This window comes from Streptomyces sp. NPDC087901 (assembly GCF_044742205.1).
Classification (GTDB): domain Bacteria; phylum Actinomycetota; class Actinomycetes; order Streptomycetales; family Streptomycetaceae; genus Streptomyces.
In genome coordinates this window covers 794,433-885,393 of sequence record NZ_JBIUUC010000003.1, presented here as the reverse complement: position 1 = coordinate 885,393, position 90,961 = coordinate 794,433, and the positions used below count along the sequence as shown (strand labels likewise).

Genomic DNA, 90,961 nt, shown 5'->3' with positions numbered 1-90,961 from the left:
CACCCCCCGGATCATCAACAACAAGGGGGGGAAGTCATGCCGGACCCGAAGGCCGGAGGCCCCATTGCGGAGCCACGAAAACGGTAACGGGGGGGTATCCCCGTAGGCGATCAGATGGGCGGCGCCACCGGCGGTCAGCGGCGCCGCAGCGCCGGGTCGAGCAGCGCGGGCGGAGTGTCGTGCTTCTCCTGCGGGGCCAGGTCGGTGCCGGGAGCGACGATCGCGTCGATCGCGTCCAGCACATCGGCGGAGAGCGCGGTGTCGGCGGCGGCGAGCTGTGAGTGGAGGTGGTCCAGTGTGCGGGGGCCGATGAGCGCGCTGGTCACGGCGGGATGCGCGGTCACGAATCCGAGCGCGAGCTGGATCAGAGTCAGGCCGGCCTCGTCGGCGACCTCGGCCAACTGCTCGACGGCATCGAGCCTGGCTTGGTTGGCGGGGACGGCGGTGTCGAAGCGTTGCGGCATGAACGCCGAGCGGTTGGTGGTGACGGCCTGTCCCTCACGGATCGCGCCCGACAGCCAGCCCGAAGCCAGCGGGCTCCACACCAGCACACCGAGCCGGTACTGCTCGGCCACGGGCAGCACGTGGCTCTCGATTCCGCGCTGCAGGATCGAGTAACTCGGCTGTTCGGTGACGTACCGGCCCAGGCGGTACTCGCGAGCGGCCGACTGGGCCTGGGCGATGCGGTACGCGGGGAACGTCGAGGAGCCGAAGTAGCGGATCTTTCCCGCCCGTTGCAGGTCGGTCAGTGCCGACAGCGTCTCCTCGTCACTGGTGCGCGGGTCCCACCGGTGGATCTGGTACAGGTCGACGTGGTCGACACCGAGGCGGCGCAGGCTGTTCTCCAGCTCGGTGATCAGCCAGCGTCGCGAACTGCCCTGGTGGTTGGGCTCATCGCCCATCGGCAGGCCCGCCTTCGTGGCCAGCACGATGTCGTCGCGGCGGCCGGCGATGGCCTTGCCGACCAGCTCCTCCGACTCGCCGCCGCTGTACACGTCGGCGGTGTCGATGAGGTTGATGCCGTTTTCGAGAGCGGCGTCGACGAGGGCGGTGACCTCGTCCTGGGGGGTGCGCCCCGTCCTGCCGAAGTTCATCGCGCCGAGCGCGAGGGAGCTGACCTGTACACCGGTGCTGCCCAGGGTGCGGTAGTGCATGACCGTGTTCCTCCATAGCGGGTGAGGTGTGGCCGAACCCAGCCGTGGCTTGGCTGCCGGCCCCTTGCTCTGACATCATGAGCAAACGGAACCTTGTCCCGTTTGACGATACGGAACGCTGTCCCGTTTAACAAGGCGGGCAATGGAGGGAATGGCGCGGTGGCTGAAGGAGACCGGGGTGCAGGGCGCGCGACCCCGCCCAAACGGGCGGACGCCCGGCGCAACAAGAAGGCGCTGCTCGACGCGGCCGCCGCCGTCTTCGTCACGTCGGGTGTGGAGGCGCCGGTACGCGACATCGCGGCCGAGGCCGGCGTCGGGACGGCCACGATCTACCGCCACTTCCCGACGCGGGCGGATCTCGTCATCGCCGTCTACCGGCACCAGGTCGAGGCATGTGCCGAGGCCGGTCCGGCCCTGCTGGCGTCCGCCCCCACTCCGCACGCCGCACTGGAACGGTGGCTCGACCTCTTCGTCGACTTCCTGGTCACCAAGCACGGCCTCGCCGCCGCGCTGCAGAACGGCAACGCCGACTTCGGGGCACTCCACGCCTACTTCGTCGATCGCCTCCTGCCGGTGTGCGACCGGCTCCTCGACGCTGCCACCGCCTCCGGCGAGATCGGCTCCGACCTCGACGCCTACCAGCTCATGCGCGGCATCGGAAACCTCTGCATCGGGGCCGACAGCGACCCCCGTTACGACGCGCGCCGACTGGTCGCCCTCCTGGTCGCGGGACTGCGTCAGCCGCGTTGACCGTGGTGGGCGGTGCAGCCGCTTCCGACGCTCCGGCGGGCGGATGCCTGCGCTAGAAGCCGGTCAGCCAGCGCTTCCGTTCCGCTTCGTACACCGCATCCACCTGTGTGTGGTGCCGGTCCACGAGATCGGCGAACCGGGCGACCGCTGCACGTTCGGCCGGCAGGAGGTCGTCGGCCGTCTTCTCGATGGCTGCGCGGACGCTGTCGCGCATGCCATGCGAAGCATGCGACGCGACCTCGGCGGCACTGGCCGGTTGGAGGTGGCCGAACTTGACGAGACGCCGGACGGAGTCGCGGGTCTCGGCCTCCGGCATGCCGAGTTCGGTGATCAGCCAGTCGAGATCGCCGTACCGGCCGCAGATGAGCGAAAGCCACTGACAGCGCATGTAGACACCGACGTCGGCGGCGGACAGGCGGGGGTCGGTGACGGAAGAGGAGGGGACGACCAGTACGTCCAACCCGCCGTCCCCACGGATCGTCACCGGTTCGGGAATGGTCATGCCTTGTCCTCCATGGGGGGCTTCGATGACAGGGACCGCCGCTGAGGGCGCTCCTCCCGGGGCATCAGCCCCGCACGCACCGCGCTCATCCGTGCCCGTACGCCCTGCACGGGCACGGCGCCCGCCGGGCCCCTGGGTGTGTCGTCGGGCTTGCCGCGGCATGCTCCGCAGATGCCGCCCCGCATCGCCTCGGGGCTGCCGGGGGCGCGGCACTCGCGGCATTCCAGGGTCCGCAGGACGACCGTGCGGACGGGGGTGATGCGTGCGGGCGGCATCTTGTCGAGCAGCCTCGTGCGGACGAAGTGGAAGGGACTGTAGATCGGTGCCGGAAGTCCCTGGGTCAGTGCGCACATGATCTCGGCCTCGGTGGAGCCACGCTCGAACCATTCGTTGACCTGAGGTTCCAGCCCCACGCAGTCCGCGTCGGACAGCGGCAGCGTGGGCGCGGCTTCCCCGAGTGCGGCAAGCAGGATGTACGACCTGGAACGGGTGGGCCGTTGGGTTTCCTGCGGTACGTCGCCCCGCGTGTACGCCGCCCACCACTCGTCCTCGCGCGCGGTACGGGAGAAAAACGTACGCGTCACCCAGAGCAGCGCATCCTCGGTCGCGATGCATTCGCTGCCCCGGCGCAGATGCCCTGCCTCCTGGAGCCGGTTCAGGCTGGTCCGCAGCGCGCACTGCCCGTACGGCAGCACCTTCGCGAGCATCTTCACGGAGATGTCGGCGCCGTCGCGCAGCCCGTCGATGTAGGCGGCGATGGCGGCGTCGCGGGGGAGGAGATGAGTGAAGTCGCGGCCGGTGCGGGGGCGTTGGTCCGGGGCCGAACGCTTGCCGTATCCGGGGTTCGCCATCGGGTGGTCGTGCGTGGGTACGGGGCCGGGCGCGGGGAAAGGGGCGGCACTAAGCTGGCTGGCAGCCATGAGATCGGGCCTTCTTCGATCGTCGTGGTCAGGCCCCTGCTCGGTGTTTGCGCACCGGCGGGGGCCGTCGTGTCCCGGCTGACGCTAGAGCGTCGCTACCCTCCGTCGCAAGTCGCTCGCAAAAAGTCAACCCGCCAGGTAGGGAGGGTGGGTGGGAATCAATCCCTCCACCCATTCCGCTGAAAGAGCGCTCGGATCTCGACGCTTGAGCCCCGGGGTGTGATCCGTGCCGGTCCGGGCCTGCTCGGCGGAGACGATCGCGGGTACGCCGCTTACGGACCTCGCCCCAAGTCCTCCGCGTCCTCCGCGTCCTCCGCTCAAACCGGAGTTGAGAGCGAAATGGGCGCGCATCCGTGCCCGCGAGGCCGCCCCGGGAGCATCCGTCGCGCCTACTTCGCCCCCATGTCCCTGACAGACCAGCCGACGAGGCGGTGGGGAGACGACGCGAAGCGCCCCTCCCCCGAGCGCTTACGGGCTCACTGGCTTACTGGAGCTTCATGCCCGCGGGTGAGGTGAGGCCCTTGTCGGGATGGGCGCGGAATGTTGCCGTCCACGCGGTCGGCGGGCAGGACGTGCCGTTGGGGTGCTGTTCCTTCAGCGTGGCCCGGGTGCTGTCCTCGACCACCGCGTCACCGCTCTTCGCGGAGGTCACGGTGAGCCGCACCGGCACGGTGGACGCACCGACGTCGTCGGGGAGCCGGACCGACAGCGAGGCGAACGGATCGTCGGGACTGCCCGATGTCCGCTCCTCGCAGGTGTCGTCCACGCACAGCCGGATTCGTGCCTCGTCCCGGCCGCCGAAGTCGGCGGGCTGCCACACGGCGGAGACCTGCGAGTCCGCGCCGATTTTGGTGCACGGTGTGTCGTCGCCGAGGGACGAACATCCGGTCAGGGATGCCGCCAGCATCAGCGTGAGAAGGGCACGGCGCATGTCACCACCTCGCTACGGTGCCGGGGAAGGCACTGTTGGCCAATCCGATGTCGGTGAAGTGCAGTCGGCACGGGTCGAACAACCCGTCGCTGTCGCCGCCACCACCGGAGTCACCGTTGATCGTGCAGGATCCGGACGTCTTCCTGTCGACGACCATCCTGGCCTTCGTACCGCCGGAGTAGGTGCAGTTCACCTGAGTGTTGGGGACGACTCAAGAGCGTCCGATCACCCGCGCTTGAGGCTTGCCGTGAAGGCCGACCAGGCCGCCGCGCGGAACACCAGCGCCGGGCCGTCGGTCACCTTGGAGTCGCGGACGGGGACGATCTCGGGGACGCCGTCGAGGACTTCGAGGCAGTCGCCGCCGCTCCCGCCGCTGTAGGTGGACTTGCGCCAGATCGCCGTGGTCAGGTCGTAGTCAGAACCGCTCAGCTTCATGCGCGTATTCCTCCGCCACCGACTCGATCAAGGCCAGAGACGCTGCGGGTGACACCGCGCTGGCCATCACCAGATCGTAAGTCAGCTCGTACTGGCGGACGGTGGCCGGATCGTCCTCCAACCTGCCGATGCCCAGCCCGTCCACGTATGCGAGCGGTGGTGCATCCGAGAACGACATGAGTTTGAGAGGGGTGCCCGCGGGGTCGAGACGGCGAACCACCTGGCTGCGCAGATGACGCCGGAGCAGGGCGAGCGCTACGGCAGCCTGGTCCGGGCGAACAACAAGTTGATGACCTCGGGCACTGCTTCAGGCCTGACCGCCGACGCCGCCGCCCGGGTCATCGCGAGCGCCGTGACGGCGCGCAGACCGCGCACCCGCTACACCGCCGGCCGGGATGCCGCCCTGATCATGCGCCTGGGCCCCATGCTGTCCGACCGCACGCTCGACCGTGTCCTCGCCGCCAACCTGCGCCGCCACTACCCGAAGGGAGCCGTTGGCCGACGAGGACTCCACGAACGGCTCCGTCCCCTGTGGTGCGGCCGCGGGTGAGCTCACAGTCGACGGACAACGTGCCCTCCGGCCCGGGGCGAGGACTCTCACGCCGAACTCCTGCAACGTTGTAGTCCAGTCGCGCAAAAACCTGATGAGGGAACGCAGTTATGCGGCAAGGGTGAGAAATCTCCTTGCAGGAGTCTTGTGGGGCGGGACGTGCGAGTCCTACTGTCGCCTCACCTTCCCGGCGGCCGCCCCACCGGACGTCCCGGTCGTTCACCCCTCCTCAGAGAAACGGGCCTGCGATGTCACGGAAGATCACCGATGTCGGAGCGAGGGCGCGAAGACCGCGCCGAACAGGGCTGTACGCGGCCACGGTTGCCTCCATGACCGCGGCCGCCGTCGGCCTCGGAGTGCTGGCGGGTGCGCCCGCAGGCGCCCGCCCCGCCGCCGCCCCGGCCCCCGTCGTCACCCGTGCCGCCCTCGACCCGGCGCTCGTCGCGGGCCGGGGCGCGAAGGTGGCGTTCGCCGAGCAGGAGGCCGAGAACGCGGCCACCGACGGCACGGTCATCGGCCCGGACCGCACCGCGTACACGCTCCCCGCCGAGGCGTCCGGCCGTAAGGCGGTCCGGCTGGAACCGGGCGAGCACGTCGAGTTCACGCTCCCGGCCGCGGCCAACGCGATCACCGTGCGCTACAGCATTCCGGACGCGCCGGGCGGCGGCGGGATCACGGCGCCGCTGGACGTCGCGGTGAACGGCAAGAAGCGCTCCACGATGACGCTGACCTCGCAGTACTCCTGGTTGTACAACCAGTACCCGTTCTCCAACGACCCCGACGCCGGGCTGCTCCACCCCGACTGGTGGATCACCGAGTGCTCCTGCGTGCCCGCCGCCACGACCCCCGCCCCGGCCATTGCGAAGCCCTTCCGGCCCAGCCACTTCTACGACGAGCAGCGTCTCCTGCTTGGCCGGACATACCGCGCGGGCGACACCGTACGGCTCACCGTCCCGGCCGGGAGCCGGGCCGCGTGGACAGTCGTCGACCTGCTGGACTCGGAGCTCGTCGGCCGGCCGCACGTCGAGCTGCTCGCCGCCAACGTCCTTGCCTTCGGCGCCGATCCGACTGGCCGACGCGACGCGGCGGGCGCGATCGAGAAGGCCATGGCCTTCGCCCGGCGCACCCACCTCACGGTGTACATCCCGCCGGGTACCTACCGGGTCGACCGGCACATCGTCGTCGACGACGTCACGATCACCGGCGCGGGCAGTTGGTACACGAAGATCAAGGGCCGGGAGACCGTGCTCGGCAGCCCGGCTCCGGACGGCTCGACCCACACCGGCGTCGGCTTCTACGGCAAGGACGCGGCCGACGGCGGCAGCCGCAACGTCCACCTGTCCGGCTTCGCCATCGAGGGCGACGTACGCGAACGCATCGACACCGACCAGGTCAACGGCATCGGCGGCGCGATGAGCGATTCGAAGATCGAGGGCCTGCACATCAGCCACACCAAGGTCGGCATGTGGTTCGACGGCCCGATGAAGAACCTGCGGATCAGCGACAACACCATCGTCGACCAGATCGCCGACGCCCTCAACTTTCATACAGGCGTGACCGATTCACGGGTGACGAACACCTTCGTACGCAACTCGGGCGACGACGGTCTGGCCATGTGGTCGGAGAAGACCGCGAACGCCCGCAACACCTTCGACCACAACACCGTCCAGACCCCGGTCCTCGCCAACGGCATCGCGATCTACGGCGGCACCGACACCACCGTCTCGGACAATCTGGTCGCCGACCCGGTCCGCGAGGGCAGCGCCCTGCACATCGGCTCCCGCTTCGGCGCCGAGCCGTTCACCGGGAAGCTGAACCTCGACGACAACACGACGGTGCGCGCCGGTACGTACGAGCTGAACTGGAACATCGGTCTCGGCGCGCTCTGGATCTTCGCCCTGGACAAGAGCATCGACGGCGCCGACATCCGGGTCACCGGTGACCACTACCTCGACAGCACCTACAACGCGATCATGCTCGTCTCCGACTGGGCGGTGAAGGACCAGTACGAGATCAAGGGCGTCCACTTCAAGGACATCAGGGTCGACGGTACGGGCACCTCGGTGCTGAGCGCCCGCGCTGCGGGTGGCGCGACCTTCGAGAACGTGGACGCGCGCAACGTCGGTGCCGTCGGCGTCAACAACTGCGGGTCGTTCAATTTCCCCGCGACCGGATCGGAGTTCTCCCTCGCGGACCTGGGGGGCAACGACGGCGACTGGCTCGCCCCCTGGCTGCTGCCGAACACGATCACCTGCGACGACCGGCCCGCGGTCGTCCCGCCGCCCGCGCCGGGTGCGTGGTGACGCGCGCACGGTGACGTACGACCGGCCGCCCGCGGTACCCGCTCCAGGGTGCCGCGGGCGGCCAGTAATTCCTCAGTAACGGGCTCCTCATAGGTTCTCGCACCAACCTGGCCGTGCTTGCGGTGACCACCCCCGGTCTCCGGAGGTCCGGCCGGGTTGCAGCGCACCTCTCCCGGTAGGAGCTCCTCTTCATGTACCCACCCAGAAGTCCCCGGCGCCGCGGCGTCGCATGGGCGGCGACCGCGTTCACGGCCCTGGCCGTGCTCGGTACGGCGCCGTCCGCGATCGCCGCCACCGGCGCCGGATCCACCGCGACCCCCGCCCCGGCCGCCAAGGTCGACTCCGCTCTCCGTGCCGCCGTCGGCAAGGGCAAGGAGTCGACCTTCTTCGTCGTCATGAAGCAGCGGGCCGACCTGACCGCCGCCAAGGGCAAGCGCGCGCACAAGGACAAGGCGAAGTCGGCCTTCTCCGCGCTGCGGGCCGAGGCCGGCACCTCGCAGAAGTCCCTGGCGTCCTTCCTCGACAGGAAGAAGATCGGGCACGAGTCGTTCTGGATCGCCAACGCCGTCAAGGTGACGGGCGACCGGCAGCTCGTGGACGAGCTGGCCCAGCGGTCCGATGTGGCGAGCATCGTCAAGGAGCAGCGCTACGCGCTCGACGAGCTGGAGTCGTCCTCGACGCCGGGCACGACGACCGACGCCGACTCCGGTGCCACCGACGTCACCCCGGAGTGGGGCGTCAAGGACATCAAGGCGGACCAGGTCTGGGACCAGTACGACGACCGCGGTGACGGGATCGTCATCGCCAACGTCGACTCGGGTGTGCAGTACGACCACCCGGCGCTGGTGGGGAACTACCGGGGCAACCTGGGCAACGGCACCTTCAGCCACGACTACAACTGGTACGACCCGACCGGCCAGTGCACCACCGAGGCCCCCTGCGACAACAACGGCCACGGCACCCACACCATGGGCACCATGGTCGGCCAGGGCGGTGTGGGCGTCGCCCCCGGAGCCAAGTGGATAGCCGCCAAGGGCTGCGAGTCCAAGGAGTGCTCGGACTCCTCGCTCCTCGCCGCCGGTCAGTGGATCCTCGCGCCGACCGACCACAACGGGCAGAACCCGAAGCCCGAGCTGGCACCCGACATCGTCAACAACTCCTGGGGCGGCGGTGACACGAACTTCTACCAGGACATCGTGAAGGCGTGGAACGCGGCCGGGATCTTCGAGGCCTTCGCCTCCGGTAACGACGGCGACGGCGCGACCTGCTCGACCGGCCACGCACCGGGCTCGCAGGCCGACTCCTACGGCGTGGGCGCCTATGACGTCGACGGGAAGATCGCTTCCTTCTCCGGCTTCGGTCCCTCCGTCTTCGACGGCTCGATGAAGCCGAACATCTCCGCTCCGGGCGTCAACGTCCGCTCCACCTGGCCGGGCAACGGGTACTCGTCCATCTCCGGTACGTCGATGGCGACCCCGCACGTCGCGGGCGCCGTCGCCCTGCTGTGGGCCGCGGCCCCCTCGCTCATCGGCAAGATCGACGAGACCCGCGCCCTGCTCGACCAGGGTTCGACGGACGTCGACGACACCCACTGCGGCGGCACCGCGGCGATGAACAACGTCTGGGGCAGCGGAAAGCTGGACATCCTGGCCTCCGTCGACGCCGCCCCGCACACCGCGGGCACCGTCACGGGCACCCTGACCGACCGGGCCACCGGCAAGGCCGCGACCGGCACCGTGACCGCGCAGAACGCCGAGACGAAGCGCTCGGTCACCACCGGCGCGGACGGTGCCTTCCAGCTGCACCTGCCGGCCGGTACGTACACGCTCACCACCACCGTCTACGGCTTCGCGTCCCGCACCAACTCGGTGACGATCGCCGTCGGCGAGACCGAGTCCCTCCCCCTCGCGCTCGACGCGGTCGCCCACCACGCCGTCTCCGGCACGGTCCTGGACGTCACAGGCAAGCCGCTCAAGGGCGCCACGGTGAAGTTCGCCGACGCCCCGCTGGACGCGGTCACCACCGGCGCCGACGGCACGTACACCTTCCCGTCCGTCGCCGAGGGCTCCTTCCGCCTCGCCGTGACCCCCGCCGCCCCGGTGCTGTGCAACGGCAACTGGACCGGCGCGGTCACCGTCGACGGGAACGAGACCGTCAAGGCCTCGCTGCCGCCGCGCACCGACGCCGCCGGTACGTACTCCTGTGCGCCCGCCGCGTACAGCTGGGTCACCGGGAAGACGAAGGTCGCCCTGAGCGGTGACGAGAACGCCAAGGCCGTTGCCCTGCCCTTCCCCGTGACGTACTACGGAGTCGCGTACACCAGCGCCAACATCACCACCAACGGTCTGGTGAACTTCCTGTCGCCGCGCCTCGGTGACTACGCGAACACCGCACTGCCGGCCGCCGCGCAGCCCAACGGCATCGTGGCCGCGTTCTGGGACGACCTGACGCTCGACAAGAAGTCCAGCGTCCAGACGACCACGACGGGCACCGTCGGCAAGCGCACGTTCGCGATCGTCTGGAACAACGCCGCACTGGTCTCCGACACTTCGGTGCGGATCACCTTCGAGGCCGTCTTCGACGAGGCGACCGGCGCGATCACCCTCCAGTACAAGGGGATCGGCAGCAACGCGTCGCAGAAGGGCTCCTCGGCCACCATCGGTGTCGAGAACCAGGCCGGTACGGACGCCCTCCAGTACTCCTTCAACGAGTCCGTCCTCTCGGACGCCTCCGCGATCCGCTTCTCCCCGAAGGCCGCGTGATGAGGAACATCAACCGAAGAGGCGTGCGCCTCGCCTCCATGCTGGTGGCCGCCGGACTGGTGCTGAGCGCCGCACCGGGCGCGCTCGCCGCCGACGCCGACGACAGCAGCGGTCTCCTGACCCTCACGGACAGCCAGACCGCCGATCTCTCCGCACATGCGCAGCTCAACCCGTACCGCGATGCGGAGGTCCAGGCGTACGACCCGCAGAAGGCGGGCGCACGCGAGGATGCGGCGACGGTGCCGTCCACGGGCGCGACGGGCGGCAGCGGTTCGTCGCTCGACGGTGCGGCCACCGACGTGGGTGCCTCCTGGAAGGTGACAGCGAGGTCGTCCGTGGAGGGCGGGACAGGCATGGTCGCGACCGCCCCGGTGGCGGGTGCGAACGGCGACTACTTCGCACTGGACGCGCTCGGCCCCGTCCAGCGGCGCACCGCCGACGGCAAGGAGGTGTGGCGGCGCGACAACGCTTCGCTGTACACGGACTGGCAGGTCACGAACGCCCGTCCGTGGCAGACCGAGCCGTACCCGGCGCGCATCGTCATGGGCTACAACGCGGTCGGCCCCTTCACCGTGTCGTCCGACAACGGCTACACCACCGGTGACCTGACCGGCGACGGCGTGGACGACGTGGTCTTCACCGCGAGCGTCGGCTCCTACCCCTACCGTCCGTTCACGTCACCCGGTTCGACGCTGCCGACCGGTACCTTCGTGACGGTCCTCGACGGCAGCACCGGCAAGACGCTGTGGAGCAAGCTCTACACCGGTGCGTACAACATCAAGCTGGTCGGCAAGACCCTGCTCGTGGCGGACTCGCCGTCGCTGAACCTGAACGCGCCCAAGGACTCGAAGACCACGCTGACGGGCATCCGCTTCTCGTACGCCGACGGCGCGCTCACCCAAGCCGACACCTGGACGTATGACGCGGGCGCGTTCACCGCAGCCGCGTGGGCCAGCCTGGAGCCCCTGGGCAAGGGGCTGGTCGCTGCCTCGTGGGACCAGCGCAAGGTCAGCGCCACCGCCGATCCAGCCGGCCACACCTTGGTGCTGGACACCGCGGACGGCAGCGTCAAGTGGGAGCAGACGAACCGCCTCTACTCGCGGCAGTTGCACTACGACGCCGCCCGCAATTGCATCGTCGCCCTGGAGCAGTCGGATCCGAGCGACGGCGTCGCCTACGAGGTCGCCTCGTACGTACTCTCCGACGGCGCCCGCACCACCGTCGACCGGCGGATCAACGCACTCCCGCTCGACCTGGCCATCGGTGACATCCAGGGCAACTCCAAGCCGGAGTACGCGGTTAGCGAGTCCACGCTGGACCCGTCCCTGTACATCAACGCCAACACCGTGCGCGCGCTGAACGGCGACGACGGCAGCGAGCTGTGGTCGCGCACCGTCAAGCGTGACGAGGCCAACTCCCATGACGGCGGCGGCGCCTGGGGCCTTGAGGTCGTCGACGGCAAGGTCGTCGCCTCGTACAAGGACGACGCCGGCTACGGGACCGCCGACAACCGGGGTGCGAGCCGCTACGGCAGGCTCGCAGTCCTTTCCGGCAAGGACGGGGAGGTGCGCTGGGAGCAGCGCGGCCTGGTCACCTCGCAGATGTGGGCGCAGCCGTTCCGCGAGGGCGGCAGCTGGCGCCTGCGTACGGTCGACACCAACGAGAACGTCCGGACCTACGGGCTGAGCGACGGCAAGCAGAAGGGCCTCGTCCCGCTGCGGTCCGCGGTCAACTCGGCCGTCGCCACCGACATCACCGGCGACAAGAAGCAGGACCTGATCGTCGGCGGTGTGTCCAACGGCGTCTTCGCCTACGACGGTCCCTCGATGGTGTCGGGGAAGCCGAAGCAGCTGTGGACGGCCACCGTGCCCGGCCAGGTGCACGCGCTCGTGAAGGCCGACGTGAACGGCGACAAGCGGGACGAGACGATCGTCGCCGCCGACACCGCGACCGTGGTGCTCGACTCCCGTACGGGCAAGGTCCTCACCACGATCGGCGGCAAGGGCCAGTTCGTACGCACGGCCACGGCCGCCGACGTCAACGGTGACGGCAAGGCCGAGATCATCGTCGCCACCGACAAGGTGCGCGTCTACGACGGCAAGGGCAAGAAGCTCTGGGAGTACAGCGCTCCGGCCTCGGCCGGTGACGTCGTGTTCGCCGACGTGTCGGTCGCCGACGGGCATGTATACGCCCAGTACGCCTCGCATCTCAGCGTGTCGGACGGCATGGAGCCCAGCAACGTGGGCGGTGTCGCCCTGCGTGGCAAGAACGGCGCTCTCGACTGGTCGTTCGTCCCCGAGCCCGGCTCGGGAACAGACGGCAAGCTCTACGGCGCTCCGCTCCAGGCGGGCACGTTCGCCTCCGCGGGTATTCCGTACGCCGACGGACACGCGGCCGTCTTCACCTCGTTCAGCAGAGTCCCCGCGACGGGCGCCCTGACCACGGTCGTGCAGATCCGCGACGGCCGCACCGGAAAGCTGCTGCACGAGGCCACGGCGGGAGGCCCCTGGTCGCTCGGCAACTGGCTGACCGGACCCGAGGGCCTGATCATGGCGAGCAACGTTTCGCTGCGCACCTACGGGCCGGACGGCCAGGACTCGCGGATGTACACGCTCCCTGACTCGCAGACGGCCGCCTTCGCGACCGGCCCCGGCGGGCAGCGGATCATTGTCTCGGGCCAGCAGGGCGGGCTGAGTACCTACGGCCCGTCCGTCCTCACCGCCGGGAGCAACTACCCGGCGAGCGTGTCGGACCTTGACGCCCTGGGCGGCAAGGAGGTCTTCGTCGCCGACCTGAACGGTGACAAGGCCGACGAGATCGTCTCGCTCAACTTCGACGAGTACGGCACGGACCGCACTGCGGCGCTCGAAGGGGGCGGCTTCTCCGCACCGTTCAGCGCGATGCGCCGGACGGTCGTGGCGACGATCGACCCGTCCTGACCGTCTCCGAACCGCCGCAGGCCCCCGAGTCCACGATTTGGGGGCCTGCGGCGCGCTGGGAGGCCCTGGAGAAGGGGCCCGGGGCGCGGGCGGCACCGCGCGATCCGTTACCTCCTTGCGGCAACGCGGGGGCATTCCGCGCCCCGACGTGGCACGCTTTCACAGGTGACCAGCAGAACCGACCCTGCACAGCACCTGAGCGATCTCGCGCGGCTCCGCCGCGTCCGTGACCGCATAGACAGGGAGTACGCGCAGCCGCTGGACGTCGAGGCCCTCGCGCGCGGCGTCCACATGTCGGCCGGGCATCTCAGCCGGGAGTTCCGGCGGGCCTACGGCGAGCCCCCGTACGGCTACCTCATGACGCGGCGCATCGAGCGGGCGATGGCCCTGCTGCGCCGCGGCGACCTCAGCGTCACCGAGATCTGCTTCGAGGTCGGCTGCTCGTCGCTGGGCACCTTCAGTACCCGCTTCACGGAACTGGTCGGGGTGCCACCCAGCGTCTACCGGCGCGAGGCGCTCCAGGCCGAGCAGGCGGAACAGGCCGGGGCGGGGGTGCCGTCGTGTCTGGAGAAGCAGGTGACACGACCGGTCAGGAATCGAGAAGCGCCGGTCAAGAAGCGGGATTAGCGTGACGGACATGGACATCAACATTCACTCCACCTTCCTTCCGCACGAGGACCCGGACGCCTCACTCGCCTTCTACCGCGACGTCCTCGGATTCGAGGTACGCAACGACGTCGGCCAGGGCGCGATGCGCTGGATCACGGTCGGCCCCGCCGGTCAGCCCGGTACGTCGATCGTCCTGGAGCCGCCGTACGCCGATCCCTCCGTCACCGACGAGGAGCGCGCCACCGTCGTCGCGATGATGGCCAAGGGCACCTTCGCCCGCGTCCTCCTGGACACGGCCGACCTCGACGCCACCTTCGAGAAGGTGCAGGCCGGTACCTCAGAGATCGTCCAGGAGCCGACCGAGCAGCCATACGGCGTACGCGACTTCGCCGTCCGCGACCCCGCCGGCAACCTGATCCGCGTCCAGGAACGGGGCTGAGCCGTCCCGCGACCACAGCCGTAAACCGTACGAAGCCGACGGGGCCGCGCGAGCGGCCCCGCCAACGGATGGAGACACGATGACCAGGGCCAAGAGGGCGGACACGGCGCCGGCTGCGCCGCATGTGGGCGACAGCCACGATCTGATCCGTGTGCACGGCGCGCGCGTGAACAACCTCAAGGACGTCAGTGTCGAGATCCCGAAGCGCCGGCTGACGGTCTTCACCGGCGTCTCCGGCTCGGGCAAGAGCTCCCTCGTGTTCGGCACGATCGCCGCGGAGTCGCAGCGGCTGATCAACGAGACGTACAGCGCCTTCGTGCAGGGCTTCATGCCCACGCTGGCGCGGCCCGAGGTCGACGTGCTCGAAGGGCTGACCACCGCGATCAGCGTCGACCAGCAGCGCATGGGCTCCGACCCCCGCTCCACGGTAGGCACCGCCACCGACGCCCACGCGATGCTCCGCATCCTGTTCAGCCGCCTCGGCAAGCCGCACATCGGCCCGCCCAGCGCGTACTCGTTCAACACCGCATCGGTCCGGGCGACCGGCGCGATCACGGTCGAGCGGGGCGACAGGACCAAGGCGGAGAAGGCGACCTTCCAGCGCACGGGTGGCATGTGTACGCGCTGCGAGGGACGGGGGTCGGTCTCCGACATCGACCTCAGCCAGCTCTACGACGACACCAAGTCGCTCTCCGAGGGTGCCTTCACCATCCCCGGCTGGAAGTCGGACAGCCAGTGGACGGTGCAGGTCTACGCCCAGTCCGGCTTCGTCGACCCGGACAAGCCGATCCGCAAGTACACCAAGAAGGAACTGCGGGACTTCCTCTACGGGGAGCCGGTCAAGGTCAAGGTCAACGGCGTCAACCTCACCTACGAGGGGCTGATCCCCAAGATCCAGAAGTCGTTCCTGTCCAAGGACAAGGAGGCGATGCAGCCGCACATCCGGGCGTTCGTGGAGCGCGCGGTCACGTTCACCACCTGCCCCGAGTGCGACGGCACGCGGCTGAGCGAGGGCGCCCGCTCCTCGAAGATCAAGCGGATCAGCATCGCCGACGCGTGCGTGATGGAGATCAGGGACCTCGCCGAATGGGTGCGCGGCATCAAGGAGCCGTCGGTGGCGCCGCTGCTCGACGCGCTGCAGCAGACCCTCGACTCGTTCGTGGAGATCGGCCTCGGCTACCTCTCGCTCGACCGGCCCGCGGGCACGCTGTCGGGCGGTGAGGCGCAGCGCGTCAAGATGATCCGCCACCTCGGCTCCTCGCTCACCGATGTCACCTATGTCTTCGACGAGCCCACGATCGGCCTGCACCCGCACGACATCCAGCGGATGAACAAGCTGCTGCTGCGGCTGCGCGACAAGGGCAACACGGTGCTCGTCGTCGAGCACAAGCCGGAGACGATCGTGATCGCCGACCATGTCGTCGACCTCGGTCCTGCCGCCGGTTCGGGCGGCGGCACCATCTGCTTCGAGGGCACCGTCGAGGGGCTGCGGGCAAGCGACACGATCACCGGCCGCCACTTCGACGACCGGGCCACCGTCAAGGACACGGTGCGCAAGGCCACCGGTGCGCTGGAGATCCGCGGCGCGACGGCGAACAACCTGCGGAAGGTCGACGTCGACGTCCCGCTCGGGGTCCTCGTCGTCGTCACCGGCGTCGCCGGCTCCGGGAAGAGCTCGCTCGTGCACGGCTCGATTCCGGCGGGGGAGGGTGTCGTGTCGATCGACCAGAGCCCCATCCGCGGTTCGCGGCGCAGCAACCCGGCGACGTACACAGGACTGCTGGAGCCGATCCGCAAGGCGTTCGCCAAGGAGAACGGCGTGAAGCCGGCGCTGTTCAGCGCCAACTCCGAGGGCGCCTGCCCCACATGCAACGGCGCCGGTGTCATCTACATGGACCTGGCGATGATGGCCGGGGTCGCCACGCCGTGCGAGGACTGCGAGGGCAAGCGGTTCCAGCCGGCGGTGCTGGAGTACAAGCTCGGCGGCCGTGACATCAGCGAGGTCCTCGCGATGTCGGTGGCCGAGGCGGAGGAGTTCTTCGGCGCCGGCGAGGCGCACCTGCCGGCCGCGCACCGCGTCCTGGACCGGCTCGCCGACGTCGGCCTCGGCTACCTCAGCCTCGGCCGGCCGCTCACCACGCTGTCGGGCGGCGAGCGCCAACGCCTCAAGCTGGCCACCCACATGGGCGACAAGGGCGGTGTCTACGTCCTCGACGAGCCGACCACCGGACTGCATCTCGCCGATGTCGAGCAGCTGCTCGGCCTGCTCGACCGGCTCGTCGACTCCGGCAAGTCCGTCATCGTCGTCGAGCACCACCAGGCCGTGATGGCGCACGCCGACTGGATCATCGACCTCGGCCCGGGTGCCGGTCACGACGGCGGAAAGGTCGTCTTCGAGGGCACGCCCGCGGACCTCGTCGACGCCCGCTCCACCCTCACGGGCGAGCACTTGGCGGCGTACGTCGGCGGCTGACGCGCTCGTCGCGGTGAGCGGAGGGGCCCGGGGCTCAAGTCCCGGGCCCTGGACCGTCGGCTGCCCGGGGGCGCGCGCCGAACCGTCGGCGGCCCGGGCTCCGGGCCGTCGGCGCGGGGGCGCGCGGGGCGGCCGCAAATGCGCCGATCTGCTGCGAGTGCGCCCCGGCCGATGGTGTGGGTTTGGCGGGGTGGGACCCCGATTGTTTGTGATCTTGGTGAGGCGGGCCGTCCGGTCCGAACTCCCCTCCCTCACATCTGTACGAGGAGTCCCGTGCGTATCCGCCCGATCCTTTCCCTCGCCGCGTCCGCCGCCGCGGTCGTGGCCCTCGCCGCCCCGTCCCAGGCCGCAGACGACGGCTCCTACTTCATCCAGGACGCGCGCACCGGTGCCTGTCTGCTGACCAACGAGGGTTACGTGGGCGGTCAACTCGGCCCTTGCGGCGGCGGCGCGGTCTGGCAGGTGCGCAACCTGCCGAACGGTTCCGTGCAACTCGCCAGCGGTCGGGAGGAGTCGCGCTGCCTCGGTCTGTCGCCGGTGAAGATCTTCCCGCCGCCGGTGTTCCTGAGCCCGTGCGGTTCCTCGCCCGACCAGTGGACGATCGCCGGTCCGGACGAGGGCGGCGCACCGGTCGCCCTCAGCCTCACCGAGATCCCTTCCATGGGCACGCTCACCCCGCGCGGTGACCGTGCGTCGCTCGGCGGCCAGGGCACGCCCGAGTGGACGCTCACCCGGGTCGGCTGACCGGCGGTACGTATCCGGCCCGGGGCTGGGGTCCCGGGCCGTGTCGATGCGCAGCGCGCGGCGCCTGTCCGGTCCAAGGCCGCTTGCGCGGGGCGTAGTTGCTCACCCCTCGCGACACTTCCGTTCTATTGCGGACTGAGATGGTTTCTGTCGAATTGCTTCACGAGCTCGTCGCGCGAGTGACGACTGAGGGAGAGAATCGTTTCTACGGCCATGAGCGCATCTGACGGCCCAACGGCAGTAGGCAGTGGTTCCGCCCCTTCGATTCCGCAAGGCCGTGATCACCGCAGGAGGGCCGGGGGGCTGCCGGGCCCCCGCGTCGCGAACCCAGGCCCTGAGGCGTTTCAGTTGCACGGGACTGCGGGGCCGGGTGGTGGCGGAGCGGAAATGACGCCTTTGTACACGGAGTTGCTGCGCATCTGGGCTGCGCGCGATGCCACGCTCCCCGGCGTTCTGGACGCTGACTGGCGCCGTCTGACCTCGTACCGGCACTTCCATGAAGAGACGGAAGAGACGCTGCGCATGTTGCGCCTACAGGGCCGAACATAGGCAAACAGGGCTAACTGGGTGACCTTTGGGGCAAACTCGGATCCAACTCGTCGCGGCGGCGTTGGATGATGTGTGGAATCACGAGAATTGTGGAAGCGTCACGCGGTGTTGGCTGACGCTTTTTGCGGCGCGGACGACCGCGTGCGTGAGGCGCAGTCGACATTTGACGGCACTCAGACCGAACGCGCGAGGATGCTCGCCGCCTTCGCCGTCACGGTGGGCAGCGACACTGCGGTCGCCGACTTGTTGGGGCTGACCGAGCGAGAGGTGCGCCTGGCCCGGCGCACCGTGGGCAAGGATGTTGCGCGCTCGCTCGCTGCGTCGATGCTCACCCTGCCGAAGCCCGGGAAAGCCGATTCGGGCCCGGAGGCGCAAAGCTCTTCCGGGGAGGGCGTTTCCCGCTTCACCTCAGCGGCCGGGCCCGCGCCGGTGCGGCCCGTCTCCGAGCAATCCCCCGGACCCTTGCCCCGGGTTGAGGGAGTCTCCTCTCAACTGTCGGCGCCCGAAGCGGTTCAGGAGTGGTCGCCCGCACTGGACTCCTTCCTCGTGGACGGCTGGAACAGGGGCGTCGACGCCTCGACGCTCGCGGCCCGGCTCGGCGTCGGCCTTTCGCAATTAATCTCGCGGACCCAGAGCCTGTTCGCGGAAGGCCGTCTCACCCCGGTGCGACGCGATGGGGGGCGCCACCGGCGCCCCGCGAGCGAACGGATGGCCACGCAGTCCACGCCGGCCAACGACCGCGTCCCGCAAGCACCCTCGGCCGATTCCTGGTCTGCGTCCTTCGACGGGACGGGCACCTCCGGGCAGAGCGGCACGCCGTACGCGCAGTACCAGGTTCTGTACGGGCAGGACAGCAATGGATGGGCCGCAGACAGCACCGATTCCCTTCCCCGGCACGATTGGGACGGCATCCTTCATGACTGGAATCGCACCCACTCCGCCGAGCACTGACACTCCGACGGCGGCCGAGCGTCGCAGCGCCCCGTTCGCCGTCGCCGCCGCCGCCGTGCGGTAGCCGCACCGATGGCCTACGGCTCCTCCTGGCCGCTCGAAGAATAGACACGCTCGGTACGCATTTTGGTTACACAGCGTGGAATGAATGGATCATGGAGATGAAGGAGCCGAACAGGACGTGGTGCGGGAAGGCGGCCGGACATGGCGGGTGAAGGCGGCTGTGGTGGTCCGGAGGTCCCCGTGCCGGAGCGGGGGTCGTTCGCCCTCGACGTGCGGGACGGCCGGGTGGGCCGGGTGATGGGATGGGCCGGCCCGTACGTGCAGCTACGGCCACCCGGAGGCGGCGCGGAGTGGGACTGTCCGCCCGACTACGTCCGGCCGGCCCCGCCCGGACTCGCTCTGCGGGCGCGGGTCACGGAGATCAACCGCGAGGGACAACTGCCTCGATGAGGATGCGGGGCAGTCCGGGACCGTGCCGGGGAGAGCCGCCGATAGCCTGCGGGCATGGTGAGCATGAACACGGAAACCGATGCGCAACTGGCCGTCAGAGCAGCACAAGCGGGCGCGGCGGTGGTCCGCGGCATGTACGGGACCTCGCTGCCTCGCGTCGAGAAGTCCGGCGGTGACTTCGCCACGGCCGCGGACCTCGCGGCGGAGAAGGCCATCCTCGACGTGCTGCGGACAGCCCGCCCCGATGACGCCGTGACCGGCGAGGAGATCGGACACACGGGCACGGACGGCGCGGAGCGCAGGTGGCTGGTCGATCCGCTGTGCGGCACGCTGAACTACGCCGTGCAGAACATGCTGGTCGCGGTGAACGTCGCCCTGCGGGAGGGGTCCGGCATCACGGCGGCCGCGTCCGCCGACCCGTTCGGCGGCGAGGTGTTCTGGACCGACGGTGCGTACGCCCGCGTCCGTGAGGACGGCATGGACGAGGAGCTGTCGCCCTCGCCCGGCTCCCGCCTGGTCGACGTCAACCTCGACCCCCGGTTCCCCAACGCCCCGGATTTCCGGGCGGTACACCTCCTCGCCGCCCCGGCGTTCGCCGAGCGGTTCAGGCCGCGCGTCGTCTCCACCACGCTGGCCGTGGCCTGGGTCGCCGCCGGCCGCAGGGCCGCGTACGTCACCGACGGGGATCTGCGCGACAGTGTGCACTTCGCCGCCGGGATCGCGCTGTGCGAAGCCGCCGGCTGTGTGGTGACGGGCATCCACGGCCAGCCGCTGCACACCGGCGCGGGCGGGCTGATCGCGGCGGCGGACCGGGAGACGCACGAGGCGTTGGTGGCGATGGTCAGGGACCGGCCCGCCCCGGACAGCCGCTGATCCCCTCCCTCCTCCCTCCGCAAGGAAAGGCCACCGATGCCGGTCGTGCTCGTCCTGCTGCTCGCCGGGACCTGGCTGCTCTCCGGGGCTCTCGTCACCGGCACCGAACCGCTGACCGTGGCGGTGGGCCGTACCGCCGTGTGCTGCCTGGTCCTGACCGTCGTCGCCGCTTCGTCCGCGAGCGGCCGGGCCGACCTGCGGCGGGCAGCGGCCCGGCCGGGGACCGTGTGGCTGCTTGGCCTCCTCGGCTTCGCCGGGTACGCGGCCGGCACCCTCCTCGCCATCCCGCGTATCGGCACCTCGCTCACCAACCTCGTCGTCGCGCTGATGCCGTGCGCCTCGGTGGCGGTCGGTGCGCTGTTCTTCGGGGAGCGGTCCGGACCGCTCAAGGCCGCGGGCGCGCTCCTGGCCTGCGCCGCAGCCGCCGGATACGCGGCGCTGGGTGCGGACGCCGGGGACGTGGACGCGGTGGGGCTGCTGCTGGTGGCGGCCGCGACGGTCGCCTTCGCGGTGTACGGATTCCTGTACCGGGACCGGCTGTCCGGGCTGCCGCCGCTCGCCGTGCTGCCCGTGCTGCTCGCCGCAGCCACCTGTCTGCTGCTCCCGATGTCCCTGCCCGCGCTCATCGCGCATCCGCCCACCCTGGCCGCGACCGGCGGCATCGTGCTGCTGGGCGCCGCGGTCTACGCGCCCGCCTACCTCGTACAGCACCGGCTGATCCTGCTCCGCGGCCCGGTCTTCACGGCCGCCGTGCAACTGGCAGTGCCCTTCACCGTCCGGCTCGGCGACTGGGCCCTGGGTAGTGCCTCCGCCCCGTCGGCTGCCGAACTGCTGCTGCTGGCAGTGTGCTGCGGGGGGATCGCCCTCGTCACCGTCCAGGCGGGCAGCAGGTCCGTTGAGCCGGTCCCTTCTGACCGGTGAACAGGGAAGGGCGGCACCCCTCTGTCAGGGGTGCCGCCCTTGCGCTGCGCAACCGGCCTTACGGGGCCGGGACTTCCCGGACGAGCTTCGAGGTCCAGGGGCAGTAGATCAGGCCGGGCAGGAAGGGGCCGCCGGCCTCGTCGAGGTGCTCCTCGGTGTACGGCACCGTCGCGTCGCAGACCTCGAAGGCGTAGTCGAAGAACTGGACCGTCTCCGGGTCGAAGTGGTAGCTCCAGCCCGGGTTGTACGGGGCCGGGTACTTCTTGATCCGGCCGATGACGTGCGGCTCGTTGTCCGTGGCGCCGCTCACCAGGTCCCGCGCGTGGTTGATCTCGGGTTCCTTGACCAGCTTCACGATGAACGTGGCCCGCGTGATGTCGGTCATCTCGAAGTACGCGGGCGCGACGGCGGCGTCGCGCTGGGCACCTTCGCTGCTCTGGGTGGCCTGGGCGGGCTGGGCCACGGTGAACGCGAGCATCGCCACGGCCGCGAGACTCGCGGCCTTGCTGAAGAGGTGTCGCATGAAAATCTCCAGGGGTGCAGGACGGGCATGATGATCATGACCGTTCGTCACGAACCGTAAGGCATTGATCGCTGTGGGTGGTGCCGGTGGCTCCGGGGTGGAGCGGTGTACGCCCGGCTCGGCCCCTGCCGGGCAGCGAGAAGGGCGACACCCGTTTCGGTGTCGCCCTTCTCGGTACGTTGACGCGTGCGGTCCGTCAGACCCCCGCAGGTTCCTTCGCGGTGGCGTCCGGGCCGGGGGTGCCGGTCACGGGCGTGGCCGGGCCGGTGGCCGCGACCGGGGAGGCGGCCGGTTCCTGGGAGACGTTGAACTCCGCCAGCAGGTCCTTGCTGAAGCCGAAGAAGTACGTGGCGACGAAGCCCGCCAGGTAGCCGACGAGCAGGCCGCCCGCGTAGATCGCGATCGTCGAGCCCAGGCCGTGGTTGCCGTCCAGCAGCGGGAACAGGGCCCAGCCGGACGGGCCGATCGCGGTGGAGCCCACAGCGTCGCCGAGCTGGTTGAAGAAGCCGACGAACGCGCCGCCGAACGCACCGCCCACGCACGCCGTGATGAACGGGCGGCCCAGCGGCAGCGAGACACCGTAGATCAGCGGCTCGCCGACGCCCAGGAAGCCCGCGGGCAGGGCGGACTTGATCGTCCGGCGGATCGACTCGTTGCGCGGGAGGCGGAAGAACACCGCGATGGCCGCACCGACCTGGCCGGCACCGGCCATGGCGAGGATCGGGAGCAGGACGGTGTAGCCCTGCTGCTCGATCAGCGTGGTGTGGATCGGGATCAGCGCCTGGTGCAGGCCCAGCATGACCAGCGGGAGGAAGAAGCCGCCGAGGACGAGACCCGCGCCCGCGCCGCCGTTGGACAGCAGCCAGTCGGCGAACGTACCGATCGCCGTGGAGACCTCACCGGCCACGTACATCAGGCCGAAGATCGTCACCAGTCCGGAGATCAGGACCGTCAGCGTCGGGGTGACCAGGACGTCCAGCGCCTCCGGGACCCAGCGACGGCACCACTTCTCCACGTACACCGCGAGCACCGCCGCGCCCAGGGCGCCGAGGACACCGCCCTGGCCGGGGGAGAGCTTCTGGCCGAACGCCTCGATGTTCGCGACGCCCGGGAAGACGATGATGGCGGCGACCGCACCGCCGAGGATCGGCGTGCCGCCGAACTCCTTCGCCGTGTTGTAGCCGACGAAGACCGCGATCAGCGCCATGAAACCGGACGCCATCGCAGCCAGGGCCGGGGTGACGGACGTCAGCCAGCCGAGGTTGACCAGCAGACCGTTGAGGCCCGCGATGATGCCGCAGCCGATCAGGGCCGGGATCAGCGGCACGAAGATGTTGGCGATCCGGCGCAGGAACAGCTTGAACGGCGTGGCGTTCTTCGCCTTCCGGGCCGCCCTCATCTCGGCGCCCTGCGCGGCCAGTTCCTCCGCGGTGAGCGGGGCGGCGCCCGGGTCGGCTGCCGGGGCCGGGGTGGACGCAGGGGCTGCGGCCTTCCCCTCCTCGACGAGCTTCTCGAACTCGGGGGTGACGCGGGCGACCGTACCGGGACCGAGAACGATCTGGTACGTGTCGTCGTCGACCACGCCCATGACGGCGGGCACGGCCTTCAGTGCCTCGTCCTGGACGAGCGAGCGGTCATGCAGACCCAGCCGGAGCCGGGTCATGCAGTGGGCGATGGAGCTGACGTTCGCGGCGCCACCGACGAGCGGAAGGATCGCGGCGGCAGTGGCGCGGTTCTTGTCTTCTGTAGCCATGGTGCGTGGTGCCTTGCTGTGCGGGGGAGCGGAGGTGGAGCCGAGGGGTCAGGTGGTGCGGGGGGCGGCGGCGAGCGCGGCGCGGAGATGACCGTCCGACGCGGACAGCAGCGTGGCGGCGGTGGGACCGTCGACCTGGCCGAGGATGGTGAGGATGGCGTTCTTCACCTCGCCGTCGGTCGCGGCCAGCGCGGCCTCGATCTCGGCGTCCGAGGCGCCGGTGGCCAGCGAGACGATCCGCCGGGAACGGGCGCGGAGCTTCTCGTTGGAGGCGCGGACGTCGACCATGAGGTTTCCGTACGTCTTGCCGAGCCGGATCATCGTGATCGTCGAGAGCATGTTGAGGACGAGCTTCTGGGCCGTGCCCGCCTTGAGCCGGGTGGAGCCGGTGAGCAGCTCGGGGCCGACGACGACCTCCAGGGGGTGCTCAGCGGCGGCGCCCAGCGCGGAGTCCGCGTTGCAGGACAGGCCGATGGTCAGGGCGCCCTTGGCGCGGGCGTGCTCCACGGCCCCGATCGCGTACGGCGTGCGGCCGGAGGCGGAGATGCCGACCACGGTGTCCTCGGCGGTGAGGCCCAGCGCGTCGAGGTCGGCGGCGGCCAGCTCCTTGCTGTCCTCCGCGCCCTCGACGGCGGTGACCATCGCGGACGGGCCGCCCGCGATCAGACCGATCACGTCTGCCGGGTCGGTGTTGAAGGTGGGCGGGCACTCGCTGGCGTCCAGCACGCCGAGCCGGCCGGCGGTGCCCGCGCCCGCGTAGATCAGCCGGCCGCCGCGGGCCATGCGGGCCGCGGTGGCGTCGATCGCGGCGGAGATCTCGGGCAGCCGCTCGGCGACGGCGGCCGGGACGGTCCGGTCCTCGCCGTTCATGATCCGGGCGATCTCGGAGGTGGCCAGCTGATCGATCTCGGCGAGCTCGGGGCGGAAGGCCTCGGTGGTGAGGGTGGCGAGCTGGGCGCGCAGTTCGCCGTATCCGTCGGGGGTGGCGTCGGCGTCGGTGAGGGAGGTCATGGAGAGCGGCTCTGCTTTCTTGAACTCGTACGGTTCTGCGGGTGCGGGTGCGGGTGCGGGTGCGGGTGCGTGCCGCTGGTCAGCGGGTGCGGGTGCGGGGGTTGTGGCGGTGGGCCAGCGCCTCGTAGGAGGCGGCAAGGGCCGGGGCCGCCGTCTCGTACGTACGCTGCGCGACTCCTATGAACAGGCAGTCGACGACCAGGAGCTGGCTCGTACGGCTCGACATGGCGGCCGGGCGCAGCTCGCTCTCGCGGGCCGTGGACGTGGTCAGTACGTGGTCGGCGTACTGCGTGACCGGGCCGTCGGGGCGGCCCGTGATCGCGATCGTCGTCGCGCCGCGGTCGAAGGCGACGCGCAGCGGCTCGATGACGTCGCCCGTCGAACCGGAGTGGGTGATCGCGATGGCCACGTCACCGGAGCGCAGCTGCACGGCGTTGGTCACCGCGAGGTGCGGGTCCATGTGGGAGTGCGCGATCAGGCCGATACGGGCCAGCTTCTGGGCCAGGTCCTGGCCGACGAGCGAGGAGGCGCCCACGCCGTAGATGTCGATCCGGCGGGCGGTGGCGGCCGCGGCCACGGCGGCACCGAGCTGCACGGTGTCGAGCCCGGCCGCGGTGTCGGCGAGGGTCTGCTGCTCGTCGTAGGCCAGCTTGGCGACCACGTCGGCGATCGGGTCGTCCACCGCTATGTCCGCGGTGACGGCGGGCGCCCGGCCGGACTGCTGGTGGGCGGCGAGACCGGCCAGCGCGAGGCGCAGGTCGCGGTAGCCGGGGTAGCCGAGGAGGCGGGCGGTGCGGACCACGGTCGCCTCGCTGGTGCCGGTGAGCTCGGCGAGACCGGTGACCGTGAGGGCAGCGCAGCCGGCCGGGTCGCCGGCGACGGCCTCGGCGACCCGCTGCATGGAGCGGGTCATGGACGGAGCGAGTGTCCGCACCTTGGCCGCGAGGGCTGCCGGGGCGGGCGGCGAATCAGCGCTGAAACTTTCCTTCAGGTCATTGGTCACCTTTGAAAGATATTTTCAACCCCCGTGTCCGTCAACCCCCCTTTGGTCCCGACCTCTGGCAGGACGGCAGGGCGACGGCAGCACGACCGCAGCACGACGGCAGGACGACGGCAGGACGAGGGCACGACGGCGCGCGACGGACGTGCGGCGCGCAGGTGGACAATGGCTGCATGGAGCTGAACCCCCTGGAGCAGGCACTGCACACTGCCCGCGCACTGGTCATGGCCGATCTCGCCGCCGGAGACGTCGCCGAGGCGCAGATCGTCTCGCTGGTCGAGGACGCGGTGACGCACCGGCGCTGGTGGGTCGAGCAGTGGCCGGAGGGAGTGGACTTCGTCGTCGGTCTCGTCGCCCAGGACGTACAGGACGCGCTGCTGGAGCAGTACGGCCGCTGGCCGCTCTGCCCGGTCTGCGACGCGGGCGACCCGCACGCGCTCGACGTCGAGCCGGAGCTCGGCCCGGACCCGCACTGGGTCTGCACGAAGGCGACGGTCGCCGTGGCCCCGGTCGGTGCGCTCGGCGGGATACTGCGGCCGTGACCGTCTACATCGACCCACCGGACTGGCCTGGGCACGGGCGGCTCTGGTCGCACCTGGTCAGCGATGTGTCCTTCGACGAACTGCACGCCTTCGCGGCGTCCATCGGCTGCCCGCCCCGCGCCTTCGAGCGCGACCACTACGACGTACCCGAAGCGCATTACGAGGACGCGGTACGGGCCGGAGCCCGGCAGATCGGCTCCAAGGAGCTGGTCCGCAGGATCACCGAAGCGGGCCTGCGCCGCCCCAAGGGCAGGCCCACGCCGGGCTGAGCACCCGGCGGCCTCTCAGCCGGCCGACGAGGGCGCGCACACCGGCGCCGCGTCCTGAGCGCTCTCCCGCGACACCGCCGCCGGAGCGCCCGCCACCAGCAGGGACGACGCGTTGCGGCTGCGCTGCAACCGCAGCGAGAGGACCACCGTCACCAGCGCCAGCACGGTCATCGCCGCCCCCGCCCACGCGGTGGCCTCGAAACCGAAGTCCAGGTCGATCACCGTGCCGCCCAGCCAGGGGCCGCCGGTGTTGCCCAGGTTGAACGCGGCGGTGGTCGTCGCGCCCGCCAGCGTCGGGGCGGCGCCCGCGACGTTGAACATGCGGGCGTTCAGCGCCGGAGCCGTGTAGAACGCCGAGAGGCCCAGCAGGAACGAGAGCCCGATCACGGCGGCCTGGTTCGACGCGAACAGCGCCAGTGCTGCCAGGAACACCGTCGACGCCGCGATCCCGCTCAGCAGCACCCCGAAGAGGTGCGCGTCCGCGACCCGGCCCCCGATCATCGTGCCGATCAGCGCACCGATCCCGAACAGCGCCAGCACGGTCGGCACCCAGCCCGAGTCCAGACCGGCGACGTCCGTCAGCAGCGGCGCCAGATAACTGAACGCGCAGAACACCCCGCCCGCCGCGAGCGCGGTCAGCACGATGGAGAGCCACACCTGCCGGTCGCGATAGATCCCCAGCTCCCGCTTGAGCTGCGGCTTCTCGTCCGGGAGCGGGATGCGGGGGATCATCGTGGCCACCCCGACCAGCGCCACGGCGGAGGCCGCCCCGACCGCCCAGAACGCCGACCGCCAGCCCAGGTTCTCGCCGAGGAAGGCGCCCAGCGGCACACCCAGCACGTTCGCGATGGACAGCCCGCCGATCATCACGGCCATCGCGCGGGCCCGGGAGTTCACCGGCACCATCGCGATGGCGACGGCAGCGCCGACCGCCCAGAACCCGGCGCACGCGAACGCGCTGACCACCCGGGACGCGAAGAGCACCTCGTACGTCGGCGCGAGCGCCCCCGCGACCTGGCCGAGGCCGAAGACGGAGATCAGCGCGATGAGCGTGGTGCGGCGCGGCAGCCGGAGCGTGGCCACGGCGAGCAGCGGGGCGCCGACCACCATGCCGATCGCGAACGCGGATATGAGGAGCCCGGCACGTGGGATCGACACGTTCATGTCATCGGCGATGGGTGGCAGCAGCCCGGAGAGCATGAACTCGCTCGTGCCGAGGGCGAAGACCGAGAGGCCGAGGATGTACACGGCCAGGGGCATGCGGGAGCGGCGAGTGGCAGAGTCGGGCATGACAGGTGCCAACAGCGAAAACGGCCGTGGCATTCCCCGGAGCCGGCCGGTCCGGTTCGCTCGAGGGCCTCGGCACCGGCTGCGGAGTCGGCTGGTCCGGTTCAGCTCCGGGCCCGGCCGACCGGGTTGGCTCCCGGCTGCGGACCCGGCCGGTCCGGTTCAGCCCCGGGCCTCGACCTCGGCCGCGGACCCGGCCGGTCCGGCTCGTCCCGGGCCTCGGCCCCGGCCCCGGCCGGCCACAGCTCCCGCCCAGGCCGTTCAGAGTGCGAGCAGCTCCAGCTCCGTGCTCAGGTTGTGCCGGGCCCGCGCCTCCCACTCCGCCGTCCCGTGCGGGGTGCGGAACAGCCGCGGCAGCTCCAGAAGCTGCCGCAGCACCGCCGCCCGGCCCTCCCGGAACGCCTCGGCGGGGACGAAGCCGTACTCCTCGCGCACCCGGGCCGCGTACTCCGCGTACTCCTTGGGCGGTGCCGCGAGGATCGCCAGGTCCGCGTCGCACAGGACCTCGCCGTTGCTGTCGCCGTCGGCCGGGTCGTGCGAGACCGTGAGCCGGACCAGGCGGGCGACCTCGGCGGTGGTCGCGGCGGGCACGCCCGCCTCGGGCAGGGCGCGCTCGGCGAGGACGGCGCTGCGCTCCTCGTTCTCGGAGCGGTCGGGCCGGTAGACCGCGTCGTGGAACCAGGCGGCCAGCCGGACCGCGTCCGCGTCCGCGGCATGACCGGCGAGCTTGTCGATGTGGTCGAGGACCGCCGCCAGATGGGCGGTGGTGTGGTAGCGCCGCTGGGGCTCGGCCCAGCGCGCCAGAAGGTTGTCTGCGTACGGCAGCGGGTCGGGGCCCTCGCCGCCGCCCCGGGCGGCGACGAGGGCTTCCTGCCAGCGGATGCGGAGACTCTGGGCGCTGTCGGTCATGGGGCGACTGTAAGGGGGCCGGGAGTGCCGGTGCCGGTCAGTCGGCAGTGCCGGCGCCCGGCTCGTCCACGCAGGACAGGGCCGAGATCTCGGACTCGGTGGGTTTGGCCTCGTCCCGAACGGCCTTGGGGACGGCGGGGAGGCTGTTCTGGAAATCGCGCTCCCACGAGGTCGCCTGGCGCACGTACTCCGTGAGCTTGTCGCGGAGCCGGACACAGTCCTTGCGGTGCCCCTTGGCCATGGCGATGCCGTAGTCGTTGGGCTCCCCGAACTTGATGCCGGGCACGACCTTGAGCGACGGGTTGGCCTGCATGAACCCGTAGAGGATCAGCTGATCCGTGGAGACCGCGTCGACCTCCTTCTCCTTGAGCGCGTTCACGCAGTAGTTGGCGTCGTCCTCCGTGCGCTTGACGATCTTGTCGTACGCCGCCTTGCTGAGCTCGTTGGCGGACGTCGTGCCCTCCCAGACACAGACCACTTTGCCGTCGAGATCGCCCAGGTTCCGGATGCTCCGGTCGTTCGCACGGACGAGGAAGCCCTGGTGGGTGGAGGCGTACGGGCCGACGAAGTCGAGGTCGTCGCCGCCCTTGCTCCTGGGCGCCATCCGGGTCGGGGTGATCGAGAACGTCGCGGCCACCAGCTGTACGTCCCCGTCGTGCAGCAGACGGGCCCGGTTCTTGGACAGCACACCGCTGAACCGCGGGGTGTCGTAGCCGAGCATGTTCATGAGCGTTCCGACGACGGCGATGTCGAAGCCGTTGTACTCGCCGTCGTGCGGGGAGAAGCTCGTGCCGGGCTGGTCGCTCTTGGCTCCCACCTCCGTGTGGTCCCCCAGGATCGACGGGGGGTCGGAACTGCATCCGGTCACGGTCACGTACAGGAGGGCCGCTGCGGTGAGGGCCGCCCAGCGGCGCTGAGCTGCTCCTGCCATCTCATACCTCGCTCCGTGTGAGTGGTCTGTCAGTCGTTGTGCAGGACGCCCTGTCGGTCCACCAGCCGAAGGGTGCAGCCCTCGGCGGTCCGCACCCGTAGCTCGAAGGTCACACCGGCCCGGTCCGCGAGATCGCCGAGGGCGAAGTCGGTGGTGGACCGGGCGGGCAGTTCGGACCGGCGCGGGGTGACGCTGTCGGTGACCGCGGTGAGCAGGACCCTCGTCTTGTGGGAGCAGGCCGGTGCGTCCGGGTCGTCCTCTCCGATCTCCAGGGTGAGACGCAGCCGGTCGCGTCGGTCGGCGCGGTCCGGCTGGGCCATCGTCAGGGTGAGCACGCTGTCCGGGGCACCGGTCAGCGGCTGCGCCCCGCGCACCCGGAGCGTCGCCCCCACCTCGCCGGTCCGCACGACGTCCTGGAACGCCCACCAGCTGATCAGGGCACAGACGAGTGAGGCGACGAGGAGCAGGTCGGGAAGCCGGAGTCCCGAGCCGTCCTTGGCGCCCTGCCCCTGCGGCCCGGGCGTCCCGCCGCGGTCGGGCCGGCGCAGGCTGATGTGGACGACGGAGGCCAGGAAGGCGAGCAGCAGGAAGGCGAAGAAGGCGACGTACTGGCTGCGCGAGCCGCCGGGCCAGTTCCAGATGGCGTAGCCGGCGAGGGCGACGGCCAGGACGAGGAACAGCCAGCCCGTAACGAAGGAGGCGCGCTGGATGAAGATCTGGAGAAGGGTGTCGGCCCTGCCGACCACGGTGTTGTTGGCACCGAACGACTGGTTGGAGACCTCTCCCCTGCCGCCTGGGTCCTGGCTCACGGCCGGTCGTCTCTCGGGTGCTGGTTGAAGGTGCCGACGCTCCCGATCACGGTGTTGTGATCACCCCGGGAGGTGACCGAGACCGACGGGGCGGGTGCGGGCTCCGGGGTGCGCAGCAGGTCCACGAGATCGTGACGGCCGGGTGGGCCGTTCAGCCACGTGGCCAGCGCCGCCGCGAGCCGCGCCCGATCCGTGTCGGTCAGTCGGCTCAGCAGACGGTCCAGTTCGGCAGCGTCCGGTGCGGTGAGACCGGCCGCGTCGTCCGTTTCCTGTCCGTCCCCGCCGACGAGGCTCCGGAAGGCGCCCTCGCCCGCGTCCACGCTCCGGTCGGCGATTCGTTGTACGGCGCTGTCCATCACTCCGTCGACCATGCGGCCGAGGAAGAAGGAGAAGTGGGGGGCAAGTTGGCCGGCAAGGTCGAACAACGGGGACACGGTGGCTCCATGAGTCGTCAGAGATCCGCCAACACTCTTGATGCCGAGGGTAGTTGAACGAACGCGAATAGTGCAGGGCTTCGAACGGCGGCGGCGGATGATGATTAGCTGGGGCCATGGCTGACGAACGCGATCCCGAGCTGCCCGGTCTCCTCCTGCGCACCGGTCGGGACGCACTGCTCCCGCTGCTGCGGTCCGCCGCGGACGGCGACTTCGAACTGCGTACCGCGTGTCCCGGCTGGACGGTGCGGGACGTGCTCGCGCACTGCGGGTCCGTGCTGAGCCGGGTGGTGGAGAGCCGGTTCGGGCCGGATGTGTTCAGTCCCGAGTGCAACGACCGGGACATCGCCGAGCGCGCGGACTGGACGCACACCCAGGTGGTGGACGAGCTGGAGCGGGGGATGACCGACGCCGGTCCGGTCATCGCCGCGGCGGGCGGGGTGCTGGACGCGGTGGCGCTGGGGGAGTGGGTGCACGTGGGGGACGTGTGCGCGGCGTGGGGGCTGCCCGACGCGTACGGGGGCCCCGGGCTGCCGCACGCCCTGGGCCTCCTCGTCCCGCGCGCCCTGCGCCGTAAGGTGCCGCGGCTCGTCGCGGAGCTCACGGACAGCGGGCAGAAGGTGGTCATCGGCGCCGAGCAGGAGGGCCGGGCCCCCGGACGGTACCGGGGTGACGGGGCGACCCTGATCCGGCTGTGTTCGGGCCGGCCGCTGGTGGGGACACGGTACGAGCTGGAGGGCGTCCGGGAGCACGAGCTCGGGCTCTTCGACTGAGAGGCCGTCCGGGACGCCGGGACGCCGGGACGCCGGGGCCCGCCGGCCGGGACGGGCGCTACGGTGCGCCCGTGACGAATATGACGAACCTGCCCGGCAGGACGGACGGGCCGGACCCGCTGGGCGGGCCGGTCGTGGTGATGGACCTCAACGCGGACTTGGGCGAGGGCTTCGGACGCTGGACGCTCACCGACGACGAGGCGCTCCTCGCCTGTGTGACCAGCGCCAATGTGGCGTGCGGCTTCCACGCGGGGGACGCCTCGGTGATGCGGCGGGTCTGTGACTCGGCGGCCGCCCGGGGCGTACGGATCGGCGCGCAGGTCTCGTACAGGGACCTGGCGGGCTTCGGACGCCGCGCCATGGATGTGCCGGCCGCCGAGCTGGCCGCCGAAGTCGCCTACCAGATCGGTGCGTTGCGGGTGTTCGCGGAGGCTGCCGGATCCCGGGTCTCGTACGTCAAACCGCACGGCGCCCTCTACAACCGCACCGTCCGGGACGACGAGCAGGCCGCCGCCGTGATCGAGGGCGTCCGGCTGGCGGGCGGGGACCTGGCCGTCCTCGGGCTGCCCGGCTCCCGGCTCCTCGTACGGGCCGCTCAGGCCGGTCTGACCGCCGTCGAGGAGGCATTCGCCGACCGCGCGTACACCCCGCAGGGCACGCTCGTGCCGCGCGGGGAGCCGGGCGCGGTGGTGCACGAAGCGGACGAGGTCGTACGCCGCAGCGTGGGCTTCGCGGTGGACCGGTGCGTGACCGGGGCCGACGGCGGCCGGATACCCGTCGCCGCCCGCTCCCTGTGCGTCCACGGCGACACCCCGGGCGCCGCCGCGCTCGCCCGACGGGTCCGGACCGCGCTGGAAGAGGCGGGCGTCGCGGTGCGGGCGTTCGCGTGAGCGCGGCGCGCCGCACCGGCCCGCCGCTCGTCGTGCTGCCCGCCGGGCCACGGGCGCTGCTGGTCGAGCTGGACGGCCGTGCGGACACGGAGGCGTTCCACGCGGAGGTGCTGCGGCGCCGCGCGGCGGGCGGACTTCCGGATGTGCGCGACATCGTGCCCGGCGAGCGGACGGTGCTGCTCGACGGCATCGCGCGGGGCGCGGCCGCGCTCGCCCGAGAGCTGCGGACCTGGCACATACCGCCGCCGCTCCGCGATACGGCTGCGGCGGTGGAGATCCCCGTCGTCTACGACGGACCGGATCTGGCCGACGTGGCCGAGGCATGGGGAGTGGCCGTCGCCGAAGTGCCCCGCATGCACGCCGGAACCGAATTCCGGGTCGCCTTCTGCGGGTTCGCCCCCGGCTTCGGCTATCTGACCGGACTGCCGGACCACCTTCACCTGCCGCGCAGGGCGACGCCGCGCACCCGGGTCCCGGCGGGTGCGGTCGCGCTGGCCGGCCCGTACACCGGGGTGTACCCGCGTCCGTCCCCCGGCGGCTGGCAGCTCATCGGCCGGATGCCGGATCCCGGCCCGCTGTGGGACCCGCACCGCGAACCGGCCGCGCTGCTGGAACCGGGCGCGCGGGTGCGGTTCATGGAGGCGGCGCGGTGACGGGGGCCGTCGAGGTCGTGCGCGCCGGGGCCCTGACCACGGTGCAGGACGAGGGCCGCGCCGGACTCGCGCACCTGGGGGTCGGACGGGCGGGCGCCCTCGACGCGCCCGCCGCCGCGCTCGCCAACCGGCTGGCCGGCAACGCCGTGACGGCGGCGGTGCTGGAGACGACCGCCACCGGTTGCGCCGTCCGCCCGGACCGCGCGGTGCGTGTGGTCGTCGGCGGTGCGCCGTGCCGGGTGACGGTGGACGGGCGGCCGGTGGCGTGGGGCGCCCCGGTGTACGTGCCGGCGGGTGCGGTGCTGGACGTGGGGCCCGCGGTGCGCGGGCTGCGCAGCTACGTGGCGTTCGCGGGCGGTGTGGCGCCGGAGCCGGTGCTCGGCAGCAGATCCTCAGACCTGCTCTCCGGGCTGGGCCCTGCGCCCCTGCGCGACGGGGACGTGCTGCCGCTGGGGCCGCCCCCGCCGGCCGGTGCACCGCCCGTCGACGCGGTGCCGTGGCCGGGCGCACCCGCCGTGCTCGTGCTCCCGGTGCACTTCGGCCCCCGCCACACGTGGTTCACGCCCGCCGCTCTCCGCACGCTCACCACCGCGGCGTACCGCGTCGCGGCGCAGAGCAACCGCATCGGGCTGCGCACCGAGGGCCCGTCGCTGGAGCGTTCCCGTACGGGTGAACTTCCCAGCGAGGGAATGGTGCTCGGCGCCGTCCAGGTGCCACCGGACGGCCGCCCCGTGGTGTTCCTCAACGACCATCCGACGACGGGCGGTTACCCGGTGGTGGGCGTCGTCCCCGAACCGGCGCTGGCGGGGGCGGCCCAGGCGGGCGCGGGGACGGTGGTGCGGTTCGTGCCCGCCGGGAGGTGAGCCCCGGGTGCGGTGATATTCGCACGACACGGCCGGGTGTCTCTGGAACGCTCGGCACGCGGGTGCGCGCCCGCGTACGAAGCGTACGAAGCGTACGAAGCGTACGAAGCGTACGAAGCGTCCGAACGACTGGATGGGTGAGCGATGGCTTTCGCGTTGGAAGGGCCGGTTCTGGAGGGTGTGCGCGTGCGCCTGGAGCCGCTGGAGCACCGTCATGCCGGTGGGTTGCTCAGGGCAGCCGAGGAGGACCGGAGCTCGTACCGGTTCACGTGGGTGCCCGGCCCCGGTGAGGTCGACGGGTACATCGACGCCCAGCTCGCCCGCGCGGCCACCGGAATGCTGTGCCCGTACGTCCAGGTGGACCGGGCGTCCGGCCGTGTGGTCGGGGCCACGGCCTACTGGGAGCCGCGGCACTGGCTGGACGAGAACACGCTGAGCGCGATCGAGGTCGGCTTCACCTGGCTCGCCGCCTCCGCCCAGGGCTCGGGGATCAACGCCGAGGCCAAGTACCTGCTGTTCCGGCACGCGTTCGAGGTGTGGGGGGTGGCACGCGTCGACCTGAAGACGGATGCCCGCAACAGCCGCTCCCGGGCCGCGATCGAAGCGGCGGGCGCGAGCTTCGAGGGCGTGTTGCGGAACTGGTCCCGGTCGTGGGCCCCGGGCGAGGACGGGCGCCTGCGGGACTCCGCGATCTTCTCGATCACGGCGGACGAGTGGCCGGCCCGCAGGGCGCGGCTCGAAGAGCGCATCGCACGCGGCAGCGGGCGGCCGGAGGCCCGGCTTCCCGTCGGAAGCTGAGTCCGGCCGCCCGCGGGGAGGGCCCCGATCTGATCCACCGGTCAAGGCGCAGGGCCTGACCTTGCCTGACCTGTGGAGCGCGGGGCCCTTGGCCCGATTCACCGGTCAGGGCGGGGGCCCTTGGCCTGATCCACCGCTCAAGGCGGGGGCTCTCGGCCTGACTCACCGGTGGCGGGGCGCCTGGCCCGATCCCCCGGGCAGGCCTCACGCCTGCGCCCGGAACCCCCGCAGCCGCAGCGAGTTGCCGACCACGAACACCGACGAGAACGCCATCGCCGCGCCCGCGATCATCGGGTTCAGCAGGCCCATCGCCGCCAGCGGCAGCGCCGCCACGTTGTAGGCGAAGGCCCAGAACAGGTTCGTACGGATGGTGCCGAGCGTCCTGCGCGACAGCCGGATCGCGTCCGCCGCGGCCCGCAGGTCCCCGCGTACCAGGGTCAGGTCGCCGGCCTCGATCGCCGCGTCCGTGCCCGTGCCCATCGCGAGGCCCAGGTCGGCCTGGGCGAGTGCGGCCGCGTCGTTCACGCCGTCTCCGACCATCGCGACCGAACGGCCCTCGCCCTGAAGGCGCTTGACGACGTCGACCTTGTCCTGCGGCATGACCTCCGCGTACACCTCGTCGATGCCGACCTCCGTCGCGACCGCCTCCGCCACGGCCCGGTTGTCGCCGGTCAGCAGGATCGGCTTCAGGCCGAGTGCGCGCAGCCGAAGGATCGCCTCCGCGCTGGTGTCCTTCACCGCGTCGGCCACCTCCAGGACCGCTCGCGCCTCGCCGTCCCAGGCGACGGCGATCGCCGTGCGGCCGGCGGCCTCCGCCTCGGCCTTGCGGCGGGCCAGCTCCACGGGCAGGCGGATCTCCCACTCGCCCAGCAGCGCCTCGCGGCCCACGAGGACCGCGTGGCCTTCGACGACGCCTTGGACGCCGAGCCCGGGGATGTTGGCGAAGTCGTCGGGGGTGGGGAGGGATGCTCCGGTGCGTTCGGTGGCTCCGGTGGCGACGGCTTGGGCGATGGGGTGTTCGGAGGCGTGTTCCAGGGCTCCGGCCAGGCGCAGGACGTCGGTCTCGGTGACTCCGTCGGCGGTGTGGACGGTCTGGAGGGTCATTTTGCCGGTGGTGACGGTGCCGGTCTTGTCGAGGACGATGGTGTCGACGCGGCGGGTGGTCTCCAGGACTTCGGGGCCCTTGATCAGGATGCCGAGCTGGGCGCCGCGTCCGGTGCCGACCATGAGGGCGGTCGGGGTGGCGAGGCCCAGGGCGCACGGGCAGGCGATGATCAGTACGGCGACGGCGGCCGTGAACGCGGCCGTCAGACCCTCGCCGCTGCCCAGCCAGAAGCCGAGCGTGCCGAGCGCGAGTGCGATCACGACGGGGACGAACACCGCGGAGATCCGGTCGGCCAGCCGCTGCGCCGCCGCCTTTCCGTTCTGCGCGTCCTCGACCAGCTTCGCCATCCGGGCCAGCTGGGTGTCGGCGCCGATCCGGGTGGCCTCGACGACGAGCCGGCCGCCCGCGTTCAGCGTCGCGCCGGTCACCGCGTCACCGACCGTGACCTCGACGGGGACGGACTCACCGGTGAGCATCGACGCGTCCACCGCCGAACTGCCCTCGACCACCGTGCCGTCGGTTGCGATCTTCTCGCCCGGACGGACCAGGAACCGGTCCCCGACCCGGAGATCCTCCGTCCCCACGGTCACCTCGCGGCCGTCGCGCAGGACGGTGACCTCCTTCGCGCCGAGCTCCAGCAGCGCCTTCAGCGCGGCGCCCGCCTTCCGCTTGGAGCGGGCCTCGAAGTAGCGCCCGGCCAGGATGAACGCGGTGACTCCCGCGGCCGCCTCCAGGTAGATGTTCCCGGAGCCGTCGCTGCGTCCGATGGTCAGCTCGAAGGGGTGCGTCATGCCGGTCATCCCGGCGGTGCCGAAGAACAGGGCCCACAACGACCACAGGAACGCGGCCGAGGTGCCGACCGAGATCAGCGTGTCCATGGTGGCCGCGCCGTGCCGGGCGTTGGTCCACGCGGCGCGGTGGAAGGGCCAGGCGGCGTACGTGACGACGGGGGCGGTGAGGGTGAGGGAGAGCCACTGCCAGTTGTCGAACTGGAGCGCCGGGATCATCGCCATCGCGATGACCGGCACCGCTAGCAGGACCGCGGTGATCAGCCGTTGCCGCAGCGGGCGGAGCTCGTCCGCCTCCGCCGCCCCGGCCGGCGCGTCGCCGGTACGTACCGGGGGAGCGGGCTCCTGTGCGGTGTAGCCGGTCTTCTCGACCGTGGCGATCAGGTCCTGCACGGAGACGTCCTCGCCCCGGTAGCTGACCCTGGCCTTCTCGGTGGCGTAGTTGACGGTGGCCTCGACCCCGTCCATCCGGTTCAGCTTCTTCTCGATCCGGGCCGCGCACGAGGCACACGTCATGCCGCCGATCGCGAGCTCGACCTCTGCGGCGATGCCGGTACCGGTGGGGCCACTGGGGTCAGCGGTGCCGGTGGTGGCTGCGGTCTGCGCGGACACGGGGCCTCCTCATTCGATGGTCGCTATACCCCTAGGGGGTATGTACTGCTGATTCAGGTATACCCCCTGCCCCTATGTGAACGCAAGGGTGATCCATCGCGGAAGCGCGGACCGCGCGCCTCCGGTCGCCTGTCCCGTGTCCCACCTCGCGTATCTTCACGTTCACGGTGAGCTGCGCCCCGGCCCTACCGCCCCGTAGGCTGCCCATTGGACTAGACCTATAGATGCTTCCTGGAGGATTGGGTTCCCATGAGCAACCGTGCAGTCCTGGAGGTGATCGCTCTCGACGCGGAGGACGCGGTCGCTGCCCAGGCGGGTGGTGCGGACCGGCTTGAGCTGGTCACCGACATGGCGGCGGACGGTCTCACCCCGTCGTGCGCGACGTTCGCAGCGATCCGCGCCGCGGTGGACATTCCGCTACGGGTGATGCTCAGGGTGGCGGACGGCTTCGCCGCCGGCGACGTCGGCGTACTCGTACGCAAGGCGCGTGAACTGCGGGCGGAGGGTGCGGACGAGTTCGTGCTCGGCTTCCTGGACGAGGACGGTCACCCCGACCTGGTCGCGGTCGAGCGGATCGTCGCCGAGCTGGACGGCTGCAAGTGGACGTTCCACCGTGCGATCGACCGCGCCGCCGACCGGGACGCGCTGCGCAAGGCCCTCGCCGACCTGCCGGGCCTGGACACGTACCTCACCGCGGGTTCGCCCGCCGGGGTGGACGACGGCATCCCCACGCTGATCGTCGAGGCGGCGCGCAAGGGCGAGCCGGGGTACGAGCCGCAGATTCTCGTCGGCGGCGGCCTGCGGCTGGAGCACCTTCCCGAGCTGCTGGGCGCGGGCATCGACGCCGTCCACATCGGCGGAGCCGCCCGGCCGGGCGGCTGGTCCGGGCCGGTGGACGCGGCGGCGGTCAGGGAGTGGCGGACGATTCTCGACGCGTAGCGGTCTGTCCGGTCCAGGCGGCCGCGCGCAGGCGCGAGCGGGCGGGGGCGGGATCGCCGGGACGGCGGGGGCGGGATTGCAAGGACGGGCGGGGGCGGGTTGCCGGGACACGGCAACCCGCCCCCGCCCCGTCTGTGCGAGGGCGGTCCTTCAGGCTCGTGCTGTCGCGACCCTGGCGCAACAAACACCACCGGCTTCACAATGGCGGCACGGCGGTGTGGGAACGCTCCCACGGTGCCTCCCCGGCTGTGTTCCATGCCTATGGGAGCGTTCCCACCGCTCATTCGCCGCGCATCGGACCGTCACCCGCCCCCTACGAAAGGCCCCCGGTGAACGCCTCTCCGCCCCCGCCCCCCACCGGTCGCACCCGCGCCCGGCGCGGGCGTCGTGTGCTCGGGACATTAGCCCTCACCGCATTGTTCGGCGGTGCTCTCACCGCCCCCGGCGCCGCCGCCGAGGACCCGGACCCGGCCCCGGAGCAGATCACCAACGGTGACTTCGCCGCCGGCACCGCGCCCTGGTGGTGGACCGCCAACACCGCCGCGGCCGTCACGGACGGCCGGCTCTGCACCGACGTACCGGCCGGAACGGCCAACCCGTGGGACGTGATCGTCGGCCAGAACGACATCCCGCTCGTCGCGGGGGAGACGTACAGCCTCACCTACACCGCCACGTCCACCACCCCGCTGTCCATCCACACCAACGTGCAGATGGCCACCGATCCGTGGACCACGGACCTGTCCGCGACCGACCCGATCGGCACGGAGGCGCCCCCCGTCACCCACGTCTTCACCGCCACCGCCGACCGCGACGCCGCCCAACTCGCCTTCCAGATAGGCGGCAGCGACGAGGCGGCCACCTTCTGTCTCGACGACGTGTCCCTGCGCGGCGGCGCCGAGCCGCCCGTGTACGTGCCCGACACCGGCTCGACCGTCCGCGTGAACCAGGTGGGATACCTCCCGCACGGCCCCAAGAGCGGCACCCTGGTCACCGAGGCGACCGAGCCGCTGCCCTGGACCCTCAGGGCCGCCGACGGATCGGCCGCCGCCACCGGCACCACCCTCCCGGGCGGCGTGGACCCGACCTCACGCCAGAACGTCCACACCTTCGACTTCGGCGACGTCACGACCGCCGGCGACGGCTACACCGTCGAGGCGGACGGGCAGGTCAGCGAACCGTTCTCGATCCGGTCCGATCTGTACGACACCCTGCGCAGCGACTCGCTCGCGTACTTCTACCAGAACCGAAGCGGCATCGAGATCGACGCCGACCTGGTCGGCGAGGAGTACGCCCGCCCGGCAGGACACCTCGGCGTCGCCCCCAACAAGGGCGACACGGACGTGCCCTGCCAGCCGGGAGTCTGCGACTACCGGCTCGATGTGCGGGGCGGCTGGTACGACGCCGGCGACCAGGGCAAGTACGTCGTCAACGGCGGCATCGCGGTCGCCGAACTGATGGACACCTACGAGCGGACCCTGACGGCCGACGGAGCGGAGTCCGCCGAACTCGGCGACGGCGCGCTGCGGGTGCCCGAGCACGGCAACGACGTGCCGGACATCCTCGACGAGGCACGCTGGGAGCTCGACTTCATGATGCGCATGCAGGTCCCGGCCGGGCAGCCGCTCGCCGGAATGGTCCACCACAAGATGCACGACGCCCAGTGGACCGGCCTGCCGATGATGCCCCATCTCGACCCCCAGCAGCGTGAGTTGCACCCGCCGTCCACCGCCGCGACGCTCAACCTCGCCGCCGCGGCCGCCCAGTGCGCCCGGCTCTTCGCCCCGTACGACGCGGACTTCGCCGACCGGTGCCGTACGGCCGCCGAGACGGCGTGGACCGCGGCGAAGGCCCACCCGGACGTGCTCGCAGACCCCGCCGACGGGACCGGCGGCGGAACGTACAGCGACAACGACGTCTCCGACGAGTTCTACTGGGCCGCCGCCGAACTCTTCACCACCACCGGCGCCGACACCTACCGCCAGGCGCTCCTCGGCTCGCCCCTGCACGGCGACACCGACGCGGTCTTCCCGGCCGACGGCGGCATGTGGTGGGGCGGGACGGCAGGACTCGGCGTCCTCACCCTGGCCACCGTGCCCAACGACCTCACCGCCGGCCAGCTCGCACAGGTCCGCTCCGTGGTCACCACGGCCGCCGACCGCTACGCCGCCCAGACCGAGGACCAGCTGTACGGCGTCCCGTACGCCCCGGCCGGGCAGAACTACGTCTGGGGCTCCAACAGCCAGGTGCTCAACAACATGATCGTGCTGGCCACCGCGGCCGACCTCACCGGGAAGGCCGGCTACCGCGACGCCGTACTGCGCGGCGCCGACTACCTCTTCGGACGCAACCCGCTGAACCAGTCGTACGTCACCGGGTACGGCGAGCGCAGCTCCGAGAACCAGCACCACCGGGTCTGGGCGCACCAGAGCGACCCCGCCCTGCCCCACCCGCCCGCCGGCTCCCTCGCGGGAGGGCCGAACCTCACCGCCCCCACCTCCGGGGATCCGGAGGCCGCGGCCAGGCTCGACGGCTGCGCGGCGGCGATGTGTTACCTCGACGACAACGGCTCGTACGCCACCAACGAGGTCGCCATCAACTGGAACGCGCCACTGGCCTTCGTCGCCTCCTACCTGGACGACGCCGGTGACGGGGCGGGCCCGGCCCGCTCCTGCACCGTGACCTACTCCTCGCACCCGTGGAACACCGGCTCGACCACCACGGTCACGGTGAAGAACACCGGAACCGAGGCGCTCACCCCGTGGTCCCTGACCTGGCTGCTCCCCGGTGACCAGAAGCTCAGCCACACCTGGAGCGCCGAACTCGCCCAGTACGGGCGTACGGTCACCGCCGCACCGCTGTCCTGGAACCGGACCCTCGCACCGGGCGCGGCGATCGACTTCGGGTTCAACAGCAGCGTCTCGGGCGCGGCCGCCGACCCCGGAACGGTCAAACTGAACGGGAGGGCCTGCACGACGGGCTGACCGGACACGGGGGTGGGGCGGCATCACACCGCCCCACCCCCCCGTTCTAGCCCAACTCCGCAGGCAGCTGCGCCGCGTGAAGGACGATCAGCCCCGATACCGCACGGGTCAGCGCGACGTACAGCCGGCGCAGCCCCGTCCGCTCGTCGGGCTCGCCGTCGACCACGGCGGCCGGTTCGTCCAGCACCACGTAGTCGTACTCCAGGCCCTTGGCCAGCGATGCCGGGACCAGGGTCAGCCGGGACTCGGCGGTCGTCTCCTCACCAGGGGAGAGCCAGGTGTGCCCCGCCGCCGTCAGCGCGGCCGCCAACGCCGGGATACGCGCGTCGGCGGCGATCAGACCGGTCGAACCCTCCTGCTCCAGCGACTCCTCGCACGCCGCGACCACCGCCGCGTCCAGCCCGCCGGTGTCCGCGGCCCCCACCTCCCGGACCGACAGCGAACCGGGCGACTCACGCACGGATTCCACCGCGGTCAGACCGGGTGAGATCACCGGCAGCAGCCGCGAGGCGTACGCGATCACCTCGCGCGGCACACGGAAGCCCGCAGTCAGCTCCTCCACCACCGCGTCCGACTTCCCCAGATGGTGCAGCGCCTGCTCCCAGCTCTGCGTCGACCACGGCGTCGTGCCCTGCGCCAGATCGCCGAGCACGGTGGCCGATCCGGTCGAGCAGCGCCGGCCCACCGCCCGGTACTGCATGGGGGACAGGTCCTGGGCCTCGTCGATCACGACATGGCCCAGCGAGTGCGTACGCGCCACCAGATCATTCGCCTCGTCGATCAGCACCGCGTCAGCCGCCGACCACTTCGCGGACTTCACACTGCGAACGGGCTTCGTCCAGACGATCGCCTTCTGCTCGTCCTCGCTGAGCAGCCCGTCCGCGTGCGCGGCCAGGAACTCCGGGTCCGACAGCAGCCGCAGCACCAGCTTCGACGGCTCGACCGCGGGCCAGATGGCCTTCACGGCCGCCTTCACCGCCGGGGTACGCGCCACCGCGTTCTGCACCCGGTCGTCGGGCGCCTCGCCGGCCTCCTCCATCCGCACCAGCACGGCGTGCGCGATGCGTTGCGGAAGGGCCTCGTGCGCGGCCCCGTACCGCATGTCGCGGGCCAGCAGCTCCTTGACCATCTCCTCGATCTCGTACGCGGGCACCCGCCAGCGCCGAGAGCCGCGCACCACCATGACGGGCTCGGCCGGCATCGTCACATGCGAACGGATCGCCCGCCGCAGCACCTCCGCCATCCGGGCGTCGCCCTTCACGACGGCGGCCCGCGCCTCGTCCGTGCCCCGGACCTCCACCTGCGCCGTCACCAGGTCGTCGACGGTCGCCTGCTTCACCTGCAGCTCGCCGAGGGCCGGCAGCACCTGCTCGATGTAGTGCAGGAACGACTTGTTCGGCCCGATGACGAGCGTCCCGGTGCGGGCGAGCCGCTCGCGGTGCGCGTACAGGAGATACGCGACGCGGTGCAGGCCGACAGCGGTCTTCCCGGTGCCGGGCCCGCCCTGCACACACACGGTGCCGCCGAGCTCGCTGCGGACGATCTCGTCCTGCTCCGGCTGGATCGTCGCGACGATGTCACGCATCGGACCGACACGGGGCCGCTCGATCTCCGCCTGGAGGAGCTTGCTGGTCTGCGCCGCCTCGGAAGGGTCGGTGAGGTGCTCGTCCTCGTACGCGGTCAGCTCACCGCCCGTGTAACCGAAGCGGCGCCGCTGACCGACGTCCAGGGGGTTGTTGCGCGAGGCCCGGTAGAACGGCTGGGAGACCGGCGCACGCCAGTCGATGACCATCGGATCGCCGTCGGCGTCATGGACGTGACGGCGCCCGATGTAGAACTGCTCGCCCTCCGCGCCCTCGGCCTGCGCCGCACCGACGACATGGAGGTAGTCCAGCCGTCCGAAGAAGAGCGGGGTGTGGGCGAGATCGGCGAGCGACTTGATGCGGTCGGCGATCTGGGCCTGCAGCACTGCGGCGTTCACCCAGTTCGCCGTGACATCGCGGATGTCCAGGGCCTGGGCGTCCTCGCGCATGGCGCGCAGCGCGGCACGCGAGGCGGTGAGATGGGCACGCTCATGGGCGAGGGGGTCGGTGGTGGTGTCGCTTTCGTGTTCGTGCGCGGGCACGGTGTTGCCTCCGGCATTCAACGCAGGACGGCGGACCGCACCCCGCCCCCGGTCACTGCGCGGGGGCGATGCGGTCCGCTCGGGGATCGATCACTGGCTGTCGGCCGGTTTCCGTCCGGTCGGCGGCGCTCCCCCGGCTGCCGGTGCACGTCCTTGCGGACGGCCGGTACCACGGTGCGGGAGGCGGGCAGACCGGCGATTGTATCGACGGTCCGGGCCGGGCGCGAACGAATACCGGGGCATGAGTGCGGGGTCCACCCCGTAGGGGACGGCATGCGACCACAGGGGTAGATGCGCGCCCGCGGGCTTCCACCTGCGGACCGACGCACCGACGGGTCCGCACGGAGCACCATGGAAGACATGAGCACCGTCAGCCTGAACCCCCGAAGGACCGGCCCCGCGCACGGCGCGACCGCGGCCACCGGTCACCCCCACCACCACCGCACCGGAGAGGCACTGCGTGCCGTCAAGGTCTTCCTGCGGGCCGCGTTCGGTGTCGTCGTCCTCGGCGAGTACGTGGAGGAGGCGGGCGTCCGCCGCTCGCACTGAGCGCGACGCCCGCCCCACCCCCGGTCAGTTGTCCGACAGCAGCTCGTCCGCGTCCACGATCCGGTACGCGTAGCCCTGCTCGGCCAGGAAACGCTGGCGGTGCGCCGCGAAGTCCTGGTCGATCGTGTCGCGGGCGACCACCGAGTAGAACCGGGCCTCGTGCCCGTCCGCCTTCGGCCGCAGCACCCGGCCCAGCCGCTGGGCCTCCTCCTGACGCGAGCCGAACGTGCCCGACACCTGAATGGCGACGGTGGCCTCGGGCAGGTCGATCGAGAAGTTCGCCACCTTCGACACGACCAGCACGCTGATCTCGCCCTCCCGGAAGGCACCGAACAGCTTCTCGCGCTGGGCGTTGCTCGTCTCGCCCTTGATCACCGGGGCGTCCAGATGTTCGCCCAGCTCGTCGAGCTGGTCGATGTACTGCCCGATGACCAGCGTCTGCTCGCCCTGGTGCTTGCGCACCAGCGCCTCGGTGACCTTCCGCTTCGTCGCCGTCGTGGCGCAGAACCGGTACTTCTCCTCGGGCTCGGCGGTCGCGTACGCGAGCCGCTCGGAGTCCGTCAGGTTGACCCGCACCTCGACGCAGTCGGCGGGCGCGATGTAGCCCTGCGCCTCGATCTCCTTCCACGGGGCGTCGAACCGCTTCGGCCCGATCAGCGAGAAGACGTCCGACTCACGCCCGTCCTCCCGCACCAGCGTCGCGGTGAGGCCGAGCCGGCGGCGGGCCTGGAGATCGGCGGTGAACTTGAAGACGGGCGCGGGCAGCAGATGCACCTCGTCGTAGATCACCAGCCCCCAGTCGCGGGAATCGAACAGTTCCAGGTGCGCGTAGACGCCCTTACGGCGGGTCGTCAGCACCTGGTACGTGGCGATGGTGACCGGCCGGATCTCCTTGCGAGTACCGCTGTACTCGCCGATCTCCTCCTCGGTCAGCGAGGTCCGCTTCACCAGCTCGTGCTTCCACTGGCGGGCCGAGACGGTGTTCGTGACCAGGATCAGCGTGGTCGCCTTGGCCTGCGCCATCGCGCCGGCCCCGACCAGCGTCTTGCCCGCGCCACAGGGCAGCACGACGACCCCGGACCCACCGTGCCAGAACCCCTCGACGGCCTGCTGCTGGTAGGGCCGCAGCGCCCAGCCGCTCTCGTCCAGCTCGATCGGGTGCGCCTCGCCGTCCACGTACCCGGCCAGGTCCTCGGCGGGCCAGCCCAGCTTCAGCAGCGTCTGCTTGACCTGCCCGCGCTCGGACGGGTGCACGGCCACGGTGTCCGGGTCGATCCGGGCCCCGACCAGCGGCTGGACCTTCTTCGACCGGAGGATCTCCTCCAGGACCGGCCGGTCCGTGGAGGTCAGCACCAGCCCGTGCACCGGGTGCTTGGAGAGGGTGAGCCGACCGTACCGGTCCATCGTCTCGGCGATGTCGACGAGCAGCGCGTGCGGTACGGGGTAACGCGAGTACTTCACGAGCGCATCGACGACCTGCTCGGCGTCGTGCCCCGCGGCGCGGGCGTTCCACAGCCCGAGCGGGGTCAGCCGGTAGGTGTGGATGTGCTCGGGCGCACGCTCCAGCTCCGCGAAGGGGGCGATCACACGACGGCAGGCGTCGGCCTGCTCGTGGTCGACCTCGAGGAGCAGGGTTTTGTCGCTCTGGACGATGAGGGGTCCGGTCACGCGCTTCGGCCCTTTCTACGGCGGGGTGGCCGTGTACCGGCCAAACGTCCAGTGTGCCGTATGTGGGGGCGGGGGTGTTTCTGTGTGCCCTTTCCTTGGTGCGGGGTTCCGTCCTCAAGCGCCGGACGGGCTTGGGTGCGGGTGCCCCGTGGGGTGCGCGGTGTGCCGGTGGGTGGGGACCCGCCCCCCACCCACCGGACGCGGCGCACCCCACGGGGGAACCCGCACCGACTCCGGCCCGTTCCCTCCCTGCGCACATGCTCTGGAACTCCTCAAATCGCGGGACGCCCTCCCGCTGCGGGCGGTATACACGTTTCCCCGGGAGTCGAGTGAACACAGGGGTGAGGCAGTGGAATTGGATCTGGCGGCACTGGCGGGTCAGGCCGCGTCGACGGTGGTCAACGGCATGGCGACGTCGGGGTGGGAGCGGGCGCAGCAGGCGATGGGCGAGCTGTGGCGCCGGGTGCACCCCGAGCGGGCCGAGACGGTGGTTGCCGAGCTGGGCGAGGCGCGCGCCGAGGTGCTCGCGGCGCGGCGGGACGGGGACGCCGAGGCCGAACGGGAACTCGTCCTCGAATGGCAGCGCCGGCTGCGCCGGCTTCTCGTCGCCAACCCGGAGATGGTGGCCGAACTGCAGCGGATGATCGACGGTCTGCAGCCTGCCGGACGTGAGGACGCCCTTCGGGCCAACAGGGTCACCATGACGGCAACGGCTTCGGGGAATTCCCACATCACCATGTCCGGGCGGGACATCAACATCACCAAGGGGTGATCGTTTGAGCTACTCCGGAGGGGACCCGGACGATTTCGACGGCGATTTCGGCGGCGACGGCGGGCCTCGGATCAACGCGCGGGCGGAGGGCCGGTCCCGGATCACGGTCGCCGGCCGCGACATCACCAGCACCTACTTCGTCAGTGCCTCGTCGGCGGCGCTCGCCGCCCTCGTGGGCCTCGTCCTTCTTCTCGGCGTGTGGCAGCCGTGGCAGGAGGCGGCGTCGGTCGGCGATGGGAAGCCCTCGAACGGTTCGACGTTCTCCGCGACGCCCACGCCGTACCGGGAGCCGCCGTCGGGCGGCGGGACCGACAGGGAGCCCCAGGAGCAGGAAACGTCCGCATCCCCCACCCCCAGCGAAAGCCCCACCCCGACCCCGACCCCGACCCCCACGCCGACCCCCGATCCGCCGGACCCGGTCGACGTGGCGTTCGCATCAGCTCCGGTCGGCACCTGCCTCAACGTGTTCGACGACGGCTGGGGGCGTCTGAACCACGATCAGCCGACCGCGGTCGACTGCGGTGCGAACTTCGCCTTTTCGAAGGTGACCATGGTGACGACGTCCACGGCCGGCTGTCCTCGAGGGGGAGGCCAGCAGGGCTGGGGTCACGTCAACGACGACGGGTCCTCCATCGCGTTGTGCCTGGACCGTGTGTTCGTCGTGGGGCAGTGCTTCCCCGCGACACTGACCAGACAGGCCGACGGATCCTTCCGGGGCACCGGGCAGCTGTTCACCGTCTGGGGCTGTGACCAGACGAAGGTGCCGCGCGGCCAGAACGCGATCATGGCGATCACGGCGGTGGTGAGCGGGGGCAGCTGCCCTCAGCGGAGCGACCGCCAGACGCTCTCCTGGCAGATCTTCAACGGCGCGCGCAACGTCTGCGCCGTGCAGACGAAGAGCTGAGGCGCTCCGGACTCCGGGGCGGCGTACACGGCCCGGGGCGGGTGTGCGAGGGCTCTGTCACGACGTCTGGTCGTCCGCCAGCTCCGCCACGCCCGTGATCCGGTGCAAGGGGTACGTACGAACCTCGTCCGCCGTGTGGTCGTACGCCGTCACGTAGCCGCCCTCGACGCGGACCGGGGCGATCACCCGCTGGCTGGCCGCGCCCTCCGCGTTGACGTAGCCGATCCAGATCGCGGAGCCCGTCATCGCCGCGGCCTGGACGGTGACCAGGGTCTCGGCGGAGGTCGTCCGGGGCAGGGCCCCCGCCGGGGACGAGGAGGAGGCGGGGCCGGTGTCCTTGTGGACGACCGTCGCGGCCGTGTCCCCGGCCCGGATCGCCCGGACCGCCGCGCCCAGCAGCGTGGGGTCGGGCACGGGCGGGCCCTCCGGTACGGGGGCGGGGGCCGTGCGGGGCGGCGTGCGGCGGGAACCGGCGCGGGTGATCAGGACGTCGCCGTCGGCGGACTCCGCGGCGGGCGCGTAACCCATCTCGCGCAGGCCGTCGAGGAGGGACGCCGGGTCGATCTGGGCGGCCAGGGCCGTCGGGGCGAGCCGGCGCAGCCGCAGGGTGGCGGAGCGCTTGTCGGCGAGGATCTCGTTGAGGACGGCCTCGTCGTCGCAGCGGACGTACGAGGAGGCGGCGCCGATCCGCAGGTGGCCGTGGCGGCGGGCCACGTCGTCGATGAGGTAGCTGAGCGGCTGTGGCACCGGGGTGCGGCTGTGCGCGGCGAGGAAGGCGTGCAGGTCGGCGGCGGACTGCCCGGCGTCCAGGGCGCGGCGTACGGAGCCGGGCGTGAAGCGGTAGACCGTCGCACCGCCCTTCGACTCGATGTCGGCGAGGACGCCGAGCATGTCCGCGAGGGGGCGTTCCAGGGGGCCGGGGGCGACGGCCGTCAGGTCGGCCTGGAGCAGGACGTGGTCGAGGGGTTCCGGGATGAGCTGGGCGAGCCGGGCGGCGGCCCCGGCGGGCCCGCCGGAGAGCAGGGTGCGGGTCTGCGAGGCGAGGGCGCCGCGGCCGGTGATGCCGAGGAGCTCCGACTCGTTCAGCGTCCACAGGGCGATCCGGGACCGCAGGTCGGTGGTGTCCCCGGCCGAGGCTGAGGCGCCGCGAAGCGGGCGTTCCCAGCGGAGCCGGGCGAGTACGGACTCGGGGTCCGGGGCGGTGCCGGGCGGCAGCGCGGCGAGCAGGGCCAGGACCCGGTGGCGGACCTCGGGCGCGGCGGAGCGGTCCAGGTCGGGGCCGAGTGTGGACAGGGCGCGGCCCTTGGCGTCCTGGCCGCCGACCAGTCCTGAGGTGCGGGTGGCGGCGAGCCAGGCGGAGGCGAGCTCCACCCAGCGGTCCTGGGCGGACAGTTCCGTCCAGTCGTCGTATGCGGGAGTCGGCGCGTACCGTTCGTCCGCTTCGCCGTCGGAGGCCAGCAGCCCGGCCGCGTAGGCGAGTTCGATCCAGAACGCGGCGAGGGGTTCCGAGACGTCCAGGGCGGTGGCGGTCTTCTTCAGTTCGCGGACGCTGAGGCCGCCGGCCCGCAGTATGGCGGGCCCGCCGCCGTTCCAGCTCTTCAGCAGCTCCTCGACCGTGGACACGGCCAGGAACGCCTGGCCCGCCGCCGCGCTGTCCACAGCCTGTGGATCGCGTTCGGCGACGGCGACGACGGCGGGCGGCTGCGGCTCGGGCACGCGGTGGGCGCGCCCTGCCCGCAGATGCAGTGCGGCCTCGCGCGGCAGCACGACGGTGCGGGTCGACACGGGCAGCAGGAGCCCGCGGTCGCGCAGCCACTTCACGGGCGGGGTGGGGTTCGGGGTCACCTCGCCGTACGGCGGGCCCCAGACCAGCCGGTCCAGCACCGACAGGGCCTCGACCGGGGCGGTGTCGAGGAGCGAGCCCATCCGGGTGCGGTCGGTGAACAGCGCGGACAGGGCGCTCACCGCGGAGACCGGGTCATGAGTGGCGGGCAGTCCCGCCGCCGTCAGGATCTCCTGCAGCCGGCCCGGCGACATGCCCGCGGTGGCCTCGGCGACGGTCGGCCCGAGACCGGTGGGGGAGGGGTGCTGCGGGGACGGCGACAGCAGTTCGCGGGCGGTGCGCACCAGGCGCAGCCGGTCGTTCTCCCCCCAGACGAGGGCCTGTTCGCGCAGGGTGGCGAGCGCGCCGGGCAGTGCGGCCACGATCGCGGCGCCCGCGTCGTCCCGGTGCTCCCCGTCGTCCCGGCCGTCGCCCGTGAGCAGGCGGAGCAGGGTGTCGTACGGTGCCGGGTCGGGTGCGACGGCCAGCGCCTCGGCGGTCTGCAGGGCGAAACGGTCGAGGTGCTCCAGGGCGCGGACGACGGAGGCACGGGTGCCGGCGCGCGTCGCGAGCTGGGTGATGTCGCCGGGCACGGGGGTGAGGAGATCGGGCCGGGCACGCAGCAGCCCGGCCAGTGACTCGTCGTCCCGGGCGCGCAGAGCCTCGGCGAGCGTCCGCGGTGGTGTGGTCATCCCCATCCGTCCCACGGTAGTCGCTCCGGACAGGCCCGAGGGCGCTACCGTCGGTGCAGGGCGTAGAGGGGAACCATCGCGTGGGGATCGAGAGCGACCAGCTGGTCTATGACTACCTGAGCCGGGTCGGCGACCTGGCTCAGCAACAACAGCTGTCCTCGGGCGACCGGATGAGGCTCGTTTCGGCGCTGCGGGGCGAGATCGACCGGCAGCGTGTGGCGCAGGCGGCGGACACGCCCGGGGCGGTGCGCCGCATCATCGGGAAGCTCGGAACCCCCGACGAACTGGTCGCGGCGGCGGCCTCGTCGACCGGGGGGACGCCGCCGTTGCCGCAGGAACCGGACCGGGGCGATGCGCAAGGGGCGGGGATTCCGCGTCCCCGCCGGGCGAGGCTCCGGAAAGACAGTTCGCGCAAGGGCGCGTCGGAGGTGCGGGAAGAGCCTTCGCGGGCACCCGGGCCGGCGCCGTCCCCGCCGCACCGGGCGGGTTCGGACGAACTCGGCGCGTCCGGGGACGACACGGACTGGTGGAGCGTCGCCCCGGGCCGGTTCGGTGACGTGGGCGAGTTCGGTGCGGGAACCGATGTGCCGGGCTTCCGGGGCGGGGTGGAGATCCCGGCCGTGCTGCGGCCGCCGGTGCCGGATGACGATGACGATGACGATGACGAGGACGGGGACGACGGCTCGTTCGCGGAGTCCACGGACGACGACGGGTACGAGGACGAGGGGGAGGCCGAGGAGCCGCGTCGGCGAAGGCGGCTGCCGCGGCTGCGCCGGGGCCGCGACCGCGAGGACGCCGCTTCCCGCGGCTTCGCGCACCCGCTGCTCCTGCTGGCCGCGCTGCTGCTGGTGGCCGGTGCGGTGCTGGACACCCCGCAGGCGCTGCTTGCCCTGGCGGGCGGCTGGGGGCTCGCGTACGGCACGCGCACGCTGTCGCGGGCGCAGGCGAAGTGGGCGGTGATGGGGCTGCCCGGGGTCGTCGCGACGGGCGCCCTCGTCTGGCTGTGGGGCCGGATGGACGGCCGGTGGGGCGCGCCCATCGGGGAGGGACGGATGGGGCCCGCGATCGGCGAGACGTGGCCGTGGGTGGTACGGGGTGCGGCCGTGGCCTCCGCGCTCTACCTGGTGTGGCGGGCACGGGGCCCTCGGCCGGGCGGGCGGTGAGGTTGTGCGTTGCCCCGGTCCGGGGCGGGGGGTTCCGTCCTCAATCGCCGGACGGGCTTGGGTGCGGGTTCCCCCGTGGGGTGCGCCTTGTCCGGTGGGTGGAGGTGTGGCCCCTCCGGGGCGTCTCCTCAGAAATGGCGTGTGCACCCGGCAACGCGGTGAACCCGGGTCGTACGCCATTTCCTGCGGGGACCCCCCTGCACGGCCCCACCCTGCCTCACCCGCGCCTGCACACCGGCCCTGCGACTGTCGCAGACGCAGGACGGCCGGGTCCGGGGCCGTGCAGGGGAGTCCCCGCAGGACGACGAACAGATACCCGGCCCGCTACGCGTACCCGCCGAACGTTCGTCGTCTGAGGAGACACCCCGGAGGGGCCCCGGACCCCCACCCACCGGCACACCGCGCACCCCACGGGGACACCCGCACAAACAAGCCCGTCCGGCGCTTGAGGACGGAACCCCGCACCAAGGACCGGGGCAAGGTAAGAACACGCTGCCGCCCGCCCAAGGGCCCCGCTGTCAGCCGGCCATCTTCGTCTGGAACTCGTCGAGGATCTGGCCCGCCGCCGTGTAGCCGATGCCGGCGATCCACAGGCGGTCGTCGACCTTGAAGACCTTGCCGTTCTCGGAGGCGGTCAGCCCCTTCCACAGGCCGCTCTTCATCGTCTTCGTCGTCCCCGCCTTGTCCGGGTCGCCATACGTGGACGTGAAGACGACGTCCGCGTCCGCGAGGTCGATCTTCTCGGGGGAGACGTCGTAGGAGAAGCCGTCCTTGGCCTTGTCGGTGATGGCGGGGCGGCCCATGCCGAGGTCGGCGAGGATCGAGCCGATGTAGTTCTGCTTGCCGTAGATGCGGATGTCGGCGCCCTCGACGAAGCGGACGAAGTTGATGTCCGTGGCGGCTGCCTTCTCCTTGCCGCCGATCGCCTCGGTCACCTCGGCGACATGGGCGTCGTACGCGGCGACGATCTTCTTCGCCTCGTCCTGCTTGCCGAGCGCGTCGGCGTGGACCTGGAAGTTCTCCTTCCAGGCGGTGCCGGTGGACTCCGTCATCACGGTGGGGGCGATGGCGCTGAGCTGCTCGTAACGGTCGCCGTCACGCACCTTGCTGGTGAGGATCAGGTCCGGCTTCAGGGAGGCGACGGTCTCCATGCTGGGGTTGGCGATCTCGCCAACCTCTGTGAGCTTCTTCGTCTTCTCCGCCGGCAGGTACGCGGGGAAGCCGTCCTCCGTCGCCGAGTGCGTCGCGCCGACGGGCTGCACGCCCAGGGTGAGGGCGGAGTCCAGCTCTCCGGTGTCGAGGACCACGACGCGCTCGGGCGCCACGGGGACCTTCACGTCGCCCATGGCCGTCCGGACGGTGTGGGTCGCGGCGGCGTCCGTCCTGGCGCTGTCGTCGGAGTCCGAGTCGGACGAACCGCAGGCGGAGAGCGCGAGCGCGCCGGCCAGGGCGAGGGCGCCGAGGGCGATTCCGCGACGGCGGAGGGCGGTGGACATGAGGTGCCTTTCGTGGGTGGTGTGCGGGTTCAGGAGGACGGTGCGGGCTGCCAGGGCGCGCCGGGCACGACGAGCGGCGAGCCCGTCACCGGGTCCGGGACGATCACGGCTTCGAGGCCGAAGACCTCGCGTACGAGCTCGGCGGTGACGACGTCCTGCGGGTGGCCCTCGGCGACGATCCTGCCCGCCTTCATGGCGACCAGGTGGTCGGCGTAGCGGGCGGCCTGGTTGAGGACCTCCACCTGGTGGGCGATGTCGAGGTACGTGGTCGGCTCGTCGAGCAGCAGCAGATCGGTGTCCTGGGCCAGCGCCATCGCGATCCACACGCGCTGGCGCTGACCGCCGGAGAGCTCGTCCACGGACCGGGAGCCGAGCGCGGTGATGTCGGTACGTTCCATGGCTTCGGTCACCGCCCGCTCGTCCTCCTGGGACCACTGCTGCCACCAGTGCTGGTGGGGCTGGCGGCCGCGGGCGACGAGGTCGGAGACGGTGATCGCCTCGGGGGCCACGGGGGTCTGCGGGAGCAGCCCGATCGACTGGGCGATCTTCTTCGTGGGGATCTTCGACAGCTCGGTGCCGTCCAGGAACACCGCTCCGCCGCGCGGCTTGAGGAGCCGGCCGAGCGCGCGGAGCGTCGTCGACTTGCCGCAGGCGTTCGGTCCGACGATGACGGTCACCTTCCCGTCGGGGACGGAGAGGTCCAGCTCGTGGACGACGGTGCGGTCCTCGTACGCGAGGGTCAGCTCGCGCACCGTCAGCCGGCTGGTCGCGGTGTCCTGGTGCCGGGTCGTGGTCATGCGTTGCCTCCCGTGCGGCCACCGTGACCGCGGATGATCAGCCAGATCAGATACGGGGCGCCGACCGCCGCCGTCAGGACGCCCACCGGCAGTTCGGTGGGGGAGAAGAGCCTGCGGGCCAGCAGGTCCGCGAAGACGACGATCACCGCGCCGAGCAGCGCCGAGCAGAGCAGCGGGATCTGCGCGGTGCGGGTCATGCGGCGGGCGATCTGCGGGGCGAGCAGCGCGACGAAGTCGACGGGACCGGCGGTGCCCGTGGCCACGGACGCCAGGATCACGCCGAGAGCGACGAGCCCCAGCCGTACCCGCCCCAGCCGGACGCCGAGTGCGGTCGCCGTGTCGTCGTCCATGGACACGGACCGCTGGGCGCGGGCGGCCCACAGGATCGCGGGCAGCAGGATCAGCAGGGTCCAGCCGATGGGCGCGGCCTCGTCGTAGCCGCGGCCGTTGAGTGACCCGGTCATCCAGATCTGGGCCTGCTGGGCGACGAGGTAGTCGCCCTTGGTCAGGAACAGCGTGGTGACCGAGCGCAGCGCGATCGCGAAGCCGATGCCTATGAGGACGAAGCGGGTGGCGTGGAGCCCGCCGCGCCAGGCGAAGGCGTAGACGAGGGCTGCGGCCGCGACCCCGCCGATCACCGACAGGTAGGGCAGGACGGTGTACGAGGTGATGCCGAACGTCATCGCGCCGACCGTGAGCGCGCTCGCGCCCTGGCTGATGCCGATGATGTCGGGGCTGGCGAGGGGGTTGCGGGCCACGGTCTGGATCAGCGCGCCGGCGATCCCGAACGCGAGGCCGACGAGGAGCCCGACGACCATGCGCGGCAGCCGCAGCGTGCCGACGACGAGTTCGTCGGCGGACGGCCGGCCCAGGATCACCTTCAGGACCTCGCCCGGTGCGACGAAGCTTTCGCCGACGCAGAGGTATGCGACACAGACGACGGCCAGCAGCACGACGAGGACGGTGGCGACGACCGAGGCCCGCCGGTGCAGCAGGAACCGTCCGCGTGCCCCGATCCGTACGAGGCTGTATCCGGCGGGCCGCACCGCGGCCGTCGGGGCGCTCATGCGGGCACCGCCTTCCGGCGCACCAGCGTGACCAGGAACGGCACCCCGATCAGGGCCGTCATGACCCCGGCGGGCACCTCGCTCGGCGGGAAGACGATCCGGCCTATGACATCGGAGACGAGCAGCATCACGGGTCCGATCAGGGCGGCCATCGGGAGGACCCAGCGGTGGTCGCTGCCGACGATCGCCCGGGCGATGTGGGGGACGGCGAGGCCGATGAACGCGATCGGACCGGCCGCGGCGACCCCGGCGCCGGTGAGCACGGTCGCACCGATGCCGCCGACGATCCGTACGGTCGCGATCTTCTGCCCGAGGCCCTTCGCCATGTCCTCGCCGAGCGCGAGCGCGTCGAGGCCGCGGGCCACACAGAGCACGAGCACCGTCCCGAGCAGCAGGAACGGCCAGATCTGCTGGGCCACCTCGGCCTCGCGGCCGGCGATCGAGCCGACCTGCCAGAACCGGAACTCGTCCAGCGCGGACGCCTTCGTGGTCAGCACGGCCATGGTCACGGACACCAGCAGCGCGTTGATCGCGGCGCCGCCGAGCGCGAGCTTCACCGGGGTGGCGCCCCCGCGCCCGCTGGACGCGATGGCGTACACGGCGACGGAGGCGATGGCCGCCCCGGCGAAGGCGAACCAGACGTACCCGGTGAGTGTGTGGATCCCCGCGTACGCGATGGCCAGCACCACACCGACCGAGGCGCCCTGGCTGATGCCGAGGATGCCGGGGTCGGCGATGGGGTTACGGGTGATGCCCTGGAGCACCGTGCCGGCGAGGGCGAGCGAGGCGCCCACCATCAGGCCGATCAGGGTGCGGGGCACCCGCATGTTCCGGATGACCTCGGCGGCGTCGGAGTGCCCGCCGTGGAGCAGGGCGTCGATCACCTCGGACGGGGGTATGGAACGCGCCCCGACGGCGAGGCTGAGCACTATGGAGATCAGCAGCGCCACAACGGCCGCCGCCGTCGCGAGAGCGCGTCTGGAACGGCGTGGTGCGGCGGCTGGCATCGAACCCCATAGACAGGCGTGACAAGCGAGACAAAGTAAGTGAAGTAAGGCTTGGCTAAGTCTATGGGGCGCCTGTGTGGGGCTGTCCGGCGGTGTACCGGGGTCGGCACAATGGACGGCATGGCTTCCCACGCACTGACGGTCGGCTTCGACCTGGACATGACGCTCATCGACTCCCGGCCCGGCATCGCGGCCGCCTTCGTGGCCCTCTCCGCCGAGACGGGGGCGGTCATCGACACCGATCTGGTGGTGAGCCGGCTGGGCCCGCCGCTGGAGCAGGAGATCGCTCACTGGTTCCCGGCGGCCGATGTGGCCGCGATGGTCGACCGCTACCGCGAGATCTATCCCACATACGCCATCGGCCCCTCGCTCGCGATGCCCGGAGCGCGGGAGTCGGTCGACGCGATACGCGCGCTGGGTGGCCGGACGATGGTCGTCACCGCCAAGTACGAACCGAACGCGAAGCTGCACCTGACCCACCTGGGCATCCAGCCCGACGTGATCGTGGGCGGCCTGTGGGCCGAGGCGAAGGCGGAGGCGCTGCGGGAGCACGGGGCGGGCGTGTACGTGGGCGATCACACGGGCGACGTACGCGGCGCACGGGCCGCGGACGCCGTCTCCGTGGGTGTGACGACGGGCCCGTGCGACGCCGCGGAGCTGCGCGCGGCGGGTGCGGACGTGGTGCTGACGTCACTGACGGAGCTCCCGGCGTGGCTGGAGACGTACATGGCGTAGCGGCGTGAGCCCCACCGGGGCCGCGCGGTCAGCGGGCCGATTCGTCGAGGCCGGACGCAGGTGAGGCGACATTGCCGATGGCCTGTTTGAAGTCGGGGCAGTCGACGATCGGCTCGTGGTCGCAGACGGCCGCGTGGCGAAGGCTGTCACGGAGGCGCGTGAGCCGGCCTAGCTGCTCATCGAGGTCGTGGGCCCGGGCGGCCATGCGCGTACGCAGGTCTGGATCCGACGGCTGTGCCACGAGGAACCGTCCGATTTCGGCGACCGAGAGCCCGGCGCTGCGCGCGCACGTGATCAGGGCCAGGCGTGTCAGCACGTCCGGGTGGTACGTACGCCGCAGGCCGTTGCGGCCCGCGGGAGCGATGAGCCCCTTCTTCTCGTAGAACCTCAGCGCCGAGGGTGCCAGACCTGACGACCGTGCGACCTCGGCGATGTCCAGCAATGGTTCAGTCATCAAAGCCCCCTTGACTTGAATCGCGGTTCAAGTTGCAGCCTAGTCGTCATGAAGATTCATCACCTGAACTGCGGATCCGTACGGACGATCGAGGCCACCTACGCCGGCCCGCAGCCCGCTCCCGCGGTGAACCACTGCCTGCTGGTCGAGACCCCTGCCGACGGCCTGGTCCTGGTCGAGACCGGGATCGGGCTCGGTGACGTCCGGGATCCGGCAGGCACGCTCGGCACGGACTGGGTGGAGATGGCCGATCCCGCGCTCGACGAGGAGGAGACGGCCGTACGGCAGATCGCCCGGCTGGGATACGCACCGTCGGATGTGCGCCACATCCTCGTCACGCACCTGGACGTGGACCACAGCGGCGGCCTGCCCGACTTCCCCGATGCCCACGTCCACGTACTCGCATCCGAACTCGGCGCGGCACGCTCCGAGGCGCCCAGCTTCCGCTACCGACAGGCTCACTGGTCGCACGAGCCCCACTGGATCACCTACGGTCCCGAGTCCGATGAGCAGTGGTTCGGGTTCACCGCATTGCAGCCGGAGGGGCTGGGGCCGGAGATCAAGCTCGTCCCGCTCGGCGGCCACACCGCCGGTCACACAGGGATCGCCGTACAGAACGGCGACCGGTGGCTTCTCCATTGCGGCGACGCCTACTACTACCACCGCGAAGTCGGCCCTCTGAAGGAACCCCACCCCCTGCTCGACGTCGTCCAGACGACCTCACAGGTCCACAGGGACCTGCGCCTGGGAACCCAGGCCCGGCTCCGCGAACTGCTCCGCGACCACGGTGACGAGGTCGAGCTCTTCTCCGCGCACGACCCATGGGAACTGGCCCGCTACACGAGCGGCACAGGGGAGCAGGCGGCGGGCCGAGAGGGGAACGGGCGGACTGCGGGGCCCGTGCGGATGCCGTGAGCGCCCACTTCGCGCTCGACTCCCCGGCTGTGCGCCCCTACCGCTGAGCCGACCCCGCCCGCACGGACCGGATCACGCCCGCCGCGGCGATCAGGAATCCGACGCCCATGAGCATGCACAGGGACCATGCGATGGACGGAAGCGGGTGGGTGCCGAGGAAGAGCGGGGCCATGGTGGCCAGGGTCGACAGGGCGCCGAGGAAGAAGACGATCGCGCCGATACGGACCAGTCGGTCGCCTGCGCCGGAAGTTGGAGTACTCACCTCGCGATGGTAGTTCCCGGAGGCGGCGGACCACCCCCGGGCCGCCGGTGGGTGAAGCAGGCGCCGTTTCCGGACAGAGTCCGGATGACCAGGCTTGACGAGGGGTACTTCACCTGTGGAGGCTTCTGCCAGCAGGGGAAGCACGACCACAGGACGGCCTGACCTGCTGAGGGCTTTGTTCCGGCATACGGGTTGAGATGGGGTGCGTGCTTTGCCGACTGGCAAGGTCAAGTGGTTCAACAGTGAGAAGGGCTTCGGCTTCCTCTCCCGCGACGACGGCAGCGACGTCTTCGTGCACTCGTCCGTGCTTCCCGACGGAGTCGACGCACTCAAGCCCGGCCAGCGCGTCGAGTTCGGCGTGGTCGCCGGACAACGCGGTGACCAGGCACTTTCCGTGGCGATCCTCGACCCCACCCCGTCCGTCGCGGCAGCCCAGCGCCGTAAGCCGGACGAGCTGGCGTCGATCGTGCAGGATCTGACGACCGTGCTGGAGAACATCACACCGATGCTGGAGCGCGGCCGCTACCCCGACAAGGCCTCGGGCGCCAAGATCGCCGGTCTGCTGCGCGCGGTCGCGGACCAGCTCGACGTGTAGGACGGGTCCACGGAGCCGTCAGACGGAGGACACGGAGCCGTCAGACGAAAGACAGGGCGTCCGGGCCGAGTGGCGGAACCAGTCCCTCGGCCGCGGCGCGTGTCAGCAGTCCGCGGATCGCCGCGTAGCCGTTCTCGCCGAGGTCGGCGGTGAACTCGTTCACGTACAGACCGATGTGCTGGTCGGCGACGGACGGGTCCATCTCCTGTGCGTGCTCCAGGACGTACGGGCGCGAGGTCTCCGGGTCGTCCCACGCCATCCGGACCGATGTGCGCACCGACTCTGCGAGGAGCTTCAGCGTGTCCGCGCCCAGTGACCGCTTGGCGATGATCGCGCCGAGCGGGATCGGCAGCCCGGTCGTGTCCTCCCAGTGGCGTCCCATGTCGGCCAGGTTGTGCAGGCCGTAGTTCTGGTACGTGAAGCGCGCCTCGTGGATGACGAGACCGGCGTCGACCTTGCCGTCGCGCACCGCCGGCATGATCTCGTCGAACGGCATGACGACGATCTCGCCGACCCCGCCCGGGACGACCTCCGCCGCCCAGAGGCGGAACAGCAGGTAGGCGGTGGAGCGCTCGCTCGGCACGGCGACGGTCTTGCCCGTCAGGTCCGTGCCCGGCTCCTTCGTGAGGACGAGCGGCCCGCAGCCACGGCCCAGCGCGCCGCCGCACGGCAGCAGCGCGTACTCGTCGAGGACCCAGGGCAGCACGGCGTACGACACCTTGAGCACGTCCAGTTCGCCGCGCTCGGCCATGCCGTTCGTGATGTCGATGTCCGCGAACGTGACATCGAGGGCGGGTGCGTCGGGGACCCGCCCGTGGGCCCAGGCATCGAAGACGAACGTGTCGTTCGGGCACGGCGAGAAGGCGATCCGCAGCGGGTCGCGGGTCGCCGCCAGGTCAGGAGTCGTGTCGGTCATGGTGCGTCCAGCCTTCCAGTACGGGGGTGAGCTTCCCGAACGCCGCGGTGAGCGCGGCCAGCGCGTCGCCGATGCGCCAGGCGTCGCGGTCGCGCGGGCCGACGGCGTTCGACACGGCCCTGATCTCCAGGACGGGCACGCCGGTCAGGGCGGCCGCCTCCGCCACCCCGAAGCCCTCCATGGCCTCGGCCACGGCACCGGGGTGCGCGGCGAGGAGGGCGGCCGCGCGGTTCGCGCTGCCGGTCACGGTGGAGACGGTGAGGATGTCACCGGTCACCGCACGGGTCGCGGCGACCACCGCCCTCACCAGCGAGCGGGGCGGGAAGTGCCAGACCCGGCCGAAGCCGAGTCCGGTGACGGGCACGAAGCCCGCGGGGGTCTCCGCGCCCAGGTCCGCCGCGCCGATGCGGCCGGCCACGACGAGGGAGCCGACCGGGGCCACCGGGGCGAAGCCGCCGCCGATGCCCGCCGAGATCACCAGGTCGTAGCGGTCCGAGGCCAGGGCGAACGCGGCCGAGGCCGCGGCGGCGGCCGGTCCCACGCCGCCCGCGAGGACGTCGTAGGGGCCCGCGCGGTGGATCTCCGCGCCGGGCACCGTATGGACGGAGACCTCGCCGTCGGCCCCGGACGCACGCGTGACCGCGTCCCGTTCCACCGGAACAGCGGTCACGACAAGCACACGCACGGGGGGAGTCCTCCGAGGCCGGGAGGGGGTCAGTCGGTCTTCTCGAGCTTGAAGTGCCAGATGCCCGTCAGCTTCTTGCCGTCGGTCTCCACGATGCTGATCTCCGTGGAGTTCGTGGTCTCGCCGGTCTGGCTGGAGAAGAAGGCGCTGCCCGGGATGGACCGGTAGGTCTTCTTGTACGGCTCCTGCTCGGCCTGCTGGCCGTTGATGAAGAGGGTCCAGCCGTTGTCCGCGACGTCGGGGTCGACGCCGAAGCGGACCTTGTCGTCCATCGCGACCTTGACGGTCTTCTCCGCCTTCTTGTTGAGGCAGCCCTGGATTTCGGATTCCTTGAGGGCCTTGCCGTCGTTGTAGCAGGACGCCTCGGAACTCACCGAGTTGTCGCCGACCGTCACGGTGGCGAGCGGCGTCGGCTTGTCGCAGGCGGAGAGGACAAGGAGTCCCGCGGACACGGCACCAAGAGCGACGCCGATTCGACGGCCCTTACCGGAGAAGAACGCAACGGTCATGGGCCGAAGGCTATCGGTCGCTCCGGCTCACGCCACGCGGGGGTGCGGCGAGCCGCGCCGCGCGGCGCCCAGCAGACCCCGTACGGACGTGGCGGCACCGAGCGCGAGGATGCACGCGGCGACCGACATGCCCAGTACTCCGTTGAGGGGGAGGGCGATCCCGATCGCCCCGCCGGCCACCCAGGCCATCTGGAGCAGCGTCTCCGAGCGGGCGAACGCGGACGTCCGCACTTCCTCCGGTACGTCGCGCTGGATCATCGCGTCCAGCGACAGCTTCGACAGGGCCTGTGTGAAGCCCGCCATGGCCGCGAGCGCGGCGACCATGACCGTGCTGAAGAAGACGGCGGCCAGCACGGCGACGCCCAGGGCCAGGCCCAGGACCGAGGCGATGATGATCTCGGGGCCGCGGGCCCTGAGCCAGGATCCGACGGCGGTGCCCAGCGCATTGCCCACCCCGGCCGCCACACCGACGATGCCGAGCGAGATCGCGGCGCTCTGCCCGGCCAGCGGGTGCTCGCGCAGCAGGAACGCCAGGAAGAAGATCAGGAAGCCGGAGAGCGCCCGGTGCGAGGCGTTGGCCTGGAGCCCGTGCAGGACGGACGGGCCGACGGAGCGCAGTCCGGGCCGCCTCTCGCCGTTCTTCTCCTTCTTCTCCTTGGACCTGGCCGGTCTGCTCCCGGTCCTGGGCGCGTCGGACTTCCGCGGCGGCTCCGGCCGGACCGTGCCCTCGCCGTGCGGCGGCACCAGGTGCGCCTTCCGCTCGCCCTTCGACGAGTCCACCTTGTGCGGCAGAGTGAAGGCGAGGACGGCGCCGCCGACGAAGATCGCGCACGCGCCGTACAGCGGCCACGGCGGCCCGATGGTCTGCAGCCCCGCCCCGATGGGCGCGGCGACGCCGGTCGCCAGGAGACCGGCGAGGGTGACCCGTGAATTCGCCTTCACCAGCGAGAAGCGGGGTGGCAGCAGACGCGGCACGACGGCGCTGCGCACCACTCCGTACGCCTTCGAGCAGACCAGTACGCCCAGGGCGGCCGGATAGAGCTCCAGGCCGCCCGTGGCGACCGCGCCCGACATGGTGAGCGCCAGCAGCGCCCGCGCCAGCATGGAGCCCGCCATGGCGGCACGGCGGCCGTGCGGCAGGCGGTCCAGGAGCGGGCCGATGACCGGGGCCAGGAGGATGAACGGTGCCATGGTGACGGCGAGGTAGAGCGCGACCCGGCCGCGGGCCTGGTCCGTCGGTACGGAGAAGAACACGGTCGACGCGAGCGCGACGGTGATCATCACGTCGCCCGCACCGTTCACCGCGTGCAGCTCGATCAGCTTTCCCAGACCGGACTCGCCGGCCCCATGGGCGTGCGTCGCCTTCCGGATGCCCCTGGCGGTTCCGGTGAAGGGGGTGTGGAGGGCATGACCGATCGACCGGCCCGTTCTGCGGAGCGGACCGGATTCGTCGTGCGACCTGGCAGAAGCCACTTGGCCATACTGCCCCAGTACCCGGCATCACGAACCGAGATCGGGGTGGGGCGCGTGGCATACCGCCCCGTCGGGTCAGTGATCGGGCAGGTCGCAGGGGGTGTGGCGGGTCGGATCGGGGTGGCCGGAGTGCGCTCTTCACACGGGACACGGCGTCGGATACGGCGTCGTTTGGGACGGGCAGGTGGGCGGGGAGCGGCGGAGAGGGTAGCGTGCGTAGCGCGCCACCGGCGGTTGTTCTTGGCCGCGCGCCTCTCGGCGATCCCGCAGAATGGATCGAAGAAGGTGCGCCCGAGGCAGGCACAACGGGTGTGGACGTCGACGCGGCCCCCAGGTCCGCTCCGCCCGCAACCGTATGGCCGAAATCGATGGATGTGCTGGCGCGCTCGTGAGACTGGCGTAGGAGAGAAGCGAGACCTGTGAGTGCTGCGACGACGCGAAGCCGTACGGCCCGTACCCCCGTTCCCGACCGTCTGTGCGCCGAGGCGGTAGACCTCGCCCGCGCGGCGGCCGAGGAGGCGGCCGCGCCAGGGGTGGTGGGTGAGCATGTGGCCGTGGTCCCCGAGGGGGACCGGGTCGTCACGCACTACTTCGAGTGCAAGGACCCGGCCTACCGGGGCTGGCGCTGGGCGGTGACGGTCGCCAGGGCCTCCCGCGCGAAGAACGTCACGCTGGACGAGACCGTCCTGCTGCCGGGCACCGACGCGCTGCTCGCGCCGGAGTGGGTGCCGTGGAGCGAGCGGCTGCGGCCGGGCGACATGGGGCCGGGCGATCTGCTGCCCACCGAGGCGGACGACCTGCGCCTGGAGCCGGGCTACACCGGCGAGGACGAGCTGCCGCCGAACTCCGCGGTCGCCGCGGTCTCGGGCGAGCTGGCCGATCTCGTCGAGTCCGAGGACGCGGAGCTGACGACGCGCCCCGAGCCGCCGCGCCGGGGTTCGATCGCGGCGGTCGCGGACGAGCTGGGCATGCGGCGTGCGCGGGTGCTGTCCCGGTACGGGCTCCATGTGGCGGCCGACCGCTGGGACGAGGAATTCGGTGCGAAGACGCCCATGGCGCAGGCGGCCCCGGCCACCTGTGTGTCGTGCGCCTTCCTGGTGCCGCTCACGGGCTCGCTGAAGCAGGCCTTCGGGGTGTGCGCGAACGAGTTCGGTCCGGCGGACGGGCACGTGGTGTCCCTGTCGTACGGGTGCGGTGGGCATTCGGAGGCCGCGGTGATGCCGAAGCCGCCGAAGCCGGCGCCGCATGCGCTGGACACGATGCAGGTGGACGAGTACCCGCTGCGGCCGGCGCGTGATTCCGGCTCTGTGCCGGTGGAGACGGACGGCCCGTCGGAGGACCTCGGCCACTCGTAGGCGGCGGCCCGGGCGGGCTTTCCCCGGGGTGCGGGTTGCTCCGGCGGGCTGGTTCCGTCCTCAATCGCCGGACGGGCTTGGCTGGTGCGGGTGCCCCGCAGGGGCGCCTTTGGCTCGGTGGGTGGGGGTCCGTGGCCCCTCCGGGGCGTCTCCTCGGACGACGAACGTTCGGCGGGTACGCAGCGGTGCCCGGGTGTCTGTTCGTCGTCCTGCGGGGACTCCCCTGCACGGCCCCGGACCCGGCCGCGTGCGTGTGCGGCAGTCGTAGGGCCGGTGTGCAGACGCGGGTGATGCAGGGTGGGGCCGTGCAGGGCAGTCCCCGCAAGAAATGGCGTACGACCGGGGTCCCTCACGTGACCGGGTGCACCCGCCATTTTTGAGGAGTCTGCCCGGAGGGGCGCCACCCCCACCCACCGGTACAGGACGCACCCGCGGGGGACCCGCACCAAAGCCCGTCCGGCGATCGAGGGCGGAACCCCGTACCCAGGGGGGCGCACACTGGGCAGCGCGGGGTACGCGCAACCGGAGCACGGACAACGGCAGAGGGAGTCACAGCGTGAGCATCATTGCGACCGAGGGGGCCGACCCATTCGGAACCGCGCGGCTGCGACGCGGCGTGCTCGACGCCTGGGGTGCGGGTCCCGCCCGCTTCCGTGAGGACGCCAACGCCGAGGAGGACCTCGCGCTCGGCGGCTACCGCGACCGCCTCGTCGTCGAACTGGCCCAGAACGCCGCCGACGCCGCAGCCCGCGCCGGGGTGCCCGGCCGGCTCCGGCTGACCCTGCACCCGGCGACCGCGGTCGCCCCCGCCGTCCTCGCCGCCGCGAACACCGGCGCACCCCTGGACGCCACCGGCGTGGAGTCGCTGTCCACCCTGCGGGCCTCCGCCAAGCGCGAGGGCCACGCGGGGGCCGTCGGACGGTTCGGCGTCGGGTTCGCCGCCGTGCTCGCGGTGAGCGACGAGCCGGCCGTCGTCGGCCGGCACGGCGGCGTGCGCTGGTCCCTCGCCGAGGCCCGCGACCTCGCCCGCCAGGCGGCCGTCGGCAGCCCCGGCCTCGGCGACGAACTCCGCCGCCGCGACGGACACGTACCGCTGCTGCGCCTCCCGCTGCCCGCCGAGGGCTCCGCCCCCGACGGCTACGACACCGTGGTCGTCCTGCCGCTGCGCGACGGCGTCGCCGAGGACCTCGTCGGCCGGCTGCTCGACGCCGTGGACGACGCACTGCTCCTCACCCTGGCCGGCCTCGACGAGATCGTCGTCGAAACCCCGGACACCGTAAGGACGTTGCACCGCTCGCAGCACGGCCCGTACACGCACATCGAGGACTCCGCGCACGGCACGAACCGCTGGCGCACCGTCACCCGCCACGGCCCCGTCGAGCCCGCGCTGCTCGCCGACCGGCCGCTGGAGGAACGGCTGCGCCCGCACTGGTCGGTGACCTGGGCCGTCCCCGTGGACGCGGAGGGCGCCCCGCTCAGCCCCCGTACCGCCCCCGTCGTGCACGCGCCGACGCCCACCGACGAACCGCTCGGCATTCCCGCGCTGCTCATCGCCTCGCTGCCGCTGGACACCACCCGCCGGCACCCCGCGCCCGGCCCGCTCACCGACTTCCTGGTGCAGCGCGCGGCCGACGCGTACGCGGAACTGCTCGCCGACTGGCAGCCGGTGTCCGTCGCCACCATCGGCCTCGTGCCCGACCGGTTCGGCAAGGGCGAACTGGACGGTGCGCTGCGGGGCGCCGTGCTGGAACGGCTGCCGCGCGTCGCGTTCCTGGAACCGGCCGCCCCCCGCGACCCCGCCGCCGAACCCGACCGGTGGGACGACTGGGACGCGGGGACGGAGAGCGCCCGCAGGGCCACCACCGCGCTGCGGCCCATCGAGGCCGAGGTGCTGGAGGGCGTCGGCGCCGAGACGGTCGCCGTACTGGCCGAGGTGCTGCCGTGCCTGCTTCCCGCGGGACTTGAGCGCCGCAGCGAACTGCGGACGCTCGGTGTGGCCCGCGTCCCGCTGACCGAGGCGATGGACCGGCTCGCGGGTCTGGAGCGGGACCCCGGCTGGTGGCGGCGGCTGTACGACAGCCTGGCCGGAGTCGAACCGGACCGGCTGTCCGGGCTTCCGGTGCCGCTCGCCGGAGCGGTGTCCCAGGGTGCGGACCCCGGGGTGCCGGCCCTCCCGCGTACGACGATCGGCCCACGGCAGGTCCTGCTCCCGCTGCCCGACGCGCTGACCGGCCCGGTCCTGGACCGGCTCGGCCGGCTCGGGCTGAAGGTTGCCCACCCGGACGCCGCGCACCCGCTCCTGGAGAAACTGGGCGCCCTGCCCGCCACCCCGCGCGCCGTGCTGACGACCCCGCAGGTGCGGGCCGCCGTCGCCGGTTCGCTGGACGCGGGCGAGATCTGGGACGAGGACGCGCTGGACGGCGACGAGCTCGTGGAGACCGTCCTCACCCTGGTCCGGGACGCCGGCCTGGAACCCGGCGACGAGCCCTGGCTCGGGGCGCTCGCCCTGCCCGACGAGGACGGCGAGCTCGCACCGGCCGGGGAACTGGTGCTGCCCGGCAGTCCGTTCGCCGCCGTCATGCGCGAGGGCGAACTGGCCTTCTGCGAAGCGGACCTGGCCGACCGCTGGGGCGAGCAGCCGCTCACCGCCTGCGGGGTGCTCGCCACGTTCGCGCTCGTCAGGGCCACCGACGTGGTCCTGGACCCGGACGAACTGGAGCCCCGCGACAGCGACTTCGCCGAGCCCGACGACGCCGGGCTGCTCGACGCCGTCGACGTGTGGTGCGAGGACATCCTCGACCAGCTCCCGGACACTCCCGTGCCGCCGGTCGCCACCGAGATCGTCGCCGTCCGCGACCTCGACCTCGTCGACGACGACGCCTGGCCCCAGGCGCTCGCCCTCCTCGCCCGGCCGCCGCTGCGTGACGCGCTGACCCAGCCGGTACGCGTGCTGCTCCCGGACGGCACGACGCAGTCCGTACGCCCGTACACGGCGTGGTGGCTGCGCGACCACCCGGTGCTGGACGGGCGCCGCCCGGCCGGTCTGCGCGCCCACGGCGGTGATCCGCGGCTGGCGGGCCTGTACGACTCCGCCGACGCGACCGGCTTCGACGACGCCCAGGTGCTGCGCGCCCTCGGCGTGCGGACCTCGGTCGCCGCCCTGCTGGACGAGCCCGGCGGTGCGGCCGAACTCCTCGGCCGGCTCGCGGACGAGGACCGCCCGGTCGGTCCCGTACAGCTGCACTCCCTGTACACGGCGCTCGCCGACCTCGACCCGGATCAGGTCACGCTGCCGGACGAGCTGCGGGCCGTCGTCGACGGCGAGGTGCGGGTCGTCGACGCGGCGGACGCGGTGATCGCGGACGCCCCGGACCTGCTGCCGCTGACCGGGGGCGTGGCACTCCTGCCCGTCGCCCCGGCGAGCGCGGCGGAGCTGGCCGAGCTGTTCCAGGTGCGGCGGCTCGGTGAGAGCGTCGAGGCGGAGGTGACGTCCGAGGGCGAGGAGCACCAGGTCCCGGACCCGGTCCGCATCCTGCTCGGCCCCGGCACCCCGGACACGTACGTCGAGCACGGTGAACTGCGGGCGGGCGGCGTCGAGCTGGACTGGCGCCGCACCCCGGACGGTGTGGTGCACGCCTCGACCGTGGAGGGTGTCGCCGCGGGCCTCGCCTGGGCGGCGGGCCAGTGGCCACGCCGCTTCGAGGTCGCGGCCCTGCTGGAGGACCCGTCGCGTACGGAGGAACTGGCCCGGGACCGCTGGTTCGACTGACGGCCGCGGGAGGCGGGCGGATCGCGGGGCATTTTCACGAGAGTTTCCCGAGGCCCGCACAACCCTTCACGGTGGATGGCGGTCTTGTCTGCGGAGCCAGCAGGTTCCACAGACACATGTGGGCCCGGGCGCGGGTAACCGTCCTGGGCCTCCATCTCCACCTTGGGGAACGAACATGCGCATTCGTGCCACCGTTGCCGCCATCAGCGGCGCCCTGGCCCTTTCCGCCCTCGCCCTTCCGTCGGCCGCTCAGGCCGACGGCGCGCACGGTTCGACCGACACCGTCGCCGGTGTCGCGCGGGCGGCTCAGTCCGCCTCCGCCACGCAGGCCGGCGCGAAGACCGGCGCCCGCTCCACCGCGGCCGCGGCCGCGTCGGAACCGGGCGAGCTCGACCTCACCTTCTCCAAGTTCACCGTCAACGGCGGCAAGCCGATCGTGGTGGGCACCACGCTGACGAAGACGGTTCCGACCACCTTCACCGTGACGCACGCCGCCGATGTGGACATCTTCGCCTCGACGGTCGCGCTCGATGTCACGCTCTACCGCGGCTCGTTCGACAGCCCGACGAACGAGGTCTTCGGCGACAAGAGCCCCGTGTGCAAGGCCGTGTCCGCCACGGTCGCCACCTGCAAGGGGCAGATCGACGTCTGGCCCAGGATCGACCTGCTCGGCAACGCCGACGCCACGAAGTGGAAGGCGAGCGGTTTCGCCGTCGACTTCAACGGTGAGGACCCGGCCGATCCCGATGTCACCAAGATCGGCTTCGCCCTGCAGGACAACCTGGGAGCCTCCAGCCTCCAGCGCGCCTCGCAGGTGACGGTCAACGCCGCTCCCGAGCCGGTGAAGAAGGGCAAGACCATCACCGTCACCGGCAAGCTGTCCCGGGCCAACTGGGACGACTTCGCGTACCACGGCTACACCGTCCAGCCGGTCAAGCTGCAGTTCCTCAAGAAGGGCAGCAAGACCTACACCACGTTGAAGACCCTCAAGACGAACAGCCTCGGCACCCTGAAGACCACGGTCACGGCCTCGGTCGACGGCTACTGGCGCTTCAGCTTCGCCGGTACGGCCTCCACCCCGGCCACCAACTCCACGGGCGACTTCGTCGACGTGAAGTAGGTCCCGCGACAGGGCCGTCGCTCCCCGCTGCGCCGGGAAGCGGCGGCCCGCGATCGAGACCGCCGCGATGCTGCCCGACGGGATCGAGTACCTCATCACGCGGCGCACGAAGTGCGGACGGTGTGGCTGAGACGACAGAGTCCGCTGTGGTCTTGGGGTTTCTGTTCCGGGCCGGACGCCGCCGAAGCGGGATCTTCGCAGAATCTTCGGATGCTCGTACAACCCTTCACATCCGTCCCCTGTCTGGTCTGTTGAGTCAACGGACTCAACAGACCGATCGGCCCCACCGGTGCGCTCGCGGACCAGGGGCCCATTCCCACGGGGAAACACATGCGCATGCGTACCTCTGCGACCGTCGCCGTCGGCGCTCTGGGCCTGCTGGCCCTCGCCGTGCCGGCGGCCCAGGCCAACGGCTCCTACGGTGACACCGCCATCACCAAGGTGTCGGTCAACGGTGGCAAGAACGTGGTGGTCGGCACCAGCCTCGTCAAGAAGTTCACCGTCGCGGTGACCGCCAAGGACAACTCCGGCATCAAGGGCATCGACATCGACCTTGAGGGCCCGGCGTTCGGCTACCTGTCGCCGGACAGCACCAAGTGCTCCGGGAGCACCTGCACCGCGTCGTTCACCGTCGACCCCAAGGTCGACCTGCCGTACTCGAACGACATCGCCGGCACCTGGTACGTCAACGTCTGGGTGGACGCCAAGGACGGCGACTACAACTGGAAGGACAAGGCGGGCACCTTCAAGTTCCAGCGGGCGGCTTCGCAGACCGTCAACGCCGCCCCCGAGCCGGTGAAGAAGGGGAAGACCATCACGGTCACCGGCAAGCTGGCGCGGGCCAACTGGGATGACTTCAAGTACCACGGCTACACCAACCAGCCGGTCAAGCTGCAGTTCCTCAAGAAGGGCGGCAAGACCTGGACCACGGTGAAGACCGCCAAGACGAGCAGCATCGGCACCCTGAAGACCACGGTCACGGCCTCGGTCGACGGTTACTGGCGCTACAGCTTCGCCGGTACGGCCTCCACCCCGGCCGTCAACTCCACGGGCGACTTCGTCGACGTGCAGTAGTCCCGGCGCCCGGGCCGTCGCTCCCCGCTACACCGGGAAGCGGCGGCCCACCAGGCGCCAGGCGTACTCCAGGGCGACCGAGGCCACCACGGCGATGCCCACCGCCGTCCACGGCATCGTCGTCCCGACCAGCTTCAGGGCGAAGAAGTCCTGGAGCCACGGCACCACGAGCACGATCAGGAACGCCAGCCCCATCGCCGCCACCAGGCAGATCCGCCACCAGGTGTACGGGCGGGCGATGATCGCCAGGACCCACATCGAGACGAGGAACAGCGTGAGCGTCGCCGCGCTCGTCTCCGCGTCCAGCGCGCCCGTACCGGAGTAGTGGCTCCGTGCGATCAGGTACATCGTGAAGGTGGCGACCGCCGCGATGGTGCCCGACGGGATCGCGTACCGCATCACGCGGCGCACGAAGTGCGGATGGGCCCGCTCCTTGTTGGGGGCCAGGGCCAGGAAGAACGCCGGGATGCCGATCGTCAGCGTCGACAGCAGTGTCAGATGGCGGGGCAGGAACGGGTACTCGACCTGGAAGCAGACGACCAGGACGGCCAGCAGCACCGAATAGACGGTCTTCGTCAGGAACAGGGTGGCGACCCGGGTGATGTTGCCGATGACGCGGCGGCCCTCGGCGACGACGGACGGCAGGGTCGCGAAGCTGTTGTTCAGCAGAACGATCTGGGCGACGGCCCGGGTCGCCTCCGAGCCGGAACCCATCGAGACGCCGATGTCGGCATCCTTGAGGGCGAGGACGTCGTTGACGCCGTCGCCCGTCATCGCGACGGTGTGGCCGCGGGACTGGAGGGCGGCGACCATATCCCGCTTCTGCTGCGGGGTGACGCGGCCGAAGACCGCGTTCTCCTCCATGGCGGTGGCCATCGCGTCGGGGTCGGTCGGCAGCTTGCGCGCGTCCAGGGTGTGCTCGGCGCCCGGAAGCCCGAGCTTCGCCGCGACGGCGCCGACCGAGACGGCGTTGTCCCCGGAGATGACCTTCGTGGCGACCCGCTGGTCGGCGAAGTAGGCGAGGGTCTCCCCGGCGTCGGGCCGCAGCCTCTGCTCCAGGACGATCAGCGCGCCAGGTACGGCTCCGGCGGCGATGTCCGGAGCGTCGAGCTCGCCCCGCACCCGGGCCAGCAGCAGGACCCGCAGGCCCTGCTCGTTGAGCTGTTCGATCTCGGTGAGCGTCGGGTCGCCCTCGGGCAGCAGTACGTCGGGGGCGCCGAGCAGCCAGGACGACTCACGCCCCTCACCCTCGTCGAACGCGGCGCCGCTGTACTTGCGGGCCGAGGAGAACGGCAGGGCCTGGGTGACGGGCCACGCCTGCCCGGCGGGGGACGGGTAGGCGTCGATGATGGCCTGGAGGCTGGCGTTGGGCCGCGGGTCGGAGGCGCCGAGGGCGCCCAGGACCCGGTGCAGGTACGCCTCGTCCGACCCGTTCAGCGCGCGGACCTCGGTGACGTCCATGCCGCCCTCGGTGAGGGTGCCGGTCTTGTCCAGGCAGACGACGTCGACCCGGGCCAGGCCCTCGATGGCGGGGAGCTCCTGGACGAGGCACTGCTTGCGCCCCAGTCGTACGACACCGATCGCGAAGGCGACCGAGGTGAGCAGGACCAGGCCCTCCGGGATCATCGGGACGATGCCGCCGACGGTCCGGGCGACCGAGTCCTTGAAGTTGTTGTCCTTGACGACGAGCTGGCTGATGATCAGGCCGATCGCGGTCGGGATCATCATCCAGGTGACGTACTTGAGGATGGTGGAGATGCCGCTGCGCAGCTCGGACTGGACGAGTGTGAAGCGGGAGGCCTCCTCGGCGAGCTGCGCGGCGTAGGCCTCGCGGCCGACCTTGGTGGCGGCGAAGGCTCCGCCGCCGGCGACGACGAAGCTGCCGGACATGACGGGGTCGCCGGCCCGTTTCAGTACCGGGTCGGCCTCGCCGGTGAGCAGTGACTCGTCGATCTCCAGGCTGTCGGCCTCGGCGACGGTGCCGTCCACGACGACCTTGTCGCCTGGGCCGAGCTCGACGACGTCGCCGAGGACGATCTCGGAGGTGGAGATCTCGGCCGCCACACCGTCGCGGCGCACCGTGGGTTTCGCCTCGCCGATGACGGCGAGGCTGTCCAGGGTCTTCTTGGCCCGCCACTCCTGCACGATGCCGATGCCGGTGTTGGCGATGATCACGAAGCCGAAGAGGCTGTCCTGGATCGGCGCGACGAACAGCATGACCAGCCAGAGCACGCCGATGATCAGGTTGAACCGGGTGAAGACGTTGGCGCGGACGATCTCCTTCACGGACCGGGAGGAGCGCACCGGTACGTCGTTGACCTCGCCGCGAGCGATCCGCTCGGCGACCTCGGCCGCGCTGAGCCCCCGCGCGGCGGATGCCGGCGCGGGCAGGTCCACCGGGTGGACCGGGTCGAGTTCGGAACCGGCGTCGATCTTCACCGGCCGGCCGGTGCCGGAAGTCATGGAGGAACTGTTCGGCTCATCCCCTGAGGGGTCGAGTGCCCGCTGAGTCATGGTCCCGACGTTACGGGCGGAACATCACGTTCACCCGCCGGGGGTCCGGAAGATCGGACCGGGGGAGGAGACGAATGGTCCCGTGGTGGTACGGACCCGGTGGAGCGGCCCGCTCAGGCGGTGGCGCCCGGCGTGCCCGGGGTGTCTGTGCTGTCCGGGGTGTCCGTTGCGCCCGGGGTGTCTGTTGCGCCCGGGGTGTCCGTGGAGTCGTCGCTCGCCGCGGCGGCCCGCTTGAGTGCCGCGTCACGGCCCCGCACGTACCAGATGCCGATCAGGCCGAGCCCGGCACCGGCCAGGCAGGTCCAGACCCACCACAGGTGTCCGTGGTCGTCGAACCAGCCGTAGAAGGGGATCTGGACCAGGAAGAGGACGAACCAGAGGATCGTGCCGCCGGTGATGGTCGCGACGACCGGGCCCTCCAGGGGCTCGGGTGCCTCGTGCTTCGGTGTCCACTTCGCCATGCGCTCAGTGTATGCGGCGCATGTGTAAAGGCCGTCGGGCCAGTCGGCGCAAGGATCTACGCGCGGAGATAGCGATCTTTGCCTTATGTATTCATACTGAATCTGCTTGCGACTGTCTCAATTTATTCGTGTGAAAGTCCAAAGCTGACCGAATTTTTACCCCTCTACGCACGACTGAGGTCATACATGTCCCCCTCGGCCACCGCTCCGGTCGACTCCACTCCGCCCCCGTCACCCCCGTCCACCGGCGGCCTGGACGGTTTCTTCAAGATCTCCGAGCGGGGGTCGTCGATCGGGCGCGAGATCCGCGGCGGATTCGCGACCTTTTTCGCGATGGCGTACATCATCGTGCTGAACCCGATCATCCTGGGCAGCGCGAAGGACATGTACGGTCACCAGCTCGACAGTGGCCAGCTGGTCACCGCGACGGTGCTGACCGCGGCGTTCTCCACCCTGCTCATGGGCGTCATCGGCAACGTGCCGATCGCCCTGGCCGCGGGCCTCGGCGTCAACACCGTCGTCGCCCTCCAGCTCGCCCCCCGGATGAGCTGGCCCGACGCGATGGGCATGGTCGTCCTCGCGGGCATCGTGGTCATGCTGCTGGTCGCGACCGGGCTGCGGGAACGCGTGATGAACGCCGTACCGACCTCGCTCCGCAAGGGCATCGCGATCGGCATCGGTCTCTTCATCCTGCTGATCGGTCTGGTCGACTCGGGCTTCGTCTCCCGTATCCCGGACCTCGCGCACACCACCGTGCCCCTCCAGCTCGGCAACGACGGTCACCTCAACGGCTGGCCGGTTCTGGTCTTCATCCTCGGCGCGCTGCTCACCCTCGCGCTGATCGTCCGCAAGGTGCCGGGCGCGATCCTGATCTCCATCGTGGCGATGACGGTCGTCGCGCTGATCATCGACGCGGTCGCCGACCTGCCGGGCGAGGCCTGGGGCCTGACCGTGCCCCAGTGGCCGGGCAACCCGGTCGCCTCGCCCGACTTCGGGCTGATCGGTGACGTCAGCCTGTTCGGCGGCTTCGACAAGGTCGGTGTCCTCACCGGCGTCCTGTTCGTCTTCACCGTGCTGCTGTCCTGCTTCTTCGACGCGATGGGCACCATCCTCGGCGTCGGCGACGAGGCCAAGCTGACCGACAAGGACGGCAACTTCCCCGGCATCAACAAGGTGCTGTTCGTCGACGGCATCGCGGTCGCCGCGGGCGGTGCGAGCTCCGCCTCGGCGGGCACCTGCTTCGTGGAGTCCACGGCGGGCGTCGGAGAGGGGGCCCGCACAGGCTTCGCGAGCATCGTGACGGGTCTGCTGTTCACGGCGGCGCTGTTCCTCACGCCGCTGGCGACCATGGTCCCCTCGCAGGCGGCCACTCCGGCGCTGCTGGCGGTCGGCTTCCTGATCATCGCGGGCTCGGTACGGGACATCGACTGGAGCGACTACACGCTCGCGATCCCGGCGTTCCTCGCCATGGTGATGATGCCCTTCACCTACTCGATCACCAACGGGATCGGGATCGGCTTCATCACGTTCTGTGTGCTGCGGCTGGCCGCGGGCCGCGGTCGCGAGGTGCCGGTGGCCATGTATGTGGTGTCGGCGGTCTTCGTCTTCTACTACGCGATGCCGGCGCTCGGCCTCACGTGATCCCGGGAAGGGCGCGGGTGCGGGAGCGGGCTCACGGCCCGGGAGGTCTCCGTCAGGTGACCTCCTCGGCCGCGACCCCCTCCGCCCCGTAGAACTTCTCCGTCTCGTCGACGGCCGCCTGGAAGCGCTCGTCGAAATCGTCGCGAATGAGCGTCCGGACCACATAGTCCTGGACGCTCATTCCGCGTTTGGCGGCGTGCTGCTTGAGCCGGTCGAGCAGCTCACCGTCTATCCGCAGGCTGAGCACTGTCGATCCCATAGCGAGCAGGGTTACGTCCCGCGGGCCCGACACGCGTGACTTTCCGGAATCGACTCACTCGTTTGGGTGATCGATTGGTGATTTGACCCTCGCGCGTGTACCACCGAGTGGTCTTTAGGGTAGGTAATGAGTTACGCTAACAAACATGCCTGACCTGATCCACGACAGCGACAGTGCCGCCGCCGTGAGCTCCCTTCGTTCCGCCGTCATGCTGCTCGGCCGGCGCCTCAAGCACCAGCGCGTCGACGAGTCGCTGAGCCCCACAGAGATGTCGGTGCTCGGCACACTCGCGCGTTGCGGATCGGCCACCCCCGGTGAGCTGGCCCGCAAGGAGCATGTGCAGCCGCCGTCGATGACCCGCATCGTCGCGCTGCTGGAAGCCAAGGGACTGGTCAGACTGGAACCGCACCCCGATGACCGTCGTCAGAAGATGGTCAGCCAGACCGAGCAGGCCGAAGCCATGCTCGCCGAGAGCCGCCACAAGCGGAACGCCTGGCTGACCACCCTCGCCGAAGGCCTGGACGAGGACGAGTGGGAGACGCTGCGCAACGCGGCGCCCGTGCTGGAGAAGCTCGCCCACCTGTAGCGGAGCGGGCCGCGCCGGACCACCGGCGCACCGCCCCCACCGCCGCATCCCCGTCAGCCAGCGCAATGTCCACGCCCGAGGAGGCGAACCCTTTTGAGTACGGGATCCGGAGCAGACTCCGCCCCCGCACCGACTTCCACCCACGAGAGCAAGCCCGGCGGGACCTTCTCGTCGCTGAAGATCCGCAACTACCGCCTGTTCGCAACCGGCGCCGTGATCTCCAACACCGGTACCTGGATGTCCCGCATCACGCAGGACTGGCTCGTCCTGAGCCTCACCGGGTCCGCTGCCGCCGTCGGTATCACCACGGCACTCCAGTTCCTCCCCATGCTGCTCTTCGGCCTGTACGGCGGGGTCATCGCCGACCGTCTCCCGAAGCGCAAGCTCCTTCTCTTCAGCCAGGCGGCACTCGGCCTGTGCGGGATCGCCCTCGCCGTTCTCACGCTCTCGGGTGTGGTCCAGGTGTGGCACGTCTACCTGATCGCGTTCCTGCTCGGCATGGTCACGGTCGTGGACAACCCGGCCCGCCAGGCGTTCGTCTCCGAGATGGTCGGCCCCTCCCAGCTGCGGAACGCGGTCAGCCTGAACTCGGCGAACTTCCAGTCCGCCCGGCTCATCGGTCCCGCCGTCGCGGGTGTGCTGATCACCTCGGTCGGCAGCGGCTGGGCCTTCATGCTCAACGGGCTGTCGTTCCTCGCGCCGCTCGTCGGCCTGCTGATGATGCGTACGAGCGAGCTGCACAAGGCCGTCGTCATACCGCGCGCCAAGGGGCAGCTCCGCGAGGGGCTGCGCTACGTCTCCGGGCGCCCCGAGCTGATCTGGCCGATCGTCCTCGTCGGCTTCGTCGGCACGTTCGGCTTCAACTTCCCGATCTGGCTGACGGCCTTCGCGGACGAGATCTTCCACGGCGGCGCCGGGATGTACTCGTTCTTCAACATCCTCATGGCGGCCGGCTCCCTCGTCGGGGCCCTGCTCGCCGCCCGCCGCCGCTCCTCGCGGCTGCGGATGCTGGTGGCCGCCGGTACGGCGTTCGGCGTGTTGGAGATCATCGCCTCCATGGCACCGTCCGTCTGGCTCTTCGCGATCCTGCTCGTCCCGATCGGCATGATCGGCCTGACGACCAACATCAGCGCGAACACCAGCGTGCAGATGGCCTCCGACCCGGCCATGCGCGGCCGGGTGATGAGCCTCTACATGATGGTCTTCGCCGGGGGTACGCCGGTGGGCGCCCCGATCGTCGGCTGGATCAGCGACGTGTACGGCGTCCGGACCGGCATGGCGGTCGGCGGAGCGTTCTCCCTGGCGGCAGCGCTCGGCGTCGGCCTCATGCTGGCCCGCGTCGGCGGCCTGCGCCTCAAGGTCGACCTGCGCCCGGGCCGCCCGCACGTGCGGTTCGTCCCGCGCGAGCAACTGGCGACGGCGGCCTGAGAGCCGCCGGAACCGATACGGCCCCGCCCGGGGAATCGGGCGGGGCCGTACGCGTGGGGCGGGGGCGTTCGGCCGCGCGGGAAGCCGCCGGTCTCCGGCGTGAGCCGACGGCGGTCGCGGTGAGGCCGACCGGTGTGCCGAAGCCGCGGCTCCCCGCACGGGTGCGGGCAGCCGCGCAGTCCGGCGATACGCACGGAGACCAGGACGCCCGGGGGCTGCCAGACTCGCCGTATGAGACTCTTCGCCGCCGTCCTGCCACCGGCCCCCGCCGTCGAGGAGCTGCGCCGGGCCGTGGTTCCGCTGCGCTCGCTGCCTGGCGCCGACACGCTGCGCTGGACCGGGACCCCGGGCTGGCACTACACGCTGGCCTTCCTCGGGGACGTCGACGAGGAGCTGCTGCCGGACCTGTACAGCCGGCTGGAGCGGGGCGCGCACCGGACCGAGGCGTTTCGGCTGCGCGTCCACGGCAGTGGCCGGTTCGACGGGCGGGCACTGTGGGCGGGGGCCGCCGGCGCACTGGACACGCTGCGGCTGCTGGCCGAACGCTCCCACGCCGCCGCCCGCCGGGCCGGGGTGCCGATGGAGGAGCACCGCCGCTACACCCCGCACCTCACGCTCGCCCGCAGCCGGGTCCCGGCGGACCTGACCCCGTTCACCGCGGCCCTGGAGGGCTTCGAGGGCCTGCACTGGGAGGCCGGTGAGCTCAGCCTCGTACGCAGCAATCTGCCGGTGGACGGGGTGCCGGGGGAGCAGCCCCGGTACGAGGTGGTGCGGGCCTGGCCGCTGGGGCGCTGAGCGGGGCGGTTACGCTCGTCGGGTGGACCCGAAGACCAGAAACCGCATCATGGCGGCCGTGCTCGTGCTGATGTTCGTCGTCGTCGCCCTGGCGGCCGCGGTCGGCTGATGACGGCCTCCGTCAGCTGAGTCCCCGCGCCGTCTCCTTCGCGAACGCCCCGGGGTTGTCGAGCATGATGTTGTGCCCGCACTCCGGGACCGCGACCACGCGTACCCCGCCCGCCAGGAGCGCGTCCTCGCCGGGCAGTGGACCGTTGCCCTCCGGTCGCAGGAAGGTGCGCGGAATCGGCAGGTCCAGCAGGAGCGCGCGCATCGTCGGCGTCGTTCCGCGCGCCAGGTGGACCGCACTGCGGTGCAGTGCCACGGTCCCCGCGAGCCGCATGGTCGACCACCAGTGCGCGTCCACCCGCTCGCGCACCTCGTCCCGGCCGCCGGCCAGGAACCCCTCCTCCGTATACGCGGCGATGCCGCTGCTGCCGGCCGGTGGCACCGGCGACGGGACGACCGGGTCGAGATTGGCGTCCACCAGCACCAGCCGTGCCACCAGGTGCGGATGGCGGGCCGCGAGGACGATCGCCACCGCGCCGCCCATGCTGTGCGCGACGACCTCCGCGTCCCGGACCCCGGCAGTCTCCAGCGCGGCCGCGACGGCGTCCGCGTGGTCCTCCAGGGTGTAGCCGAAGTCCTCCGGCCGGTCGCTGATGCCGAAGCCGAGCAGGTCCATCAGCAGGGCGCGGCCGCCGGCGAGCAGCGGGTGGGTGGCGCTCGCCGTGAAGTAGGGGCCGCTGGAGGCGCCGAGTCCGTGCAGATAGAGCCGGGGCGGGGCGGCGGCGTCGTGGCCCGCGATCTCCACCCACCGGATACGCGCGCCGCCGGCCGTCACCTGTGCGTCCTGCATGTCTCCTCCTCGGATCCCCGTGCCTTCGTAAGCATCGGTGAGACTATACATCGGCATCGATGTATAACGTCATGAGGGAAGATACGGGAATGCTGGAACTGGCCATCCTGGGATTTCTGTACGAGCAGCCGCTGCACGGGTACGAACTGAAGCGGCGGGTCGCCCACCTCACCGGTCACGTGCGCCCGATCGCCGACGGCACCCTGTACCCCGCGATCAAGCGGCTGGAGCGCGCCGGATGGCTGGACCGCCGCACCGAACCCGGAAGCAGGGCCGCCCCCCGGCACACCCTCACCCTCACCGACGAGGGCCGCGACGAGCTGCGCCGCCGGCTGCGCGAGGCCGGTGACCTGGACATCAGCGACGAGAACCGCTGGTTCACCGTTCTCGCCTTCCTGCGCCACCTCACGGACCCGGCCGAGCAGGCGGCCGTACTGCGCCGGCGACTCGCGTTCCTGGAGGAGCCCAGCAGCTTCTTCTACGAGGGGGAGCGGCCGCTGGGCGCGGAGGCGTTCGACGACCCGTTCCGCCGGGGCCTGCTGAGGATCGCCCGCGCGACCGGTGAGGCGGAGCTGGGCTGGCTGGCCGAGACGCTGGCCGCACTCGAGGACTGACCTCTGCGCGGACGTGGACCGGCCTCGGCGCGCGGATGCGGACCGGCCTCTGCGCGAATGAGGGGCGCCGCTGCGCGGATGTGGACGGGTGCTTGCTTCGAGCGGACTCGAAGGCGTTGGCTTGGTCCTCATGAAGTACACACATCTGGGACGCACCGGACTCGAAGTCAGCCGCCTCGTACTCGGCACCATGAACTTCGGTCCGCAGACCAACGAGTCCGACAGCCACACCATCATGGACGCCGCACTCGACGCGGGGGTCAACTTCTTCGACACCGCGAACGTCTACGGCTGGGGCGAGAACAAGGGCCGCACCGAGGAGATCCTCGGCACCTGGTTCGCCAAGGGCGGCGAGCGCCGGGACAAGGTGGTCCTGGCCACGAAGGTGTACGCGAACATGGCCGCCGAAGGCGACGCCTGGCCCAACCACCACAAGCTCTCCGCGCTGAACATCCGGCGTGCCGTCGACGCCAGCCTCAAGCGGCTGCAGACGGACCACATCGACCTGTACCAGTTCCACCACATCGACCGGGACACCCCGGTCGACGAGATCTGGCAGGCCGTCGACGTCCTGATCCAGCAGGGCAAGATCCTTTACGCGGGCTCGTCCAACTTCGCCGGCTGGAAGATCGCGCAGACCAACGAGACGGCGCAGCGCCGGGGTTCGTTCGGTCTGGTCAGTGAGCAGTGCCTCTACAACCTCGCGGAGCGCCGCGCGGAGATGGAGGTCATCCCGGCCGCGCAGGAGTACGGCCTCGGCGTCATCCCGTGGTCGCCGCTGCACGGCGGGCTGCTCGGCGGCGCGATCCGCAAGGAGAGCGCGGGCGGCTCCGCCCGCTCGACCACCGGCCGCTCCGCCGAGGTGCTCGCCGACCCCGTGGCGCGGGCGCGGATCCAGGCGTACGAGGACCTGCTCGACAAGCACGGCCTGGAGCCGGGCGAGGTGGGCCTGGCCTGGCTGCTGACCCGTCCCGGTGTCACGGGCCCGATCAGCGGCCCGCGCACGCTGGAGCAGCTGGAGTCCGCGGTGCGCGCGGTCGACCTGGAGCTCTCGGACGAGGTGCTGGCCGGTCTCGACGAGATCTTCCCGGGCCCGGGCCCGTCGCCGGAGGCCTTCGCCTGGTAGACCCGGCGGGCCGGGCGGCCGGAGCGGCCCGGGGTGCTGTGCGCACTCAGGCCGTCCGGCCGCTCCGGTGCGGGGAGGGCGCCAGGATCTGCCCGAGCACCGCGGCGGTGAGGGGCCAGACGGCGCAGCCGACGGGCAGCGCGCCGATGGCCTCCAGCGGGGAGCGGTAGGCGAGCACGCCCCAGACGGTGAGGCCGTTGATCCAGCCGCTCATGGAGAGGATCAGTGCCGCGCGCGGCGAGAGGCGCAGCCGGGCGATCAGCTGGTCCGCGATCAGTACCCCCACCGTCAGCGCGGCGACGCAGGCCGCGAACGCGATGACGACGAAGCGCCCGGAGATCTCGTCCGTGGCCGCGTCGTTGATGGCCGCGCCGCCCACGCCGAGGGGGACGGCGATCAGGAGCGCGGAGACGAGCCGGTTGAAGAGCGACTTCTCCTGCGGGTCGAAGACGTTGGTGAACCCCTGGGCGGCGCCCATGCCCACCAGGCCGGCGAGGACGGCTCCGGCGAGCGCCCCTGGTCCCTCGGCCGGAGTGCAGAGCAGGATCAGCAGCCCCGCCACCAGTGCCGTACCCGCCCCGGCCAGCCAGGTGGCGGCCACGGTGCGGGTGGAGACGGTCTTGCTGCCGGGCGCCCGCCCGGAGATGCGCAGCCGCTCGGGCGCGGTGGGCTGCGGCCCGGGGAGGGGGAACGGGTACGAGGGCATCGGTACCGGCATCGGTGGCTGTGGCTGCGCCTGTGGTGGGAAGAGCTTGGTGGGCGGCACCGTCGGCTGCGGGGCGGGTGCGGCCGGGGCGGCGGAGTGCGGCACCGATCCCAGGGCGGTGGGGGTGTTCTCGGGCTGGGCGGGCGCGGCCACGGCCGGTCCGGTGGTTCCGGCCGCGGTGCGTAACAGGGCCGCGACCTCCGCCGCGTCCTTCGGGCGCTCGTCCGGTTCCTTGGCCAGCAACCGCAGGATCAGCGCGTCGAGCCCGGGGAAGCCCGCGAGATCCGGGCGGCGAGCGCTCGGCGGCTCGGGGAGGTCGCCGAGGTGCTGGGCCAGTACGGCCGTACCGGAACCGTTGAACGGGGGGCCGCCCGTCAGCAGCGTCTGGAGGAGGCAGCCGAGGGAGTACAGGTCGCTCCGGCTGTCCAGCGCATCGGGCGTCCTGATCTGCTCCGGCGACATGTACAGCGGGGTGCCGATGACGAAGCCGACGGCGGTCAGGTCGGTGCGGGTCAGCGCGGCTGCCGTCGACAGCATCCGGGCGATCCCGAAGTCGAGGATCTTGATCGTGCCCGCATCGGTGAGCAGGATGTTGGCCGGCTTGATGTCCCGGTGCACGATTCCCGCCCGGTGCGCCGTATCCAGGCCCGCGCAGATCTCGACCGCCCAGCCCATCACCTCGGCGGGCGAGGGGAGTCCGGGTTTGCGGCTCTCCAGCACGGCGCCCAGATCACGCCCCGTGAGGTGCTCCATGACGAGGTAGAGCACGTGCTCCCCCGCCACCTCCGCCTTGCCGAAGTCGTGCAGGGTGACGATGTGCGGGCTCGATAACCCGCCGACGACGCGGGCCTCGCGCGTGAAGCGGGCGGCTGAGGTGTCCTCGTCGATGCGGGGGAGGACCTTGACCGCGACCTTGCGGCCGATGCGTTCGTCCTCGGCCAGCCAGACCCGGCCCATGCCGCCGGAACCCACCGGTTCCGTCAGCCGGTACCGCCCGTCGAGAATCTCACCACGCATCGGTTGCCCCCGCTCAACTCGTACTGTCTGTCCGTTACATGATGACCTGGCAGACAGTACGGGGCCCAGCACATCTCGGTACCGGCCGGTGGGGTACCGCAGGCCGGCCTCCCCCACCCGCACGAGCGCATCACGCGGGTGGTCCGGGTCCGGAGCGAGGTCAGCCGACCAGTGCCCGCCACGTCACCGGGCCCGCCTCGCCGTCCGAGACCAGCCGGTTGACCACCTGGTAGGCGCGCACGGCGGACGTGGTGACCGTGCCGAACGTGCCGTCGACCGCCAGGCCGGCACTGCGCTTGTTCAGCGCGTTCTGCAGGGCCCGGACGTGGGAGCCGCTGCCGCCCTGCCGCAGGGTGTGGACGAGGTGCGGCCAGGTCGCCGGTCCCACCTGGCCGTCGGCCACCAGGCCCTTGGCCTTCTGGAGGCGCTTGACGGCGTCGGACGAGACCGAGCCGTACTGACCGTCGGCGACCAGGCCGTAGCCGCGCTGGGTCATCAGGTACTGGATGACGACGACCGTCCTTCCGCTTGCGCCGGGGTCGATCCTGGGCCAGCCGCCGCCCAGGTCCACGCCCCGGGCGGTCATGAAGGTGGCCGGGTTGCTCGTGACGCCGAGCCCTCCCGTATGTGTCTCGAAGTGCAGGTGGGGCCCCGTCACATTGCCGGTGGCGCCCATGTCGGCGATGCGCTGTCCGGCGGCGACCGTCGCGTTGAGCGCGACCCGGTAGGCGCTGAGGTGGCCGTAGTAGGTGTACTGGCCGCTGCCGTGCGAGATGACCAGGGCGTTGCCGGTCCGGCCGGTGAGGCCGCCTCCCCACGAACGGCGGACGACCGTGCCGGCCGCCGCCGCGTACACCCCGGTGCCCGTCGAGTTCGATACGTCCTGACCGGCGTGCGCGGCGCCGCCCCGGGAGGCGCCGTAGTGGCCGCCGGCGGGGAAGTAGCCGAGAGCGGGGTTGGCCCACCTGCCGTTCTTCGCCGTGGCTGCGGAGGCCGTCGTGGCCCCGGTCAGCAGGCCCGCCGCGGAAAGGCCGAGTCCGAGTCCCATCCCGGCGATCAGTCCGCGGCGGGACGGCCCGCCGCGCGGCTCGGCTTCACGTGTCGTCGCCTCGGCCGCCGCTGCGCAGGAATCGCACATGTTCGCTCCCTCGGATCTGCTGAATCGGGCACGGTTGTCGACGTGGCACCCCGCGAAGCGAGAGATTGAGGTGGGCACGTCAGGCGTGTCTACTCGCATAGATACTAGGGAGGCGGCGCCGGTCGGACATGGGCCCACGGGCCCTGTGCGGGCCCACTGCGGTGCGTGCCCGCCCGCGTGCCCGTGGGGGGCGGGTGCATGCGCCGGCCGCTGCGCCCTACGCCCCGCCGAACGCGTCCAGCGCCGCCAGGACCGCCCGGCTCGTCGCCGCCCCGCCCAGGTGCCCCGCGTCCTCGATCACCGTCAGCTTCGCGTCCGGCCACGCCTTGGCCAGCTCCCACGCGGTGGTCAGCGGACCGCCCATGTCGAGGCGGCCGTGCACCAGAACGCCCGGAATGCCCGTCAGTCGCCCCGCGTCCCGGATCAGTTGGCCCTCCTCAAGCCAGGCGCCGTTGGAGAAGTAGTGCGCGCAGATCCGCACCAGCGCCTGCTTCGCCCGGTCGGGGCGGCCGCTGAACGGGGGCGGTCCGCTGTACGCCTCCAGGGAGAGCACCGCGTCCTCCCAGGCGCACCAGCCTGCCGTGGCCCGGGCCCGTACCTCCGGGTCGGGGCTCTCCGTCCGCCGGGCGTACGCGGCGAGGACGTCCGGGGTCGCGTCGCTCGCGGCCTCCGGCACACCGGCCCGGAAGACGTCCCACGCGTCGGGGAAGAACTGGCTCGCACCGCGGTACAGCCAGTCGATCTCGGAGCGACGGGACGTGGTGACGGCCGGGATCACCATCTCGCTCACCCGCTCCGGATGCTGCTCGGCGTACGCGAGGGCCAGTGTGGAGCCCCAGGACCACCCGTACAGCAGCCACGTGCCGATGCCCAGCCGGACGCGCAGGCGCTCCATGTCGGCGATCAGCCGGTCCGTCGTGTTGTGCCGCAGGTCGGCGGCCGGGTCGCTCGCGTGCGGGGTGGAGCGGCCGCAGTTGCGCTGGTCGAAGAGGATCACGCGGTAGCGGTCGGGGTCGAAGTACTGGCGGGGCCACTGCGCGCAGCCGGAGCCGGGGCCCCCGTGCACGACCAGGGCGGGCTTGCCGGCCGGGTTGCCGCACGCCTCCCAGTACACGAGGTTGCCGTCGCCCACGTCGAGCATGCCGTGCTCGTACGGTTCGATCGGCGGGTACTTCTCGGCGGGGTGACGTTCCATGTATCGGCTCTCCTCGGTTCCGGCCCCTGACCTGACTTTGCCTGCCTGCCTGCCTGCCTGCTTGGCCTGACTGGCCTGACCAGGCCTCAGCCCTTGACCGCGACGTGGTACGCGGAGGCCCACAGCACCACGGCGGATGCCAGGCCCACCACGGCCCGCACGCTCTCGTCCGACAGCCCGGTCGCGAGGAGCGCGAAGCCGACGATGCCGACGACGCTCAGGAGGACGGCCGTTCCCTTGTACTGCCACTGGTCGTAGAAGCGGGCGAGCGGGAAGAAGTGCAGGCCCACCACGAGGGCGATGGCCGCCGGAATGAACCCGGGGTGCCCGGAAGCGTTGGACGCCGCGATCACCGCGAAGATCGCCACGACCTCGACGCCGTTCACGATGCCGACCGCGCGGGCCCAGTTCCGCGGCAGGCTCACCAGGCGGGGCGAAGGTGCGGCGCCCTTGCGGCAGGCGAGGAAGACGGCCACCGCGGCGAGCGGTACTGCGGCGATCTCGACGGCCAGGGCGGCGCCCGACGAGGCGATCCCCGATGCCCCGGCGAAGGCCCAGACGACGGCGAACACCGACAGGACGAGGGTGCCCCGGCGACGCAGACTGCGGGTGAGGGCGAGGCACTCGGCATCCGTGGCGGCGGGTGCCGGCGGTCCGGACGCCGAGGATATGTGCGGGCCGGATGTGCTGGAAGTGCCCGGCGTCGCCGCCGGTTCGGGCGGCAGGGGCGTCGAGGGCGTCATGCGCGGAGAGTACAGCGATCATGCTGTCCGGCTGCCGGAATTCCGGGGGCCGGTGGGTGCCGGAAGATGCGCCGTCCTGCGGCGTAGCCTGGGAATCGTGAACTCCACTCCCGAGGTACTGGCCGTTCTCGGCGACCTGCTCGCCGCCGCAGCTCCCGACGACCGCGGAGCTCTCTGGCAACTGGCCGAACAAGGCAGGGAGTTGGACGCCAACCTGATCCGCCTGCCACCGAACGCCGAGGTGGGGGAGCATCAGGAGGACGTACTGGACGTCCTGCTCGTGGTCCTCGAAGGCGGCGGCCGCCTCACTCCGGGTGCCGGCGGCGAGCCCCTCGTCCTCGCCCCCACCACGGTCACCTGGCTCCCGCGGACCTCGCGCCGCTCCCTGGCCGCGGGCCCGGACGGCCTCGCCTACCTCACGGTGCACCGCCGCCGCCCGGGCCTCTCGATCAAGAGCGCGCCGGCGGCTGCGGTGACGTACGAGGGAGGCGAAGCACCCTGTGCCCTGGACCGGGTCTGCCCCGAGTGCGGCCGCATGTCGCAGGAGTCCGCACCGAAGTACTGCGCCGAGTGCGGGGAACGCTTCCCGGGCCGCTGACCCGGGTCCTGTCCGCCCACGGGCGTCAGTGCTGCGGCCGGCGGCGGCGTCCCAGGAGGAAGAGGCCGGCGGCGACGAGGAGCAGGCTTCCGCTCGCCGCGAAGAGCGTCGTGGACGCACCGGTGGCTGCGAGCCCGCCGCCGGCCCGTGGTGCCCGCCGGAGTGGCCCGGTGGCGGGGTGGGACGGTCATGCGGGTGAGTCGGGGCCGGGGTCGGCTCGGTCGAGGTGGGGCTCGGTGTGAGTCCGGCCGGGGTCGGTGTGGGATCCGTCGGGGTGGGCGTGGGACCCGTCGGAGCCGGGACCTGTCCGGAACTGCCCGCCCCCCGCAGCCCGTCCTGGACAGCAAGGGCAAGCAGACGGGAATCACGGAGCATCATGGCGGAGCGGACGGACAGCGGCGTATCCACGAAGGCGAAGGCGGTCGGCGTCTCCTGGTGGGCGTGGGAGCGCCCGGGGTGTTGGGCGCGAGGCCGGGTGATCGCCGGGTTCGCCGTGCTCACGGCACTCCTGATCGCGTTCCCCCGGGTACTGCCCAACCGGCCCGGCCACCTGGGCAGTCTGCTGGAGGCGTTCCTGCCGTGGCTCGGCCTGGCAGCCGTTCCTCTGCTCGCCCTGGCCCTGCTGCGCCGCTCGGCCACCGCACTGCTGTCCCTGCTCCTGCCGGTCGCGGCGTGGGCGTACGCGTTCGGCGGGCTGTTCCTCGCCGCGCCGGAGCCCGGTGAGCGCGACCTCGTCGTGGTGCAGCACAACGTGAGCGACGTGAACACGGATCCGGCGGGCACGGCCCGCACCCTGGCCGAGGCCGGGCCGGACCTGATCGCGCTGGAGGAACTGGTCCCGGCCGCCCTCCCGGCGTACGAGAAGGCCCTCGCCCCGGACTTCCCGTTCCACGAGGTCCGGGGCACGGTCGGGATCTGGTCGAAGCACCCGCTCTCCGGCACGCGTGTCGTGGACATCAAGCCCAAGGAGATCACGGAGGGCTGGAGCCGCTGCCTGCGCACCGTGCTCCACACCCCGTACGGCGAAGTCGCCGCCTACGTCGCCCACTTGCCCTCGATCCGCGTCGGTGCGAGCGGGTTCGCCTCCTCCTGGCGCGACGAGAGCGCCCACCTGCTGGGCAGGGCCGTCGCCGCCGAGACGGTCGCCAAGGTGATCGTGCTGGGCGACCTCAACGGCACAGTCGACGACCGGGGGCTCTCCCCTCTGACCTCGCAGCTGAACGCATCGGAGCGCGGCTTCGCGCTCAGCTTCCCCGCGTCCTTCCCCCTCGCCCGGATCGATCAGGTCCTGGCCCGCTCGGCGACCGTCGGCCGTATGCGCACGCTGCCCGCCACGGGCAGCGACCACCTCCCGGTCACCGCCCGCGTCACGCTGAGCTGAGGAGAGCTGTCGGGCTGTCGGGCTGTGTGAAAATGCACGGATCATTGGCCGGTTCTGGGGAGAGTCCGGCGCGCAGCAGGGGTGGGGGAGCAGTAATGGGCAAGGGTGAGTCGTCCATACCGGACGAGGAGTGGGAGCGCTTCCTGCGGGACGCGGAGGCGGGGGTCCCCGGCGCGCCCGAGGAGCCGTCGGCGCGGGCCCGGATGGTGACGCAGCGGCCGGCGGCGGAGTCCGGGCCGCCGACAGGGTGGCGTACTCACCGGCCGCCGTCCCGGCAGAAGGGTCAAGTCCGGTACTTCGTCGGGTTCTTCGTCGCCATCGCCCTGTTGCTCGTATCGCTGAACCCGGGGTGGGTGACCGGCTGGTTCGGCGGCGGAGGAGGAGCGGGCGACACCGCGCCCCTCGCCGCCGAGTCGGTGCGCCCGGCCCGTCCGCCGGCGACGGAGCCCGCCGTGGAACTCCCCACCCTCGACGAACCGTTCAGAGGCTCGCCCGCAGCCCGGTGGGGAGACGGTGTGGCCGCGCTCGCCCTGCCCGAGGCGCGTGCCACGGGATGGATGAGCAAGGCGCAGGTCGCCCAGGCACTCGAACGGTCGCGGGACTTCCTCGCCGCGTCCGGCCTCGATCACCGCGTGCTGCGCGGGGAGCGGCCCAGCAGCGCGATCGCGCTGCTCAACCCGCACCAGAAGGACATCCAGCAGTACGTGACCACCGCGCTGCGCACCCCGAGTGCCGAGAACGATCCGCTGCGCCTCTTCAGCCGCTTCGCGCCGTCGAAGGTGCGGGTCGTCGGGGACGTGGTGAAGACCCGCGGCCGGATCACGTACCGCGAAGGCAAGCGAGGTGCGGTCGAGGTGGCGACCGATGTCACGTACGTGTACCCGGTGGTGCGCGCCGCCGGCAGCGACGAGGTCACGCGTACGATCGTGCGCCGCGAGATCGTCATGAGCTGGGACGACCCGGCGAAGATCATAATCGAGCCGGGGACGTTCTCGCTGGCGTCCTACCGCTCGAGCACCGCCAACAGTGGCTGCGGCAACCACACCGGGTACTTCGCCCCCGAGTTCGCCGCCGACCGTGCCGTCAACGACGAGAAGCACGACGGCGTCGTGGCCGATCCCTACGACCGGAGTGTGTCGATGGACGCGCTGCTGCCGGAGAACGGCGACAAGAAGTGCGGAACCGCCACGCGGCTGTGAGCGGGACGCGGATCGCCGCCCTCGCTGCCCTCGCCGGGGTGCGCGGGGTCAGCCCCGGCCCGTGCCCTGAAGGTTCATGCCCAGGATGAACGCGGCGGGTTCCTCCACGAGTTCCTCGAACCCGATGTGCCGGTAGAAGCCGACCGCGTCGGCGTTCGCCTTGCCCACGCCGAGGTGAACGCCGCGGACGCCACGGCTGCGCAACGCCCCGAGCAGGGTGTGGATCAGGCGGGACCCGTTGCCGCCGCCCTGCGCCTCCGGCAGGAGGTCGATGTGCAGGTGGGCGGGGTACGCGGCGGCCACCTCGGCCGGAGCGGTGGGGGGACGGTCGATCCACTTCCGGGCGAAGGCGTCGGCGGAGCCCTCGCGGACCGGGTCCCCGCTGCGCCGGGCGCGGAGCGCGGGCCACCATTCCCGTTCGAGGGTCTGCTCGAACGCGACGGTGTCGGCTACGCCGAGGACGTACCCGGAGGCGGGCCGGTCCGGGCGGGCGAGAACCCAGGCGAGGTCGGGGGCGTACCGAAGGTAGGGGGCGAGGAAGATGTCGCCGGGGAGGCGCGGGTCCTCGAACGAGTCCGTCGCGTCCTTGCCCGATGCGGCGGTGCGCAGGCAGATGTCGTAGAGCCGGTCGGTCTCCGCCGCGTCGTCCGTGCGGGCGGCGCGAATCCCGAACTCTGCGGCTGGTTGCGGACGGTCGTTCACGGGTGCCTCTCGGGGAGCGGACGAGGAGTCGAGGACCGGGGCCCTGCGACCTCGACACGATACGGCGCCCCCGCTCGCCGCCGCCTCGCGCCCGCATCGCTCTGCCCGGCTCGGCACGTCACCGACCCACGACCGGCCCACGCCGCAACCCGCCCCACAGCTCCGATCCGGCGCAACGGTCAACGGTGACAGGGGAGTCGGAAGCGAAGGAGGCGATTTGCTCACCGGTTCAGGCGATCCCGCCGTTGGCGTACAGGACCTGCCCGTTGATCCAGCGGCCGGGGCCGGCGAGGAACGCGACGGCTTCGGCGATGTCGGCGGGGGAGCCGAGACGGTCGAGCGGCGTACGGGACGCGATCGCGTCGATGACCTCCTCCGGCTTGCCGTCCAGGAAGAGGGGTGTGGCCGTCGGGCCGGGTGCGACGGCGTTCACCGTCACGTCGCGGCCCTTCAGCTCGCGGGCGAGGATCAGCGTCATGGCCTCGACGGCGCCCTTCGTGGCGGCGTAGGCCCCGTACGTGGGCTGCTGCAGCCGGGTCACCGAGGTCGAGAAGTTGATCAGTGCGCCGCCGGCCCGGAGCGTACGGGCGGCGAGCTGTGACACGACGAACGTGCCCCGCACGTTGGTGCGGTGCATGCGGTCGAAGTCGGCGAGGTCGAGCTCGGCGATCGGCGAGAGGAGCATGATCCCGGCCGTGTTCACGACCACGTCGACGCCGCCGTACACCTGCTCGGCCGTCGCGAAGAGTGCGGCCATCGCGTCCTCGTCGGCGATATCACCGCCGGCCGCGGTCGCGACCCCGCCGGCAGCCTCGACGGCGGCCACGACCTCCTCGGCGCGGGCCTTGTCCCGGCCGTAGTGCACGACGACGGCGAGGCCGTCGGAGGCCAGGCGCTCGGCGACGGCGCGTCCGATACCGCCGGAGGCGCCGGTGACGATCGCTACACGGGGTGCGGATGCGGATGAGGTTTCTGTGGAAACGTCCATGGGTCCGGCCTCCTGGAATATTTTATGGACGAGTCGTCCATAAAATAAATGTAGACTGATTGTCCATATAGGGCAAGCCTGAAAGACAGCAGGACACAGGACACACAGGACAGGGGGCAGGGGACAGGTGGACGAGCCGAAGGAGCCCGGCAGACGGGGCCGCGGCCGTCGCCCGGCCGCGGAGGTGCGGCAGGCCGTACTGGAGACCGCCGGGGCGATGCTCTTCGAGGCGGGGCTGACCGGGATCACCTTCGAGAAGGTGGCCGCCCGCGCCGGGGCGAGCAAAATGACGCTCTACAAGTGGTGGCCCTCGCCGGGGGCGCTCGCCTTCGAGGCCTACTTCACGGCCGTCGAGGACACCCTCGCGTTCGCGGACACCGGCGACATCGAGCGCGACCTCACGGCGCAGCTCCACTCCTTCGTGGGCCTGCTCACGGGACTTCCCGCGGGCCCCGTGATCGCCCAGCTCGTGGGCGCGGCGCAGACCGACCCGGCACTGGCCGACGCCCTGGCGCAGCACTATGTCCGACCGCGCCGCCGCCTGGCGGGCGACCGGCTCACCCAGGCGCAGCGCGTGGGCCAGATCCGCGCCGACGTCGATCCCCAGGTGGTCGTGGACCAGCTCTGGGGCGCTTGCTACCACCGGCTCATGATGCCGGAGGAGTCCCTCGACACCGCCTTCGCCGACGCCTTGATCGGCAACCTTCTGCGCGGCATCCGGGGGTGAGGCGGCGCGGCGGGCGATGAGTTCCGCGGCGATGGCCAGTCTGTATGTACAGCGCGATCCGCGGAACGCGACTTGCAGCACGCGTCCCGCGAACGCGACCGGCCGCACGTGAGGAGAGCATCATGACCGCCACCTACACCTTCGACGTCTTCTCCAGCCTCGACGGCTTCGGTGGCGCCGGCGGCGACTGGACCGGCTACTGGGGCAAGCAGGGACCCGAGCTCCTGGACCACCGCCTCGGCCTGTACCGGGACGAGCAGCGGATGGTCTTGGGGGCCAACACGTACCGGCTGTTCGCGCAGATGCTGGCCGCGAGCACCGAGGATTCCGACGTGCGCGACCCCTGGGTGACCCGGATGAGGAACCTGCCGGCGACGGTGGTGTCGACCACGCTGGAAGGACCCCTCGACTGGCCGGACGCGACCATCGCGAGCGGCGATGCCGTCGACGTGGTTGCCCGGCTCAAGGAGGAGTCCGAGGTGCCGTTGCGCTCCCACGGCAGCCTGTCGATGAACCGGGCGCTGATGGCGGCAGGTCTGGTCGACCGCGTCCAGATCACGGTCTTCCCCGTGATCACGGGGAAGACCGGCCTGGACCCGATCTTCAAGGGTGCAGCCGACTTCGACCTCGAACTGATCGAGCACCGAACGCTCGACGGTCACATCCAGGAGCTCGTCTACCGCCCCACGCTGCACGCCTGAGACGACCGCGCAGGCGTCTGACGTCTCCCTCGTCTCATCTGGCGTCTCCCTCTTCTCAGAGGGTGCTGCCTGCCGGCTTCGCAGAGGTTGCTGCCGGCCGGCACGGGCCTCGCTATATGTCGCCGGCGACGATGGAGTCCGCGGCGTCGCCGACCTTGGTCCAGGAGAGGCCGGCGCCGTTGTAGCGGTATACGGCGTTTCTGGTCGGGGTCAGTCCGTAGACGGTGTCGGTGGCGACGGCGAACGAGGCGCCGGCGCTTCCGGTGTGCCGCCAGCTGTCGGGGCTGCCGAGGTAGGTGTACAGGTCGCCGGAGCCGGGCTTCGTGGCGACGAGTCCTGTTCCCCAGTCCCCGGTGTAGAGCTGGTCCGCGGGGCCGCCGACCTTGGTCCAGGTGGTCCCCGAGTCGTCGTACCGGTACACGGCATCCCTGCTGGGAGTGAGTCCGTAGACGGTGTCGGTGGCGACGGCGAACGAGGCGCCGGGGCTTCCGA

The 90,961-nt window shown here is 71.5% G+C and carries 83 protein-coding genes and 3 pseudogenes; 44 read left to right on the top strand and 42 right to left on the bottom strand.

Going from position 1 to position 90,961, the window contains the following annotated elements; translation table 11 throughout:
- Window positions 1-134: 134 nt before the first annotated feature.
- On the bottom strand, window positions 135-1,154 hold the full coding sequence (locus tag ACIOEW_RS13730; protein ID WP_401963817.1) for an aldo/keto reductase: 1,020 nt from the start codon (window positions 1,152-1,154) through the stop codon (window positions 135-137).
- A gap of 159 nt (window positions 1,155-1,313) precedes the next feature.
- Between ACIOEW_RS13730 and ACIOEW_RS13725 the strand changes: the two genes are divergently transcribed.
- The gene (locus ACIOEW_RS13725; protein WP_401963815.1) at window positions 1,314-1,904 is read left to right on the top strand and encodes a TetR/AcrR family transcriptional regulator; all 591 of its coding nucleotides are present in this window, start codon (window positions 1,314-1,316) and stop codon (window positions 1,902-1,904) included.
- Between the two features lie 52 nt (window positions 1,905-1,956).
- On the opposite strand, the gene ACIOEW_RS13720 is transcribed toward ACIOEW_RS13725, so the two are convergent.
- From ACIOEW_RS13720 to ACIOEW_RS13695, 6 genes and pseudogenes are all read right to left on the bottom strand, one after another.
- On the bottom strand, window positions 1,957-2,406 hold the full coding sequence (locus tag ACIOEW_RS13720) for a hypothetical protein (RefSeq protein ID WP_362543642.1): 450 nt from the start codon (window positions 2,404-2,406) through the stop codon (window positions 1,957-1,959).
- A complete protein-coding gene (locus ACIOEW_RS13715) occupies window positions 2,403-3,326 on the bottom strand; it encodes a hypothetical protein (RefSeq protein WP_401963813.1) in 924 nt (307 codons plus the stop codon). Before ACIOEW_RS13715 ends, ACIOEW_RS13720 begins: the two co-directional genes overlap by 4 nt.
- Window positions 3,327-3,810: 484 nt before the next feature.
- A complete protein-coding gene (locus ACIOEW_RS13710; protein ID WP_401963811.1) occupies window positions 3,811-4,257 on the bottom strand; it encodes a hypothetical protein in 447 nt (148 codons plus the stop codon).
- A gap of 1 nt (window position 4,258) precedes the next feature.
- On the bottom strand, window positions 4,259-4,450 hold the full coding sequence (locus ACIOEW_RS13705) for a hypothetical protein (protein ID WP_362543651.1): 192 nt from the start codon (window positions 4,448-4,450) through the stop codon (window positions 4,259-4,261).
- A 32-nt stretch (window positions 4,451-4,482) separates the two neighbouring features.
- The gene (locus ACIOEW_RS13700) at window positions 4,483-4,692 is read right to left on the bottom strand and encodes a DUF397 domain-containing protein (RefSeq protein WP_362543654.1); all 210 of its coding nucleotides are present in this window, start codon (window positions 4,690-4,692) and stop codon (window positions 4,483-4,485) included.
- A pseudogene (locus ACIOEW_RS13695) lies at window positions 4,673-4,882 on the bottom strand (Scr1 family TA system antitoxin-like transcriptional regulator); the annotation flags it as partial. The pseudogene ACIOEW_RS13695 and the gene ACIOEW_RS13700, both read right to left, overlap by 20 nt.
- Window positions 4,883-4,924: 42 nt before the next feature.
- Here ACIOEW_RS13695 and ACIOEW_RS13690 point away from each other — a divergent pair.
- From ACIOEW_RS13690 to ACIOEW_RS13635, 12 genes are all read left to right on the top strand, one after another.
- Window positions 4,925-5,242 (top strand): hypothetical protein, encoded by a 318-nt coding sequence (locus tag ACIOEW_RS13690; protein WP_401963809.1) that lies wholly within the window; start codon window positions 4,925-4,927, stop codon window positions 5,240-5,242.
- Between the two features lie 329 nt (window positions 5,243-5,571).
- A complete protein-coding gene (locus ACIOEW_RS13685; RefSeq protein ID WP_401963808.1) occupies window positions 5,572-7,545 on the top strand; it encodes a glycosyl hydrolase family 28-related protein in 1,974 nt (657 codons plus the stop codon).
- 191 nt (window positions 7,546-7,736) lie between these two features.
- The gene (locus ACIOEW_RS13680; RefSeq protein WP_401963807.1) at window positions 7,737-10,307 is read left to right on the top strand and encodes a S8 family serine peptidase; all 2,571 of its coding nucleotides are present in this window, start codon (window positions 7,737-7,739) and stop codon (window positions 10,305-10,307) included.
- The gene (locus ACIOEW_RS13675) at window positions 10,307-13,246 is read left to right on the top strand and encodes an FG-GAP-like repeat-containing protein (protein ID WP_401963806.1); all 2,940 of its coding nucleotides are present in this window, start codon (window positions 10,307-10,309) and stop codon (window positions 13,244-13,246) included. Before ACIOEW_RS13680 ends, ACIOEW_RS13675 begins: the two co-directional genes overlap by 1 nt.
- A 165-nt stretch (window positions 13,247-13,411) precedes the next feature.
- Window positions 13,412-13,873 carry a helix-turn-helix transcriptional regulator gene (locus ACIOEW_RS13670; RefSeq protein ID WP_362543665.1) on the top strand — a complete coding sequence of 154 codons (462 nt, stop codon included), beginning with the start codon at window positions 13,412-13,414 and terminating at the stop codon, window positions 13,871-13,873.
- Window positions 13,874-13,883: 10 nt separating this feature from the next.
- The gene (locus tag ACIOEW_RS13665; protein WP_401963805.1) at window positions 13,884-14,294 is read left to right on the top strand and encodes a VOC family protein; all 411 of its coding nucleotides are present in this window, start codon (window positions 13,884-13,886) and stop codon (window positions 14,292-14,294) included.
- A 79-nt stretch (window positions 14,295-14,373) separates the two neighbouring features.
- Window positions 14,374-16,767, top strand: a complete 2,394-nt coding sequence (locus ACIOEW_RS13660; RefSeq protein ID WP_401963803.1) for an ATP-binding cassette domain-containing protein — start codon at window positions 14,374-14,376, stop codon at window positions 16,765-16,767.
- A 273-nt stretch (window positions 16,768-17,040) separates the two neighbouring features.
- Entirely contained in the window at window positions 17,041-17,511 is a 471-nt protein-coding gene (locus ACIOEW_RS13655) for a hypothetical protein (protein ID WP_401963802.1), read from the top strand.
- 654 nt (window positions 17,512-18,165) lie between these two features.
- Window positions 18,166-19,011 carry a hypothetical protein gene (locus ACIOEW_RS13650; protein ID WP_362543677.1) on the top strand — a complete coding sequence of 282 codons (846 nt, stop codon included), beginning with the start codon at window positions 18,166-18,168 and terminating at the stop codon, window positions 19,009-19,011.
- A gap of 204 nt (window positions 19,012-19,215) precedes the next feature.
- Window positions 19,216-19,464, top strand: a complete 249-nt coding sequence (locus ACIOEW_RS13645; RefSeq protein ID WP_401963801.1) for a hypothetical protein — start codon at window positions 19,216-19,218, stop codon at window positions 19,462-19,464.
- Between the two features lie 54 nt (window positions 19,465-19,518).
- Window positions 19,519-20,337, top strand: coding sequence for an inositol monophosphatase family protein (locus tag ACIOEW_RS13640; RefSeq protein ID WP_401963799.1), 819 nt, complete (start codon window positions 19,519-19,521; stop codon window positions 20,335-20,337).
- A gap of 36 nt (window positions 20,338-20,373) precedes the next feature.
- A complete protein-coding gene (locus ACIOEW_RS13635; RefSeq protein WP_401963797.1) occupies window positions 20,374-21,258 on the top strand; it encodes an EamA family transporter in 885 nt (294 codons plus the stop codon).
- 58 nt (window positions 21,259-21,316) lie between these two features.
- Here ACIOEW_RS13635 and ACIOEW_RS13630 read toward each other — a convergent pair whose 3' ends face one another.
- The 4 genes from ACIOEW_RS13630 to ACIOEW_RS13615 form a co-directional block, all read right to left on the bottom strand.
- Window positions 21,317-21,781: a calmodulin-binding protein gene (locus ACIOEW_RS13630; RefSeq protein ID WP_401963795.1), complete on the bottom strand. Its 465-nt coding sequence runs from the start codon at window positions 21,779-21,781 to the stop codon at window positions 21,317-21,319.
- 196 nt (window positions 21,782-21,977) lie between these two features.
- Complete coding sequence (locus ACIOEW_RS13625; protein WP_401963794.1) at window positions 21,978-23,534, bottom strand: PTS transporter subunit EIIC; 1,557 nt, start codon at window positions 23,532-23,534, stop codon at window positions 21,978-21,980.
- Between the two features lie 48 nt (window positions 23,535-23,582).
- On the bottom strand, window positions 23,583-24,545 hold the full coding sequence (murQ, locus tag ACIOEW_RS13620) for an N-acetylmuramic acid 6-phosphate etherase (RefSeq protein WP_362543693.1): 963 nt from the start codon (window positions 24,543-24,545) through the stop codon (window positions 23,583-23,585).
- 79 nt (window positions 24,546-24,624) lie between these two features.
- Window positions 24,625-25,548, bottom strand: coding sequence for a MurR/RpiR family transcriptional regulator (locus ACIOEW_RS13615; RefSeq protein WP_350994385.1), 924 nt, complete (start codon window positions 25,546-25,548; stop codon window positions 24,625-24,627).
- Between the two features lie 170 nt (window positions 25,549-25,718).
- Between ACIOEW_RS13615 and ACIOEW_RS13610 the strand changes: the two genes are divergently transcribed.
- Both ACIOEW_RS13610 and ACIOEW_RS13605 read left to right on the top strand, forming a co-directional pair.
- On the top strand, window positions 25,719-26,087 hold the full coding sequence (locus ACIOEW_RS13610) for a hypothetical protein (RefSeq protein WP_401963793.1): 369 nt from the start codon (window positions 25,719-25,721) through the stop codon (window positions 26,085-26,087).
- A complete protein-coding gene (locus tag ACIOEW_RS13605) occupies window positions 26,084-26,356 on the top strand; it encodes a DUF4031 domain-containing protein (RefSeq protein ID WP_401963791.1) in 273 nt (90 codons plus the stop codon). The genes ACIOEW_RS13610 and ACIOEW_RS13605 overlap by 4 nt, the downstream gene beginning before the upstream one ends.
- A gap of 15 nt (window positions 26,357-26,371) precedes the next feature.
- Here the strand turns inward: ACIOEW_RS13605 and ACIOEW_RS13600 are convergent, their stop codons facing one another.
- The 5 genes from ACIOEW_RS13600 to ACIOEW_RS13580 all read right to left on the bottom strand — a co-directional run bounded on the left by ACIOEW_RS13600 (window position 26,372) and on the right by ACIOEW_RS13580 (window position 30,726).
- Window positions 26,372-27,616 carry a Cmx/CmrA family chloramphenicol efflux MFS transporter gene (locus ACIOEW_RS13600; RefSeq protein ID WP_401963904.1) on the bottom strand — a complete coding sequence of 415 codons (1,245 nt, stop codon included), beginning with the start codon at window positions 27,614-27,616 and terminating at the stop codon, window positions 26,372-26,374.
- Between the two features lie 288 nt (window positions 27,617-27,904).
- Entirely contained in the window at window positions 27,905-28,552 is a 648-nt protein-coding gene (locus ACIOEW_RS13595) for a hypothetical protein (protein WP_401963789.1), read from the bottom strand.
- A 37-nt stretch (window positions 28,553-28,589) separates the two neighbouring features.
- Window positions 28,590-29,483, bottom strand: a complete 894-nt coding sequence (locus ACIOEW_RS13590; protein ID WP_401963788.1) for a transporter substrate-binding domain-containing protein — start codon at window positions 29,481-29,483, stop codon at window positions 28,590-28,592.
- Between the two features lie 29 nt (window positions 29,484-29,512).
- On the bottom strand, window positions 29,513-30,292 hold the full coding sequence (locus tag ACIOEW_RS13585) for a hypothetical protein (protein ID WP_401963786.1): 780 nt from the start codon (window positions 30,290-30,292) through the stop codon (window positions 29,513-29,515).
- On the bottom strand, window positions 30,289-30,726 hold the full coding sequence (locus tag ACIOEW_RS13580) for a hypothetical protein (protein WP_401963784.1): 438 nt from the start codon (window positions 30,724-30,726) through the stop codon (window positions 30,289-30,291). The genes ACIOEW_RS13585 and ACIOEW_RS13580 overlap by 4 nt, the downstream gene beginning before the upstream one ends.
- A 116-nt stretch (window positions 30,727-30,842) precedes the next feature.
- On the opposite strand from ACIOEW_RS13580, the gene ACIOEW_RS13575 reads away from it, so the two are divergent.
- The 5 genes from ACIOEW_RS13575 (at window position 30,843) to ACIOEW_RS13555 (ending at window position 34,703) form a co-directional block, all read left to right on the top strand.
- Window positions 30,843-31,499: a maleylpyruvate isomerase family mycothiol-dependent enzyme gene (locus tag ACIOEW_RS13575; protein WP_401963782.1), complete on the top strand. Its 657-nt coding sequence runs from the start codon at window positions 30,843-30,845 to the stop codon at window positions 31,497-31,499.
- A 140-nt stretch (window positions 31,500-31,639) separates the two neighbouring features.
- Window positions 31,640-32,389: a LamB/YcsF family protein gene (locus tag ACIOEW_RS13570; RefSeq protein ID WP_401963902.1), complete on the top strand. Its 750-nt coding sequence runs from the start codon at window positions 31,640-31,642 to the stop codon at window positions 32,387-32,389.
- A gap of 32 nt (window positions 32,390-32,421) precedes the next feature.
- Entirely contained in the window at window positions 32,422-33,042 is a 621-nt protein-coding gene (locus ACIOEW_RS13565) for an allophanate hydrolase subunit 1 (protein WP_401963900.1), read from the top strand.
- Complete coding sequence (locus ACIOEW_RS13560) at window positions 33,039-33,905, top strand: biotin-dependent carboxyltransferase family protein (protein ID WP_401963781.1); 867 nt, start codon at window positions 33,039-33,041, stop codon at window positions 33,903-33,905. Before ACIOEW_RS13565 ends, ACIOEW_RS13560 begins: the two co-directional genes overlap by 4 nt.
- Window positions 33,906-34,049: 144 nt before the next feature.
- Window positions 34,050-34,703, top strand: a complete 654-nt coding sequence (locus tag ACIOEW_RS13555; RefSeq protein ID WP_401963780.1) for a GNAT family N-acetyltransferase — start codon at window positions 34,050-34,052, stop codon at window positions 34,701-34,703.
- Between the two features lie 204 nt (window positions 34,704-34,907).
- Here the strand turns inward: ACIOEW_RS13555 and ACIOEW_RS13550 are convergent, their stop codons facing one another.
- Entirely contained in the window at window positions 34,908-37,208 is a 2,301-nt protein-coding gene (locus tag ACIOEW_RS13550) for a heavy metal translocating P-type ATPase (RefSeq protein WP_401963779.1), read from the bottom strand.
- A 249-nt stretch (window positions 37,209-37,457) separates the two neighbouring features.
- On the opposite strand from ACIOEW_RS13550, the gene ACIOEW_RS13545 reads away from it, so the two are divergent.
- Window positions 37,458-38,147 (top strand): copper homeostasis protein CutC, encoded by a 690-nt coding sequence (locus ACIOEW_RS13545; protein ID WP_362543723.1) that lies wholly within the window; start codon window positions 37,458-37,460, stop codon window positions 38,145-38,147.
- Window positions 38,148-38,536: 389 nt separating this feature from the next.
- Window positions 38,537-41,128, top strand: a complete 2,592-nt coding sequence (locus ACIOEW_RS13540) for a glycoside hydrolase family 9 protein (protein WP_401963778.1) — start codon at window positions 38,537-38,539, stop codon at window positions 41,126-41,128.
- Between the two features lie 46 nt (window positions 41,129-41,174).
- Here ACIOEW_RS13540 and ACIOEW_RS13535 read toward each other — a convergent pair whose 3' ends face one another.
- Window positions 41,175-43,253: a HelD family protein gene (locus tag ACIOEW_RS13535; protein ID WP_401963777.1), complete on the bottom strand. Its 2,079-nt coding sequence runs from the start codon at window positions 43,251-43,253 to the stop codon at window positions 41,175-41,177.
- A 360-nt stretch (window positions 43,254-43,613) separates the two neighbouring features.
- Here ACIOEW_RS13535 and ACIOEW_RS13530 point away from each other — a divergent pair, with 360 nt between their 5' ends.
- A complete protein-coding gene (locus ACIOEW_RS13530; RefSeq protein WP_362543732.1) occupies window positions 43,614-43,802 on the top strand; it encodes a hypothetical protein in 189 nt (62 codons plus the stop codon).
- 24 nt (window positions 43,803-43,826) lie between these two features.
- On the opposite strand, the gene ACIOEW_RS13525 is transcribed toward ACIOEW_RS13530, so the two are convergent.
- Complete coding sequence (locus ACIOEW_RS13525; RefSeq protein WP_401963776.1) at window positions 43,827-45,470, bottom strand: DNA repair helicase XPB; 1,644 nt, start codon at window positions 45,468-45,470, stop codon at window positions 43,827-43,829.
- A gap of 349 nt (window positions 45,471-45,819) precedes the next feature.
- Here ACIOEW_RS13525 and ACIOEW_RS13520 point away from each other — a divergent pair, with 349 nt between their 5' ends.
- Both ACIOEW_RS13520 and ACIOEW_RS13515 read left to right on the top strand, forming a co-directional pair.
- The gene (locus tag ACIOEW_RS13520) at window positions 45,820-46,242 is read left to right on the top strand and encodes a hypothetical protein (protein ID WP_362543738.1); all 423 of its coding nucleotides are present in this window, start codon (window positions 45,820-45,822) and stop codon (window positions 46,240-46,242) included.
- 4 nt (window positions 46,243-46,246) lie between these two features.
- Window positions 46,247-47,146: a hypothetical protein gene (locus tag ACIOEW_RS13515; protein WP_362543741.1), complete on the top strand. Its 900-nt coding sequence runs from the start codon at window positions 46,247-46,249 to the stop codon at window positions 47,144-47,146.
- 57 nt (window positions 47,147-47,203) lie between these two features.
- Here ACIOEW_RS13515 and ACIOEW_RS13510 read toward each other — a convergent pair whose 3' ends face one another.
- Window positions 47,204-49,666, bottom strand: a complete 2,463-nt coding sequence (locus tag ACIOEW_RS13510; protein WP_401963774.1) for a helicase C-terminal domain-containing protein — start codon at window positions 49,664-49,666, stop codon at window positions 47,204-47,206.
- Between the two features lie 74 nt (window positions 49,667-49,740).
- Here ACIOEW_RS13510 and ACIOEW_RS13505 point away from each other — a divergent pair, with 74 nt between their 5' ends.
- Window positions 49,741-50,823 carry a hypothetical protein gene (locus tag ACIOEW_RS13505; protein WP_401963772.1) on the top strand — a complete coding sequence of 361 codons (1,083 nt, stop codon included), beginning with the start codon at window positions 49,741-49,743 and terminating at the stop codon, window positions 50,821-50,823.
- A 518-nt stretch (window positions 50,824-51,341) separates the two neighbouring features.
- On the opposite strand, the gene ACIOEW_RS13500 is transcribed toward ACIOEW_RS13505, so the two are convergent.
- The 4 genes from ACIOEW_RS13500 to ACIOEW_RS13485 are packed head-to-tail and all read right to left on the bottom strand — an operon-like array spanning window position 51,342 to window position 55,190.
- A complete protein-coding gene (locus ACIOEW_RS13500; protein ID WP_401963770.1) occupies window positions 51,342-52,319 on the bottom strand; it encodes an ABC transporter substrate-binding protein in 978 nt (325 codons plus the stop codon).
- Window positions 52,320-52,348: 29 nt separating this feature from the next.
- Window positions 52,349-53,116 (bottom strand): ABC transporter ATP-binding protein, encoded by a 768-nt coding sequence (locus ACIOEW_RS13495; RefSeq protein ID WP_401963768.1) that lies wholly within the window; start codon window positions 53,114-53,116, stop codon window positions 52,349-52,351.
- Entirely contained in the window at window positions 53,113-54,183 is a 1,071-nt protein-coding gene (locus tag ACIOEW_RS13490; RefSeq protein WP_362543755.1) for an iron ABC transporter permease, read from the bottom strand. The genes ACIOEW_RS13495 and ACIOEW_RS13490 overlap by 4 nt, the downstream gene beginning before the upstream one ends.
- Window positions 54,180-55,190, bottom strand: a complete 1,011-nt coding sequence (locus ACIOEW_RS13485; protein WP_362543758.1) for an iron ABC transporter permease — start codon at window positions 55,188-55,190, stop codon at window positions 54,180-54,182. Before ACIOEW_RS13485 ends, ACIOEW_RS13490 begins: the two co-directional genes overlap by 4 nt.
- 111 nt (window positions 55,191-55,301) lie before the next feature.
- On the opposite strand from ACIOEW_RS13485, the gene ACIOEW_RS13480 reads away from it, so the two are divergent.
- A complete protein-coding gene (locus ACIOEW_RS13480; RefSeq protein ID WP_362543761.1) occupies window positions 55,302-55,925 on the top strand; it encodes an HAD family hydrolase in 624 nt (207 codons plus the stop codon).
- Window positions 55,926-55,953: 28 nt separating this feature from the next.
- Here ACIOEW_RS13480 and ACIOEW_RS13475 read toward each other — a convergent pair whose 3' ends face one another.
- Window positions 55,954-56,379 carry a MerR family transcriptional regulator gene (locus ACIOEW_RS13475; protein ID WP_362543764.1) on the bottom strand — a complete coding sequence of 142 codons (426 nt, stop codon included), beginning with the start codon at window positions 56,377-56,379 and terminating at the stop codon, window positions 55,954-55,956.
- A gap of 48 nt (window positions 56,380-56,427) precedes the next feature.
- Here ACIOEW_RS13475 and ACIOEW_RS13470 point away from each other — a divergent pair, with 48 nt between their 5' ends.
- Window positions 56,428-57,294: an MBL fold metallo-hydrolase gene (locus ACIOEW_RS13470; RefSeq protein ID WP_401963765.1), complete on the top strand. Its 867-nt coding sequence runs from the start codon at window positions 56,428-56,430 to the stop codon at window positions 57,292-57,294.
- 37 nt (window positions 57,295-57,331) lie between these two features.
- Here ACIOEW_RS13470 and ACIOEW_RS13465 read toward each other — a convergent pair whose 3' ends face one another.
- Window positions 57,332-57,556 carry a hypothetical protein gene (locus ACIOEW_RS13465; RefSeq protein WP_362543770.1) on the bottom strand — a complete coding sequence of 75 codons (225 nt, stop codon included), beginning with the start codon at window positions 57,554-57,556 and terminating at the stop codon, window positions 57,332-57,334.
- Window positions 57,557-57,767: 211 nt separating this feature from the next.
- On the opposite strand from ACIOEW_RS13465, the gene ACIOEW_RS13460 reads away from it, so the two are divergent.
- Complete coding sequence (locus ACIOEW_RS13460; protein ID WP_136328972.1) at window positions 57,768-58,151, top strand: cold-shock protein; 384 nt, start codon at window positions 57,768-57,770, stop codon at window positions 58,149-58,151.
- A 40-nt stretch (window positions 58,152-58,191) separates the two neighbouring features.
- Here the strand turns inward: ACIOEW_RS13460 and ACIOEW_RS13455 are convergent, their stop codons facing one another.
- Genes ACIOEW_RS13455 through ACIOEW_RS13440 form a run of 4 tightly spaced genes read right to left on the bottom strand, consistent with a single transcriptional unit; the run spans window position 58,192 to window position 61,734 of the window.
- The gene (locus tag ACIOEW_RS13455; protein WP_362543773.1) at window positions 58,192-59,067 is read right to left on the bottom strand and encodes a 1,4-dihydroxy-6-naphthoate synthase; all 876 of its coding nucleotides are present in this window, start codon (window positions 59,065-59,067) and stop codon (window positions 58,192-58,194) included.
- Window positions 59,048-59,752: a futalosine hydrolase gene (locus ACIOEW_RS13450; protein ID WP_362543776.1), complete on the bottom strand. Its 705-nt coding sequence runs from the start codon at window positions 59,750-59,752 to the stop codon at window positions 59,048-59,050. Before ACIOEW_RS13450 ends, ACIOEW_RS13455 begins: the two co-directional genes overlap by 20 nt.
- A gap of 29 nt (window positions 59,753-59,781) precedes the next feature.
- Complete coding sequence (locus ACIOEW_RS13445) at window positions 59,782-60,261, bottom strand: DUF2771 domain-containing protein (protein ID WP_401963762.1); 480 nt, start codon at window positions 60,259-60,261, stop codon at window positions 59,782-59,784.
- A 27-nt stretch (window positions 60,262-60,288) separates the two neighbouring features.
- Window positions 60,289-61,734, bottom strand: coding sequence for an MFS transporter (locus tag ACIOEW_RS13440; protein ID WP_401963760.1), 1,446 nt, complete (start codon window positions 61,732-61,734; stop codon window positions 60,289-60,291).
- A 419-nt stretch (window positions 61,735-62,153) separates the two neighbouring features.
- Between ACIOEW_RS13440 and ACIOEW_RS13435 the strand changes: the two genes are divergently transcribed.
- From ACIOEW_RS13435 to ACIOEW_RS13420, 4 genes are all read left to right on the top strand, one after another.
- On the top strand, window positions 62,154-63,089 hold the full coding sequence (locus ACIOEW_RS13435) for a DUF3027 domain-containing protein (RefSeq protein ID WP_362543784.1): 936 nt from the start codon (window positions 62,154-62,156) through the stop codon (window positions 63,087-63,089).
- Between the two features lie 556 nt (window positions 63,090-63,645).
- Window positions 63,646-66,858 (top strand): sacsin N-terminal ATP-binding-like domain-containing protein, encoded by a 3,213-nt coding sequence (locus tag ACIOEW_RS13430; RefSeq protein ID WP_401963758.1) that lies wholly within the window; start codon window positions 63,646-63,648, stop codon window positions 66,856-66,858.
- A 175-nt stretch (window positions 66,859-67,033) separates the two neighbouring features.
- Complete coding sequence (locus ACIOEW_RS13425; protein WP_401963757.1) at window positions 67,034-67,978, top strand: hypothetical protein; 945 nt, start codon at window positions 67,034-67,036, stop codon at window positions 67,976-67,978.
- Window positions 67,979-68,308: 330 nt separating this feature from the next.
- A complete protein-coding gene (locus ACIOEW_RS13420) occupies window positions 68,309-69,052 on the top strand; it encodes a calcium-binding protein (protein WP_362543792.1) in 744 nt (247 codons plus the stop codon).
- A 27-nt stretch (window positions 69,053-69,079) separates the two neighbouring features.
- On the opposite strand, the gene ACIOEW_RS13415 is transcribed toward ACIOEW_RS13420, so the two are convergent.
- A complete protein-coding gene (locus ACIOEW_RS13415) occupies window positions 69,080-71,566 on the bottom strand; it encodes an HAD-IC family P-type ATPase (RefSeq protein ID WP_401963755.1) in 2,487 nt (828 codons plus the stop codon).
- A gap of 113 nt (window positions 71,567-71,679) precedes the next feature.
- Window positions 71,680-72,027: a DUF2530 domain-containing protein gene (locus ACIOEW_RS13410; RefSeq protein ID WP_362543798.1), complete on the bottom strand. Its 348-nt coding sequence runs from the start codon at window positions 72,025-72,027 to the stop codon at window positions 71,680-71,682.
- Between the two features lie 186 nt (window positions 72,028-72,213).
- On the opposite strand from ACIOEW_RS13410, the gene ACIOEW_RS13405 reads away from it, so the two are divergent.
- Entirely contained in the window at window positions 72,214-73,668 is a 1,455-nt protein-coding gene (locus ACIOEW_RS13405) for an NCS2 family permease (RefSeq protein WP_401963753.1), read from the top strand.
- Between the two features lie 52 nt (window positions 73,669-73,720).
- On the opposite strand, the gene ACIOEW_RS13400 is transcribed toward ACIOEW_RS13405, so the two are convergent.
- Window positions 73,721-73,927 (bottom strand): ribbon-helix-helix protein, CopG family, encoded by a 207-nt coding sequence (locus ACIOEW_RS13400; protein WP_326737854.1) that lies wholly within the window; start codon window positions 73,925-73,927, stop codon window positions 73,721-73,723.
- A gap of 145 nt (window positions 73,928-74,072) precedes the next feature.
- Here ACIOEW_RS13400 and ACIOEW_RS13395 point away from each other — a divergent pair, with 145 nt between their 5' ends.
- The 3 genes from ACIOEW_RS13395 to thpR all read left to right on the top strand — a co-directional run bounded on the left by ACIOEW_RS13395 (window position 74,073) and on the right by thpR (window position 76,736).
- On the top strand, window positions 74,073-74,513 hold the full coding sequence (locus ACIOEW_RS13395) for a MarR family winged helix-turn-helix transcriptional regulator (protein ID WP_401963751.1): 441 nt from the start codon (window positions 74,073-74,075) through the stop codon (window positions 74,511-74,513).
- A gap of 93 nt (window positions 74,514-74,606) precedes the next feature.
- Complete coding sequence (locus ACIOEW_RS13390) at window positions 74,607-75,941, top strand: MFS transporter (RefSeq protein ID WP_362543807.1); 1,335 nt, start codon at window positions 74,607-74,609, stop codon at window positions 75,939-75,941.
- Window positions 75,942-76,172: 231 nt separating this feature from the next.
- Window positions 76,173-76,736, top strand: a complete 564-nt coding sequence (gene thpR, locus ACIOEW_RS13385; RefSeq protein WP_362543810.1) for an RNA 2',3'-cyclic phosphodiesterase — start codon at window positions 76,173-76,175, stop codon at window positions 76,734-76,736.
- Between the two features lie 121 nt (window positions 76,737-76,857).
- Here the strand turns inward: thpR and ACIOEW_RS13380 are convergent, their stop codons facing one another.
- The gene (locus ACIOEW_RS13380; RefSeq protein ID WP_401963748.1) at window positions 76,858-77,634 is read right to left on the bottom strand and encodes an alpha/beta fold hydrolase; all 777 of its coding nucleotides are present in this window, start codon (window positions 77,632-77,634) and stop codon (window positions 76,858-76,860) included.
- Between the two features lie 89 nt (window positions 77,635-77,723).
- On the opposite strand from ACIOEW_RS13380, the gene ACIOEW_RS13375 reads away from it, so the two are divergent.
- Window positions 77,724-78,248: a PadR family transcriptional regulator gene (locus ACIOEW_RS13375; protein ID WP_362544262.1), complete on the top strand. Its 525-nt coding sequence runs from the start codon at window positions 77,724-77,726 to the stop codon at window positions 78,246-78,248.
- Window positions 78,249-78,378: 130 nt separating this feature from the next.
- On the top strand, window positions 78,379-79,374 hold the full coding sequence (locus ACIOEW_RS13370) for an aldo/keto reductase (RefSeq protein ID WP_362543814.1): 996 nt from the start codon (window positions 78,379-78,381) through the stop codon (window positions 79,372-79,374).
- Window positions 79,375-79,420: 46 nt separating this feature from the next.
- Here ACIOEW_RS13370 and ACIOEW_RS13365 read toward each other — a convergent pair whose 3' ends face one another.
- From ACIOEW_RS13365 to ACIOEW_RS13350, 4 genes are all read right to left on the bottom strand, one after another.
- Window positions 79,421-81,097 carry a protein kinase gene (locus ACIOEW_RS13365; RefSeq protein ID WP_401963746.1) on the bottom strand — a complete coding sequence of 559 codons (1,677 nt, stop codon included), beginning with the start codon at window positions 81,095-81,097 and terminating at the stop codon, window positions 79,421-79,423.
- A gap of 160 nt (window positions 81,098-81,257) precedes the next feature.
- Complete coding sequence (locus ACIOEW_RS13360) at window positions 81,258-82,235, bottom strand: peptidoglycan-binding protein (RefSeq protein WP_401963744.1); 978 nt, start codon at window positions 82,233-82,235, stop codon at window positions 81,258-81,260.
- Window positions 82,236-82,452: 217 nt separating this feature from the next.
- A complete protein-coding gene (pip, locus tag ACIOEW_RS13355) occupies window positions 82,453-83,430 on the bottom strand; it encodes a prolyl aminopeptidase (protein WP_401963742.1) in 978 nt (325 codons plus the stop codon).
- 86 nt (window positions 83,431-83,516) lie between these two features.
- Entirely contained in the window at window positions 83,517-84,173 is a 657-nt protein-coding gene (locus ACIOEW_RS13350) for a DUF7010 family protein (protein WP_401963741.1), read from the bottom strand.
- 97 nt (window positions 84,174-84,270) lie between these two features.
- On the opposite strand from ACIOEW_RS13350, the gene ACIOEW_RS13345 reads away from it, so the two are divergent.
- Window positions 84,271-84,771 (top strand): hypothetical protein, encoded by a 501-nt coding sequence (locus tag ACIOEW_RS13345; RefSeq protein WP_401963739.1) that lies wholly within the window; start codon window positions 84,271-84,273, stop codon window positions 84,769-84,771.
- Window positions 84,772-84,796: 25 nt separating this feature from the next.
- Here the strand turns inward: ACIOEW_RS13345 and ACIOEW_RS13340 are convergent.
- Window positions 84,797-84,892 (bottom strand): annotated as a pseudogene (locus ACIOEW_RS13340) (LPXTG cell wall anchor domain-containing protein); the annotation flags it as partial.
- Between the two features lie 255 nt (window positions 84,893-85,147).
- On the opposite strand from ACIOEW_RS13340, the gene ACIOEW_RS13335 reads away from it, so the two are divergent.
- Entirely contained in the window at window positions 85,148-86,152 is a 1,005-nt protein-coding gene (locus ACIOEW_RS13335) for an endonuclease/exonuclease/phosphatase family protein (RefSeq protein WP_401963737.1), read from the top strand.
- Window positions 86,153-86,247: 95 nt separating this feature from the next.
- Window positions 86,248-87,351, top strand: coding sequence for a hypothetical protein (locus ACIOEW_RS13330; protein WP_401963735.1), 1,104 nt, complete (start codon window positions 86,248-86,250; stop codon window positions 87,349-87,351).
- Between the two features lie 48 nt (window positions 87,352-87,399).
- Here the strand turns inward: ACIOEW_RS13330 and ACIOEW_RS13325 are convergent, their stop codons facing one another.
- Window positions 87,400-88,053, bottom strand: coding sequence for a GNAT family N-acetyltransferase (locus tag ACIOEW_RS13325; protein ID WP_401963733.1), 654 nt, complete (start codon window positions 88,051-88,053; stop codon window positions 87,400-87,402).
- Between the two features lie 229 nt (window positions 88,054-88,282).
- Window positions 88,283-89,041 carry an SDR family oxidoreductase gene (locus ACIOEW_RS13320; RefSeq protein WP_401963731.1) on the bottom strand — a complete coding sequence of 253 codons (759 nt, stop codon included), beginning with the start codon at window positions 89,039-89,041 and terminating at the stop codon, window positions 88,283-88,285.
- A gap of 127 nt (window positions 89,042-89,168) precedes the next feature.
- On the opposite strand from ACIOEW_RS13320, the gene ACIOEW_RS13315 reads away from it, so the two are divergent.
- Window positions 89,169-89,768 (top strand): TetR/AcrR family transcriptional regulator C-terminal ligand-binding domain-containing protein, encoded by a 600-nt coding sequence (locus ACIOEW_RS13315; RefSeq protein ID WP_401963729.1) that lies wholly within the window; start codon window positions 89,169-89,171, stop codon window positions 89,766-89,768.
- 122 nt (window positions 89,769-89,890) lie between these two features.
- Window positions 89,891-90,469, top strand: a complete 579-nt coding sequence (locus tag ACIOEW_RS13310) for a dihydrofolate reductase family protein (protein WP_401963727.1) — start codon at window positions 89,891-89,893, stop codon at window positions 90,467-90,469.
- Window positions 90,470-90,581: 112 nt separating this feature from the next.
- Here the strand turns inward: ACIOEW_RS13310 and ACIOEW_RS13305 are convergent.
- A pseudogene (locus ACIOEW_RS13305) lies at window positions 90,582-90,961 on the bottom strand (hypothetical protein); the annotation flags it as partial.

Coding starts and splice junctions, on each gene's coding strand:
- ACIOEW_RS13455 (WP_362543773.1), bottom strand. CDS start 59,067: ATGACCGACACGACTCCTGACCTGGCGGCGACCCGCGACCCGCTGCGG.
- ACIOEW_RS13410 (WP_362543798.1), bottom strand. CDS start 72,027: ATGGCGAAGTGGACACCGAAGCACGAGGCACCCGAGCCCCTGGAGGGC.
- ACIOEW_RS13330 (WP_401963735.1), top strand. CDS start 86,248: ATGGGCAAGGGTGAGTCGTCCATACCGGACGAGGAGTGGGAGCGCTTC.
- ACIOEW_RS13570 (WP_401963902.1), top strand. CDS start 31,640: ATGGACCTCAACGCGGACTTGGGCGAGGGCTTCGGACGCTGGACGCTC.
- ACIOEW_RS13470 (WP_401963765.1), top strand. CDS start 56,428: ATGAAGATTCATCACCTGAACTGCGGATCCGTACGGACGATCGAGGCC.
- ACIOEW_RS13530 (WP_362543732.1), top strand. CDS start 43,614: ATGAGCACCGTCAGCCTGAACCCCCGAAGGACCGGCCCCGCGCACGGC.
- ACIOEW_RS13630 (WP_401963795.1), bottom strand. CDS start 21,781: ATGCGACACCTCTTCAGCAAGGCCGCGAGTCTCGCGGCCGTGGCGATG.
- ACIOEW_RS13545 (WP_362543723.1), top strand. CDS start 37,458: ATGAGCAACCGTGCAGTCCTGGAGGTGATCGCTCTCGACGCGGAGGAC.
- ACIOEW_RS13510 (WP_401963774.1), bottom strand. CDS start 49,666: ATGGGGATGACCACACCACCGCGGACGCTCGCCGAGGCTCTGCGCGCC.
- ACIOEW_RS13635 (WP_401963797.1), top strand. CDS start 20,374: ATGCCGGTCGTGCTCGTCCTGCTGCTCGCCGGGACCTGGCTGCTCTCC.
- ACIOEW_RS13625 (WP_401963794.1), bottom strand. CDS start 23,534: ATGGCTACAGAAGACAAGAACCGCGCCACTGCCGCCGCGATCCTTCCG.
- ACIOEW_RS13370 (WP_362543814.1), top strand. CDS start 78,379: ATGAAGTACACACATCTGGGACGCACCGGACTCGAAGTCAGCCGCCTC.
- ACIOEW_RS13490 (WP_362543755.1), bottom strand. CDS start 54,183: ATGAGCGCCCCGACGGCCGCGGTGCGGCCCGCCGGATACAGCCTCGTA.
- ACIOEW_RS13680 (WP_401963807.1), top strand. CDS start 7,737: ATGTACCCACCCAGAAGTCCCCGGCGCCGCGGCGTCGCATGGGCGGCG.
- murQ (WP_362543693.1), bottom strand. CDS start 24,545: ATGACCTCCCTCACCGACGCCGACGCCACCCCCGACGGATACGGCGAA.
- ACIOEW_RS13360 (WP_401963744.1), bottom strand. CDS start 82,235: ATGTGCGATTCCTGCGCAGCGGCGGCCGAGGCGACGACACGTGAAGCC.
- ACIOEW_RS13495 (WP_401963768.1), bottom strand. CDS start 53,116: ATGACCACGACCCGGCACCAGGACACCGCGACCAGCCGGCTGACGGTG.
- ACIOEW_RS13675 (WP_401963806.1), top strand. CDS start 10,307: ATGAGGAACATCAACCGAAGAGGCGTGCGCCTCGCCTCCATGCTGGTG.
- ACIOEW_RS13485 (WP_362543758.1), bottom strand. CDS start 55,190: ATGCCAGCCGCCGCACCACGCCGTTCCAGACGCGCTCTCGCGACGGCG.
- ACIOEW_RS13685 (WP_401963808.1), top strand. CDS start 5,572: ATGACCGCGGCCGCCGTCGGCCTCGGAGTGCTGGCGGGTGCGCCCGCA.
- ACIOEW_RS13415 (WP_401963755.1), bottom strand. CDS start 71,566: ATGACTCAGCGGGCACTCGACCCCTCAGGGGATGAGCCGAACAGTTCC.
- ACIOEW_RS13425 (WP_401963757.1), top strand. CDS start 67,034: ATGCGCATTCGTGCCACCGTTGCCGCCATCAGCGGCGCCCTGGCCCTT.
- pip (WP_401963742.1), bottom strand. CDS start 83,430: ATGGAACGTCACCCCGCCGAGAAGTACCCGCCGATCGAACCGTACGAG.
- ACIOEW_RS13730 (WP_401963817.1), bottom strand. CDS start 1,154: ATGCACTACCGCACCCTGGGCAGCACCGGTGTACAGGTCAGCTCCCTC.
- ACIOEW_RS13500 (WP_401963770.1), bottom strand. CDS start 52,319: ATGTCCACCGCCCTCCGCCGTCGCGGAATCGCCCTCGGCGCCCTCGCC.
- ACIOEW_RS13405 (WP_401963753.1), top strand. CDS start 72,214: ATGTCCCCCTCGGCCACCGCTCCGGTCGACTCCACTCCGCCCCCGTCA.
- ACIOEW_RS13700 (WP_362543654.1), bottom strand. CDS start 4,692: ATGAAGCTGAGCGGTTCTGACTACGACCTGACCACGGCGATCTGGCGC.
- ACIOEW_RS13375 (WP_362544262.1), top strand. CDS start 77,724: ATGCTGGAACTGGCCATCCTGGGATTTCTGTACGAGCAGCCGCTGCAC.
- ACIOEW_RS13660 (WP_401963803.1), top strand. CDS start 14,374: ATGACCAGGGCCAAGAGGGCGGACACGGCGCCGGCTGCGCCGCATGTG.
- ACIOEW_RS13475 (WP_362543764.1), bottom strand. CDS start 56,379: ATGACTGAACCATTGCTGGACATCGCCGAGGTCGCACGGTCGTCAGGT.
- ACIOEW_RS13335 (WP_401963737.1), top strand. CDS start 85,148: ATGGCGGAGCGGACGGACAGCGGCGTATCCACGAAGGCGAAGGCGGTC.
- ACIOEW_RS13595 (WP_401963789.1), bottom strand. CDS start 28,552: ATGACCGACAGCGCCCAGAGTCTCCGCATCCGCTGGCAGGAAGCCCTC.
- ACIOEW_RS13420 (WP_362543792.1), top strand. CDS start 68,309: ATGCGCATGCGTACCTCTGCGACCGTCGCCGTCGGCGCTCTGGGCCTG.
- ACIOEW_RS13555 (WP_401963780.1), top strand. CDS start 34,050: ATGGCTTTCGCGTTGGAAGGGCCGGTTCTGGAGGGTGTGCGCGTGCGC.
- ACIOEW_RS13380 (WP_401963748.1), bottom strand. CDS start 77,634: ATGCAGGACGCACAGGTGACGGCCGGCGGCGCGCGTATCCGGTGGGTG.
- ACIOEW_RS13310 (WP_401963727.1), top strand. CDS start 89,891: ATGACCGCCACCTACACCTTCGACGTCTTCTCCAGCCTCGACGGCTTC.
- ACIOEW_RS13590 (WP_401963788.1), bottom strand. CDS start 29,483: ATGGCAGGAGCAGCTCAGCGCCGCTGGGCGGCCCTCACCGCAGCGGCC.
- ACIOEW_RS13395 (WP_401963751.1), top strand. CDS start 74,073: ATGCCTGACCTGATCCACGACAGCGACAGTGCCGCCGCCGTGAGCTCC.
- thpR (WP_362543810.1), top strand. CDS start 76,173: ATGAGACTCTTCGCCGCCGTCCTGCCACCGGCCCCCGCCGTCGAGGAG.
- ACIOEW_RS13320 (WP_401963731.1), bottom strand. CDS start 89,041: ATGGACGTTTCCACAGAAACCTCATCCGCATCCGCACCCCGTGTAGCG.
- ACIOEW_RS13365 (WP_401963746.1), bottom strand. CDS start 81,097: ATGCGTGGTGAGATTCTCGACGGGCGGTACCGGCTGACGGAACCGGTG.
- ACIOEW_RS13710 (WP_401963811.1), bottom strand. CDS start 4,257: ATGCGCCGTGCCCTTCTCACGCTGATGCTGGCGGCATCCCTGACCGGA.
- ACIOEW_RS13640 (WP_401963799.1), top strand. CDS start 19,519: ATGGTGAGCATGAACACGGAAACCGATGCGCAACTGGCCGTCAGAGCA.
- ACIOEW_RS13480 (WP_362543761.1), top strand. CDS start 55,302: ATGGACGGCATGGCTTCCCACGCACTGACGGTCGGCTTCGACCTGGAC.
- ACIOEW_RS13400 (WP_326737854.1), bottom strand. CDS start 73,927: ATGGGATCGACAGTGCTCAGCCTGCGGATAGACGGTGAGCTGCTCGAC.
- ACIOEW_RS13665 (WP_401963805.1), top strand. CDS start 13,884: ATGGACATCAACATTCACTCCACCTTCCTTCCGCACGAGGACCCGGAC.
- ACIOEW_RS13715 (WP_401963813.1), bottom strand. CDS start 3,326: ATGGCTGCCAGCCAGCTTAGTGCCGCCCCTTTCCCCGCGCCCGGCCCC.
- ACIOEW_RS13645 (WP_401963801.1), top strand. CDS start 19,216: ATGGCGGGTGAAGGCGGCTGTGGTGGTCCGGAGGTCCCCGTGCCGGAG.
- ACIOEW_RS13600 (WP_401963904.1), bottom strand. CDS start 27,616: ATGCCCCTGGCCGTGTACATCCTCGGCCTCTCGGTCTTCGCCCTCGGC.
- ACIOEW_RS13690 (WP_401963809.1), top strand. CDS start 4,925: ATGACGCCGGAGCAGGGCGAGCGCTACGGCAGCCTGGTCCGGGCGAAC.
- ACIOEW_RS13720 (WP_362543642.1), bottom strand. CDS start 2,406: ATGACCATTCCCGAACCGGTGACGATCCGTGGGGACGGCGGGTTGGAC.
- ACIOEW_RS13575 (WP_401963782.1), top strand. CDS start 30,843: ATGGCTGACGAACGCGATCCCGAGCTGCCCGGTCTCCTCCTGCGCACC.
- ACIOEW_RS13350 (WP_401963741.1), bottom strand. CDS start 84,173: ATGACGCCCTCGACGCCCCTGCCGCCCGAACCGGCGGCGACGCCGGGC.
- ACIOEW_RS13445 (WP_401963762.1), bottom strand. CDS start 60,261: ATGACCGTTGCGTTCTTCTCCGGTAAGGGCCGTCGAATCGGCGTCGCT.
- ACIOEW_RS13610 (WP_401963793.1), top strand. CDS start 25,719: ATGGAGCTGAACCCCCTGGAGCAGGCACTGCACACTGCCCGCGCACTG.